We start from the raw sequence: 115343 nt of genomic DNA on the forward strand, positions 1-115343 counted from the left end.
CCGACCATCATCGGCAGCGCAAAGGTGGTGACGGAGCTCAAACCGTAAATCGTTCCAACCACAAACACCGCGGCAATCGCGATGAAGGTGCTCAGGGAAGTAAAGATGGAACGGGTAAGCGTCTGATTAATGCTGGTATCCACCAGCTGCGCATAGGTTGCCTTCGGCCCCATCAGGCGGCGGTTCTCTCTGATACGGTCATAAATGATAATCGTATTATTCAAAGAGTAGCCCAGGATGGTCAGGACGACCGCCATAAAGCTGTCGTTAATCGGCATACGGAAAACCACGAAGGTAAAGTACACAATCAGCACATCGTGCAGCAACGCGATAATCGCCATGATACCGGCTGTTACACCGCCGATCTTTTTAAAGCGGAAGCCAACATATACGATCAGCAGGACAAACGCAATTAAAATTGCGATTGCGCATTTGAGCAGGAAACTGCGGCCCATTGTTGGGTTGACGGAACTGGATTCAATGACTTCAAAATTGGAATCCGGGTGCTTTTCATCCAGCGCGGCGGCGATCGCCTGCTGCTGCTCCAGAGAGATGGAGTCCGTTCCCGCAAAGGAGATGGAAACGCTGTTGTTAGCGACGGTCGGATCATTTACCGTGGACATATCCTCATGGATACGCACGCTGACATCCTTGCCTGACGCATCCTTTACGATCTTCTCCACATCTTCCTGTGCAATGGAACCACTGTAGGAATACTTGATGACAGCGCCGCCGGAAAACTGGATGTCCAGCTGCGCGCCAAAGATAATGTTAAAGATGAGGCCGATTGCCAATACGGCTAAAGAGATTCCGAAGAATAGCTTTTTCTTCTCACAGAACTGAAAGTTGAACGTCTTCATTTCGCAGCACCTCCATATAACCATTTATTGCGGAAGCACTTGAACCCGGAGATGGATTTCAGCATCAAGCGGGATGCGCCAACGCCCATGATGAAGTTGCCGATGTTGCCAACCAGCAACGTGTAACCGAAGGAATAAACCGAGCCGGTGGTGGACGGTCCAAACAGCATGGAGAGGATATTGGTCGGGCCGAAGACCATCATCAGGATCAGAGCAACCAAAATGGTGGTGATATTTCCGTCAAAAATCGCCCAGAAGCTGTTTGCGTTGCCCTTTTGAATTGCGCCGTCGAGGGTTTTGCCCGCGTTCAGCTCTTCCTTGATTCTGGTAAAGGTGATGATGTTTGCGTCCACGCCCATACCGATTGAAAGGATAATACCGGCGATACCGGGCAGCGTCATAGTGAAGCTGTTGATAAACGGCAGATAACCGGAAACCGCCGCGAAGCAGATTGCCATCTGACCGATCAGGGCGATGATGGAAACAAAGCCCGGCAGACGGTATACAATCAGCATCATCAGGCAGACCAGAATGAATCCGATCAAGCCCGCGATGGTCATTGCGTCCAGAGCGGAAGCGCCCAATGTGGGGCTGACCGTGCTGAAGTTGGTGGTAACCAGCTTAAAGGGCAGCGCGCCCGCATTGATCTTGTTGGCAAGATCGGACGCATCGGACGCGGTAAAACCGCCGGTGATGGAAGCTTTTCCGTCCGTGATAACCGCGTTGACCGTCGGTGCGGAGATCATCGTATCATCCATCCAGATGGAGATCGTTTGTCCCTGCAGACGCTCCGTCGCCTCTGCAAATTTGGAAGCGCCCTCGCTGCTCAGCTCCAAACCGACTTCATACTCTGTCTGGCCGGTACTCTGGTTCTGCGTCATCTGTGCAGTGGCGCTTTTGACGTCGCTGCCCTGCAGAACAATGTTGGAATCCGTATATTCCGTACCTTCTCTGAAGGTCAGAAGCGCCGTCGCGGAAAGCTCCTGAATGGCATTCTCCGGATCAAAGGTGGTTTCGTCGTTTTTCCACGGGAAACGCACAATAATGTGGTCCTGGTTATAGTCCACGTAAAGCTCATAGTCGGTAATGTTCTGGTTGACCAGACGCAGCTCAACAATTGCCTTAGCGGAATTCAACTGATCTTCCGTTGCCTTCACACCCTGTGTGTCCGGACTGAATGTTGCTTCAACGCCGCCGTTGATGTCGATTCCCCATCTGATATCGCTGGCACCTTTTATGTAGGTGATCCTGTTATCTCCGTTTTGACCATGTACCCCAAACAAAGAGGTATAGGCGAAAACCAAGATCAGGAGGGCGACGATGAAAAATACAGGTTTCTTTGCTCGCTTCATGCGTAAATCCTCCAATGTCTAATGGTTTCTGCGTTCCGCCGCAGACGTAACAGATTTAATTATAGAATTCTTATGCCGAAAAGTCAATCAATTTAGTACAAATAATCTAATAAAATTATAAATACTCCGATTTTTTGCTCAATGTTTCTAGGAAATATGAATATTTCGTGTCGATTCTGAAGAAAACGCAAAAACCGGCGGACGCCAGAACGCATCCGCCGGTCGCACTCGCATTTTATCCAGTTGCTTTACGCCTGTTCCAGCAGTTTTTCCACTGCTGCCAGTTGTACCGCTACGCAGAAGACATCCATTGCCATTTCCAACTCGGAAACCGGCGGAAAGGTCGGCGCTACACGAATGTTGCTGTCTTTCGGATCTTTCCCATAGGGATAGGTCGCGCCAGCGCCGGTCAGCGTGACGCCAGCCTCCTTGCAAAGCCCAACCACGCGCTTCGCGCAACCGTCCAGCACGTCGACACTGACAAAATAACCGCCGTTCGGCCTGGTCCACCGCGCGACGTTTTTGCCGCTCAGATTCTCTTCCAGCTTTGCCTGAACCATCTGGAACTTGGGTTCCAGGATTGCGCGGTGCTTTTCCATCTGCAGCTTCACGCCGTCCATATTGCCAAAGAAGTAGACATGGCGGAGCTGGTTCAGCTTATCCGGGCCGATGGTCTGGAAAGAATAGTGCTCTCTGAACACCGCCAGGTTATGTTCGCTCGCTCCCATGGCTGCGACGCCGGAGCCCGGGAATGTAATCTTGCTGGTGGACGCAAAGAAAATTGGCATATCGATGCTGTGCTGTTTACGGCATTCATGCCACAAATTCAGCAGCTGGTCGGGCGTATCCGTCAAATCATGTACGCAGTATGCATTATCCCAGAAAATCTTAAAATCGGGCGCGGCGGGCTTCAGGGCCGCAAAACGGCGGACTGTTTCGTCGGAATAGGTGATACCCGTTGGGTTGGAATATTTCGGCACACACCAGATACCCTTTACTTCCGGATCATTTTGAATCAATGCATCAACCACATCCATATCCGGACCTTCCGCCGTCATCGGAACCGGGATCATCTCAAAGCCAAAATATTCTGTAATGGCAAAGTGCCGGTCATAGCCGGGAGACGGGCACAGGAATTTTAAATGCCCCTGCTGTCCCCAGGGCTTGCTGCCCGGAAATCCGTGCGTCATTGCACAGGAAACCGCATCGAACATCATATTCAGGCTGGAGTTTCCGCCCACAATGATGTTATGGTCGTCGATTCCAAGCATCTGCGCAAACAGCTCGCGCATTTCCGGCAGTCCGTCCGCCAGACCATAGTTGCGGCAGTCGTCGCCTGTAGAAGCTTTAATATTGGACGAAGAATTCAAAAGGTCAAGCATCGGCATGGATAAATCCAGCTGTGCCAGGCTGGGCTTTCCCCTCGCCATATTCAACTTCAGACCCATCGCCTGAATGTCTTTGTAGCGTTTTTCCAGTTCCGCTTTGGCTCCCTGCAGTGCTTCCTTTGACATTGTTCGGTAATCCAAAATGAGCATCTCCTTTAATTAAAATGCATTTTTTCCGTGTGGCCTTGCATCCATTCTTAGAAGGCCTCTTTTACAATCTTCCTAATATTATACTGAAAAATCAAAGAATCTGTGCCATAACAGACCCTTACTATTTTAATCCATCACACTTTAAAACGCAAGATAAAAAACGTCGTCCTGCATTTTCTCTTATTTGACAAATTATCCGCAATCCCTTTCCATAAATACTGTCCATAACGACGAGAAAATGCCGAAATAAAAGCATACAATAAAGCGCGCCGCATCAAATACGCCTCCGCCCTTCATCATGCGGAGAATATTCTATGCGGCGCGCTGCCATTTTCCTTTTATATGCGATTACTCATGCAGGATATTGTAACTGAAACCCCATATTTAAAATTCCGCCGTACCGGTCGTCCGCGGGAAGGGCAGTACGTCGCGGATATTGGAAATGCCGGTCAAATACATCACCAGACGCTCAAAGCCTAGGCCAAATCCAGCGTGCTTCGTGCCGCCGTACTTGCGCAGGTCCAGATACCACCAGTAGTTTTCCTCTTCCAGATGAAAGTCCTTCATCCGCTGCAACAGAATATCCATGCGCTCCTCACGCTGGCTGCCGCCGATGATCTCGCCAATCCCGGGAACCAGCAGATCTACCGCCGCGACGGTTTTTCCGTCGTCGTTCATGCGCATATAGAACGCCTTGATCTCCTTTGGGTAGTCGGTCACAAAGACCGGCTTTCCGAAAATCTGCTCGGTCAGATATTTTTCATGCTCGGTCTGGAGGTCGGTTCCCCACTCCACTTTATATTCAAATTTGTCGTTGTTCTTCATCAGCAGGTCCACTGCCTCAGTATAGGTGACGCAGGCAAACTCGGAACTGACAACATTGTGCAGACGGTCCAGAAGGCCCTTGTCCACAAACTGATTGAAAAACGCGATGTCTGCCGGACAGGTATCCAGAACGTACTGAATGACGAATTTCATCATGGCTTCCGCAAGCTCCATATCGTCCTTCAGGTCCGCAAACGCAATCTCCGGCTCGATCATCCAGAATTCCGCCGCATGGCGCTGCGTATATGATTTTTCGGCGCGGAAGGTTGGGCCAAACGTATAGACCTTGCCGAAAGCCATCGCCATACACTCTGCTTCCAGCTGGCCGGAAACGGTCAGGGATGTACGCTTCTGGAAAAAATCCTGGCTGTAATCCACAGCGCCGCTCTCTGTACGGGGCGGGTTCTCCGCATCCAGCGTCGTCACAGTAAACATCTCGCCGGCGCCTTCACAGTCACTGCCGGTAATCAGCGGCGTATGGGCATAGACAAAGCCGTTTTCATGAAAGAATTTGTGAATCGCATAAGCAGCCGCGCTCCTAACACGGAACGCCGCACTGAACATATTGGTACGAGGACGCAGATGCGCGATGGTGCGCAGATATTCCATTGTATGGCGTTTTTTCTGCAGTGGATAATCCGGTGTGGATGTACCCTCCACCGTGATTTCCGTCGCATGGATTTCAAACGGCTGCTTTGCCTCCGGCGTCAACAGCAGCTCGCCGGTCACTACGATGGCCGAGCCAACATTCAATTTTGCGATATCCTTGTAATTGGAAAGCTTATCCGCTTCAAATACCACCTGTACGCCTTTGAAGCAGCTGCCATCATTTAAATCGATAAAACCAAGGGCTTTGGAATCGCGGATGGTACGCACCCAACCGCAGACCAAAACAGACTTCCCGCCAAGCTCCTGTGCTTTTTCATAAAGCTCTGTGATTTCTGTACGCTTCAAAATACTTGTTCCCCCTGTTTCTTGCACAGCAATTCTGTTTTTCTGCACTTTGCCGCACTTTTAATTGATTTGTTTTTATATTATAACACGTTCTGGAAAGGTGCAAGTAAATTTTTGCATAATTTTGAAAAAAATTTCAAAAAACCTCTTGCTTTTTTGATACGCATCCGCTATAATAATCAAGCTGTCAGTTGCGGCGGCGTAAAATTGCATATGGAGAGGTATTCTAATGGTAAGGAGCCACATTGGAAATGTGGTGTGCCGCAAGGCATTGTGCGTTCGAGTCGCATCCTCTCCGCCAAAAAACAAGCACCTGTAAAAACAGGTGCTTGTTTTTGTTACTGGCCGATTTTAAACACAAATCTTCTTTGGGCTGTCTCTTCATCGCCCCCGTAGCGGGTCCAGATACCGGTGCTCTGCCCCGGCTGACCAATGGGAACTACCAGGAAAAACTGACTGTCACCCTCCCGTTTGACCGGAATGACCGTTACAATATTCGGCGTGCCTGGATACAGTTCAATTTTTGCAGGGTCCTCTGCCGTACATTTTACGCCATACCACTGTCCGCGCATCTTTGTCACATCCATTGTGGTATCAATTGCAACCGGATTTGTTTTTGGCCAGTTATTCAGCCCTTCGTCACGCACAATCTGCGGATAATCTTTGAAACTGACATCTGTATCACATTCGTTTTCCCCGCCTGTTGTAACGCCGGGCCACTCGCCCCCCGTTGCGGGAATATTATTTTGCCAAAGGCCGCAATCCAAATCCGGTTTTTTGTATCCCGGCCGTGCATACCAGAATTCGTACTCTTTCAATTCATCTGGATAGATCATATGATCGTGCCAGGATTTATTGACATAATATCCGGCAAGATATCCAGCTTTTTTTAATCCGTCACAGACTGTCTTAATAATATCTGTGAGAACTCTACGAGATGGCATGCCATGCTTTTCCTTATAACCATCCGCATCCTCCATATCCAAGACCACCGGAAATAGAGGTTTTCGATCCTTAATCAGGCGCAGAATATGCGCCAGCTCACTCTTGGCATCCTCCGTATTTAAAGCGTAGCTGTATAGATACATTCCCCAGGGAACATCCAATTTTTCACATTCAGAAACATTGCCGGAAAACGTTGGGTCATCCTGACTGGCCAAATCTTTGCCATACCCGCACCGAAGCATAGCAAATTCCAGCCCACCCTTTTTCGCTGTTTCCCATTCCACATGGTTGTCCGCACTGACGTCAATTCCTTTCACAATGCATCCTCCCTTATAAAGTTATAGTTGGAGTCTGTTTTCAGTATATGCAGACTCCCTTTCTCCAGTGCCTATGGTACCGGCAGCAATTTATTTTTCCTCCAAATGTCCTTTTAAGGAAAGGAGGAAACCATATGAAATTTTATATCTGGCCATACCTTCCCGGCGGCCCCAACGGCCCTGGGACGCTTTTTCCTGGCTGCCTCCACGTCCCATCGCCTCCCCCGCCGCCGGGATGGTATACCCCGCCTCCGCAACCCGGACCCGTATTTCCTGGGCCACCTCCAAAGCCGCCGCACGGTCCGGTCCATCCGCCTATACCGCCCCATCGATAAAATTGTTTAATCAGAAATATTTTCCTTAAATTTTTTGTATCCTCTCAGACAAAATAGTTTTGGGAGGTGTTGTTATGGAAAATATTTTCTCAAACTCTCAGGATGAGAATGCCTATATGGAAAGTTTGAAAGAATTGCCAAAGCAGTTTTCCGGCAGTACTGCGCTCTATAGTAACAGTGTTTTCGGCGTATCTGCAGAAGTCCGGCAGCAACTTGCTGAACACTTTGCAAACGAACCGTAAAGCATCCTTTCCCGGCAAAGGCGATATCCGCAAGCGGCGGAACCGCCTTTGCCCTCTCTTTGCCGCTTCACAATTGACAAAAAACAAAATTTATGGTATTCTATATAGCCACAGCAAAAATGGAAAAGGGAGGCTTTTTTATGGCGGCCAAATCTTTGAAAACCATCGCACAAAATAAAAAAGCCTATCACGACTATTTTGTCGAGGAAAGCATGGAAGCCGGAATTGAACTGTGCGGTACAGAGGTAAAATCTCTGCGGCGCGGGCAGTGCAACCTGAAAGATGCCTGGTGTTCAGTTGTCAACGGCGAACTGGTTGTCAATGGATTTCATATCAGCGCCTATGAGCAGGGCAATATCTTCAATAAGGATCCCATGCGCGTACGCAGACTTCTGATGCACAAACGGGAAATTATGCGCCTGTTTGGGCTTGTTAAACAGGACGGTTTCTCCTTGATCCCGCTTTCCGTATATTTTAAGGACTCACTGGTTAAAGTGCAAGTTGGTCTTTGTCGTGGCAAAAAGCTTTATGATAAACGGCAGGATTTGGCTGCAAAAGCAGCTAAACGTGATATTGACCGGGCGATGAAAGAGAAAAATCGTTAAATCCTTATATATGGGGCTGTAAAGGTTTCGACGGGGGTTGTGAACCCTGGTAAGCGAGTAGCGGCGCGGACCCGCTTTAAAAGCCGCAATCTTAAAATTAAACGACAACAATACTGTTGCGTACGCAGCCTAATTAGGCTGCCGTCTCTACCGGGAGCACCGCGGCCCGGATAGAGGCGTCGATGAGCGGTGAACGTGAACAAGGGAACGCCTTTACCCCTGTCACGGCTTAAAGGCTACTAAAGCACTGAGCCTGCCTGTGGGCGTTGTGCAGAGGGAATGTGAAAACACCGGCTACACTCGTAGAAAGCCTGGGCAAGCGGTTCTCGGACAGGAGTTCGATTCTCCTCAGCTCCACCAAATCAATATAATCCGAACCTAATTCCAATTGGAAATGGGTTTGGATTTATTGTTTATTTGAATGAAATAGGATAAGCAAAGCGGCGACGGTATGGAGTACATACTGACGCCGCTTTATTTCAGTTGCTCAAACACAGAACAAACAAAGCATAAGAAGCAAATATTGGTAAGCAATTACATAATTATTCTATGCTAATATTTTAAGAAAAATAGACGCCTTTCGCCCGTTCAGTAATTTCATTATGCACATGGCCGTTAAGTTGCTTTTTATCAACAAAGCCAAGTTCTTTAAGTTTACTTGTCCTTTTACCAATCAGTTGGTAACTTTTATCAATCAATTCTGATATCTCGTTTGCTCGCATTGGCCTATTTTCACTATTAAGCGTTTGTAGTATTTCTAGCTCCGTTTCTTCAAGCATTAACTCTTGGTTAAGCGATTCTATTTCGTCTTTATAGTCATCCGCTAGATTAACCACAATACATTGTCCCGCTTTACATTCTGGACATAACCATCCATACCGTTCAATAGCAGCTTTGTCATCCATTGGATGTGATGCTCCACATAATTTACAACGAATAGTTTGCTTTTTTGCCAAAAATTCTTGTAAAAGAGAGTTATATGAAAAACATCTTTGAACAAAATAGCTTCTATCATCACGCCTTCCCCGTGGATATCCCCAAGGAATATTCTCGGCTTCACATAGGCCGTAGAATAAAGATATGATATAAACATCGTTTCCGTCTTTGTCTCTCATTTCATGATATCTGCTGATAAGAAAATTCAACTCAAGAGAGAGCAAAAAAGGTTCAAATTCTTTGCTTATAGCAAAATGACTTGCTGGAGGATTAGATAGTTCTTTAAAATAGGCTCCGCCGATCTCCCCTGTAATTATTTTGCGCCTGACATCTCTAGCCTCTTTGACGATAGTCCTCAATAACTCGTGTTGAACATATCTGTCAAGTTTTCTATCAAATGGTTCCAGTGCAAATCTATTCATTTGATCAAAATATTTTTTTAATATATCTTCATAATACTTTTGGCTCGCTAATCTAATTATTGCTGGATTAATAGCTTGATTTCTTGCAATTCTGTCGTTAAAGCAGTAGTTCAATATAAACCCTATAATTCTCGGTACATTAAATGTACATTCAAAAAAGAGCCGCATATATTCATCTTCAGATACTTTACTATCAAAATAGTCAAAGAAATTCACTCCAAAAGCAGTAAATCGTTTGAGAAGTAACCTCTTAGTATAATCGATTGCTCTCCGCTCTGTATTCTGAATATCTCTGTCTTTATAAAGATGTGAAAAATCCAAATTTATTGTATCAACTTTACTTGGGTCAATTTTTCCATAATAAACTCTGTCAGGATATCCCGCTATTTTCAGTTTGATACTTTCATTACTTGCATTATTTAGTGGTGCCAAAATAATGTCAACAAATAATTTTTGATCTACAAAATTAATTTCGGAAAAATCATCAAAAAATATAAAGAGTTTATTTAATCCCAATTCTACTAAATAAATTTTAATTTGCTCTAATAAAGAAGAAAATGGATATGAACGTAAAATAGAGTCAGAATATTCTTCATATATTTCATTATCAGACAATAACTCCTCAAAATCTTTAGATGATATAGAAGCACCAAAATCGCTATTCAACGACGCCTTGATTTCTCCTGCAGATGTTAACTGCTCTGTAGACTTGGATTGCTCTTTCCTTTTCTTTGTAATTGTTTGAAGTACAGGAATTTCTGACGATGAAAGCTTTCCGCTTCTTATATTTTTTTCGAGTTCACTCATATTTTTGATGGTTTCTACCATAACCCGCTTTTTGCCTAGTATTTTTTCCCACAAAGGCAATTTTTTCGCATATAATTGTAACTCTTTTAACACATCAGAAATAATAGCACCTAAAAACTCTTTTCGTAAAAAATGCGTCCGTAAAACGTCTTCACTAACTTCAACATCTTTCAAGACTGGTACATCACAAGCCCCAATAAGATCATATATCGCCTTTACATCTAAATACACCGAAATGTTACTTTTATCGCGTCTCAAATCAGCTTGCGCTTTCGCAAAGACGGTACTTTTCCCTGTGCCTTTACGGCCTAATAGAAATGTAGTGGTGGGTGCCAACACTTGGTTAAGCACTGCGTTTGATGGTAAAGGATCTACATATAAGCTGTCTATTGCAGGTGCGCCTAATTCATGTTCAAAATCCTTTAATTCTGCTCTACGATATTGACGGAGCGAATTTGATATTATTGAAAATTTATTAATGTTCATATCGTTATCTCACCCCATACGATAAATAATAGTCTAATTATAGCATATTTTGGAACATTTACAATGCGTCTTTAAAATTCCTAATTAAAGTGATACTTAACCCCTTATAACCATTAAAAAAGAATAAATGCTATTGATTCTATGAGCCACCCTGCAGATGAACTGCAGCAATCTGTTGATTCAAAGATGACCTATTATCAAGCCAACGGGTCTCAGTTAATAAAACCTGGTTTCATCTCCCTTAAACTGTATGGAATGGCTCTACTCTTCGCCCTTCAATCTCCCATAAATACGCACAAAACCAACTTGCACCAAAGAAACAAAAAGCCGCATGAACATTGTGTTCATGCGGCTTTTATCAGAGAAGAAAGGATTTGATCCTTGCGCCAGTTGTCCGACCCCCTTAGTGGGCGATCCATTCCCCCATTCTAAGTGAAAAAATCGCCTGAAGTCGCACTGGGGTGGTATTTATCTTGTAGCATTTCACATTTGCATAAATATCACTACAAAATTTTTACATATATTTTGCTGATAATGCTTGGTAAAAATATTTCACATGATATAATAAATTAAGAGTAGATTATTTACTTGACAACAAAGGAGGGAACCTATGAAGAAGTTTCTGTTTTACTAAGTGATGGCCCCAAATATAGCAATTTCTTTACTTTGGCGCATGTTGAATTAATTAATTCAAAAATATTTTGAAATTCCGTCGAATCGTGTCACAAAACGCATACCTCCAGAGGTTATATTAGGTAGCTTTGCAAATTATATTTTGGAGGTATGTACAATGAAAAGAAAACAAAGAAGACGGCGCACGAGGAACCTGGGCTACATCAACCATAGCTTGAATAACATACTGTTGAACCAAGCGTACATGTATACCGTTTTGGAACGCATTGAGAAAAACACCAGCGGCGAAGTTCCCCGAAAATTGACGAAATAATACATTTATTGCATCTTAAATATCTCATCTAATTATGGTATATGGTATAATCGAGATGTCATTTAAATGGTAAATATTTCAAACACGAACTGGGGAATTTCAAATTGGTCATAATTGTTATCAACAATACAAAGATTACGTTAGATGCATCATCGAAGATCGGCGATATTTTCTATGAAAAAGCAGGTATGATGTATTCTATCGCATTTGGTATTGTAAAAGACCCGCACGATGCAGAAGATGTTGTTATGGACGCAATTACTAAAATGCTGAGGTATTCTAAAGCTCTGATAAAATTGGATGATAATTCTTTACCGAGATATATCGCCATTATAACACGGAACACAGCGAAGGCAAAGCTCAAGAAAAACAGTCGCAATCCTTGTGTAGACGGAGTGGAATATAGCGATGCGATCCTCAGCGATTCTTTGTATCATGACAACACAACAGAAGATCTGTTTTTCTCAAAACTTGAAAACACGGAACTTTTGCACGCGCTTTCTCCAGATTACAGAGACGTATTAATTTTGAAGCAGCATTATGGATTCAACTACCGGCAAATTTCGAAGCTGTTGAGTATAACAGAAGCGACGGCTCGCCAGAGATTTTCAAGAGTAGTAAAGCTGATCAAAGACACCTATGGCAGCAAAGGAGGCAATCGATGAGCTATAAAGATGATTTGACAGAAATGCAGAAAAATTATCTGGCCGCCTTAGCTGTGAACCAGGAAAGGCTGATAGAACTGCCCACGGAAGAAGAGATTCATGCGACTCCTATTCCACCAAGTTTAAAGATTAGGATGGATCAGCTTTTGAGCGACCATGAAAACAAACAGAAAACCTCCCAGGTTAGAAAGCATTTTACCAAGATCGCAGCATGTATTCTGCTCTTTACAGTATTACCTTTGTCAATCGCTTTGTCTGTTAAAGCCAGCCGAGAAATTATTTTTCAATTCTTTGGAGGGTATTTCAGCATTACAGATCAACAAGAGAGTCCGCTCGGTTTGGACGCAAACATACCGTTGAGAAACTTTAACGAACTATATTTACCTCAATGGATGCCTGAAAATTATATGGCAACCGAGTGGAGTAATTTAACTGATCCAATGACTATTGTTTATACAGGTAATAGCAGCAGAATTAGATTTTTCCAAAGTTCTACTCGCTTAATTCAATTCGATGACAGCAATATAGAAAATTTCAATATGTATAAAGTAAACAGTCAGATTTATTTTTATGGCAACAAAGAAATTGCTGATGATTATCCCAATAAACTTATATGGCAAAAAGATGGATACTATTTTTCTTTGGAAGCTACAGAAGATCAGGGTGTTTTATTCAAAATTGCGGAAAGCATAAAATGGAAGGGAAATTAAAAACATATGTTAAAGAAAATATTAATTAGTTTACTGGCGGCGTTTATGATGGCATCGTCCTGTACATTGTTTGCAAGTGCTGCTCAGGTTTCGGAGTCTGTCGAATTTATTGTAACAGAAAACAGTATCAATTTCGTTTCTGATAATCTAAGCGTGGAACAGGTCGATTATTTAAGAGCAGTCAATAGAAGCGGCGTTGCGGAGGTAAATATTGAACCGCGCTTCAGGTTTATCAGTTCATGTGGTTTAGGGTTTAACCCGGATGGAACGAGTGTGAATATTGTAGCATATACAAACTATTATCCAAGCCTTGCAGATTCCGCCTCTGCTGAAGCAACGTTAGAGAGATATGTGAACGGCTCCTGGAATTTTTACAGAAGATGGTCAGACACGTCCTATACAGATTTACCAGCTGCTTTTAATCATACCATCACAGTTCCTAAGGGTCGGTATCGTTGCTATAGTCTCCATACCGCTACAGATGGCTCATCTACAGAATCTAAAACAATTGACGCTGGAGAAAAAGACGTAGGTTAAGTGATCAGACTGTTCCTCTGTCTCTATTTTACTGATACAACAAAAAAGCAGCACAGCTACCCCATCACGGACGGCTGTGCTGCTTTTTTCTGTTAAAACTCACTTAGAAGCTTCCCGGTAACCTTCTCCCCAATAATATGCAGCCCAAATCATTGGAGCGCGTCCCGTCGCCAGTTGGAAAATACTGTGGAGGCAGCGGTCAATAAAATCTGACCTCATATTTTTTAATGAGTGGGACTATATCCATTTCTATTCTTCAAATCACTATAAACCACATGAAAGGTCACCTTTCTCCGGAGAAACAAAAAAGCCGCACGAACATAGCGTTCATGCGGCTTTTGGCGGAGAAGAAGGGATTTGAACCCTTGCGCCAGTTGCCCGACCTACTCCCTTAGCAGGGGAGCCCCTTCACCACTTGGGTACTTCTCCATGTAGGTGAATTCTGAAAAATATTTTGACGTAAGAGAAATGTGGCGGAGAGGAAGAGATTCGAACTCTTGGCCCCTTGCGAGGTCACTGGTTTTCAAGACCAGCTCCTTAAACCACTCGGACACCTCTCCGAGTCAATCAGCAACGTGGATTATTATACTGCATTTTCACGGACATGTCAACGGTTTTGTCTTAAATATTTTCTATTTTTTGTAAAAATCCACACTGTTATAATGGCCCTCTCATTGTCATGCCCTACTTCTTCTCTTCTGATCCCTCCGTACCAGTTTGACTTTGCAATTTAGCCAAAGGCTGCAATTTATACGGTCCTCTAACATCTGCCCGTTTGCGGGTCGTCTGTCCACTCAGATATGCTTTACGATCGTCCACCCTGCATCCAAAAAGCTTTTCATGGTTTTCATCATGTATTGATACTTTTTCACGACTGATGCGAAATATGAGGCCAGCCTTTAAAATTTTTTTATCCTTCAGTTTATGTTCATCTAATCTTCACATTGGCCATTTATAGTATAAACAGACACAAGGACCCCCTAATAATTGCTTGCAAGACTCTTTTTCATAAATTCTTCCTTATCCAATGTAAAAAGCCGCTCCGATTTGGGGCGGCTTTTTACATTGGACAAAAATCGGCAAAACAACGACAAAAAAGCTGTTGCATCATCCAAGACAATGCAACAGCTAATCTTCAATGGAGGCGACACCCAGATTTGAACTGGGGAATCAGGGTTTTGCAGACCCATGCCTTACCACTTGGCTATGTCGCCAAAAAAATGGAGCGAACGACGAGGCTCGAACTCGCTACCTCCACCTTGGCAAGGTGGCGCTCTACCAGATGAGCTACGTTCGCAAAAGATGGTGCCTCCGGACGGAATCGAACCATCGACACGGGGATTTTCAGTCCCCTGCTCTACCAACTGAGCTACAGAGGCAAGTATGGCGACTCGGAACGGGATCGAACCGTCGACCTCTAGCGTGACAGGCTAGCGTTCTAACCAGCTGAACTACCGAGCCGTATTGGTGGGGACAATAGGACTCGAACCTATGACCCCCTGCTTGTAAGGCAGGTGCTCTAACCAGCTGAGCTATACCCCCTACTTGATCGCCGTGTTCATCAGCGACGTGTTATATAATACTACACCTTCCTTTAAATGTCAATGCTTTTTGCAAAGTTTTTTTAACTTTTTTGCGCGCCATTTTTTAATTCTTATCGGCGCGCTTTATCTCCAGGGATTCTGCCAGTGTTTCCAGCTCCTCCGCCGTAAACTGATAGGAGCGGTTGCAGTATTGACACTTCGCCTCCATTTTACCACTCTCATCGGCAAGCGTACGCAATTCTTCCGGACGCAGCGTAATCAGCGCATTCCGCACACGCTCTTTGCTGCAAGTGCAGACATAGCTCATCTGAAATTCGTCCAAAATTTCCATCTCAAAGCCCTGTAAAGCTGTTTTACACATCTCTTCAATGGTCATTCCCTTGGCAAGCATCGTGGTCACAGGTTCAAGCGTTGAAATATTCTTCTCCAATTGGTCTATATCAGCCTCTGAAGCGCCTGGGAGGACCTGAATCAACAGCCCGCCGGCAAGAATCTGGTTCTTATCCTCTTTGCCAACCAGAACGCCCAACGCACAAACTGTGGGGATTTGTTCGCTTGTTGCGTAATAATGGGTGATATCCTCTGCAATTTCCCCGGAAATGATCTCCACCTGGCCCATATAGGGCTGCCCTTCACCAAAGTCGCGCAACACGCCCAGAAGACCGTCGTTCCCCACTGCGCGGCCGACATCCAGCTTTCCATTCGGCTTGAGCGGCAAGTCCACCTCCGGATGCTCCACATAGCCGCGGCAATTGCCGTGGCTGTCAGCAATCGCGACCACCGAGCCCAAAGGACCCCCGCCGTTAATTTTCAGAGTCAGCGTGGCATTCTCCTTTTTCAGCATGGAGCCCATGATCGAGGCCCCCGTCAAAAGCCGCCCCAGTGCTGCGGTCGCAACAGGGCTGGTATTGTGCACCTGATGCGCAGTGGCAACCAAATAAGTGGAATCCACCGCTGCGGCCATAATTGCGCCGTTCGAAGTGATACAACGAATCATTCTATCCATATAAACACATTACCGCCAATCTATTATACTTTTTTTGCTGCCACTACAATGCGTTCCGTGGTTTCCCTCGGCTCGGAAAAGGTCAAATCCTCAAACATACGGATTTCCCCAAATCCCGCTTTTTTCAGCATTGCATGAAGCTGCGCAGTCTCATAAGCGCGCTCATAGAAATGTTCTTCATTTCTATGATAAATATTTCCTTCTCTCCCAAAAAAGTCCAGATCAATGCGCACGCGGTTACGTTTTTCTTCATAATGATTCTGCCAAACGCAGTACACATTCTCCGTGTCATAAAGAAAAACCTGGTTTGCCAGAACATACTTATGTTTATAAACCGTATTGATATCAAAAATAAAATATCCGCCAGGATCCATAAAGAGCGACACGCGGTCAAACGCCGCCTGTACATCGCTTTCCAGTGTCAAATGATTGATGCTGTCCAACGCGCAGACCACAGTGTCAACCGTACCGAAGAGATCTATTTTTTGCATTTTCTGGCACAAAAACAACAGGTCCAGGCCGTTATCCGCGGCCTTTTGGCGCGCCACGGAAAGCATTGCCATGGACCCGTCGATTCCATAGACGTCCCAGCCCCGCTTCGCAAGCTCCACGGTCAGGCTGCCTGTACCGCAGGCCAGATCGAGGGCCAATCCCGGCGAATGCCCCAACTGTTCCAGCAGTGCGCAGAGGTAACCGGCACGCCTGGCGTACTCCACGTTGTGCGTCAGGCTGTCGTAATACCGGGCAAAGGTTTCGTAGCTCATCCCTGGCCGTCCCCATCGGAGGACGCTTTCTGGTCCAGGCGGCTGAACACCAGCTCGTAGCCGTCACAGCCATAGTTCAGCGATCGATTGACACGACTGATGGTCGCTGTGGACGCGCCGGTCTGCGCGACAATATCGCTGTATACGCGTTTGGTACTGAGCATGTGCGCCACCAGCAGCCGCTGCGACATCGCTTTGATTTCCGGGACAGTACAAAGGTCCTCAAAAAAATCGTAACACTCGTCCACCGTTTTCAGGGAAAGAATGGCCTGAAACAAAAAATCCACGCTGTCATCTTTGATTTTTGAGTTCAAAAAGGTCACTTCCTTTATGTTGTTTAGTACGATAAAATTTTAGCATATAAAAGTCAAAAAGTAAAGAGAGTTACACAAATCTTATAGGAATATGACAATCTTATGCTGTATTTTATTTATTTCTCACAAGAATCCACATCAATCTGCAGATGTATTATCGTTCTCAGCTTCCATACAAGCCTTTTCAATCTCATCTTTGATCTCTTGCACGCCCTCCCCATTGACTGCGGAGAAGGGAATCAGGCAGGTATCCGGAAGCGCCTCAAACAACTCACAATACTGCTCCATGCGCTCGGTGCGCTGCGTCTTATTCAGCTTATCGCTCTTGGTTGCTACAATCAGAAACGGCAGCCCGGCCTGCACCAGAAAATCAATCATGTGCAAATCATCCTGGGTCGGCATATGGCGGAAATCAACGATCTGCACCACAAGGCGGATATTCCGGCCCGCGTTCAAATACCCCTCCACCAGTTCCGCCCAGCGGAGTTTTTCCGAAGCCGACACCTTCGCGTAGCCATAGCCAGGAAGATCGACCAGACGGCACTCCGGCAGCCGGTAAAAATTTATGGTGCCGGTCTTTCCTGGCTTCGCGCTGACGCGCGCCAGAGATTTCCGGTTCAGCAGCTTATTGATCAGCGAGCTTTTCCCCACGTTGGAACGGCCGGAAAAAACAATTTCCGGCGCTTCGGTGGGCGGAAGCTGCTCCGCCCTGCCAGAAGCCGATTCAAACGAAGCATTTTGAAAATTCATAGTGCTCCCACTTTCTTACAAAATTACAAGTCACTGCGGGATCGACGGCGCTGTCGCCGCGGGCTGCCCTGCCGGCGGCAAAGCACCTGCAGAGCTGCGCACAGCGCTGGCCTTCGGCTCTGAGGCGCGCACCAGCGCGGCTTCCAGAACCTGATCTACCTTCTGTACCGGCAGGAATGTCACGGAATCCCTCACGACGGTATCGATCTCCGCTAAATCCGGCAGATTGTCCGATGGAATGATCACCGTCTTAACGCCTGCGCGGTATGCCGCCATCGTTTTCTCCTTGAGGCCTCCGATCGGCAATACGCGGCCCAGCAGCGTGATCTCCCCTGTCATCGCTACATCGTGGCGAACCGGAACCCGGCACAGTGCAGAGGTAATCGCCGTCGCCATCGCCGTGCCCGCGGACGGCCCGTCCTTGGGGATCGCCCCTTCCGGCGCATGGATATGAATATCGTATTTCGTGTGGAAATCGTGCTCGATCCCCAAGGAAGAAGCCCGGGTCCGAATGCAGCTGATCGCTGTGCGGGCGGATTCCTTCATCACATCGCCCAGCGAACCGGTCAGCTCAATTTTACCGGTCCCTTCCATCACCGCGACTTCGATCGGCAGGATCTCTCCGCCGACGCTCGTCCACGCCAACCCGTTGACCAGACCGATCTCATCGGTTTTGTGCAGATCGTCGTTCTTAAACCGGGCCGGGCCGAGCAGGGGCTCTAAGCTCTTTGGCATGATGGTAATTCTGGTTTCCGGATCCTCCACCAGCTTTGCCGCGCATTTGCGGCAAAGCGATGCAATCTGCCGTTCCAGGTTGCGGACGCCGGCTTCCCGGGTGTAACCGTCGATCAGCGCGTGTACCGCCGCCGGCTGAATGCGCACCATTTTCGGGGTAATCCCATGTTTTTTGTACTGCTTGGGGATCAGATGCTTCGTGGCAATGTGGAACTTCTCCTCGTGCGTATAGCTGCCAAGCGTAATCACATCCATACGGTCGGCAAGCGGCTCCGGGATGGCGCTGAAATCGTTCGCCGTGGTGATGAACAGCACGTCGCTCAGATCGAACGGCATATCGATATAATGGTCGTGGAAGGCCATATTCTGCTCCGCGTCCAACACCTCCAACAGAGCCGACGCCGGGTCGCCCCGGAAATCATGGCTCAGCTTGTCGATTTCATCCAGCAGCAGCAACGGATTGCGGGTCCCCGCCTGCTTCATCGCCGCGATGATACGCCCGGGCATGGAACCGACATACGTCTTACGATGCCCGACGATGTCGGATTCGTCCCTCACGCCGCCCAGGGAGACGCGCACATATTTTCGCCCCAGCGCCTCCGCGATGGAGCGCGCAATAGAGGTCTTTCCAACGCCCGGAGGGCCCACTAAACAGATAATCTGTCCCTTGATCTCCGGCGCCAGCTTGCGGACCGCCAGCACCTCCAGAATACGCTCTTTGACCTTTTTGAGGCCGTAGTGCTCCCGATCCAGAATTTTGCGCGCTTTATCCAGGTTAATATATTCCTCGCTGAGGGTATTCCACGGCAAGTCCAGGCAGGTTTCCAGATAACCTAAAATCACGCTGGATTCGTGGGAGCCAAACGGCAGCTTTGCCAGACGGTCGCACTCCTTCAGCAGTTTTTTCTCCTGCAGCTCCGGCAGATGCAGCTTGGCAACCCGCTCGCGGAACGCGTCCGCTTCCTCCTGCGGGTTGTCATCTTCCCCCAGCTCATAGGCAATGGCCTTCATCTGCTCCCGCAGATAGTACTCGCGCTGGTTCTGGTCGATCTGCTCTTTGGCCTTCTCGCTGATCTGATTCTCAATCTCCAGAACCTGAATTTCGTTCTTCAGGATGCCGACCAGCTTGTTCAACCGTTTGACCGGAGACAGCTCCTCCAGCACCATTTGCTTCTTTTCAAAGTCAAACATGATGTTGGAAGCGATATAATCCGCCAGTTCGCCGCAGTCTTTTTTCTGGACTACGCCGACGATAATGTCCGGCGATATGCGGCTGTAGTTCTGCAGATATTCCTCAAAGAGGTTTTGCGTGTAGCGGATGAGCGCTTCACCCCGCTGCGTTTTCCGGTAGGCAATCAGTTTGCAGGGGGCAACCTTTGCCAGCAGGAAGGGGTCGTTCTGCATCTCGCCCGTCATTTCCGCGCGGTACAGCCCCTCCACAAACAGGCGCACGCCGTCCTCCGGATGCCGCACAAGCTGCTTGATCCTGGCCACGACGCCCGTTTGATACAGCTGCTCCTGCCTTGGCTCGTTGTCGGACAAATCCTTCTGCGTCACCAAAAAGATCAGCTGGTCGTCCTCCATCGCCTTGGACAGTGCCAGGATGGACTTTTTACGCCCTACATCGAACTGCAGCATCATGCCCGGGAACACTACCAAACCGCGCAGAGCCAGCACCGGCAGCAACATGCTTTTATCTTCTCTAGTTTTTTTCATCTCTGTAGTATTCATCTCAGATCCTCCAGATGTGTTTGGCCCGCGCCATACACTTTTAGCAGAAATGGCTGCCGCAGACAAAGCGGCGCCCCGCGCCGCCACGCTGCAACAGCCATCATGTTTTTAAACGATCGCGCACCGCTAAAAAAGCAGCTGGTGCGTCACGCGGTATCCTTCCGGCCGCGTTTCCTGGACGTTGTGGTAATCTTGATCTTGACCGGTTTCCGGTCCATGTTATGGGACAGGAGCGGTTCCGCATTCTCCAGAACGGTTTCCGGGGTGATGGTCACCTTCTCCACCGTGAAATCCGACGGCACGCTGTACATCAGCGGCGTCAAAATCTCCTCCATAATGCTCCGCAGGCCGCGGGCGCCGGTTTTACGCTCGATCGTCCTGCGCGCAATCTCCTGCAGCGCCTCCGGCTGAAATTCCAGCTCGACCTTATCCAGCTGGAACAGCTTCTTGTACTGATTAATCAGGCTGTTTCGCGGCTCCGTCAGGATGCGGACCAACGAGGCTTCATCCAGGCCGTTGAGCGCCGCAATCACCGGCAGGCGGCCCACCAGTTCGGGAATCAAACCGAACTTAACCAGGTCATGCGGAATCACGTCCTGCATCCACGCCGTCGTGTCCAGCTCCGTCTTGCTCTTGATGTCCGCGCCAAAGCCCAGCGTAGAGGATGCGGTGCGCTGCTCCACGATCTTATTCAGCCCGTCAAACGCACCGCCGCAGATAAACAGGATATTGGATGTATCAATCTGCAGGAACTCCTGCTGCGGATGCTTCCGGCCGCCCTGCGGGGGCACGTTGGAAACGGTGCCCTCCAAAATTTTCAGCAGCGCCTGCTGCACACCCTCGCCGCTGACGTCGCGCGTAATGGAAGGATTCTCCGACTTACGGGCGATCTTATCCACTTCGTCGATATAGATGATGCCGCGCTCCGCGCGCTCAATATCATAATCCGCCGCCTGGATCAAACGCAGCAGAATATTCTCCACGTCCTCGCCCACATAACCGGCTTCTGTCAGAGTGGTAGCGTCCGCGATGGCAAACGGCACATCCAATATCTTCGCCAGCGTCTGTGCAAGCAGCGTCTTACCGACGCCTGTGGGACCCAAAAGGAGCACGTTGCTCTTGGTCAGCTCCACATCGTCTTTTCCGTAATAAATGCGCTTGTAATGGTTATATACCGCAACAGAAAGCGCAATCTTGGCTTCTTCCTGCCCAATCACATACTCGTCAAGCTGTTTTTTGACTTCCTGCGGCTTTGGCAGTACAGCGGAGGTTTCATTATACCCGGTGGCCTTCCGGTTGCTGAGATTGCTCTCATCCTCCAGAATAGACATGCACAATTCAATGCATTCGTCGCAGATATAAACGCCCGGGCCTGCGATCAGACGGCGCGCCTCGCTCTGCGGCTTGCCGCAGAAGGAGCAGCTGATTCCTCTCTCTTTGATTTCATCATTGGGCATACGATTCACCAACCTATCTTAAATCCATCGGGTTTATTGGCTGTGTCAGTTTCAGCGCGTATAGATCACCTTGTCGATCAGTCCATATTCCTTTGCCTGCTCCGCCGTCATGAAGTTATCGCGTTCCGTATCCTGCGCGATGGTCTCAAATGGCTGGCCGGTGCGTTCGGACAAAATCTGATTCAAACGCTTCTTTGTCTCGATAATATGGTTTGTGTGGATGAGAATATCCGTCGCCTGTCCCTGCGCGCCGCCGCTGGGCTGATGGATCATAATATCGCTGTTCGGCAGCGCCAGGCGCTTGCCTTTCGCGCCCGCCGCCAGCAGGAACGCGCCCATGCTGGCCGCCATGCCCATGCATATGGTTGAAACGTCGCAACGGATATATTGCATTGTATCATAAATCGCCATACCGGCTGTGACAGAACCGCCGGGGCTGTTGATATACAGGCTGATGTCCTTGGTGGGATCCTGACCTTCCAGGTACAAAAGCTGGGCGACGACCAGACTGGAGGACGTATCGTTGACCTCCTCTGTCAGCATGATGATACGGTCGTTCAGCAGCCGGGAATAGATATCATAGGAACGCTCGCCACGGCTCGTTTGTTCTACAACATATGGGACTAAACTCACAGCAATCCTCGATTCTCCGCACGGCTCAAATAGAAAACACCTGCGCTGTTCCCCGCGCGGCGGGAACAGCCTTCTTACGTCGTATGAATATAACGGTCGTAAGGCGCACCCTTAAACCTGCGGTAAAAAACCGGTTTAAAGACACGCCTTGTAAGCTTTGACCGCTTTATTTCAGTTTATTCAGCTTCTGTCACAACTGCATTGTCGCGCACCAGCTGAATGGCTTTTCCAACCGCGATATCCTTCACGAGATCCTCCTGCGGGATAAAGGCTTTGACCTTCTCCACTTCCATTTCGTAGCCCTTCGCGATCTTCTCGAACTCCGCTTCGATCTCCTCGTCGGACGGCTGGATGTTCTCCAACGCCGCAATCTTCTCGAGTGCGAGGCGTACTTTCACCTGACGCTCTGCCTGCGGACGGAAGGAACTGCGCAGACCCTCCTGATCCATACCCGTATACTGCAGGTATGTATCCAGATTCAGGCCCTGAGACTGCAGGCGGTACGCGAACTCACGGATATCCTCGTTGATGCGGTTCTGATACATCGCCTCCGGAATTTCGCCCTGCACCAGCTCCACCAGCTTATCGATCAACTGGTTCTCCACATCGTCCTTCGCCTGATTTTCGGCGGTCTCTTCCAGCTTTGCTCTGATGTCCGCCTTATATTCGTCCAGCGTATCGAAGTCGCTGACGTCCTTCACAAAGTCGTCGTCTACCTCCGGCAGCTCCTTCATCTTGATTTCATGCAGCTTGATTTTGAAAACGGATTCTTTTCCGGCAAGCTCCTTGGCCTGGTAGTCCTCCGGGAAGGTCACGGTGATGTCAAATTCCTCGCCGGTCTTATGGCCGACCACCTGATCCTCAAAACCGGGGATGAACTGGCCCGCGCCCAGGCTGAGGCTGTAATTCTCTCCCTTGCCGCCCTCGAACGCAACATCGTCCACAAAGCCCTCAAAGTCGATCACAGCGATGTCGCCGTTCTCCGCAGCGCGGTCTTCAACCGTCACCATGCGGGAGTTGCGGTCCTGCACCTTTTTGATCTCGCCATCGACAGCCTCGTCGGTTACCGCAACCTTGGTCTTCTTGGCGGCGATGCCCTTGTAGCCCTCGATTTCGACCTCCGGCTTCGTTGTGATGGTAGCCTTGAACACAAGGCCGTCCTTGCCGGCGGAAACCAGATCAAAGTCAATTTTATCTTCAATCATATCGAGCTTTGCTTCCTTGACAGCCGCTTCCAGCGCGTCGGGATACAGCGCGTTGATCGCGTCCTCATAGAAAACCTGCTCGCCATAGAATTTTTCAACAAACGCGCGCGGCGCCTTTCCCTTGCGGAAACCCGGGATGGTGATTTTCTTATTTTCTTTACGATAAGCCTGATTCAGCGCGTTTTCAAAAGATGCCGCATCAATTTCAACTTCCAGCTGATACCGGTTGGTTTCAACCTGATTGCTTGCTTTCAAAGTCATTTCTTATTTCCTCCTGCAAAAATGCAAATTATCTAAGTTATTATAGCATAACAGTTCAGGATATTCCAGTAGATGTAAAAATATTCAAAAAATGTTCACGCACAGCGATACTTTGGCGTTTTTACGGCTCCTGAGGCCGCACCAGAAGCGGCATAAAGCCCAAATAGTCGCAGGAAATCAGGACCATCTTAACGCCGCAATATTCTCCCGTGATTGCACGCTTTGCCGCCTGACTGCCATGGATATGCCCAAAGTAACAGGTCCTGATTCCGCGCCGGACCAGAACATCCAAAATTTCCTTGCACTCCGCGTCGTCATAGACTGGCGGATAGTGCAGGAATACCACCGGCTCCCCGCCCTGCCGCACGCCGTCGTCGATGGATGCGTTCAGCCGTCCGACCTCGCGGTTGACAATCTTGACGTCCTCGTCGCTTTCCGCATTGTAGAGCCAGCCGCGCGTCCCGCACAGCGCCATGCCGTCCGCCACAAACGCGTCGTTGTGGATCACCCGGATGCTGTAAAAGTCCTTGGACGCGAGAAACTCGTCGATCTTTTTGCGCGTAGACCACCAGTAGTCGTGATTGCCCTTTAAAATCAGCTTTTTACCGGGAAGAGAATGAATAAACGCGAAGTCCTTCTCCGCCTCCTCCATCCGCATGGCCCAGGAGATGTCTCCGGCGATCACGACAGTATCGTCCTCTGACACAACCGCGCGCCAGTTCTTTTCCAGCTTTTCCACATATCCCTGCCAGCCGGCGAATACATCCATCGGCTTATCTGTGCCCAGAGAGAGGTGCAGGTCGGCTATTGCAAATACCGCTATTGTAATCGCCCCTTCCGCTTTATTGTGCCGTTTATTCTTCTACGCCCAGCATAGTGAGAACCGATTCTTTCATATCGCCGGCATTACAGGTCTGCGCAAAGCGGACCGGCTTGCCCGCCAGCTCCGCGATCGGCTGCGGAATGGGCGCGCCCGTAATTTCATGCAGTGTCCGCACATTTTCCAGGTCGGAATCGACCGCTTTTGCGTGGTCGACCGCCAGCAGGACGCTGGTTGCAAATTTGTAGGGATTGGCTGTGGAAACCACCACTGCCGGCGTCCCCTGGTCTTCCGTCTCCGCAAGGTACTGCTGATACACCCGGAGCGCCACCGCCGTATGGGTATCGCTGACATAGCGCGACGCCTGATAGACGCCGCCAATGGTCTCCGCCGTTTGGGTATCGTCGCAGAATCCGGCGTAGAACAGCCCGCGCAGCGCATTGAGCACCGCAGCGTCCACCTCATAGCGGCCCGTTTCGGCAAGCTGCTGCATCCAGCCCGCCACCTTTGCGCTGTCGCAGCCCGTCAGATCGTAGAGCAGACGTTCCAGGTTGCTGGACACCAGAATATCCATAGAGGGCGAGATGGTTGCAAAAAACCGGCGGTTCCGATCATATACGCCTGTGCGCAGAAATTCCGTCAGCACATTGTTCGCGTTGGACGCGCAGATCAGCTTATGCACCGGCAGGCCCATCTTCTTCGCATAGTATGCGGCCAAAATATTGCCAAAATTACCGGTCGGTACCACAATGTTTATTTCCTGTCCGTTCTGCACCTTGCCCGCTTTCATCAAATCGCAGTAGGCGGAGAAATAATAGACGATCTGCGGCAGGAGGCGGCCCCAGTTGATGGAGTTCGCGCTGGAAAACATCATACCGCCGCGCTCCAGCGCCGCTTTCATCTCCGCGTCGGTAAAGATTTTCTTAACGCCGGTCTGTGCATCGTCAAAATTGCCCTCGATTGCACAGACGGCGACATTGCCGCCCTCCTGCGTCGTCATCTGCAGCTTCTGCATCGCGCTGACGCCGTTCTGCGGGTAAAACACCATAATCTTGGCGCCGTCCACATCTTTAAAGCCCTCCAGCGCGGCCTTGCCGGTATCGCCGGAGGTCGCCACCAGGATAACCGCCGTTTTGTCGGACTGGATCTTTCGCAGGGAGCGGGTCAGCAGATGCGGCAACAGCTGCAAAGCCATGTCCTTAAACGCACAAGTGGGGCCGTGCCACAGCTCCAGCAGGTTCACCTGTGCAAATCCGGTCTGTACGGAAGCCAGCGGCGCGGGATGCCCACCGGAAAACTTGCCGTCTCCATACGCCTTTTCTACGCAGTCCCGGATCTCTTCCGCTGTAAAGCCGGTCAAAAAATCGCTCAGAATCCGCTCCGCGCGCTCTATATAAGAGGCGTTTTGCAACTCGCCCAGCACAGATTTATCGTATTTGGGAAAGGCTTCCGGCACAAAAAGGCCGCCGTCGCCGCTGATGCCCTGCGCAATCGCCTGCGCCGCGCTTACCTGTTCCGTTTCATTCCTTGTGCATTTATAATTCATGTCTTTTCCCCCATTTCTTTAGAGCCCATTCGGAAAACATCCGCACATCGGGCGTATCTTTTACGAATGGGCTCTCCGCCCGTTGATCCCCGCGGGGCTTGCCGTACTATTTTATAATAGAAACCGCGACTTGTCAAAGAGAAGTGAAAAAACGAAACGCGTTTCCAAAAAGAATATCATGGACCAGGCTTTCCGCGTACCCATGGCGCAGCATCCGTTCCGCGAGAGTCTCCACAGATTCCACGCCAACCATATCGCCCGGAAGCTCTGCTCCGTCGAAATCGCTGCCGATTGCGACCGTTCGTTCCCCATTGAGTGAAAGGAAATGTTCGATATGCCGCAGTATATCATCCAGCCCCGCCGGCCCGCTTTCCCGCAGAAATTTTTCCACAAAGGTCACGCCAACCACACCGCCCTGATCCCGCAACGCACAAAACTGTTCGTCTGTCAGATTCCGTGGATGGTTACACAATGACCGGGCATTGGAGTGTGTCGCAAGGACCGGCCCCCGCGCGCATGCCAGCGCGTCCCAGAACAGCGGCTCGCTCGCGTGGGAAACGTCCACGGCAATCCGCTGTTCCCCCAGCGACCGCACCACCTGTTTGCCAAACGCCGTCAATCCTCTGGGATGCGCAACCTCCGCCCCGTCTCCAACCTCGCAGGAATCGTTCCATGTGAGTGTAACAGCCCTTACCCCGCATTGCGCAAAGCGTTCCACGCGCTCCAATTTTCCGCCGAGCGCGGCGCTGCCCTCCACGGTCAATACCGCGCCGCATTTGCCGCCGAGCTTCGCCGCTTCAAAATCCGCCGGGGAAACACAGAGCCGCATCTGCCCCGGATGCGCCGCCGCCTGCCGGAGCAGCTCCGCATACACATCTTCAAAGTAGGCATACGCCGCCTCTCCGCGCAGTTCATCCGGTATCCAAACCGCAAAGCACTGCAGCCACGGACGGTAATTCCCCCCGCGCTGAAGCGACAGGTGCAGGTCGTTCTCCCACAGGTCCTTTTTCTGATTCCGGCATTCTGCAATCGTATCGCAATGCAGATCAAAATAGTTCATCAATATCCGCCTCCGCTGAACGCATTTTCCAGATGTTCCAGCAGGGGTTCCGGTTCGCCCGCAAGTATGCCAATTACGTCGAAGCGCGGCTGCAAATCCGTCGGGTGCGCCTGCAAGTACAGCAGCGCCGTATAGACGATCTTTCGCTGTTTTGCAGGCGTGACCGCCTCCGCCGGACAGGCATAAGCCGACGATGCGCGCCCCTTTACCTCTGCAAAGACAATATACCGGCCGTCTTCCGCGATTATGTCAATTTCTCCAAACCGGCTATGGTAATTTCGTTCCAGTATGTGGAAGCCCCTGCCTTCTAAATACGCCGCCGCGCGATCTTCCGCGTCCCTGCCGGACAGGCGGCTCACCGTGCGTCTCCCAGGATTTTTTTCAGGAAGGTGCGCCTATGTATCGGGCATGGACCGTATTGTTTCAATAACTCCACGTGCAGCTTGGTTCCGTATCCTTTGTGCTTTGCAAACTGGTACTCCGGGTAGAGCTCGTCCAGCTCATAAAGCAGGCGGTCCCTGCTGACCTTTGCCAAAATCGAAGCCGCCGCAATACTGGCAGAGAGCGCGTCGCCCTTGATGACCGTCTGCGCGGGAACGTCCAACGGCGGCATGCGGTTCCCGTCCACCAGGGCAAATTCCGGGCGGATTGCAAGCCCGTCGCACGCGCGTTTCATCGCCAAAAAAGTGGCCTGTAAAATATTGATCTCATCGATCTCCTGCTCGGTGGCAAACGCGACCGAATAGCTGACCGCTGTTTTTATAATTTCGTCAAACAAAAGCTCCCGCTTTTTCTCGCTCAGTTTTTTGGAATCATTCAGCCCCTCAATTTCGTGATGATCGGGCAAAATAACAGCGGCAGCGAACACCGGGCCGGCCAAAGGGCCGCGTCCCGCTTCATCGATGCCGCATACTACTTGATATCCATTCTGTTGCGCCGCCGTTTCATAGGCAAACCAATCCATTGCAACCGTCCTATCTCTCTTTGTATTCAGGACCTGTCCACACGCTCCAGCGTGATCTTCCCCAGCTTGGCGCTGCGGAACTCGTCCAGCACCGCGATGGAAGCGCGCTCCGTATCGATTTCGCCGCCGGAAACCAGCATACCGCGTTTACGGCCAACCTGCTCCAACAGCTCATAGCCCTTTAACGCTTCAAGATCCAGCCCGTCCAGTTTATAGCGCTGGCACAGAGCCTCCGGGTAAGCGTCCCGCAGAACCTCCAGCAGCCGGGACGCCAGATGCTCGGTGTCCAGCACCGCATCCTTGACCGCGCCGGTAAACGCCAGATGCTCCCCGACTTCCTTGTCCTCGAATTTTGGCCACAGTACGCCGGGGGTGTCCAAAAGCTCGAACCCCTTTGCGATGGTGAACCACTGGTTGCTGCGCGTTACGCCCGGGCGGTCTTCCACGTTGGCCTTTCCGCCCTTGGACAGCTTGTTGATTAAGGAACTTTTCCCCACATTGGGAACGCCGACCACCATCACGCGGATCTGGCGGCAGACCATCCCCTTCGCCTCCCAGGCGGCGATGCGGTTCTTCAGCACCTCGCGCACCAGCGGGATAAACCCATTCAGGCCCTTGCCGGTACGGCAGTCCACTGCGATCGCCGGGATGCCCTGCGCCTTGTAATGAGCGATCCAGCGGCTGGTCTGGGTCGAGTCCGCCATATCGCATTTGTTGAGTAAAATGACGCGCGGCTTGTTCTGAATCAGTTTGTCCAGAACCGGATTGCGGCTGCTCACGGGAATCCGCGCATCCACAATCTCCGCCACTGCGTCTACCAGTTTCAGGCTTTTTTCAATCTGCCGTTTGGTCCGGGTCATATGGCCCGGAAACCATTGGATGGACTGTGCTTCGCTCATATCTTCCTCCGTTTGTGCTTTTTACGTTATCTTTCCAAACCGGTTGAACGGAAATACAATGATCTCCGCTTTTCCCAAAACATACCGCTCATCGATCGTACCGACTTCGTTGCTCCGGCTGTCGTTGGAAACCGCACGATTGTCGCCCAAAACAAATAAATGTCCCTCCGGAACGGTAAATGGGTACGTGTAGTCGGACGGCTGAGTAGTAATTCCGTTGCGTATATAATCACTTTCGTCCAACAGCTCCCCATCCACATAGACCCGTCCGGCCTCAAAATCGATGTCCACTGTTTGCCCGCCTGTCGCAATGACACGTTTTATGATTGGATCAGCCAGCTTCGCCGTGTGCATAATGACCACAACGTCGCCCGGCTGCGGCTGGTAAAAATAGCTGGTCAGCAAGACGTGATCGCCGTTATGCAGATTGGGCAGCATGGAGGGGCCGCTTACATTGACCACACGAAACAGCACGGTGAACAAAAGCATCACGGCGATCAGAGAGGATATCAACGCTTCCATCCACTCGTAGCAGTGCGCGACCATCCGTCCCTTCCGCCTTCTGCGGACTTTTCTTTTCTCCTGGCTGTTCAACAGAAACCATCCTCATTTCCCTTTGTACGTCCCTTAAACCCTGCCGAATTCGGAAAACGGCTGGTAGACCAGCTGCACCTTCCCGATGATATACCTCTGGTCGATCATTCCAACCATGGAATCGCGGCTGTCCATGGAGACCGGACGGTTGTCACCCAATACAAACACATGGCCGGCCGGTACCGTTTGGGGAAACTCCACATCGTACTGGTTCCGGGTAATGCCGTTTTCAATATAGGCGCTTTCATCCAGCGGTTCGCCGTCCACATACACGATTCCGTTCATAAAGTCAATATCAACCGTCTGGCCTTCCGTCGCAATCACGCGCTTGACGATGACTTCGTTCAGCGCGGTTCCCGCGCCGTCCACCACAACCACATCCCCCTGATGGGGCGTATAGCCGATGCAGGAAACCCACACCTTATACTGGTCCTCCAGCGTGGGAATCATCGAAGGCCCGGAAACGGTGATGCTGCGGATGACAAAAGTAAAGAACACCATGATCAGGATCAGAGCGGGAATGATCGCTTCCATCCACTCATAGCAGCTTTTCGTTCCTTTTCCCATCCCCGAAGCGGATGAATCCGCTGCCTGCACTTCCTCCGGCTCTTCTTCTGTAACAGACCACATTAGCATGAAATCACCTTTTTCTATGATGATAAAGAAAAAAGGGACAGATTCTGTCCCTTTTGCTTACGCGTTATCTTATCTGAGCTGCTCCTTGACCTTTGCCGCCTTACCGACTCTGTCACGCAGGTAGTAGAGCTTCGCTCTGCGCACACGGCCTTTACGGATGATTTTTACGCCTTTGACGTTCGGGGAATGCAGCGGGAAAACTCTCTCCACGCCGACGCCGTAGGATACACGGCGGACGGTGAAGGTCTCGGAGATACCGCTGCCCTTGCGGGCAATGACGGTGCCTTCAAACACCTGGATTCTTTCGCGCTCGCCTTCACGAATGTTTACGTCGATGCGGATGGTATCGCCGACTTCGAACTGCGGCATTTCCGCTTTAACAGAATCCTGTGCAATTAATTTCAATGCGTCCATTTGTTATTTCCTCCTAATAATCAGAACATTCATGCCAGGTTTGAACCGGCAGAGGACTGTCCGCTTCAATGTCACGGAATTTCCGGGCACTGAACCCCACCGAATAACGCGGCGGTTTCCAAATGCCTATATATCATACCACAATCCGCCAAAAGGCGCAAGATTTTTTTGCGTATTACGCGAAGTTTTTCAGGTTTTCATCATATAAATCGGTCCGGCGAATCTGCGCGTACAGGTCGAGCCCCAGTTCCGCCTTCACCGCATCCAGCATAAGGGTTGGATTGACATTCATCGTGCTGCCCGCGGGCAAAATTGCGGAGATCCGGACCTGGCTGTCCTCGGTAAAAACTTTTACATGGTCCAGGTATGGGCGGATATCAAAATCCACAAAGCCGCTTTTGGTGTGCTTTGGCACCACCAGCGTTTCCGATTGGAGCAGCGCTGCGATCCGGCCAGCGGTCTCCTCCGCGTCCCGCCCCTCCGGGTCAAGCGTCAGCTCATAGGAGGCGTAGGCGATTTTCCCGGGCTTCATGACAGGTTCCGTAACGGCAAACACCGGAATGTCGTCCGGAAGCGCTTCGTTCAGCCGCGCGATGATCTCCTCATTGGTCATGGTTCCCTCGTCGTCCAGCTTGATGTCCACGCTCTCCCGCTCCCCGGCAACACCGAGCGAAAGCGGCAGCGCGAACGTCAAAAACGCGCGCGGGTTAAAGCCCTGCGTATACCACAGCGGAATTTTCGCCCGGTGGATCGCACGGGCCATACAGCGATTCAAATCCAAGTGGGAGATATACCGGGCCGTCCCCACCTTCCGGAACCAGATTCTAACGGGCCTCATGGCAGATTCCTCCTTTAAAGCAGGCCGCGCCGCAGGCGGAGCAGGATTCCCGGCAGTTGGGCGTGGTCGTATCCGCATAGGCTTTCTGGCATTCCCGGATTAAAAACTCCTTACGGATTCCATAGTCCAGATGGTCCCACGGCAAAACCTCGTCAAAGCTCCGGCGGCGGTTGGCGTAGAATTCCGGTTCCACACCGCAGGCGGCGAACGCTTCCCGCCACCTGGACAGGGAAAAATAATCGTTCCATCCGTCGAATTTACATTCCAGCTCGTGTGCCTTCTCCAAAACCGCGCACAGCCGGCGGTCGCCGCGCGCAAACACCGCTTCCATAAAGCTGGTGTCCGCGTCGTGGTAGTTGCACGTTACCTTGCGGCTTGTGACGGAGTTAACCAGATGCTTCTGCTTTTGGCGCAGCGTCTCAATGGTATCCTGCGGCTCCCACTGGAACGGCGTAAAAGGCTTGGGCACAAAGGAAGAAGCGCTCACCGTCACGGACACGCCGCGGCCCTTAGGTTTGTCCGGGTTCGCGTAATACGCATTTACCACCTTCTGCCCCAGCTCCGCAATGCCCGCCACGTCCTCGAGCGTCTCCGTCGGCAGTCCAATCATAAAGTACAGTTTAATCGTACTCCACCCGCCGGAAAACGCCATGTTGACGGTCTTCATCAACTCGTCTTCCTTGACGTTTTTATTGATCACATCGCGGAGACGCTGCGTCCCGGCCTCCGGCGCAAAGGTCAGGCCACTCTTCCGGACGGTCTTGATCTTGCTTGTCAGCTCGTCTGTAAAACCGTCCACCCGCAGGGACGGCAGAGAAACGCTGGTCTTGTCCTCCTTGGTCCATTCCATAAGGCGGTCCAACAGGGGGTGCAGCTTTGTGTAGTCGCTGGTGCTGAGCGAAGAAAGGGAAATTTCGTTATAGCCCGTATTGCTGCAAAGATCGAAACACTGTTGATTGACGACCTCCACCGATTTTTCCCGCACCGGGCGGTAGATAAAGCCCGCCTGGCAGAACCGGCAGCCGCGGATACAGCCGCGGAACACCTCTGCTACCGTGCGGTCGTGGACAATCTCAATATAAGGCACAACGAACTTGTCCGGGAAATAAGACTGGTCCATATCCAGCATCAGGCGCTTTGTCACTTTTGCCGGCACGCCCGCCTCCGGCGTGACCGCCGCAATGGTTTGATCGTCGCGATATGTGACCGTGTAGAGCGACGGTACATATACGCCGGGAATCTGTGCGGCTGCAAACAGGAACTCCCGTTTGGAACGGCCCTCCTTTTTGCAGGCACGGTACAGGTCAATCACTTCCAGGTCGACTTCCTCGCCTTCGCCTAAAAAGAACAGATCGACAAAATCCGCCAGCGGCTCCGGATTACAGGCGCAGGGCCCTCCGGCGACCACCAGGTGTTCCAAACCGGGCCGATCCTCGCAGCGCAAGGGAATCCCCGCCAGCTCCAGCATATTCAAAATATTGCTGTAGCTCAGCTCGTATTGCAGCGTAAAGCCGAGGATGTCGAACTGGCGGAGACTGTCCCCGCTTTCCAGTGCAAACAACTCCACCCCATGGTCCCGCATCTGCTGTTCCATATCCACCCAGGGAGCAAACACGCGCTCGCACCAGATATATTCCTTTTCATTCAGCAGGCTGTACAGAATTTTCATGCCCAAGTGGGACATCCCCACTTCATAGGTATCCGGAAAACAGAACGCGAAACGCACGTCCACTTCCCGCGGGTCTTTCATGACGGCGTTTAACTCCCCGCCCACATATCTTCCCGGCTTCTGCACCTGCGCCAGAAGCCGTTCTATCTTTTGATTCACCAAACATTTATCCTCCGGGGAAATACTCCGGCCGCTTCCGCAAGCCGTGAATTTTATTATACTTCCCCGAAGGACGCTTTGCAACCTAAATCCGGGTTCTCTTAAGCAAAAGCAGGAGCATCAGGTAACAGCTGATCAGCAGCAAAGAAAAATTGTACCGGGAGCGCAGCAGCAGCCAGAAGCCCGCAACTGCCAGCGGCAGCAGCGTCAGGAACGAAAGCACGGACGATATTCTCTCTGCTTTCTCTTCCGGATACCGCATGCAGAGCAGCGCATAGAGAGCCTGCCCGCCGTCAAGCGGCCCTACCGGAAGTAAATTCACAGCGCCGATGAGCAGATTAGCCGCTGCAAATTTAGTACCGCCGTTTCCCGTCAAAAAGCAGCCCGCCAGCAAAAGCAGGTTTACACAGGGCCCCGCCAGAGACAGAATCAGTTCCCGCGGGTAGCTGGTCTCTCCACCTTGCTTGACAATATCCACACCGAACGGGCTGAGGCAGATGCGTTTCGGCACATGGCCGCCGGCACATAGAACCGCCATATGCCCGCACTCGTGCAGGATCGTCGCCAGCATTCCCGGCAACGCCATGCCGCCCGTATCCACTAACAGAAAAAATGCAACCGCCGCCACAAACAGGAATCCCACCTGCACCCGGCAGCCTCCTATTGTAAAGACCATTATTGGCTGGACGCTTCAGATCCGGACGCTTCCGAGCTGGATTCCTCCGGCGGCGAGGAAACCGGCGGGATCAGCTCCAAAACCTTGGTCTTGACCTGATCGATCTGCTCCTCCGCAACAATTGAGTTAGATGCGTTTTTCATGTACCAGTCCCGCACCGTATCGTACCATTCCCCGCCAAAAGCTTTCAGTACCAGCGCCGCCACGATCAGCAGTGCGCAGACCGATATCTGCACGATGGTTAACAGCCAGGAACTGGTTTTTTTCGCCTTGCTCCGAACCGTCCGCTGGTCGTAAGGGTCTTCCCCCAAGTTCTCCCGATCTTGCTCCAGCAAGTCCCGTTTGTATTCTTCCTCATAAAATTCGTTCATTTTCGTTCCCCCTGTGTCTTTCTGCAAAGGTTGTCTATTCATCATATGACACACAGGGCCCGAAAATCACAAAACCGCTCCCAAAATTGGGAACGGTTGTAAATTTGTATCCTGTTTATTTAGCTTCCTTTAGAAAGCCGCCGTCCATGACGCCCGCTTCCGCCTCCAGCAGCTTCTGGATTTCCTGCTCAATGCGGTCCTCGTATGCCAGCAAGCATTCCAGAATCCGGGGATTAAACATCCCGCATTCCCCGTTCAGGATCATCTGAATCGCTTTATCATGCGAATAGGCGGGCTTGTACACCCGCTTGCTGGTCAACGCATCGTAGACGTCCGCCAGCGAAACCACCTGTGCGCTCAATGGAATCGCATCCCCCACAAGGCCGTCCGGATAGCCCCGTCCATCCCAGCGCTCGTGATGGTGGCGGCAGATGTCAAAGCAATAGCGGATATAGGTCTGGTCGTGGATATGCTCGATATCCCCGAGGATATCTCCGCCCTTGACCGTGTGCGCCTTCATGACCTCAAATTCTTCCGTCGTCAATTTGCCGGGTTTGTTCAGGATATTTTCCGGCACCGCGATTTTACCGATGTCGTGCAAAACCGCCGCGTTGGAAATTTCCTCAATAATATCCTCCGTCAATCCGTACTCCGGATAGCGCCGGGCCAGCTCCTGCAGCAGCAGTGCGGAAACGCAGCGGATCCGGCGCGTGTGCAGTCCGGATTCTCCGTTGCGGAACTCCACAACCGTGCTCAGGGTGTCGATCATAAACAGGTTGCTTTGCTTGAGCTTCTGCGTCTGCTTCTGCACCAGGTATTCCAAATGGTCGCGGTGACGATACAAATCAATGAGGTTGGCCACCCGGCGGCGGACAATACTGGCGCTGAACGGCCGGCCGATGAAGTCAGAAACGCCGAGCTCATAACCCTTCAAAACCTGCTCGTCGGAATCGTCGGAGGAAATCATTACAATGGGCATCCGCTTGATCCAGCCCCGGCGGTTCATGGTTTCCAGCACTTGAAAACCGTCCACCTTCGGCATGATGTAATCCAAAAGAATTGCAGAAATCTGATCCAGATTTTTCTCAATCAATTCCAGCGCCTGTTCGCCGTCCTCCGCCTCCAGAACCATATATAGCCCGTCGAATGCCTCTGAAAGGATTACGCGGTTGAGTTCAATATCGTCTACAATCAAAATGACGGGAAGACTTTTCGCGTCCAATTTGTTTACCCCTTTCAGTCCAGCAGCGCAAGGCACCGGATGATCCGTTCGTACTCCTGCCGGATCGATGTAAAACGTTCTTCAATATGTTCCAGCCGACCGGCCCGCAAATCCTCCACCATTTGGGAACAGAGGCGGTAAAGCGCGTCCATCCCCAGGTTTCCGGAAATTCCTTTGAGCGTATGTGCTGCCCGAAGCATTCCGTCCGCATCTCCGGTACGGTTCGCCTCGCATAGCTCCGCATAGGTCTTATCCTGCAAAAATTTCCGGATAAAGCGCTCCATCAGCGCACGATTGCCGGAAAAACGGTTCAGCAGCGTTTTTTCATCCACCTGCAGCTGAATCATAGCCTCCTGAAAATCCATGGGACAATCGCTCCTTCCCTCATTTTTAATAATGCGATTACCTACAATTTATGTAATAAACCAATGGCGCTGGGTCATTTTTGGCTTTTTCATTATACATCGAAACCTGATAAAACACAAACAAATTCTTTCTATCTATTTCCTTTTTAGCATTTATTAACAAAATCTTAAAAAGAAAAAGCAGGCGGGGGATTTCCCGCCTGCAGCGTATTACGCTTTTTCCTGTATATACCGGTGGATGGCAGTTGCAGCATCCTTGCCGCCGCCCATTGCCAGAATGACCGTGGCCGCGCCGCTGACGGCATCCCCCGCCGCATAGACCGCTTCCCGCGTGGTTTTCATGGTTTCTTCATCCACAACCAGACAGCCCTTTTTATTTGTCTCCAACCCTTCCGTCGTGGAGCGAATCAGCGGGTTCGGGCTGTTGCCGATCGCCATCACCACACAGTCGACTGGAAGCTCAAAGTTGGAGCCATCCTTTGCGACAGGCTTCCGGCGCCCGGAGGCATCCGGCTCACCCAGTTCCATCTCGATGCACTCGATCGCCCGGACTTTGCCGTCCTCGCCGCCGTGGATCGCAACGGGATTGCACAGAAGCTTAAAGATAATTCCTTCTTCCTTTGCGTGGTGGATCTCCTCGTTCCGGGCGGGCATCTGTTCCTCTGCACGGCGGTAGACAATATAAACGTTCTCCGCGCCCAGCCGCTTGGCGGTGCGCGCCGCATCCATTGCAACGTTGCCGCCGCCCACCACCGCCACGTTCTTCGGACGGATAATCGGCGTGTCATATTCCGGCTTGTAGGCCTTCATCAAGTTCACACGGGTCAGGAACTCGTTGGCAGAATAGGTCCCCACCAGGCTCTCTCCGGGAATATTCATAAAGCTGGGCAGCCCCGCGCCGGTGCCGATAAAAATCGCCTCATAGCCCATCTCAAACAGCTCGTCCACGGAAAGCACCTTGCCGATGACCATATCGGTCTTGATCTCCACCCCGCGCTCCTCCAAGCCGGAAATCTCTTTCTGCACAATTTCTTTGGGCAGACGGAACTGCGGGATACCGTACATCAGCACGCCGCCGGCGGTATGCAGCGCTTCAAAGATCGTGACCTCATAGCCCAGCACATTCAGATCGCCCGCACAGGTCAAACCCGCGGGACCCGCGCCGATGATCGCCACTTTATGCCCGTTGGAAGCGATTTTCTCCACCTTTTCCGTGCAGTGCTTCATATGCCAGTCCGCGACATAACGCTCCAATCGGCCGATGCCGACCGGTTCGCCTTTGATTCCGCGCACGCAGTTGTGCTCGCACTGGTTTTCCTGCGGGCAGACGCGTCCGCAGATTGCCGGCAGGGAATTCATGGTTTTGATGGTCCGGTACGCCTCTTCCAGCTCTCCCTTGGCCACATGGCCGATGAACTCCGGAATCGGCACGCCGACCGGGCAGCCGGACACGCAGGGCTTGTTCTTACAGTTCAGGCAGCGCTGCGCCTCTTCCGCCGCCATTTCGTCGGTGTATCCCAGTGAAACCTCTTCAAAATTTTTATTGCGGACGTCGGGCGCCTGCTCCGGCATCGGCGTCTTCTTCAAAGTCATATTAGGCATTCTTCGCACCCTCCATCAGATGGCAGTTGAATTCGCGCGTCGCTTCCGTTTCCTGCTCCCCATAGGTGCGCAGGCGCTTCATCGCTTCGTCAAAATCGACCTTATGGCCGTCAAAGTCCGGCCCGTCGATACAGGCGAACTTGGTTTCCCCTCCCACCGTCAGGCGGCAGCCGCCGCACATACCGGTTCCATCGATCATAATCGGGTTCATGCTGATCATGGTTTCTATATTCTGCTCTTTGGTCAGGTTGCAGACCGCGCGCATCATCGGCAGCGGGCCAATGGCAATAACAAAATCATAATTTGCACCATTGTCAATGTTTTCCTGCAAAGCAGCAGTGACAAAGCCCTTGTGGCCGTTGGAACCGTCGTCTGTCATCAGGTACAGATTGTCGCAGACGGCACGCATTTCTTCTTCCAGAATGATAATATCCCTGGAGCGGAAGCCCGCAATAATATCCACCTGGACGCCCATATTATGTAACGCTTTGGCCTGCGGATACGCGATGGCACAGCCCGCGCCGCCGCCGATCACCGCTACTTTTTTATGGCCCTCCAGCTCGGAAGCCTTGCCCAGCGGGCCGATAAAATCGAGAATCGCGTCGCCGACCTCCAGCGTATCCAGCAGCAGGGTGGTCTTGCCCACCTTTTGGTATATAATGGTAATCGTTCCCTTTTCGCGGTCATAATCCGCGATTGTCAGCGGAATTCTTTCCCCGTATTCGTTTACACGCAGAATGATGAACTGGCCCGCCTGCGCTTTTCTGGCGATAAACGGCGCTTCCACCGACATCAGCGTCATGGAATCGTTCAACCTGCGCTTCTCCACGATCGAAAACATGCTAACACATCCCTATCTTCCTCAATATATAGTCCTGTAAAAGTATATGCCAAATATTATATACGATTTACCAGCACTTTTCAATATTTTATTTGCTAAAGCGTGAAAATGTGATAGTTTCTATTATTTTCCAACAAAGCGCTTCCACCATGAAGGATTCACTTTGTTCACTTGCACGACGGCTAACCCATAAAAGAAAAAACGGTCCGGGCTCCGCGGCCCGGACCATCCTTTTGATACGGCGGCCTGTTACAGGATGATACAAATCAGCCCGTTGCATCCGTCGTTGATGATGCGCTCGATCGTCTCGCGCACCTTGTCGCGCGCGTCCACCGGCATGCGGTACAGTTTGTTGTGCAGCCCCTCATTGACCAGCTCATGCAGGCTCTTGCCAAAGATATTGGACTCCCAGATCTTGCCGGGGTTCTCCTGGAACTCCTTGAGCAGATACATCACCAGTTCCTGCGACTGCTGTTCCGAGCCGACAATCGGCGTGACTTCCGTGGTAATCCGCGTCTTCATCATATGGATGGAAGGTGCGGCCGCCTTCAGGCGAATTCCGTACTTGCCGCCCTGTTTGATGATCTCCGGCTCCTCCAGGGAAAGCTCCTCGATGCCGGGCATAACGATGCCGTAGCCGGTATTCTGGACCTCTTCGTAGGCGTCCTTGATCTTGTCATACTGCTTCTGCATCTCCGCAAACTTCATCATGCAGTCCAGCAGCGCGCCCTCATCTTCGATTGCCAGCCCCGTTTTCTCCCCCAGCACTTTGTAAAACAGGTTCTGCTGCAGGGCGACGGTGATGCGCGCATGCCCGGTCCCCAAAGCCACCGAGCTGGTTTTGGCAAACGACACATATTCGCACTTGCTGACCTCGTCGATGATCCCCTCCACCTCGCGGATGCGGGAAATCTTTGCCGCCGCCTGCTGGATGGTGGAATACACGGATGAGCGCAGCCAATGGTTTTTCTCCAAAGAGGAAACCCAGTGCGGCATATCGACCCGGATCTCCTTGACTGGGAACTCAAACAGGATTTTGGAAAGGATCGTCCGGATCTCCGCTTCCTCCAGTTCCATGCAGTTGACCGGCAGCACCGGAACCTCATACTTTTTCTGCATGGCAGACGCCAGGGAAAGCGATTCCTCCGAATTCGGATAGGTGCAGTTGAGCAGCACAATAAACGGCTTATTGATATCCTTCAGCTCCGAAATCACGCGCTCTTCCGCTTCCTCATATTCTTCGCGCGGGATGTCGCTGATGCTGCCGTCCGTTGTCACCACCAGGCCGATGGTGGAATGCTCCGTAATGACCTTTTTCGTGCCGATTTCCGCCGCCATATTGAATGGAATGGGCTCGTCGTACCAGGGCGTCATCACCATGCGCGGCATATCGCCTTCCACATAGCCAAGCGCGCTGGGGACGATATAACCGACGCAGTCGATCATCCGGACGGCAAAGCTGGCGCTTCCATCCACCTGCACTTTAACCGCCTGCTCCGGGATAAACTTTGGTTCTGTGGTCATGATGGTCCGGCCCGCGGCGGACTGGGGCATTTCATCGATGGCGCGGTCCCGTTTGTAGCTCCCGTCGATGTTGGGAATCACGATGGTATCCATGAACCGTTTGATAAAGGTAGACTTGCCGGTTCTGACCGGACCGACAACCCCTATGTAGATATCTCCGTTGGTTCGTTCCGAGATATCGCTGTAAATATTGCGTTCTTCCATTGTACCTCCCCCTCAGGCAGAGAATTTTGTAAACGATGCTTTGCGTGAATCAGCGAGTCCTTACATTGGGATCAGCAGCATCCCCCTGTTCTCAACAAACTCGCCGGCAAGGTCGTTTTCCTGCTGGATGGCACTGACGGACGTACAGTACGTCCGGGCAATGTTCCACAGGCTCTCGCCTGAGTCTGCAAAATAAATACTGAGCGCGGCGGAAGTATCCTTTGCACGCGGCCGGTCTTCGTCCGCCCGTACGTCGGAGATAATCTTCAAGCTGCTCTGACTGGTGACTTCAGTACTCAGCCGCAGCTCCGTCTTGACCTCTATCCCGCCGCCTGTGATGCGGTAGCTGATGCCCGCTACGCTGAGCTCCGGCGCGCAGCGAACGCCTTTGGGCTTCTCCGCGCCCCACGGGTGCGTATATTCAAAGTCGAGCATGCGCTCGGTGTAAAACGGCCGGTTTTCCTGGTTTGCAGCCAGGATACAGACATTGAATTTTCCCTTAAAGACGATTTGGCCGTCCTGCTCCGCAGCGTTGACCGCGGATAGTTCGTTCCAGATGTCAAACACCTTGGTAATACCGGTGTCCTCCAGGGCAATGCTGTTCTTTTGCAAAATGGAATCGCTCAGCAGTTCCACCACTTTTTCCACAGTTTTCTGCTTATAGCCGATTTCCAGCTCATATTCTTTGGAATAGGCGTCCGTCACGACGGTGACCTCCGCGCCCTGGTAGGCGACCGCCTCGGCGTACAGATTCACCTGCGACTCAAAGTAAGTCTTATCTCCGGAGTAATCGTTTTTCACCTGAATGGACAGTCCCGCGACGCTCAGTTTGACGTTACAGAGGCAATCGTCCGTCAGATCATTGCAATCCAGCATCTGGCTGAAGGGAATCGCATATTCCATAAGCTCCAGCATGCTTTCGTCCAGCACGGAGGAATACAGAATCTTCAGGTTGACCTCGCCCTTGACCATCAGCTTGTTTGCCACCAGCTTAGAATCCTGCAGATTCACGTAAGCGGTGGAACGAAGGATGTTTTCCGCGCCCGGCTTGGAAGACGGCAATTCCAGCGTCTCTTCCACGCTGAATTGCTGGCCGCAGAATCCGGCGATGCGGCTGTATGGCATCGAACGCTTCTGCTGCTCCACCTCGTCGCTGTCAATGTGACAGACCACCTCGCTCTCTGTCCGCCCAATCACCTTGGCGCAAACGGAGAAGGCTCCGTGGATATCCAGGCGGCGCGGGCTGGTCGCGCGGCAATTGATATACTCCACACGGGTAAACGCGCAGACATGCGCGTGGTCCACCGCCTGCTTCATGGTAATGGCGGCGAAGAATGAACTGCTGTTTTCACAGCACCGCAGGGTGTTTCCCCCCGCGTCCAGATAAAAGATCTTGACATTGTACGTTCCTTCCAGCTCCAGGCGGTCCCCCATGACATTCCTCCCCGTGATGCGGGGATAGACCTGGCACTTCAGGATGCGCTGTATGTCCGGGCAGTAATCCGGCAGGCTGATGTCAAGGTCTACCGGCTGCTCCTGACATCCGTCATAAATGATTTCGCCGGCGGCCAACGCCTCACGGTTAAGCATATAATCCATTCAGGCTCTCTCCTTTTCCTGTTTCTGTCTAATTGTTATTCGGCTCCTGTCCATTTTATGCTTTTCCGCAGAAACAAATTGGGCCCGCCGCGGAGAAAATCCCCGCGGCGGGCCTAAAAACAAAAAGCCGGCTGTTTCCAGCCGGCCGGTTCGTCACTGTTCCTTTTTAATATGGAACATTTTGCGAAGTACAAATCCCCAGAATTTGGAACCCTTGACAACGACTACTTTCATGACGAAAACCTCCCAATTATGTTCAGCTCCGAAGGAGCGCTACGCCCAGCACAACCATAATGATCGCTACAACGAACATGATCAGGCCGATCGGGCAGAAGCAAGAGCATACGAGGCCCAGTCCAAACGCTATGGCATACTGCCCCACTCTGCAGCAGGTATTGCCTTTAAAGCAGCAGTTTCCTTTGCAACGCATTTTCCATCGCCCCGTTTCTCTTATGTCTTATTAGCAGTATATACACGGGGCGGAAAATTGGTTCCAAATAAATTTATGCGTCCTTCTGGATGACAATCAGCGCGTCTCCACTGTGCACGATGACCTGCGCCGGATCGTTGATGATCTGGTTGCTGCAGCCCAGCGGGAAATTAGAACGCAGCGGGTACTCATCCAGCGGGTATTTCATCCCCTCATAGCTTACCGTACAGACGGCGCAGCCAAAGGGAAACGCGGAAAAGGTCGCGCCGGCTAATCCACGCAGAACCATGCGCCCGCTTTTCAGCAGGAGCACACTGGTGTTTCTGTCCGCCAGCACCGCATGACAGCCTTGTTCCGCCAGGTACTGCAGCACGCAGAGGTTGGCGATGGAATGATCAAACCGCTCCCCGCCCAGCGCGCCGGCCAGTACAAATTCCCGGAAACCGCGCCGCAGCCCTTCCCGGACCGCCGCCATCATATCGGTATCGTCCTTCTCCGGTTTCAGGCGGATCGTTTCAATTCCTTCCGGCAGCTCGCCCCGCAGGGAATCGAAGTCGCCGATCAACAGATCCGGCCGCAGGCCATACGCTTTCGCTGTGTCCACACCGCCGTCCGCGCAGATGATATAGAAGGATTCCGGCGGATATTCCTCGAAAACCGTTTTGTCCGCCAGCGGCGCTGAACCGATAATCATACAGCGTTTTATTTCATTTCCCATTCCTTCAGGTCCTTTACTTCGTTATACATCGCCACATAGCTCTCGTGACGGCTGGGATGAATTACCCCTTCCCGAACCGCCTCGAGCACCGCGCAGCCTTTCTCGCAGGTATGCGAGCAGGACGGGAATTTGCATGCGTTTAAATAGGGCGCAAACTCCCGGAAGCTGAACTGCAGGTTCTCCTTGCGGATCAGATCGCACTGCTCCATGTTGATGGAGGAAAAGCCCGGCGTGTCCGCTACATAGCCGCCCCCCGCCAGTTTTAGCAGCTCCACCTGCCGGGTCGTATGGCGGCCCCGCCCCAGCTTCTGACTGATTTCGCCCGTTTGAAGCGCATACGTCTCATCGACGCCGTTGAGCAGAGAGGATTTCCCCACACCGGAATTCCCCGTAAACGCAGTGATTTTCCCTTTGAGTAAAGCGCGGACCTCCGCGACGCCCTCTCCCGTTACGGAAGAAACCGTAAAGAAGCGAATGCCCGCCTTTTCATAGATTTCACGCAGCCACTCGCCGTCCTGCAGGTCCGTTTTAGAGACAACCACAACCGGCTCGATCTCCTTATCCTCCGCCGCTGCCACGGCCTTGTCGATCAGCAAAGGATTCGGGGAGGGATCGCACACAGAAGTCACTACGATCACCTGGTCGATGTTGGCAACGGGCGGACGCGTCAAAAAATTTTTGCGCGGCAGAAGGGACTCGATCAGGCCCGTCCCGTCCGGGTCTACGCTGATCTCCACCCGGTCCCCCACAAATGGCGTCATCCCTTTTTTGCGGAAAACGCCCCTGGCTTTGCAGGTATAGATTTGATCGGCAGCCTCTACATAGTAGAAGCCGCCGATCCCTTTCATAATCAATCCGTTCAACTGTTCCATCACGCTCATTCCGTCGGTGTAATCGGCAGATGGGTCGGGAAGTCGCCATCCAGTCCATAGTCCGTGTCTGTTCCGTCGCCCTCCGGGCTGGAAGAATTCACCGGCGGAACATACGGATAACTCTCCACCTGACTGGGCTTGCCTGTATCGAAGTCCATAATGAACACCGCATATTTGCTGCCGTCCAGCTCCACGACAAGCGTTTTTTGGCCGCTGGTGCCCGTCACTTTAATGGTGCAAAGGTTATTGTAAGACGGATTCACCGTCTTGATGCCGTCGTCCATCACGGTTCCATCCAGATAGGCCTTGAGCTGGATATCGTGCGTAACACTCTGCGGCAGATGGATATTCGCCTCCAGCGTCTTTTCCGACTGCTTGCCGGAGCTGACCACGAGGTTGACTTTGGAATCCTTGTCGACCGGGACGCCAGGCAGCGGATTCGTCTCAATGACGGTATTCTCCGGCTTGTCGCTGTCGTCCTTCATCGTGACCTCTCCCACCTGCAAACCGGCAGCGAGAATATCCGCCTTCGCTGCTTCGATATTCTTATCGATCACAGACGGCACCGGGATTTGTTCATTCTCCGGGCCCTTGCTGACCAGGATTTTGACGGTGCTTCCCTCCGGAGCGGTCGCGCCGCCCTTCGGCTCCATATCGCAGACGTAGCCCTCCGCGGTCTGGTCGTTGAAAACTTCCACGACACTGACGACAAATCCTTCGTCCTTCAGACGTTTTTCCGCATCCGCCTGCAAACGGTTCGTGACGTCCGGGACCGGCACAGCCTTTGCGCCGCTGTTGATCACCAGGATGACCTCCCCGTCCTCTTTGACCATCATCCCCTCCGAGGGCTTCTGACTCAGGACGATACCGGATTCCTGTGTGGAATCCTCCTTGGTTTCAATAGTAAATTTAAACTTGTAGGTCTCGTCGTTTTGTATATCGCTGTATTTCATACCGACGAACTTTGGCATTTCGATCGTGTCTGACTCCGTCGTGCTACAACTCCGGAAGATCGCCGCAACGCCAATGCTGAGCGCCACGATCAGGAAGGCCGCCAGAACGCCCAGCATTGCCATCATGGGTTTCTTGCTGTTCTGCTGCTTCCTGCGCGGCGGCTCCTCTTCTTCGTACTCGTATTCGTAGTTGTCGTTGTAAGCCGCCAGCTTGCCGTTGCGCACAGAACTGACCGCATTGACATATTTGGTCGGCTTTTCATCGATAAAGTATTTATACTGGAAGCTAATGCTGGGATTGCGCTGGAACGCCTCGATGTCCTCCAGCATCTCCGAGGAAGACTGATAGCGCTGCGAGGGGTTCTTCTGCATCGCCTTCATGGTGATCTCTTCCAGCCCCTCCGGAATGGCGGGATTGATGTCCCTGGGCGGTCTCGGGTCCGCCTGCAGCTGCATGATCGCAACGGATACCGCATTGTCCGCTTCAAACGGCAAAGTGCCGGTCAACATCTCATACAGCATGACGCCGACCGAATAAATATCGGCCTTGTCGTCGGTTACGTCGCCGCGCGCCTGCTCCGGTGCGATATAATGCACGGAACCGATCGCCTTGTCGGTCATGGTGCGCGTCTCACTGCGGGAGAACCGCGCGATGCCAAAGTCCGTCACCTTGATGGCGCCGTCCTGCAGCAGCATGATATTCTGCGGCTTAATATCGCGGTGCACAATGCCCTTACTATGGGCGTGCTCCAGCGCGCGCAGGATCTGCACGGTGAAATGGATTGCTTCCTTCCACTTGAGCTCCCGCTGCTGGTCAAGGTATTCCTTCAGCGTAATTCCGTCGATATATTCCTCGACGATGTACTGAATGCGGTCTCCAAAGCTGACATCATACACCTTTACAATATTGGGGTGAGAAAGCACCGCAATGGCTTTGGATTCATTTTTAAACCGGCGGATAAAATCCTGGTTCTCCAGGTATTCGTCCTTCAGGATTTTGATCGCGACCGTCCGATCGTCAATAATGTCATATGCGCGGTAGACCCACGCCATTCCCCCCACGCCGATCAATTCATGAATTTCATAACGCCCATCAAGCCTTTTTCCTGTATACTTATCCATGCAACATCAACTCCAATACAGTTAGTGTCGGATGACGGCTACGGTGACGTTGTCTCCGCCGCCGCCGGCTTTGGCCAGTTCCACCAGCCGTTCCGGAAGCAGCCGGGTATCCAGTTCCCGGACCAGCCGTTCCATCTGCTCTTCATCCACATAGTTGGTTAATCCATCCGTGCACAGCAGCAGGATGTCGTCCTTGGTAAATTTACATTCGCAGTAATCGATCTCTATACCGGATTCCACACCCAGCGCGCGGGTAATTATATTCTTCTGCGGGTGCCGCCTGGCCTGCTGTGTGGTGAGGTCCCCGCTGTTAATCAATTCCTGCACCATGGAATGGTCGGTCGTGATCTGCCGGATGCCGTCCGATCCAATCATATACGCCCGGCTGTCCCCCGCGTGCGCAATATGCGCAATCCCACGCGAGACAATTGCCGCAACGACTGTTGTACCCATCCCCTTGAGCTGCTCTTCCTCCTGCGCCCGGTCGTAGATCGCCACGTTGGCGTTGAATATTGCGGAAATCATCAGGTTTTTAATTGACTGGTCGCTGATATGTTCGCTGCCCGAGGAAAGAATCTGCTCCGATATTTTATCCACAGCGATCGCACTGGCGATATTGCCGCCGTTCGCACCGCCCATTCCGTCGCACACAACTGCCCACGCCGTATTACCGGAGAGCACGCCCGCCTTTACCGCATCCTGGTTGGAATGGCGTACCAGGCCGATATCAGTTTTCATGTAGATTTTCAATACCGGCCACCTCCTCCTGATATCTGCGTTTCAATTGCCCGCAGGAAGCGTTGATATCCGAGCCAAGCGTCCGCCGCACAGTCGCGGTGATCCCTTTTTCGGACAGGATTTTAATAAACCTTTGTATCTGCTCCTGGGAGCTTTTCCGGTACCCGTTTCCCTGCACCTCGTTGACCGGGATCAAATTGACATGGCAGAGCATCCCATGCAGACGGCGCGCCAGCTCCTTTGCGCAGTCCGCGCTGTCGTTGACGCCGCTGATCATCGCATATTCAAAGGAGATGCGCCGCCCGGTTGTATCCGCATAATAACGGCAGGCCTTCAACAGCTCTTCCACGTTCCACCGGCGGTTAACCGGCATGGTCCGGGAACGGATCGCGTCGTTCGGCGCGTGCAGGGACACGGAGAGGGTCAGCTGCAGCCTGCGGTCCGCCAAATCATAAATCCGGTCCACGATACCGCAGGTGGAAAGGGAAATATGCCGCATACCGATGTTCATACCGTCGTCTGAAGAGACCAGCTCCAAAAAGCGGAGCACGTTTTCGTAATTGTCCAGCGGCTCCCCCATCCCCATCAAAACAATATTGGAGATGCGGACCTGCCGGTCCTCCTGCGCCGCCTGCACCTGTGCCAGCATCTCTGAGGGCGTTAGGTCGCGGGAAAAGCCGCTTTTTCCCGTTGCACAGAAAGAACAGTTCATTTTGCAGCCCACCTGGCTCGAAATACAGATGGAATAGCCATGGTGATACTCCATCAGCACGCACTCCACGTGCTCCCCGTCGGGCAGACGGAGCAGATATTTTACGGTGCCGTCCAGCTTGGAAACCAGACGCTGGGCAACCTCCGCCACCGCTATGTAGTAGCGCTGCGCAAGCGTCTGACGAAACGCCTTGGACTGGTCCGACATTTCCTCAAAGGATTTCACGCCGCGGTGCAGCCATTTATACACCTGCAAAGCACGAAAAGACGGCAGGCCGTCCGCGGTGAACGCCTCCCTGATCTCCGCAAGCGTCATCGATTTGATGTCCTGTAAACTCAAGTTCATTCTCCTACCCTTTGAAAGGAAGAAATAAAAAAGCCGTCCGTCCCATGTACATGCGGCATCAGAGTGAGCTGGTACGCCGGCTCCGGGATCGCATGCGGCAAATTTTGCGGCAGGGACAGCGGTTTGGGGCGGAACTCCGGATGCTCTTTTAAAAACCGCTCCGCAACCCCCGCGTTCTCTTTGGGACGCAGGGTGCAGGTGGAATAAAACAGAAATCCGCCTTTTTTTACCAATTCCGAGGTTTTACTCAGAATACCGTACTGCAAATCCGGCAAACTGTCAAGAGTGGATTCCAATTTATAGCGGATTTCCGGCTTTCTCCGGATGATTCCCAGCCCGGAACAGGGCGCATCGCACAGGACGCGGTCCGCCGGCTCCAAAGGCTCCTTTGGCTGCAGCGCGTCCCGTATCCCGGTTTTAATACAATCCAGCCCCAGCCGCTGCGCGCCGTCTCGGATCAAACGGACTTTTCCTTTATACTTGTCAAAGGCCAGCACAGTCCCCCGATTCTGCATGGTTTCCGCGATGGTGAACGCCTTGCCGCCGGGCGCGGAACAGACGTCGATCACCCGCTCCCCCGGCTGCGCGCCAACCAGACACGCGCATAATTGGGACGAAAGATCCTGCACATGGAACAATCCATCTTGAAAAGCCTGCATTTTCCCAATAGAACCGGTATTTTGCACGCTGGCAGCACACGGAACCCCTGTAACGGCTTCCACCTTTACATTTTCTTCCATCAGCTGCTGGAGTAAGTATGCCTCATCGCCTTTTGTATTATTCAGCCGGATGTAGACCGGCGGATGGCCAGCCAAAGATTCCAGCAGCTGCAAGGCGCAATCCGCCCCATAGGAACGCTGCCACAGAGCAATCAGCCACTGCGGACAGGAGTACTTGACGCTGAGATACAGCAGAGGGTTCTTCTTTTCTGAAGGCATCGGCAGGTTTTCCAGACTCCGGATCAAATTCCGCAGCACCGCATTGATAAAGCCCGCGGCCTTTACAGCTTTATTTTGCTTCGCCAGCTCTACAGAGACGTTTACTGCCGCGCTGTGCGGGATTTTTTCAAGATATAAAATCTGATACGCGCCAATGCGCAGAATTTCCCGCACCTGCGGCGTCATTTTCAGCACCGGCGTTTTGGAAAAACAGCCGATGAGATAGTCCAGCGTCAGGCGGCGTTCCAGCACGCCATAAAAAATAGCGGACGCCAGAGCCGCGTCGCGCGGCTCCAACGCAAACTGGACCAGGGTTTTATCCAGCACCAGGTTGGAATATCCCTCGTTTTCATCCACATGCAGCAAAGCCGCCAGCGCGGCTGCTCTTGCATCCGCCATATCAGTCGCGCCTCCGGTTTCCAAAAATCAACAGGAGCCGCAGCAGGGACAGCAGCGCCGTAAAGGTCGCCGCAACATAGGTCATCGCCGCCGCCCGCAGCACTTTCTTCGCCCCCAGCAATTCCTGCTGGTCCAGAATCCCCGTCTCATCCAGCGCGCGCAGAGCGCGTGCGCTCGCGTTGAACTCCACCGGCAGCGTTGCCAGCTGTAACAAAACGCAGAGGCTGTACAAGGCGATTCCAAGGGTTACAAAAAAGTCGTACTGCACCGGCAGCAGCAGGCCGATAAAAATCAGCGGCATGGACAGCCGCGAGCCGAATTGCGTTACAGGAACCAGCGACGCGCGGATCTTGTTGGGCAGGTACCCTTGCGCATGCTGAACGGCATGCCCCGCCTCATGCGCCGCCACGCCGACCGCAGAGATGGACGAGGAAGCATACACCGGATCGGACAGGCTGATGACGCCGGTAGAAGGGTTAAAATTATCGGTCATACTGCCGCCGATGTGCTGAATCTGCACGCCAAACGCGCCTCCGTACTGCATCACCCGCTGCGCGGCGTCCGCTCCGGTCATATGGCGCGCAGTCATAATGCGGGAATACTTATTGAATGTGGAACTTACCTTGATCTGTGCGTACATCGAAATGATGATCGCGGGAATCATGATTATAAAAGAGCGATAATCGAAATAATACAATCCCATATCTTTTGTTTCTCCTACTGATTCAGAAGATGTCAGCCCAGCACGCCGCCCTGGTCCAGACGATGGCCGCAGAGAAAATCCTTTCCCTTCATCCGCTTACCGCCCTCGTATTGGACCTCCTGCAGCTCCAGGGCCGATTGTCCGCCGCAAGCGACGATAAAACAGTCCTTGCGCGCCTGCACAGTGCCCGCTGCGCCGCCGAACCCGGGAACCACCCGGGCGCGGTGAATTTTCAGCCGCTTGTTCTGATAATGGGTAAACGCCACCGGCCACGGGGAAAGACCGCGCACCAGATTGTGGATTTCCTCCGCCGGTTTGCTCCAATCGATGTTCCCAAGCTCCTTGGTCAGCATGGAAGCATAGCTGGTTTCTGCGTCGCCCTGCGGCGTGCGCCGCACGGTTCCGTTTTGAAGGGCTTCGATCGTCTTAACGATCAGCTCTGCGCCCATCCGGGAAAGACGGTCGTGCAGCTCTCCGGCGGTTTCCTCCGGGCCGATCTCCGTTTCCGCCTTCAGCAGCATATCGCCGGTATCCAGCCCTTCCGCCATGTACATCGTGGTCACGCCGCTCATCGGCTCCCCATTGATCACCGCCCACTGGATAGGGGCCGCGCCCCGGTACTTCGGCAGCAGAGACGCATGCACGTTAATACACCCATAGCGCGGGATCTCCAGAATTTCCTTCGGCAAAATTTTCCCATATGCCACCACAACGATGCATTCCGGGCACAGGTCCTGGACCTCTTTTGCGGCCTCAGGTGTGCGCAGCGTTTTAGGCTGCAGGACCCGCAGGCCGTTTTTCTCCGACAGCACCTTGACCGGCGGCGGCGCCAGTGCGTACCCCCTGCCCTTCGGTTTATCCGGTTGGGTATAAACCGCGCAGATCTCATGTCCCGCGTCCAGCAGGCTTTGCAGGCACGGGACCGCAAATTCGGGCGTACCCATAAATATCATCCGCATTTTCCATCATCCTATCCGGGACTCGCCCGCTTTTTTCCGTTCTTATTGCAGCTTTTCCAGTTCCTCTTCCGTCAGCATCCGGGTTACATGCGCCTTGAAAACCACGCCGTTCAGGTGATCGATCTCATGGCAGCAGGCGGTCGCCAATAATTCCTCGCCCTCCAGGTCAAAGAATTTCCCCTCCCGGTTCTGCGCACGCACCACCACGCGCATGGGACGCTTGGTAAAGCCGTACAAGCCCGGAAAGGATAAGCAGCCTTCCACGCATTCCTGCTCGCCGCTCTGCTCTACAATCTCCGGGTTAATCATCTCTATTGGGCCGCTGCCCACATCGATCACCACAATCCGGCGGCGGATCCCCACCTGCGGCGCCGCGAGACCGACGCCGTCGGCAGATTTCATGGTTTCAATCATGTCGTCCAACAGGACGCCCAGCTTTTCATCAAATTTCTCGACCGGGCGGCACACCTGTGTGAGGATCTCGTCCCCGTCCTTGACAATATTACGAATGGCCATTCTATTTCCTCCATTTTCTGCATTCTTTGTTTTATAATATCATATCGGGATTCATATCCGCAAACGCCGTTACGTCCGCAAACCGCTTTTCTTTTGCAAAGGCAGCCAGCAGCCGTGCGACCATCTGGCGAAAGTTTCGGCTGTTGCGGCATTTCATAATCAATTTATATCTATATTTATTGCTGACCTTGCCGATTAATGCCGGTGACGGCGGCAAAACACGCAGCGGCTCCCGTTTATACTCGGATTCAGCCAGACGGCGCAGCATATCCATAAACGACTGGCTCGCCTGCGCAACCTTGGACTCCAAAGTTCCCACAAAGCCGATCACACACAAATCTGCAAACGGCGGATACAGCATCGCCTTGCGCAGCGCGATCTCCCCCTCGTAAAACGCGGGGTAATCCTGTCTGGCCGCCAGAGACAAAACCGGGTTTTCCGGCGTAAATGTCTGGATCATCGCTTCCCCGGCAAACTGCCCGCGGCCCGCGCGGCCCACCACCTGTGTGAGCAGGTCAAAGGCGCGTTCATAGCTGCGGAAATCGTCTCCATATAAAGCCTGATCCGCTGAAAGCACGCCGACCAGCGTGACATTTTCAAAATCCAGCCCTTTGGCGACCATCTGCGTGCCGACGATCACGTCGTATTCCCCGCCGGAGAAGCGGCGCAGCTTGTCCTCATAGGCAAAACGGGACATCGCAGCATCTGTATCCAAACGCAGAACGCGGGCGTCGGGTAAAAATTCCCGCAGCTGCTCTTCCGCGCGCTGTGTGCCAAATCCGGAATAGTAAACCTTATCCTCATGGCAGACCGGACACTCTTTTGTAAAAGGGATGGAGTACCCGCAGTAATGGCACATCAGTCTTTGGTTCGCCGCGTGGTATGTCAGTGAAATACTGCAATTGGGGCAGGTCATCACCTCTTTGCAGGCTTTACAGCTTACAAAAGTATTGTAACCCCTGCGGTTCAGCAAAATGATAGACTGTTTGTGAATTTTCAAATTTTCTTCCAGGCCAGCCAGCAGCTCCCGGCTGAAAATGCTGTCGTTACCCGCATCCAGCTCCCGGTTCATATCCACAAAGCGGACTTCCGGCAGCTTTGCGCCCCCGTAACGGACTGTCAGGCGGTTCAACGAGTAGCGCCCGTTCTGCGCAAGGTAGTAGCTCTCCATGGACGGAGTCGCGGAGGCCAGCACCAGCAGCGCCTTGTGATAAGCGCATCGGAATTTTGCCACGTCCCGCGCATGGTACCGTGGCGACGACTCGGATTTATATGTATACTCCTGCTCCTCGTCCATGATAATCAGGCCGAGGTTTTCAAACGGCGCGAAGACCGCGGACCGGGTCCCCACCGCAATGGAAACCTCTCCCCGCCGCACGCGCTTCCACTCATCCAACCGCTCCGAAAGGGACAAACCGCTGTGGAAAACCGCCACGCGCTTCCCGTATCTCCGGTGGAACAATGCCAGGCTCTGCGGCGTCAGGGAAATCTCCGGTACCATCACAATGACGTTTTTTCCATCCGCCAGCACCTCGTCAATCAGCCGCATGAACACGGAGGTCTTTCCGCTCCCCGTCACGCCGAACAGGAGCGACGCGCCGCCCGCCGCCCGCCGGTACTGGCCAAGCAGGTTTTCAAAGGCCGCCTGCTGCTCGCCGGATAAGACGATCTGCTCCGTTTGTCCCGGTTCTTTGATGTCCTCGTACGGATTACGGTAAATTTCCGCCTCGTAATAGCGGACCAATCCCTTCGTCACCAACGCGTTGACAACGGCAGGCGTGACCCCGGCAAAATAGCACAGCTCCTTCAGCGATGCGCTTCCCGTATCCGCAAGAATTTTACACACGCTCTTCTGTTTCGGCGTCAGTTTTGCCGGCAGGGTTTCCCCCTCAACAAGACGAACCATTTTCTGCGCCGCGTCCTTAATCTGCCGGACGGCAGAGCCGCTTTTCTCCAAAATTCCCTCTTTGAAGAGCTTTTCCGGCGTCGCGCTGTCGCGGGGAAGCCCCAGGGCTTTCAGCAGCTTTTCGCGCTCCACCGGCTTCTTCCGGGTGTACAGGTATTGTAAAATCTGCCGCTCCGGCGCCGGACGTGCCGAATCGTCCGCCTCCCGGCCCGCCCGGGAAACCGTGTATTCCGTTTTCAGCTTTAAATTGATTCCGGCGGGCAGCAGCAGCTTCACCGCCTCGAACAAGGTACAGAACGTCCGCTCTTTGAGCCAGGGAACCAGCAAAATGCCCTCTCTCGAAAGAAGCGGCGCTTGATCCAGCACCGCTACCACTTCTTTGATTGGATTGTCTGTTTCATTTTCCCGGGAAATCTCCAGGATCATTCCCAGCCTCCGGCTGTTCGCTGTTCCAAAGGGCACCAGCACGCGGCAGCCCGGGCGGGCCGCTTGCGCCAGCTCCTGCGGAACCAGATAGTCAAAGGCCTTGTCAAAATGATAGGCGGTATTCTCAACTGCCACCCTGGCATACAACGCCGGCATTACGCCTCCGTGTCGTCGTCGTTCGGCTCAGGCGTTTCGATGATCTTAAACTTATGCTGCGCATAGTCGTCCAAAGCCAAATCCACGGGCTTGACAATCAGAATATCCCCCTTCGCCTCCGCTTCCGCCGAGATTTCCCGCGCTCTTTTCGCAATGCCCACCACAAAGGAATAACGGCTCTGATTCGGACCCAACATAGAATCTTTGATCGGTTTAATCATAATTGCAGAACTCCTTCTATTGTATCAAGATTTCTGTCCTTCTTATATTTCTCAGCGGCAACGATGTGCTGGATCGCAGCCACGGCGTTATCCACCGTGTCGTTGATGACAACATAATCATATGCCTTAGCCTGTAGAATTTCCTGCCGGGCAGCCTGCAGACGCTTTTGGATGGCCTCCTCGGATTCTGTACCGCGGTCGCGCAGGCGGCGCTCCAGCTCCCCAACAGAGGGCGGAAGAATGAATACGCTGACGCAGTCCGGGCATTTCTGCTTGATCTGGCCGCCGCCCTGCACCTCAATCTCCAGGACAACGTCGCTGCCGGCATCCATCCAATCCCGGATGGGCTTTGCCGGGGTCCCGTAATAATTGCCGCAGTACTCCGCGCTTTCCAGGACTTCTCCATTCTGGCGCATCGCCAGGAATTGTTCCTTTGTGACAAAAAAGTAATCCCGGCCGTCCACCTCTCCCTCGCGCGGGTGCCGCGTGGTGGCGGATACCGACAGGCGCAAATCCTGGCTCTTCTGCAAGAGCGTATGAAGAATTGTATCCTTGCCCGCGCCGGAAGGGCCGGACAATACAATCAAAAGACCCTTAGTCATCCTCGTCGATTTCCTCCTCGTCGTCCAACTCGTCGTGGTCATTGAGGCGGTTGGCAACCGTCTCCGGCTGCACGGCGGAAAGAATGACATGGTCGCTGTCCGTCACGATCACCGCACGGGTGCGGCGGCCGTACGTTGCGTCAATCAGCGTACCTTTTTCCTTCGCATCCTGAATGATGCGCTTAATCGGGGCGGACTCAGGGCTGACAATCGCAACCAGCCGGTTGGCGGATACCATATTGCCGAAGCCAATGTTAATCAGTTTCATTTTAAAAATGCCTCCTCAAGCCGGTCTTTATTCAATATTTTGGATTTGTTCCCTGATTTTCTCAATTTCCGCTTTCATATCCACCACCAGATGGGCAATCTGCGCATCCACCGCTTTGGAGCCGATGGTATTCGCTTCCCGATTCATCTCCTGTACCAGGAAATCCAGCTTTCTTCCCACCGCCGCATCTGCACGCAGCATATGATCCAGCTGGTCAAAGTGGCTGCGCAGGCGGACGGTTTCCTCCGCCACGGCCACCTTATCCGCAAAAATAGCAGCCTCCGTAAGAATCCGCTGCTCGTCCACCTTCGCATCCGCCAGCATTTCGTCCAGCCGTGCCTGCAGCTTCTGCTGATACTCCGCCACGGTCTGCGGGGAGCGCTCCTCAATCTGCGCCACCAGATCCAGGATCGTCCGCGCGCGCAGTTCAATATCTTCCTTCATGCGCGTCCCCTCACGCTCCCGCATCCGCACAAAGGAACCAAACGCTTCCTCCGCGGCCTTTTGGACCGCTTCCCATATGGAGTCCTCGTCCTCGGGCGTCTTGTGGATGGTAAAGATGTCGGAATACCGGGCCAGCGTACCAACGGACAAATCATCCCGCAACTGGTACCGTTCCGCCAGCTCGCGCAGCGCATGGACATACCCCGCTGCAAGCGAGTGGTTCACCAGTACCTGCGCATCCGCATCCTCCAGCGTCTCAATGGAAACATACACGTCCACCTTGCCGCGTGCAATTTTTCCCTGCAAATAAGATTTTAACTTTTCCTCCAAAAAGCCATACCCACGGGAGATGCGCGAGGAAAATTCGAAATACCGGTGATTGACCGATTTCATCTCCAGAACAATGCCGCGGCCGTTGATGACTCCCTCAAACCTGCCGTAGCCGGTCATGCTTTTGATCACATCATCATCTCAATTCAAAATGTAATTCATACCTTCTCAGGGACAGCGCGCCCCAGCTTTTTACATATGTTTTTATTGTAACAGCTTGAGGTATCTATTGTCAAGACGGGGACCGCCCTTCTTCTCTCTCCCGTTTTCTCCTTTTTACGCGCATTTTGACCGGCAGTTCCAGATTTCCCTCCGGAAAATGGCAAGACCCGCGGAAGCGCTCCGCGGGCCGGTGCTACGATATAAATTCCCGGACTCTTGGCACAATTCCCGGCAGGCCAGCCACCACCAGCACATCCTCTGCCTGGAACCGCACATGCGGACCCGGGGACAAAAGAATTTCCTCACCCCGGCGAATCGCCACGATCGTCCCCCCGGTGTTCTGCCAAAAGCCCGATTCCCCGATGCTCTTTCCCCTCAGGGAAGAAGTGGAGGGAATGGTGAAATCATAGTTGCGAAGCAGATCGCTCTCTGCAAAACGCCCGTTCAAATCGGTAATGCGATCCATCAGCTCCAAAATCTGGTCGTTCAAACGGTTGCGCTGTTCAATCAGGCGGTGCATCTCCCGCTTCAAATTTCGGGTGTTATGATCCAGCTGAAATTTTTCCGTATAGCTGACCGCGTTTCCCTGAGACACCACGGTTGAACCGACGTTGTCCTGCGTTTCCACAACGCCGGCGTCCGCAAGACAGCGCACCGCGCGGCGGATCGTTTCTGAGGAAACACCGTACTGCGCCGCCAGAAGAGACCGGCCGCTCAGCCGCTCTCCTTCGGCAATCACGCCTGCGGCGATCTTTTTTGCAATATCAAACGCCACCTGCTCATAAATCGGCGGATTGGGGCTGCTTTTCATCTCTGTCGCCTGCCACTTCTTTTTTACATTACAGGTCTTTGAAAAGCCCTGTAAAATCAAAGGTTGCAAAATAGTCTTCCGGCGTCTCCGCCCTGCGGATCAATTCCGTGGAGCCGTCCTCCTTTAAAAGGAGCTCCGCGGAACGCAGCTTTCCATTATAATTGTAGCCCATGGAAAACCCGTGCGCGCCCGTATCGTGGATCACGATGAGGTCGCCCTTGTCAATCTTCGGCAGCATCCGATCGATCGCGAATTTATCGTTGTTCTCGCAGAGTCCGCCCGTGACGTCATACTTGTGGTCGCAAGGTTGGTCTTCCTTGCCGGCCACTGTGATATGATGGTAGGAACCATACATCGCGGGACGCATCAGGTTGGCCGCACAGGCATCCAGGCCGATATATTCCTTATAAATATGCTTCTCATGAATCGCCGTCGCCACCAAACAGCCATTCGGCGCCAGCATGTAGCGGCCCAGCTCTGTATAAATCGCTACATCGCCCATACCCGCCGGGACCAGGACTTCTTCAAACGCTTTACGCACGCCCTCGCCGACGGCAAAGATGTCCACCGGCTCCTCATCGGGCCGGTAGGGAATTCCCACGCCGCCGGACAGATTGATAAACGCAATGTGTACGCCGGTCTTTTCCTTCAGCTCCACCGCCGTTTCAAACAGGATACGGGCCAGCGTCGGATAATATTCGTTCGTGGTTGTGTTGCTCGCCAGAAACGCATGGATGCCAAAGTGCTTTGCGCCCAGCTCCCTGAGCTTTTGAAAACCTTCGATCATCTGTTGCTTGGTCAAACCGTATTTCGCCTCTCCGGGGTTGTCCATGATGGTATTGCTGATCGCAAATTCGCCGCCCGGATTATACCGGCAGCTGATCGTCTCCGGAATGCCCACCAGGTTATTGAGAAAATCAATGTGGGTAAAATCGTCCAGATTGATAATTGCACGCAACTCTGAAGCGTATTGAAAATCCTCCGCGGGCGTGACGTTTGACGAAAACATGATGTCGTCCCCGGCAAATCCACAGGCCTTTGCCATCATCAGCTCTGTCAGGGAGGAGCAGTCCACGCCGCAGCCTTCCTCTTTGAGGATATTTAAAATAAACGGATTGGGCGTCGCCTTCACCGCAAAATATTCCTTAAATCCCGGATTCCAGGAAAAAGCCTTTTGCAGGTTGCGCGCACACGACCGGATTCCCTTTTCATCATATAAATGGAACGGCGTCGGATACTGTTCCACAATCTGCTGCAGCTGCTCCTTTGTAACAAACGTTTTTTTCATATTCAGGCTCCTACTTTCCTTATTTCATTCATTGCCGCCGCAAGTTAGCAATAATCAACTTTCAAAAATACGGTATAAGTATAAGAAATTTTCCGAATTTTGTCAAGATAAGAACGCATAAAGATTCATTTCCAGCCGCCTTCCTTGCCGGGTGTGCGGCGATATGCTATAATCGAGAGCGTTTGGTCGAATTTGGGCGGCAGTCATCCCCAATTTGCAGGCGGTAAACCGCCGTCCATCCAGAACGAGCAAAATAAAAAATAGTTTTTATCCCATTGTGATGGAGGTATTCTATGCATAAAAACGAATCCTGGTGGCAGAGCTTCCTCTCTGCCCTGCGGCAATCCGCCGCCGAACAAAAGCGCTTGCAATCTTTGGTCATGACCGCACTTTTGATCGCCATGAACATCGCTCTGTCTTCTTTTCGTCTGCAGCTGACGCCGCAGACCCGGATCAGTTTTGGATTTCTAATCAGCGCATTGACAGGCATGCTGTTTGGACCGGTGGTTGCCTTCAACGCGGGCGCTATCGGCGATATTTTAACATTCTTTATCGCGCCCGGCGGCCCCTACTTTCCCGGGTTTACATTGACTGCTGCTCTTGAAGGTTTCCTGTACGGTACCTTTTTATACCGCCGTCCTGTTTCTCTTGGCCGCATTGCCGCGGCGAGAATCTCCGTTTCCCTGCTGCTCAACGTCCTGTTAAATACTTTCTGGCTTGTGATGCTGTACGGTAAATCGTACGAGCTTCTACTTCCGGCCCGGCTGATGAAAAGCCTGCTGCTCCTGCCGCTTGAAATTCTGCTGCTTGTGGCCGTAGGACGGGCAGCTCAAAAGATCGTGCGGCACACCGCCGTAACATAATGGTAAAGAATCGATCGACCGGTCTTTCCATCCAGCCGGATTTACCGTATAATGGAGAACAATCAACCATGTAAACCCGCATATATTTAAGGAGGAAATTTAATGAAGGAATATTTGATCTTTCCCGACCGGGCCTCTTTCCACGCATGGCTGGAGCAAAACGGTACAAGCAGCGATGGTGTATGGCTTTTGTTTGGCAAAAAAGGCGGACCGGTTACGCTCACCGCAAACGAAGCCTTGGAAGAAGCGTTGTGCTTTGGCTGGATCGACGGGCAAATGCAAAGCATCGACGACAAAACGTATCGAAAATACTTCTCCGTCCGGCGGGAAAACAGCAAATGGTCGGAGAAAAATAAGGCGCTGGCCGAGCGATTGATCCAGCAGGGCAGAATGACCGATTGGGGCAAAAACAAAATGGAAGAAGCCAAGAAAAACGGCCAGTGGGATGCGCCGAAGCCTCCGGCTATTACAGAGGAACAAATCGCGTGCCTGTCCGCCCTGTTGCAGGGCCATGAACCCGCCTGTACAAATTTTACGGCTATGCCGCCCTCCGTCAAAAAGACGTACACCCGCGCTTATTTTGACGCAAAAACAGACGCTGGCCGGGAAAAGCGCTTTGCATGGATGCTCGAACGGCTGGATAAAAATCTGAAGCCCATGTAGGAATTACATTTCGACTGTATACGAATCAGGAAACACGATACCGAATGCTCCGCAATGTCCGGTAACCCCATATTTAGAAAAATGTATCCCCTTATCGCAAAGGCGGCGCTGGAAATTCCAGCGCTGCCTTTTGATTTATAACGCGTCCAGAACAAAACAGCGCAACGTACTTTTGTACATTGCGCTGTCTTCTATCATTATTGGGATAAAGGTCTCCGTGTTTCTTCCGCCGATTTTTCCTGCTTGCGGTTACATCATGCTCTGCAAGGTCTCTTCTCCGTACACCGCTTTCCAGTCCGCGGCAAAATCCCTGACCGCCTTTTCCACCGACGCGCTTTTGAGCGTGTCGCAAAGCAGCGCAGGCTGTACGGTTACGGTCTGTGCGCCCGCCAGCAGTGCGTCGTTCACCTGTGCAATGTTCTTAAAGCTGGCAGCTAAAATTTTTGTACTCGCGCCGGTACGGCTGATCATTTCTGCAAATGCGGAAATTACTTCCCGCGCGTCAACATCCAGGTTTTCCATGCGGTTGAAATACGGCGCGATAAAATCCGCCCCAGCAGCAATTGCCAAAAAGCCCTGTATTTTGGAATAGATCGCGGTAGCTGTCACGCCAATGCCCTTCGCCTTCAGCGCCTTCATGGCCTTGAGGCCTTCTTCCGTCGTTGGCACTTTGATATAGACCCGTTCGTCCACCCGCTGCAAAATGGTTGCGGCCTCCGCCAGAATTCCCTCACAGTCTTCCGCCAGAACCTGAATGTGCAGCGTCCGTTCCGGTCCGATCAACGCGCAGATTTTACGGAAATGCGCAAAGAGATCCAGTTTTCCTTCCGCCTTCAAAATGCTGGGGTTGCTTGTAACGCCGGTGATCGAAAATGCGTCGCAGCAGCGGCGAATCCATTCCAGATTTGCGGTATCCAATAAAAATTCCATTACTCTTTACTCCTTTGCGGATGGCAGCTACCCGATTTTTACCGTTAAGCCGTCCGTATTCACATTTTGGAGGAGCCCTTCCAGCTCCTCCTTGCGCATGGACTCCCGCGCCGGGTAGGGATACGCTTTTCCCAACGCGGTATATTTGCCGATGCCAAACGCATGGTACGGCAGCAGGCGGATCGTCTGTACGCCCATTTCGCGCGCCGTATCCAAAATCTCCTGCAGCTGCAGGACCTGATCGTTAAAGCCCGGGATTACCGGCGTGCGAACCTCCAGCGGCACCCTTCCGCAGAGCTTTGCAAGCGTCTCCAAAGGCCGGCGGTTTGACGCGCCGATCACTCTTTGATGAATGGCATCGTCCGTGTGCTTTAAATCGATCATTACAAAATCCAGCAGCGGCAAAAGACCTTCATAAACATCCCACTCGTTGTTCCCGTTTGTCTCAATGGCTGTGTGGATTCCCTGCTCTTTGCAGAGGCGCAGCATCTCTTTTAAAAACTCCGCCTGCAGCGTCGGCTCCCCGCCGCTGAACGTCACGCCGCCGCCGGAGACCTCGTAATACGCCTGATCCTTCAGAATTGCTTCCATCACCTGTTCCGGCGTCCTGTTTTCCCCCATCATCCGGCAGCTGTCCGCCGTACAGACCGCGGCGCATTTGCCGCACCGTGTGCACAGCGCTCCGTCCGTCACATAGTTTCCGTCCACAAGGGAAACCGCCTGAACGGGGCATATCTTTGCACAATTCCCGCAATGGGTGCAGAGCGAATGCGCGTGAAAGATTTCCGGCCTTCCGCTTAGTGATTCCGGATTATGGCACCAGGGACAAACCTGGTTGCAACCCTTCAAAAACACCACCGTGCGGATACCCGGTCCATCGTCCAACGAAAAGCGCTGAATATCAAATACACAACCAGACAGATTTCTTTTTTCTTCCATATAAGCTCTCCGTTACGATGCGTATTCGGTCCGCGCGATGAGCTGATCCTGCCATTTCTTTTCCAGCTCCACATAAAAGGCGCTGAAACCGGCAACCTTGACCACCAAACTGCGGTACTGTTCCGGGTGGCGCTGCGCATCCTCCAGCACCTCCCGGCTGACCACATTGAACTGCACCTGGAAGCCGCCCTTCATGAAATACACACGGATTGCACTGGCAACCTTTGCCACCTTTTCCGCGTCATTCAAGGATGTAGGATGGAACTTCACGTTCAGAATTGAGCCGTTGTCCATCAGCGCATGGTCGATCTTTGCAACGGAGTTAAACACAGCCGTCAGGCCGTTGTGATCCGTACCGGGCGTAGGAGACAGGTTATCCGCAATCGCCTCTCCGCTGAGACGGCCGTCCGGCGTTGCGCCGATCACCTCGCCGTCGATTACATTCATAACAACGGTCTGCGCCGTGCAGCCGAACTGTCCGCCGCGCAGGGGCTTATATTGCTTCATTTTCTCCGGCATGATGCGGAAAATGCGGTCGCACATGGCGTCGACCTCGTCTTCGTCGTTGCCCAGCTTGGGACAATCCAGAAGCGCCTTGCGGATCGCCTCGTTCTCCTCCCCCTCGAAATTTGCGTCCAGCGCTTCCATTACGCGCGCCATGGAATATTTCTTTTGCTGGAACACCACGCGGTTTAGAGCGGTCAGCGCATTTGCCACATTGGGGAAGCCATGCGCATGTACGATGGTATCATTGTAATTCGGCCCGCGTCCCCAGGAAATGTCCTTTGCCATATCGATGCGGTAATTCATTACGGCAGACAGGAACGGCGTTGGAGTCAGGGTAAAGTAACTCTCCGCAATGGCGCTCTCGATCTTCGGGATAAACGGCAGGTAGTAGTCGAGCTGCTCCTCAAACAGAGCAATTACCTCGTCGATGGATGTGCAGTCCTTTAAAGACCTGGATGATGCGCACAGTACCTTTCCTGTCGCGGGGTTGCAGCCGCCGTGCAGTGCCAGCTCCAAAATCTTGAGCATGTTGACATACACCGGCGTGACGCCTGTACCGTGTTTGCCCGGCACACGAACCTCAGAGCAGCCCATGGAAGCCCAGTTGCGCGCGTCCCGCAGGCTGACGCCCGCGCGGGTCATCATGTCCACCGCAATGTCGTCGTTGAAGAAGGCCGGCATGCCGCCTTTGTGCGCGACCAACGCCTCCAGGCTTGCCTCGATAAAGGAAGTTGGCGTGGTTTTGCCAATGCTCACCACCACAGTGGGAATGTTCATGTTGGTGTTGCCCAGCGCCTTCAGGAAGATATACGAAAGCGGGTTGACTGCCGTCTCGCCGTCCTCCGTCTGTCCGCCCAGGGTAATGGACTGGAACAGCTGGTTGCCGCCGAGAATTTCCGTTGTGCCCCAATCGCGCAATTTGTTCGCCTCAAAGCATTTGAGCAGGAAGCATTCGTACAGCTGCTGCGCCTTTTCCGCATCCATGATTCCATCCTCGCAGTCGCGGCGGTAGAACGGATACAGGAAGGAGTCCATGCGGCCCATAGAGATGCTGTGCCCGTTGGACTCTATCTGAATGAGCAGATGCACCGTCAGCACAAGCTGCAGCGCTTCATAGAAGGTATCCGGTTTCTCTGTGGAAATCTTATGGCAAATGCGGGAAAGCTCTGTCAGCTCCGCTTTGCGTCCCACGTCAGACTCACTCTTTGCTATTTCAATCGCCAGATGTGCCAGCCGTTCCAGATACTCTTTTGTCCCCTCCATACAGAGAATAACGGACTCCAGGAACGCACGCTGGTCCAGGTATTCCGGGTCGTGCTCATCCAGCAGGGACAGACGCGTTTGCGCGTGCAGTGTCACCGCGCCCAGTCCGGTTTGCAGCAGACTGACATAGTCCGGGATGATATGCCCGTCGCCGTTCTGGTTGTGCTCGATGGACATGGTCTGGTTGATGCTCGGATGCTGGTGGCCTTTCCCGTCCGGGCCCGGCTCCATCAGATACTCTCCGATGGTATCTTTGAGCGTATAATCCACACGGTCAAAATGCGTGGCCCCGTCCCATGCATCGCACATCTTTTGGATTTCCGCCTTTTGCTCTTCCGATACGGGGAACTGCTGGCTGGGACGCGTTGCAAAGGTATCCAGTTCGTCGCGGATCCAGTTGACCGCATATTCCGGGAACAGAGCGGCCGCACGCGGCTTGCTCGCTGTGTTGCCCAGCAGCAGATCGTCCGGACCGATGTACAGCGTCATTTCCCGCAGATAGCGGCGGAATGCGCGTGCCCGGCGGATCACCACGGGCTGGGCCATATTTTTCAAGCATTCTTCCGTATAAATCCGGCCGCGTTCCAGACAGATTTCCGGCTTTGTCGAAAGGATATAATCTTTAATACGTTCGGTTCTGGTCATGGGGTACCTCCTTTTTCTGTACAGATCATATGTGGTTTCAAATAAACATGCTCCGACGGATGTTCACCGTTTTCAATATGATTGATTAATTCCTCTACCACGCGCTTTCCCATTTCATTTGGGTCCTGCTCCATAATCAGAAGATCACGGAAACAGCCGGCGACGTCTGCAAGCCCCGCCTGCGGATAACGCAGGGAAAACGAGTCAAACGCGGCAATGTCTACCGGGTCTCCCCCGCCGATGCCCTGCACCAGTTTGCCGAGGCGTTCAAAGTCCCAGGTGGTCGCCAGCATGATAGCGGTAAACTTCTGGGACTCTCCGTAGGCCCGGTAGATCGGCTGATAAGAAAGCTCCCGGTTGGAATAAATATATTCTTTGATGCTGTCCAGTCCATGCGCCGCCATCGCCTGCTGATAGCCGTCAAAACGGTCCATCTGCGCCGTGGTAAAAATCGACCGCCCATGGAACACGAACAAAATGTTTTTATGGCCGCGCTGAATCAACTCTTCCGTCAGCTCAAACGCCCCGGCACGGTTGTCGGTGGTCACATAACTGCAATCCAGGTCCGGCAGGAAGCGGTCCACAAACACCATCGGCAGGCCCCTGCGTTTCAGCGCGCGGCAGTAGTCCAAATTGGCCATATTGTCCGACGCGCTGACGATGACGCCGTCCACAATGCCGCTGCTGCAAATATCCAGACAGCGCCGTTCCGTCTCTGCGTCCTCATGGGAATTCAGGATCATCACCTGATAGCCCAGTTTCCTCGCGGTCAGGCTGATGGCGTTGGTCAGCTCCGTCAGGAACAAAAAATCCAGGCTGGGCTGAATCAGGCCAATCACATGTTTCCGCTTCACACGGGCCAACGGACCGTCCTCCCCGGCGCCGGCGCCGCGCGGCTGGTATCCGTACTTGCAGGCCAGCTTTAAAATGCGCGCCCGCTTATCTGCACAGACCCGCACCGGCTTGCCGTTGAGCACCTTGGACACCAGCGAACGGGAAACATGCGCCTTATCGGCAATGAACTGCAGCGTTACTTTCATCCGGTTTCTCCTTGTTTTTTGTGTTATTCGCCCATCACTTCAATGGTGATTTTCCGCATCTGCGGGCCGTCAAATTCCGCAAAGTAGATTTCCTGCGCCGCGCCCAGCAGCATCTCTCCATCCCGCACCGGGAACGCGCAGTGGTTGCCTGTCACCATGGCGCGCAGGTGTCCTGTTGCATTGGCGGAGGTGCGGCCATAAGTCGGCAGCCAGTGCGCGTGCACGTAAGGGGCGTCGTCCGGCACCAAATTGCACAGGACAGTTTCCATATCGCTTTCCAGGCATTCCAGCCCCTCATTCACCGTAATACCGGTGGTCGTATGGGCTGTAACCACAAACACCATGCCATTTCGGATCCCAGATTCCTGGACCGCTTTACGGACGGAATCTGTCAGCCGGACAAATTGGAAGTGCTTTTCGGTTAAAACCTCTGCGTCCTGAAAGTATACCATATTAATCCGCCTCCCCATAGATAAAACGTTCTGCGTTGCCGCCCAGTACCTTTTGCAGCGTCTCCGGACGGAGCTCCAGGTCCTCCACCGCTTCCTTCATCCGCAGCTGCTCAATGCGCGGATAACCGGAGCCGAACAGCACCTTGCTGTGCAGACTGCGATCCAGCCAGAACGTACCCAGCTGCTGCCCGAACACGTGGTGCATAAACTCCTTTGGAGAGTCAAAATACAGCATGGACGTATCCGCGTAGAAATTCGGATACTTAATCAACAGCGCCGCGACATCCTCCACCCACGGCCACGCGAAGTGCGATACGCAGACGCGCAGGTTCGGATGCGCCAGTAAAACATCTTCCACCAAAAGCGGCTTGCCGTATTTGGCGGGCGCATCCGGCTGCAGGCTGACGCCCATCTGGAAGATAACAGGTTTATGATATTGTTCACAGAGGCTATACAACGGCTCCAACGCCTCATCGCCCGGATAGAAGCGCTGCGTGGACGGGTTCAGCACCAATCCGCTCAGCTGTAAACGGGTAAAGGCGTCTTCCAAAACCGCCGGAGCATCCTCCCTGTGCGGGTCAACGCTTGCAAAGCCAATCATACGATCCGGAGCCAGATCCACTAACGTCCGGATTTCCTCATTTGTCACAATACACCCGCCGCAGCGCGTTGTCAAATCCTCGCCCAGCAAGACCGCCTTGTCGATTCCCGCCGCGTTTAATTGTGTGATGAACAGCTTCATCGGCCACACATGCTGTTTATATAGCCCAAAGGTTTTGCGCCGGAATGCGACGCGCTCCGGATCCTCGCTGATTTCCTGGATAAACCCGGGATATGTACAGAGATCAATGACCAAAGGAATCCCCTCCTTCTCCATTCCGCATCAAAGCCAGTACCGCTTCCCGGTCCGGCGCGCCCTCCATGGGGCCTTTCTTCGTTACAGACAGCGCGCCCGCCGCGTTGGCAAAACGTCCGCAGTCCTTCAGAGACATACCATCCAGCATTGCCACCAGAAACGCGCCGCAGAAGGTGTCGCCCGCACCGGTGGGGTCAATCTCCTCCACCTGATAACTCGGCACATCCACCACGGTATCGCCCTGATAGATCCGGCAGCCCAGCTCCCCGCGCTTGAGCACGACGGTCTTTCCCTGCCGGACCCACTCTGCGCAGCCCGCCTCATCGTCCGGCGCGCCGGTCAGCATTACCGCCTCGCTGACGCTCGGGAAAACGATGTCCGCACGCTCGATCGCCGGACGGCAGATTTCCCGGATTTCTTCCACGCTCAGTACCTCCGGGCGAATATTCGGGTCAAAGCTCAGCTTTGCGTCCTCCGGCAGGCATTCAATCAACTTATACACCGCGCGTGCGCTGCTCTCGCTGGAAGAAATCGTCACGCCGGTTACATGAACCCATTTGACGCCCTGCAGTTTTTCCGGCTGGATATCCTGTTCGTCCAGCATTCCGGCCGCTGCGTGCCGCCAATGATAGATAAAGGAACGCTTGCCGCCGGAATAGTATCCCACAAACGCGGTGCCGGTGGTCGCGCCGGGCTGCACACGGATCATCTCTGTGGAAACGCCGCTTTCCTGCAAACGGTCCAGAACACATTTTCCAAAATCGTCCGGACCAACCACGCCGATCATCGCGCAGTTTCCGCCAAGCTTCGCCGCCGCATTAATTACAATGGGGGTATCTCCGCTCGGATACGGCCCGATAAAATCCGCCGCCCGGTCAAACGGGCGATCTACCTCTTTACGCATAATTTCCACCAGCAGTCCGCCGATGGTCACAATATCATAAGCCATGGTTTTACTCCTTTCAGTGCTCCGCACAGCAGACAAACAACAATTTTAAGGGTTCCGTTCCCGGATTACTCACCACATGCGGCAAATCCCGGTCGTTGACGATCAACTCCCCCTGCTTCACCAAAACCTGTTTTCCTGTGGCCGGGTATTCCACACAGGCGGTCCCCTCCACCACATAGAAAAGCTCATCCGCGTTTTTGTGTCCCGCATCGTAGCCGGCGGTCTTTCCCGGCTCCAAACAGAGCAGGCCGCTTTCAAACTGGTCGGTTTTCAGCGCGCGGTAAATGAGCGAATCACCAAACGACTCCGACGCCTGCGCCATCGGCTGAATGCTTTCTCCGTACTGCACAATCGTCCCTTCCTTTCTGCAACGCATTCTGTTTACTGTGCTCATTATACGCTTGATACAATGTTTATCACAAATACTGAAATTACTTTATATTTTATGATATTTTGTTGATTCTTTTTGATTTTTTAATTTATCTATCTTTTTCATTTAATATCACAAATTATTATTAGTTATCTATATCATATATCTGATAAAGCAAGGACCTGCGGTTTGTTTTTCCAGTTTGCCGTTCCGATGCGATTTTTACATGAAGAGGCTGTCAATATCCATTGCCAGCCCAACAAATTGTTAAAATTTTTCTATTTCTATTGACGCGCTGTGATGAGATGTTACAATAAAGTATCAAATGTTGAAAATCGACATATTAGGAGGTTTTTCCCATGATTATTGGTATCCCAAAAGAAATAAAACCGCAGGAGTGCCGCGTTGCCATCACCCCTGCCGGTGTGGACGCGTTTATTCATGCGGGCCATCGGGTACTCATCGAAGAAAACGCAGGGTTGGAAAGCGGTTTCACCAACGAGGAATACAGCGCCGCGGGAGCGGAAATCTATACATCCGCCAAACAGGTTTTTGACGATGCGGAAATGATTATCAAGGTCAAGGAACCCCTGCCTCCGGAATACGATTGGCTGCACGAGGGACAGACGCTGTTTACCTATCTGCACCTTGCACCCGATCCGAAGCAAACGCAGGCCCTGCTGGATCGCAAAATCGTCGGTATCGCTTACGAGACCGTACAGCTTGCAAACGGCGCTCTTCCGCTCCTGGCTCCCATGAGCGAGGTCGCAGGGCGCATGTCCGTGCAGATCGGCGCAAATCTTCTGGAAAAAAGCAACGGCGGACGCGGCGTATTGCTGGGCGGCATTCCGGGCGTGGAACCGGCGCACATTGCCATTATTGGCGGCGGCACCGTCGGCACCAACGCGGTCAAGATGGCGGTCGGCCTCGGCGCACAGGTGACGGTTCTCGATGTCTCCGCGCAGCGGTTGAGCTATCTGGACGACCTTTTCCGCGGACGCGTCGTCACCCTGATGTCCAATCCGTACAACATTGCCAAGGCGGTTCAGCGCGCGGACCTTGTGGTTGGCGCGGTACTGATCCCGGGCGCCAGAACGCCCCGTCTGGTTACGGCGGATATGGTCCAGTCCATGAACCCGGGCTCCGTTATCGTTGACGTGGCTATCGACCAGGGCGGCTCCGTGGAAACCATCGACCGGATCACCACGTTGGAAAACCCGACTTTTGAGAAATTCGGTGTTGTGCACTATTCCGTTGCCAACATGCCGGGCGCCGTGCCGCGCACCTCCACCTTTGCGCTGACCAACGCGACGCTGCCTTATGCGCTGCGCATTGCGGAAAAAGGCGCCGTACAGGCGATGAAGGACGACCCCGCCCTGCTGAGAGGCCTGAACGTCTACAAGGGCAGCCTGACCTATCGCTCCGTGGCGGAGGCGCAGAACCGCGAGTACGCCCCCGTAGAAAGCCTGTTTTAAAAAACATCCGGATGCAGCAAAGGGAACCAGCCAAATTAAACGGCTGGTTCCCTTTTTTTCTTTCTAAAATATTGCAGGCTGTACAGCGCCGTCAGAAGCAGCGTAATTCCTTCCGCGCAGGGGATCGTCAGCCAGACGCCGGTCATGCCTAAGCTCCAGGCCAGCAGGAAAATGACAGGTACAATGGCCGCCCCTCCGCGTGAAATGGACAGCACAAACGACTGCACCGGACGCTCCAGCGCGGCAAAGACCGCCGCCGCTACGATATTAACCCCCATAATTAAAAACGCAAGAAAGTACAGGCGGACGCCCTCCTCCGCCATTCGTGCCAATTCCGCATCCTGTTCCCCATTGAAAACAGAAACAATCGGCGCGGTAAACAGAAGGCCTGCTACATAAAAGCATACGCCGAGGGCAAACGCCAATAACACCGCATAGAAAAAAGTCTTTTTTATATTGCGGTGTTCCCCCATACCGTAGTTTGTGCTGACAATTGGCTGGATGCCCTGCGCCACTCCGGTAAAAATTCCAACCGCCACCAGCGCCATATTGGCGATGATCCCGTACGCGGCCACACCGGTATTCCCTGCGAGACGCAGAATCACCATGTTGAAAATCAGAATCACGACGCCGGACGAAAACTCCGTGATGAAGGAGGGAAAACCGAACATCAGGATGCGGAGCAGCCGTCGCCCGCTCACACCGCACCGACTTAAATGAAACTGGTTCTTCCCCTTCCGTTTATGCGCCAGCAAAATCAACATGCTGACAAGCGGCGCAAGCCCTGTCGCAAAGGCCGCGCCGAACATTCCCAGCCGCAGAGGAAAGATCAGGATATAATCCAAAAGGATATTGAGCAGGCTGCCTGCCAGCATCGCGGTCATGGTAAGCTTTGGATTTTGATCATTGCGGACAAAGCAGACAAAAATGTTGTTGAGAATAAAGGGACAGGAAAACGACAATATCGTCTGCAAATAAACAGTTGCCAGCGTGTGGATATTTCCCTCCGCACCCAAAAGACGCGCCAGATATCCCGCATTTATAACCCCGAATACCGTGAATAAAACACCGGCAGCGGCTCCCAGCAGCAGCGCATGGGTAAACACCCGATTTGCCGAATCCGCATCCTTTTCGCCGCGCAGGATAGCGTACCAGGTTGCCGCTCCCATCCCCAGCATCAGCCCAATTCCGTTGATAAAACTGTACACGGGCAGCACCAGGTTCAGCGCGGTGATGCCGGCACTCCCCACGCCGTTCGCAATAAAATAGGTATCTGCCAGAATATAGCAGGACAGGCCGATCATGCTTAAAATATTGAGCGAAACATAGCGCGTAAAGGTCCGGAGCAGGGGTTCTGTTTTATGCATATAATTTCCTCCTCTCTTTTGGCCGGAAAAATAAAAAAGCGCCAGACGCTTCATGCCCGATGGCCTAACGGCATGAAGATCCAACGCTGAATACCCGGCGGTACTGCATATTCAAGTCTAACGCCGCCTATTATAGCTGACCTGCGCGCACTTGTCAAGCCAAAAAACGACAGCCGCCCCCGGTTCTCCCACCGGGGGCGGCCTATCTGATCGCCTATTCAATACATCCTCCTATCGAGGATTTCCTTATAAACCTGTTTTATTCAAGGCAGTGCCGTACGGCTGCGAAACCTGCCGCCAGTATGCGCCCGTTATTTCAACCAACAGAATGTTTTAACCGATGGTTACCGTACAGTGCTGCTGCGGCGCCTCATTTACCATCGTGGTATACACACCTGTGCTTTCGCCCGGCGTGCCAACCGCCCACACACGATAATAGTAGTCGTTGCCGATCTTTGCAACAAACTGTGTCTTCAAAACACCGCTGTTGCCGACTGTGAAGCTCGGCGCTGCCGTGCTGCCGTTCAGAACCGTCATCTTGAAGCAATACGCCTGTCCTCTCTTCAACGTAAACGGAAGCGTTGTGTCGGAACGGACGGAAGCCGCCGCTTTTACATCCTGCGCTGCGTTTACAACCGTTGCAGGAACCGCAACCGCTGTACCGGAGCCGCCGGCCGGCCGTTTCGAGCCGGAACTGGAGGAAGAACTTCCGCCAGAGGGCTTGTTATTCTTCTTGGTCTCCAAGGCCTTATAAGCGTTGTTCAAATCCGTTTCCATTCCGTCAATTTCTTCCTGTGTCGCATCCTCATTATCAAGAATACGGAGCGCATTGGCCATCATGATACGGACGCGCGCCGCACTTTCCGGAGTGTAGGCACTCAGGTCGAGGGCTTCCACCTCTGCAACCAGATCACGCAGGGCATCCTTATTCGGCGTCTTGCGCAACTCGCCAATTGCCTTGACCAGCGCGTCCGCCGCCGCGTCCACCTGCTTCTGCGTTGCATTCTTATCTCCCAGGACTCTTTTCGCCTCTGCCAGCGCATCGCGGTATGCTTTGAAATCGTCTTCATTGATATCAACGTATTCGCTCAGATCAATGTCCGCCGTCATGTCCACCAGATTTTGGAGATTCTCCACGCTTGCCGCATCCACCAGGGCCAGGGCCGCCGCACGCAGTGTATCATAGGCCTCCTTGACGTCCGGCTGAAGCGCATTTTCGTCATCGAGCACTTCCTGCGCCGCTGCAAGGGCTGCTTCAAATGCCGCCACGCTGTTCGGCGTGAAGTTCTCCGTCTCAATGCTGTTTGCATAGTCGACCAGCTCGATCAGTTCCGCCTTATCTCCCTGGACAAAGCTGAGCAGATGAACCGCGTTCAGCAAATCGGTCCACGCGCCGTTGACCTCATTCTGCGTGACTGCGACAGTATCCCGAACTGTTACCGCATCCGCCAATGCATTTTCAAACTTCTCTTTGACCACCGGCACCAGGGATTCCATGTCGTTATTTGCGGCATACTCCTGTGCATAGGCAATCAGGTTGCGCAGAATACGCTTGTCAACCTGTGTAAATGCAAAGTTCAGTTCCTGCGCCTTGCCGTCTGTAGTAAATTCGTAGGTGAACGAACCTGTATCCGTAATCTTCTGATCAACGCCGTTGACGCTGACAAAGCTGAATTCCTTACCCTCTACGCGCGGCTTGAACGCCAGCGTGTACGGGGTATCCGCTTCCACCTTTTTCACTTCATACTTGCCGAGCAGATCCGCGAGCTTCTGCGCTTCGCCGTTGACGGTGAGCGCAACGCTGTTATCATACTTGACGGAAAGCGTTCCCTCATTCGGAACGACCGGCTTATTGCTCTTGGCAAACGGAATGACCGTGCCGGTTTCGCTGTCCGCCGAATAATACGTAAAGTCGGTAAAGGTGACCGGCTTGTACTTATTGGAGTTGCCGGTGCTGGCATACACGCCGATACGCAGGTCTTCCGCCGCAACATCCTTCAAATTATTGTATTCCTGGCTGCGGATTTCCGTCCAGTTCTCGCCGTCATAGCTGTAATAGCTGGTGAACATTGCGCCGTTTTTGACCAGCTTCAAATAGGCGTCCTGATCCTTCTGCGTGTCCACTTTATACGGTTTTTCCACGCCGCCGGCTATCATGGCAAAGCACTGGTCCTCAAAGAAGCTGTGATGTCTTCTCATGGCTGCCACAACATTGTTGGTATCGGTCATCACTGCGAGCGCTGCAGACTGGAAGTCATCCGTAAGGCCGCCGCTGACCTTGACACTGATGGCAAAGTTCTGATCCGCCGGGGCGGTGGTAAGAACATTTCTCAGAGTGCCGCCAATTTCTCCCTCCTGCATGGTGATGCTGACGGAATTCTCACTGTTGATGGCCAGATTGTCCGAAACCTTATTGATCACAGACCAATCGCTGCCCAGCACATAGTCATCCTGGATCCAATAAGCATAAACGGTCATGTTGCCGGTTACTTCCGTATCGGTGGTAAACGCGGCGCCCTCGCCGTCCGGCTCTGTAAACCATCCGCCAAAGGTATAGCCCTCGCGCTCCGGATTCTTTGGCAGGCCGGTTACCGTTGTCGCCGGGAACACAACGTCCATCGTTGCCGGAGAAGCGGGCACATCCGCATCCTGGCTGTCAAACGCGACTGTGTAAGTGCTGATGTCGTCGCGCAGTTTTGCAAACGGAATGACAGTCCCCTCCGTGCTCTCGCCCGGATAGTAGGTGAAATCGGTAAAGGTGGCATCCTGATAAGCGGCGGAGTTGCCGGTGCTGGTATACACGCCGATCTTGATGTCCTTTGCCTCTGCATTGGCGATATCGCCCTTCGCATCCTGACTGCGGATTTCTGTCCAGTTTGTGCCGTCGTAGCTGTAATAGCTGGTGAAGGTCTTGCCCTTTTTGACCAGCTTCAGGTAGGCGTCCGCGTCTTTATTGGTATCCTTTTGTACCGGAGACTCCGTCATCCCCTGGCCTTTCTCGTTGCGGACCATGGCAAAGCAGTTGTTGCCAAAGGAACTGTGGTATCTTCTCATCGCACTGACAACGTTTGCTGTATCGGTGAATGCTGTCAAAGCAATCGCCTGGTAGTTGGCTGTCAGGCCGCCCGTTACCTTAACGCTGATGGCAAAGTCCTGATCTGCCGGAACCGTTGCGAAGATATTGTCCAACGCATTGCTGCCTTCGCCGATTTCGCCCTGCTGGGATGTGATCGTGATGGAGTTCTCGTTATTATAGCGGACCTTGTCCAGGTCGTCGTTGACGACAGACCAGGTCTCATCGTTAATAATATACTTATCCTGAATAACCGTCAAAGCACATTCCGCCTTGATGGTGGGATCTACCGGGGAAATCGCTGTAATGACCGCGGTACCCGGCGCAACCGCCGTTATTTCACCGGTTGCGGACACGGTTGCGACCGATTCGTCGCTGGAAGTCCAGTTGACAGTTTTAATGAGGGCGTTCTCCTCCAGCGTGACGTCCGCCTTCAACGTAACCTTTTGGCGGGCTTCCATGCTGAGAACATTTTTGTTGAGCGTAACAGAAGCGATGGCAGCGGGCTTCTCTTTGACGATTTTGACGGCGCAGCCGCCGCCCTTCTTCATGGGAATGGTCAGCTTGTCCGCCTTGGTGACTTCGATGCATTCCATTGCAATGTCGTTCCGGCTGCTGCCCGCATCCTTGTAAACCAATGCATAATACTTGCCGTCGCCCAGGAAATCCAACGGGAATTCCGCGTCGCGCGCTTCCGTCGTAGTAGAGGCGCCGAACCAGTTTTCACCGCTGCGGCGCACCATGGTGACAAAATCGCCCGGATAGGCATCGATCAGCTTGGTGTCGTCCCACACAGCAGGCATATCCTTGTACAGCGAGTAAGTTGGGCTGTTCAGATAATCATCTGGACCGCTCGCCATGCAATGCAGGCCGCTCTGGATGAGAATGGAAGACGCAATCTGGAAGCCGATGGTGCTGGAACTGCCTCTGGGATACAAAGTCTCCGTTACATCCGCCGCGCCAACCGCACAACGGGTAAACGGCAGGATCGTAAACTGTTCCGGTTTGAGATCCCCCTGCTCCTGGCCGCGAATTGCTTCACGGGTCAGAACATTCTGATACGTACGGGTCTCACCAGTCGGCTTATTGGCGCCGTGCGCGTTTACTACCATTTTTAAATCGGAGCACTGCTCGTAAACATCGGTAAAGAGCTGCGTTCTGTCCTGTGTTTCGCGGTCAAAGAAGTCAATCTTGATACCCTTGATGCCCTTTTCCGCCCATTCAATCAGACGGGCGTCACGTTTAGCCTGCGTGTTCAGATCGTCACAAATGACCCACGCGATCAAGCCCACGCCCTTGCTGTCTGCATAATCGACAATCTCATCAAACCAATCGTAATACCCGGCATAGCGGCTGTCGCTCCCGCTCGGTGCGGGCGGCTGCCAGCCCTCATCCAGTATGTAGTATTTCCAGCCCATTTCGGCTGTAAAATCAATATATCGTTTAATCATATCCGGATCATGCTGATTCGCAGAGGTCTGACCCGCTGCAATCCAGGACCAGGAGGTCAAACCCGGATGCGCCCAGGACTCATAATCGTACTCAGTCTTCTCCGGCGCGCTCAAATTTTCCACCATGGTATTTTCCACGATATCTGCCAGCGTTCCGGTGATCGCAACTCTCCACGGGGTCTGGAACGGCGCGGAGGTAACAACCTCTTTGGTTCCCTGCTGCGGGGTATAGGAGACGCGCAGAACGCCGTTTCCTTCCGCCTTAACCATGGAACCGATGTACTCGCCGCTGAGTTCCGCTTCCGTCAGAAGGGCAAAGTCGCCCTCCGGCGTCTCATAGAGCAGCGGAATGGACTGGCCGCCGGTGACGTCTTCAATCTGCTTCTCGTAGAAGCTGTCCTCATAAGACCATGCACCGCCGGTGCCGTGCGCCATCGCCCAGGTTTTGGAACCCGCCGGCACCTGGAAGGCTGTCGTTTCATGGGAAATTGTCATATCCTGCTCGGAGCCGTCCGCCGATCGAATCGCATAGCGGAATGCCACACCGTCGTCGTAGGCGCGCACAATGACATCAAATTCCATGTTATCCTTTTCAAAGGTGATGGTGCGTTCCATCGCATGGTTTACATAGGCGTCCTTTTTGCTGGAAATGACAGAATACGTCTCGTTGATTTCCTTTGCATTTGTGACACTTTTGAATGTCAATCCGCTGGAGAAATCGCCCAGACTGGTTACAATGCCGGTATCCGCCAATCCGAGAACCGTCCTTGTTTCGTTCAATACAGAATAGGAGAGCTTGCCATCCGCGTTCAGTGCAAACACCGCGGTGCTGCTGCCATCTGGAGACTGGATGGACCAAGCGGTCCCCTGCGTTTCTGTACCGACGATCAGTTCCACCATGCCGGTTTTTGTGATGTCGCCCAGCGTCGCCGCACAGGAGATGGTCACCACACCGTTGGAAACGCCGGTTACTACGCCATCACTGTCTACAGTCGCAATCTCCGGATTGCTGCTTTCAAAGGAAAGGCTGTCAAATGCTCCCGCTGTGGAATCGTCCACCAAGATGCCGGACGCTGTGATCTTCGAGGTTTTCCCCACCTCCAGGATCGAATTCGACGCCTGCAGGGTCACTCTTTTCAAGTTCTTTTGAACGGTTCCGTCCAAAACAATTTGCGCGTCGCCCCAGACGCTGTGGTCATTGTTTTTGTTGTCTCCGCCATCGGTCGAGATCAATGTCAACAGTTTGGCATCGGCAGGAATTTCTACGTCGATGGTCTCCGCCGCCGCTTTGCCGCGGATCACACCGGTCTGCTTCAGCACCTCGCCGTCCGCTTTAACGACAAACGCACAGCTTGCCCCATCACGTCCATTGTTGATACCGACCTCCGCATGGAAGGATTTTACACCTTTGCCCTCGATATCATAGGAGATTTCGGAAGGTGCGTGGGCAAAAATACCCTTGCTGTAGGTTTTGAGCGATCCGTCCGCCTGTACCAGCTTCAGTGGATTGCCATCCATATCTTTATCCTTGGTTGCGTTGCTGAATCCCACGGAAGCGGATTTCCAATTCATGTCACTCAGATAAACGGGAATATCCTGTCCTTCCTGCAAAACAACGGCGTTTTGGCTTCCCGCCCGTACGGCTTCAGCGGCCGCAAAGGCCGGTGCGGAAGCTGCAAAAGCCATCTGTACTGCCAGCATCATTGCCAATGCCGACCGAACTGTCTTTTTCTTCATGTGTTTACCTCTCTTCTACCAAATTTACAGACTCCTTGATTTAGACCATTTTCCGGTCTTCTTTCCCCACAATTACAATCGCTGTCTTTTATTGCTTTCCCAAAGATTACAAACAGCAAAATTTTCCATCAATTGAATTTTTATGTACATATGCATAAAAAAGGCTGCTGTTACGAATCTTTTCCATAACGTTATCACAAATGAATTCAAAATTCAATATCCCGCGTTCAAAATGATACAAGATTACATAATTAAGCAACAATAATCCATATTGTATTTATCATTTGTTGTTAATTAATAAAAACAGATCATCATTTAAAAAGATTTAATTGTTTAAGATGAAAATATCTGCTGAACGGCTGAAAAAATCATCTTGCCTTTTTCTTATTTATAGTTTAGAATTATCAATAGATTATTTATGAAAAGCGAAACAAAACAGCCTATTATGGGAGGTAATACCACATGACATCGATCAGCAAGATTGTCGTACGATATGCGGAAACGGACCAAATGGGAATTGTGCATCATTCCAATTACCCGGTATGGTATGAAATAGCGCGTACCGATTTGATTAAAAAGATCGGTATGACCTATTCAGAGATGGAACAAATGGGTGTTATGACTCCACTGGTAGAACTGCAGTGCCGATACAACGGCGTCGCCCGATATGAGGACGAGCTTTTGGTGAAAGCCTGTGTGGAAGAGTTGACTCCCGCCCGTATCAAATTCCGGTATCAAATTTTCCACAGCGACGCATCTGCGCCAATGAATACCGGCTATACTTTGCATGCCTGGGTAGATGCGCAAACCTTTCGGCCCATCAGCATGAAAAAACGCTTCCCGGAACTTTACCAAAAAATACAAGCCTTTATTGAGGCATAAAAAGTCCGGCTTTGTCATGAAACCATGATGCAAAGCCGGACTTTTATCATACTGATAAATTGACCAAAAGAAACCGAAAAACAGCAAGCCGCCTTATTGGCCCGCGTAAGAGAAATTCAGCTTTTTCCCCACACGCATCAGACGATAGATTTGCAGCATTTCTGCCAGCGCACAAAGTTTATCCGCGCCGCTAACCACAAACGACTCCCGGAATCTGGGCATTTTCCGAAGCGTCAGCGGCCACATGTGCTTGGCAATGATGTCTTTTTCCACATCTGTCAGCTCACAGATCTGGCTGGCGTTTTCCAGCGCTGCCGCAGGATGTGTAAATCCGTGCAGCCCTTCATGGCTGCCCTTCTCATGCCAATCGTATAAAAATAAATCGTGCAACAGGCCGCCGCGCGCGGCCGCCTCAAAGTCCCAGCCAAATCGGCGGCAGATCAAAAAGCTGAGATATGCCACAAAGATACAGTGGTCCAGACAGTTGATGTCCACATGCTGTGTGACGTCCCGCATCGCCTGCACGCTGGGCGTATCGATTAAATCCTGAATGCATTCCTGAAATAAAGCACGGTTTGTGCAACTCCACATAGAAAGAAGCTCCTTTTCATGTTATGTAATGCTGTAAACCAGTATACCTTATATCCATATCGAAAATCCACCTATTTTGCGACAATTAACAGAAAAAGTTTTTGATCATAGAGTATTGACTTTTCCCCAGGGGCAACGTTTATGATAGAGTCATCAACAAACGCGCGACTGTTGAACAGGAAAAGAGGACTGCATTATGTACAGCATCGGAATGTTTTCTCAAATCGGACGTGTTACAACCAAGGCTTTGCGGCACTATGATGAATTAGGCCTGCTGAAACCCGCCTGCATCGACCGTTTCACCGGATACCGGTACTATACCAGCGAACAGCTGACCCGTCTGCATCAGATTCTGGCGTTAAAGCAGATGGGATTTACCTTGACAGAAGTATCCGTTCTGCTGAACACCGGCTGTCCGGAGGAAACGATCCTGCGCCTGTTGGAACAAAAGCGGCGGGAGGTCTCTTCCGTCATCTGCAGAGAGCAGGATAAACTCAACCGAATCGAAAGCTTTTTGAAGGCTGGGAAAGGATTTTTTATGAACAACTATACCGTATCTGTAAAAGAACTTCCGGGCGCCGTTGCGGCATCCCTGCGCCGCATGATTTCTGGCTTTGATATGCTCAGCCATCTTTATCCGGAGGTGATAAAGCCGGAGCTGACACGGCTGGGCTGCAAATGCACAGAACCCAGCTACTGTTTCAACATCTATCATGATGGCGAATACCGCGAGCACGACATCGACGTGGAAATCTGTCAGGCCGTTACGGAGAAGAAAGCAGACTCAGAGCTGCTGACCTTCAAGGAGATTCCGGCGATCCCGCAAGCTGCCTGCGTCCTGCACAAAGGGGCATATGCCCGATTGGGAGACGCCTACGCGTCCGTCATCAAATGGATTGAAGACAATGGATATGAAATTACCGGCTGTCCGCGCGAGGTCTATATTGACGGCAACTGGAATCAGGACAACGTGGATCATTGGCTGACGGAAATCCAATTCCCGGTAAAAAAAGCATAAATCACCTCCCCGCCGGCTGTATGCAGTCCGGTGGGGATTTTCTCTTACAAAACGAACCCGTCCGCTTTGAGAAATCCAGGCCGTCACAGATATTTACCGATTTCTTTATATAGAGAATCCAGGTTGAACGGCTTTGGAAGATGGCTGTTCATTCCCGCCTTCCTCGCCGTCTCCACATCCTCTGCAAAAGCGTCGGCCGTCATCGCAATGATCGGCACGGAGGCCGCATCCCGGCGGGGCAAGGCCCGAATCTGCCGGGTCGCTTCATATCCGTTCATGTTGGGCATCTGGACATCCATTAAAATCAGGTCAAAGTATCCTTTTTCGGACTGGTGAAACCGTTCCACGCCCATTGTGCCATCGACTGCCGCCTCCACTTCCGCACCCATCGTAGACAGCAGCTCAATGGCAATCTCACGGTTAAGCTGGTTATCCTCCACAATCAATATATGCTTGCCGTGCAGCGAGCTTTCTCTTTCCTTTTTGGGAACAGATGGACAGCCAGCCAAATATCGCTGGATTCCGCTGCATAAAGTGGATTTAAACAGAGGCTTTTGCAAAAAACCGTTGACGCCAACCTGCTTTGCCTCGTCCTCAATATCACTCCAATCGTAGGCAGAGGCGATCAAAATAGGAATTTCCGCGTCGGCACGGGCGCGAATCGCACGGGCGGTCTGTACGCCGTCCATATCGGGCATCTGCCAATCCAACAGTACAATGTCAAAGTTCCGGCCTGACACACGGGCCTGCGCCACCCTTTCCACTGCGTTGACGCCGCTCGTACACCAGTATGTGTCCGCGCCCAACTCCTCTAAAGTGTTTGCCAGATATTCGCACGCGACAACGTCATTATCCACCACAAGAATTTTCAAATCTTTACAATCGACCACCTGCTCACATTTGGACGAAGTAATTTCGAGCGGCAGCTCCACACAAAAAGTGGTGCCCTCGCCCAAATGGCTTTGCACCTGGATCGTACCGTCAAACAACTCCGTCAGCTTTTTGGTGATGGCCATACCAAGCCCGCTGCCCTCCGTTTTATCTACGCGGCTGTCCCGCTCCCGGGTAAAAGCCTCAAACAGATACGGAAGAAACTCCGGTTTAATACCGATTCCTGTATCGGAGAAGGTAAACCGAAGCCGGGCATAACCGGGCGCGTCCACCAAGGCAAGCTCCTCCACCTCAAAAATGATCTGCCCGCCTTCAGGTGTAAATTTGGAAGCATTCGACAGAATGTTAATAAAGATTTGGCGGAGCCGCAGCGCGTCGCAGAGGAATTCCTCGTGCTGGACATGCTGCAGGCGGACGGAAAAATGCTGTTTCTTTTCTTTGACCACAGGCTGCATGATAGCCACTATGTTCTCCAGCACGGACGGCAGCGACACAGGTTCCAAATTGAGCGCAATATTGCCGCTTTCGATCTTTGACATATCCAGTACGTCGTTGATCAGGCCGAGAAGATGCTGGCTGGACAGAGAAATCTTTTTCAGGCAGTCTTTTATTTTATAGGGCTCGCCAATATGCATCGATGCGATTTCCGTCATTCCAACAATTGCATTCATCGGCGTACGAATATCATGGCTCATCTGCGAAAGAAAACTCGACTTTGCCCGGCTGGCTGTCTCCGCCATTTCCAATGCTTCCGCAAGCTGCTTTGACTGCTCTTCCAACTGCTGCTGTAATTCCTTGAGCTTCGTAATATTTGTATAGATCGTATAGATGACGGGAATTCCTTCAAACACCTCGTCGGTAAATCGCCCAGTCACCCGTATCCAGGTGGTCCCGCCGCCCTTCACATGCATGGGACACTCAAACTCATAGCCCTGCTCCTGCCGCTGATACGCATCCACAATGATGCGCGCCATAAGCGCGACGGATTCCGGATCGTCCCTGAAATATTCATCCACATGACTGTGAAACAGCGTCCCATACTCCTCTTTTGTATACCCGATCAATTGATAAAAATAATCGTTGGCCCAAAGGACGGTAAAATGCTCGTCTAACAGATGTTTGCTGACGCTGACGTTCATCAGCGTCATAAACGCATTGTATTCATAGTCCATGACCTTATTCGCATAGTCTTTAATCATTAGCCCCACTCCTTTTAAACAGAAACGTGTTCTCGCAGGCCGCCATGATCCTTTGCAAACGTCCGTCCAGTAATTCAAAACAGGGCGGAAAAGAAATGGAGGCGTGTAACGGAACCGATTGGCCGCGCAATAACCAACTGTGTTCATATACAAAACTTTAAATCCATTGTAGCGCAGAAAGAGCCGCATGGCAAGACTGTAAACGTGCGTTTCCTTTTAAATACAACCTGCATTCCAAAATCCGGCAACTCCATGTGCCAGACCGGGTGGATTTCCGCCTGCGTCCATAGTATAATATTATTCATGGACAAACGTTTTTCCGAAGGGGGCGTGAATGCGCAATGGGGCCGGGAAGGTATAATCTGATCTATGAATTCTTCAAAAAACAAATAGAATTCGGATATTATCGGGAAGGGGACTGCCTGCCTTCTGTGGAAACACTGTGCAGCATCTATCAAGTTTCCTTGCAAACCGTTCGCAGCGCTTACCTGCAGCTTCAAAAGGAACGCTACATACAGCTTGCCAGAGGACGGCATACCGTGGTGCTGTATAACGCTGCGGCAGATGTATATCTTCACAGCCTGCAAGACTACTACCTGGCCAGAAAAGAATCGCTGCAACAACTGGACCGGAATCTGAGGACCTTGTTCTATCCCCTGTTTCTCGCGGGAGCACGGCTTCTGCGGAAGGAGGATATGCTTGCAATCAATGCGAACGCGCTCAGGGTAGCCACAGAGCCGTTTCAGATCTCTTTCTACTGTGGCCGTCAAGCCATACTTGCACATAAAAACCGCCTGGCGTTTGATCTCTTTACCGAATCCATTCTCTTTTATCAGTTTCTTCCCTCCCTTGCAATGCATGTTTCATCACCGGAAACCAAACGGCAATTGAAGCAGCTTTCAGAGCAGATGGCGGATGACTGCGAACAGGGCGACCGCGAGGAGCTCGTTGGTAACTATTTTCAAACGCTGGAGCTTTTAAACCACAGCTTATATGCTTTTATCAAACAGGCCGAGTCTGTGCGGCCTGTTCCAGCGCCGGTCCGATTCCATTGGCAAGTATACCGGGAGCGCCCTCAGAAGTGCTATTCGGTAGCCGCTCATCTGATCGGCCAAATCTATATCCGGGAGGCATACGGACCGGGGGATTTTCTGCCTTCCTATGGGACAATGGCAGAAAGTTATTCGGTTTCATTCAGTACGGTTCGGCGCGCTGTGGAGCTGCTGGCCGGTCTGGGAGTTGTAACCACGCATCAGGGATTAGGCACCCAGGTGGCGGCTTCAGCAGATGCTGCCTCATCGGACAAGATTTTACAGCGGATCATGTCCATGTTCCTGCAGGTGCTGCAAATAGTTTCCATTTCATTGGAGCGCATCATCGAACAATTTTTTCCCGGCCCGAGATGGCGGACTGACGAATGCCTGTGCACCCTCAGAGCACAGCAGGCACAAGGAAACAGCTTCCGCATATTTTTGATCGGCGCCGGTATTTTGCTGTACAGCAACGACGACCGTCCTATAAAGGAAATATGGGACAAATTCCACGAAGCGCTGCTTTTAGGCCTTCCGCTGCTGGAGACCTGCGCTGCCACTCAGCCGGAGACAGGCTCCCAGCTTTTATCTCACGCCGCGCTGCTCATCCAGGGCCTTGATACGGAAGACCGTTTTGTTTTTCATGACAGTTTGAAAAGCATGATGCGCCTGGTCATTTCCACTGCGGAACAGATTTTACGCAACTTGGACAGTCGTCTGCCAAAAGACGAGGAGGAAATCAAGAACGTTTAAAAAACAGGAGGAATTCAGCAACATGAAAGCAGTTATTCAGCGCGTCCGCCGCTCCAGCGTAACAATTGACGGAACCGTCGTCGGGGAAATCGGCCCCGGCCTGACGCTGTTACTCGGCGTGACGGAAGCCGATACAGAAAAGCAGTGCGATTACCTGGCGGAGAAAGCCGTCAACCTGCGCATTTTTGAGGACGACGCGGGGAAGATGAATCGTTCCCTGTTGGACATCGGCGGCGGGATGCTGATTATCTCCCAATTCACCCTCTGTGCCGACTGCCGCAAGGGCCGCCGGCCCTCTTTTATTGCGGCGGCACGGCCCGAACAGGCGGTTCCGTTGTACGAGCGCTTCATCGCACAGGTGCAAACACAGGGCGTCCAAACTGCCTCCGGGCAGTTTGGCGCGGATATGCTCGTTTCCATTGAAAACGACGGGCCGGTTACGATCATTCTGGACACTGAGGAAATCATGCCGGATACCAAGTGTTGACTTTACCCCAAAAAGTTGGTAAGATAAGGATAACTTCCCAACCCAAGGAAATATCCGCGGGCGAGGATGACAAAAAACACAGATACGTTCTGATTTACGAGGGATTTTCCCGAGAAAGAAGGCGGTTGTTATGACTGAACAATCAGGGTAGCTCCGCGCTTTTTTGCGCGGAGCTTTTTTGTTACAAAGGAGGAAAACAGCAATGGAAAAACGCGTGGCGCTGATTGGAATTGTAGTAGAGGATCTGGAAAACACAGAGGAGCTCAACCACATCCTGCATGAATTCAGCGAATACATCATCGGCCGCATGGGGATCCCCTACCGGGACCGCGGTATCTCAATCATCAGCGTAGCAATCGATGCGCCGATGAACGTCATCAGTTCCCTTTCCGGCAAACTGGGAATGCTCAAAGGGCTGAGTGTAAAGACCATTTATTCCAAGGCTGGGCAATCGGCATGAAGCTCACAAAGGAAGAGCTTGCCGCGTGGCTGGCTCGGGACAATTTCGACGAGATTTACGCGCAGGCGGACGCGGTCCGGCGGGAATCGGTCGGCGACGTCGTTCATATTCGCGCCCTGCTGGAATTCTCCAATCACTGTAAACGCCTGTGCCGCTACTGCGGACTGAATGCCGCCAACCAAAGCGTAGCGCGCTTCCGCATGGACCCGCGCGACATGGTGGAAACCGCGCGCGAGGCCTGGGAAGCCGGCTATAAAACCATTGTGCTGCAGTCCGGAGAGGACGGCTGGTACACGGCGGACGTTTTGGGCGAGGTCGTCAAACAGATCAAGAAAACCGGCATGAAGATTACCCTGAGCTGCGGCGAACTGCCGGAATCCGTTTACCGCTACTGGAAAGACTGCGGCGCAGACCGGTACCTTCTCAAGCATGAGACGAGCGATCCCATGCTCTATGCAAAGCTGCATCCGGACGGTACCCTGGAACAGCGCATCGCATGCTTGAAGACGTTGAAGCGTCTGGGCTTTGAAACCGGCGGCGGCTTTATGATTGGCCTGCCCGGGCAGACGCTCGACACAATCGCCGGGGATCTGCTGCTCCTGCGGGAGATCGGCTGTGATATGGCAGGCGTCGGGCCTTTTATCTCCCACCCGGATACGCCGCTGCGGGATACCCCCAGCGGCAGCACAGAGCTGACCAAGCGCGCGGTCGCGCTGGCCCGCCTGCTGCTGCCCAAGGCCAATCTGCCCGCCACCACAGCCCTCGGCGTACTGAACAGCGCGCAGAAGCAGGGCGTATTCTCCTGCGGAGCCAACGTAATCATGCGCAAGGTCACGCCGAACCGATTGAAAAAACTGTATCAAATCTACCCCGCCTCCTTTTCCGAAGCGGACATCCGCGCCGGACGGCAGGAAACAGAGGCGGAAATCCGGGCGCTCAACCGGACGCCTGTATAAGTATGGAAACTGAAAGGAAGAAAATCATGTATAATCCAAACTCTCTGGTGGCAACCGAATTTATAGACGATCAGGAAATCCAGGATACGCTCCGATATGCGGAGGAAAACAAGGACAACCTGGAACTGGTCAATCAGATCATCGATAAAACCGACGCGCTGAAAGGCCTGACGCACCGCGAGGCCGCCGTCCTGCTGGCATGTGAGGACAAAACTGCACTGGAGCGCATCTTTGCGCAGGCGACCAAAATCAAACAGGAATTCTACGGCAATCGCATCGTGATGTTCGCACCGCTGTACCTCTCCAACTACTGCGTCAATGGTTGTACCTATTGCCCCTATCACAAGAAAAACACACATATTCCGCGCAAAAAGCTCACACAGGAAGAAATCCGACGCGAGGTCATCGCACTGCAGGATATGGGCCATAAGCGTCTGGCGCTGGAAACCGGCGAGGACCCGATCAACTGTCCCATTGAGTATGTTCTGGAGAGCATTCAGACCATCTATTCCATCCAGCATAAAAACGGCGCGATCCGCCGCGTAAACGTCAATATCGCCGCCACGACGGTGGAAAATTACCGCAAACTCAAGGAAGCCGGCATCGGTACCTACATTCTGTTCCAGGAGACCTACCACAAGGAGCAGTATGAAAAGCTGCATCCCACCGGCCCGAAGCATAATTACGCCTACCACACCGAGGCGATGGACCGTGCGATGGAAGGCGGCATCGACGACGTCGGCTGCGGCGTGCTGTTCGGCCTGAACCTCTACCGCTACGACTTTGTCGGCCTGCTGATGCATGCGGAGCATCTGGAAGCCGTTCACGGCGTCGGCCCGCATACCATCAGCGTCCCCCGTATCCGCAACGCAGACGATATTGACGTCAATGACTTCTCCAACGCAATTTCCGACGAGCTGTTCCAGAAGATTGTTGCGATTCTGCGCATCGCCGTGCCGTACACCGGCCTGATCATCTCCACGCGCGAGTCCAAAAAGACGCGTGAAGCGGTCATCAAATACGGCGTGTCTCAGATCAGCGGCGGCTCCCGCACCAGCGTCGGCGGCTACGCCGAGGAGGACCAGGAGGAAGAGGATTCCTCCCAGTTTGAAGTGAGCGACAACCGCACGCTGGACCAGGTGGTCAACTGGCTGCTCAAGCTGGGCTATATTCCGAGCTTCTGCACCGCCTGCTACCGGGAGGGCCGTACCGGAGACCGCTTTATGACGCTGGTCAAGGCCGGGCAAATTAAGAACTGCTGCCTGCCCAACGCATTGATGACCCTGAAAGAATATGCGGAAGACTACGCGGGACCGGAAACCAAAAAGCTTGCATTGGAAATGATCGAACAAGAGGTACAGACGATTCCGAACGATAAGGTCCGGGAGATTGCTTTGAAAAATCTCCACGGGCTGGACGAAGGCCTGCGCGACTTCCGTTTCTAAGTCGGGATAAAGAGGTGTTTGAAATGAACAGTTTGAACAGCACACCAAACGCCAACCGCCTGCATATCGGCATTTATGGAAAGCGAAACAGCGGCAAATCCTCTTTGATTAACGCCCTGACCAATCAGGACGTGGCGCTGGTTTCCGATGTGGCGGGCACTACAACCGACCCGGTTTACAAAGCGATGGAGGTTCGCGGGCTGGGCGCATGCGTCTTTATCGACACCGCCGGCTTCGACGACGAGGGCGAGCTGGGAGAACTGCGCATTGAAAAAACCCGCCAGACGCTTCCCAAAGCGGATATTGCGATCCTGATTTTTGCAGACGGCGATCTCTCCATGGAAACCGAATGGCTAAAAAAACTCCAGCAGGGCGGCGTTCCTGTCGTTGCGGTCGTCAATAAGGCCGACCAAACCGAACCGGCCCCCTTGCTGGATAAAATAAAAGAAGAACTTCACCTCTCCCCCATCGCGGTCAGCGCCGCGGACCGCACCGGCATCCCCCGGCTTTTGCAGGAACTGACGCGCGTCCTGCCGGAGAATTACGGTTCGGAGAGCATCACCGGCCGCCTGGTTAAAGAAGGCGACGTCGTCCTGCTGGTCATGCCGCAGGACAGCGAAGCGCCGAAGGGCCGCCTGATTCTGCCGCAGGTGCAAACCATCCGCGACCTGCTGGATAACCGCTGTATCTCCATCAACGCCACGCCGGATACGATGGAAGCCGCGCTTTCCTCTTTAAAAGCACCGCCGGACCTCATTATCACGGATTCGCAGGCATTTAAAACGGTCTACGAAAAGGCGCCAAAAGAGAGCAGACTGACGTCCTTTTCCGTTTTGTTTGCCGCCCACAAGGGAGATTTAGATGCCTTTGTGCGCGGGGCCAACGCTGTGGAGCGGCTGAACAATCAATCCCGCGTCCTGATCGCGGAGGCCTGCACGCACGCCCCATTGAGCGAGGACATCGGCCGGGTCAAAATTCCTGCGCTGCTCCGCAAAAAATATGGGCCGGACATGGATATCCAGGTGGTCAGCGGCGCCAATTTCCCTGAGGACCTCCACTCGTACGACCTGATTGTCCACTGCGGCGGCTGCATGTTTAATCGAAAATACCTGCTTTCCCGCATTGCCCGCGCGGAAAATACAGGCGTGCCGATTACCAACTACGGCGTTCTGATCGCCAAGCTCAACGGTATCCTAGACCACATTACCCTGTGATTGCACATACGTAAAAAAATCCCGCTGCCCTTCGGACAGGCAGCGGGATTTTTGCAGTAAAGCGGCTATGTCATAGTGATTCGAATACATAGAAAAATCGACTCAATCAACAATCCCCCCTCCCGTCAATGGCAGGAGGGGGATTGCTTCATTTTTCAAGATTTAACATGAAACGTACATTGCGAGAAAGGCCGTTATCTATTCTATCGTTATACCTTGGATTCAAAAAACGCTTTGATGCCCTTGTACGTCATATAGACGTCTGTTTTAGAAACTACTTCAAACGGCGCGTGCATGGAAAGCACCGGCACACCTACATCGAGCACATCCACATCCAGGTTGGCGACAAACATCGCCACGGTTCCGCCGCCGCCGCCGTCCACCTTGCCAAGCTCGCCGATCTGCCACAGAACATCGTTCTTTTCAAAGATGCTGCGCACCTCCGCCACGAACTCCGCCGTCGCCTCAGAGGTCCCGCTCTTGCCGCGCGAACCGGTGTACTTGCTCATGGCCACGCCGTTGTTGACAAACGTGGAGTTTGTCTTCTCATAAGCGCTGGCATAGGTCGGATCGAACGCCGCCGTCACATCTGCGGACAGGCACTTGGACTTGCTGAGCACATGACGGACTTTCAGCCCCTCTTTCTCTGCCAGATCCTCGATAAAGTAACGCATAAATTCGGAATTCAGGCCGGTGTTCCCGTCGCTTCCGATCTCCTCACGATCAGCAAGTACAGTCAGAACCGTATGCTGCGGCGTCTTGCTGTTCAGCGCCGCCATCAGGGCCGGATAGGCGCAGACGCGGTCGTCGTGGCCGTAGCCGCCGATTAAACTGCGGTCAAATCCAATATCCGACGCTTTGAACGCAGGGACAAACTCGATGTCGGCAGAGACAAAGTCCTCCTCCGTCATCCCGTATTTCTCATGGATCAGGCGCATTACATTCAGTTTGAAGAGGTTGTCTCCCTCCTCCGCGCGCACCGGGCGGCTGCCGGCCAGAATGTTCAGGTTTTCGCCCTCGATTGCCTTAGCCAGGGTCTTCTGCATCTGTTCGGTGCCGAGATGCGGCAGCAGGTCGGTCACACAGAACTGCGGCTCGCCCGGCTCCTCTCCCAGACGGATTTCCACGCGCGTGCCGTCCTTTAAAACGGCCAGTCCGTGCATGGAAAGCGGGATTGCCGTCCACTGATATTTCTTGATGCCGCCGTAGTAGTGAGACTTGAACAGAGCCAGTTCGCTCTCCTCATACAGCGGATGCGGCTTGAGGTCCAAGCGCGGGGAATCGATGTGCGCCGCCGCGATACGGACGCCGTTCTTGCAGCCGTCCTTGCCGATTACCGCCAGAATCAGAGCCTTGCCGCGGTTGTTGTAATACACGCGGTCCCCTGCTTCGTATGTTTTCTTTGCGTCATATGCCGAAAAGCCTGCTTTCTCCGCCAGAGCAACCGCGGAGAGGACAGCCTCCCGCTCGATCTTGCTGCTGTCCAGGAAAGTCTTGTAGCCCTCGCAGAAATCGTCCGCCTTTTTGACCTTTTCGTCCGGAATCTGGAAATAGCCGTTCTTCCGGCAGATCAACAGTTCCTCTTTCAGCTTCTTAACATCCGGCGCTTCATTTTTCTTTGCCATATGTGTTCCTCCTGTCTATTCAAACTGATAGATTTCTTTATATTTTTGATAATTCCGCAGCACGTTGCTGACATACCGCTCCGTTTCCGGATAGGGGATCCGGCTCAGCGTGACGCCGTCCTGTGAAATTTCGGGGTTGCTCAGCCAGGTATTGACGGTTCCGATTCCCGCGTTATACGCGCTCAGCGCCGTCGCCCGTTCGCTGTATTTGTCCTGCAGGATCTGCAAAAACTTACAGCCGTAACGGATATTGATCTGCGGCGAATACAAGTCTTCCTTTGCATAGGTAATATCCTCCCGCAGCTTGGTCTGCAGCCAGTCAAAGGTATCCGGGGTAATCTGCATCAGGCCCATCGCGCCCGCGTGGGACTTCGCCTCCGGGTCAAAATTGCTCTCCGCTTTAATCACGGAATAGACCAGCGCCGGGTCCACCCCCTGTTCTGCCGCCTCTTTCGTGACCAGCTCCTCATACGCCAGCGGATACGCCGCCTTCATAAAGGAATCGTAGCCCCAGTTGACCAGCAGGGAACCCACTACAAACAAAACAGCCAGCGTTAAAATTGTTTTGATCCATCGCTTCATCGCATTCTCCAAAGGGAACTCATTGGGCTGCGGTCATAATGGCGCGCAGCAGCTTTTTTGTCTCCTCCGGAACCTGTTCCGCAGGAACGCCGCCATCCATAGCATATGCCGCGCGTTCGGTATAATATTCGTTCGGCTGCTGGGCGCTGATTCTTGCCCGCGCCTGGCCTTCAAAGATGCCGTCGCGCCGTATGATCCGGCGCAGGCGCAGCTGCAAATCGGCCACCACAGCGACCGTCGTGTCGCATTGCGCATCCGCGCCGCTTTCAAACAGCAGTGCGGCGTCCACGACAACTACCTTCATGCCCTGTTCCCCATACTGATTAATTTTCCGCTGTACCTCTTCCAGAATCAGCGGATGGGTGATTTGGTTCAAGCGCAGCGCGGATTCCCTGGTCGCAAATGCCCGTTCCGCCAAAAGGCCGCGATCCAGCCTGCCCTTACGGACCAGATCCGGACCAAATGCCTCCTGCAGGCGTTGCAGGCAAACTGGCCCTGAAGTCACCTCACGCGCGACGAGATCGCAGTCGATCACCCCGCAGCCCAAGGCGGCAAACGATTCCGCCACCGTGGACTTTCCGGCTCCTGTCGGCCCGGTCAGGCCGATGACAAACGGCTTAGCCAAGAGAAATCACCTCGAATCCCGCGGCACGGATCAACCGGTTGTATACCGCCAGCCCGACGCCCTTCGGCTCCGGGCAGCGCGCATAGACCGTCTGGGCATGCAGCACGTCATCCAATTCCCGCAGCGCATCGAACAATTCGCGCGCCTGCTCGCCGCAATCCCGCTCCCCGCCGTAGCAAACCGCCGGGACGGAAAGCGCTTTGTCCTCACCGTTGTAGCAGAGGGCCGCGACGCCGGTTTCCGCATGCGCATTGACATAATCGATATAGTGTTCCAAAGAACCGTCCAAAATAACCACGTTGGCCTTTGGCGAATAATGTTTATATTTCATACCGGGAGACGCGGCCTGTTCTCCTTCTGGAAGCGGGTTCAGCACCGCTTGGTCCATTTCCACTTCTCCTAACACCTCGCGGAGCTGTTCCAGCGTCACGCCGCCCGGACGGAGCAGACGCGGCGGTTCCGTCGCAAGCGTGACGACGGTGGACTCCACGCCGACCGCGCAGGGGCCGCCGTCCAATACCGCTTCGATCCTGCCATCCATGTCGTCCATCACATGGGTGGCAGTCGTCGGGCTGGGATGTCCGGAGAGGTTCGCGGAGGGCGCCGCCAACGGCATGCCGGCAGCGTCGATCACCGCCTGCGCGACCGGATGGGACGGAAAGCGAATAGCGACCGTATCCAGCCCTGCGCTCACCTCATCCGGGATACAATCTCCCTTTGGCAAAATGATGGTCAGCGGACCGGGCCAAAAGCGCTCCGCAAGTTTTTTTGCGGCATCCGGCACCGCGCGAACCAATCCGTAAATCTGATCAAACTGCGAGATATGAACGATCAGAGGATTGTCCATCGGACGGCCCTTCGCCGTAAAAATTCCGGCGACAGCGGAGCCATTCAGCGCGTTTGCCGCAAGGCCGTACACCGTCTCCGTGGGGATTCCCACCAAGCCGCTGTTTTGCAGAATGCGGGCGGCTTTTTGGATAGATTCCGGTTCATTTGCATCTAAAAGCTGCGTTTGCATGCTTTTCTCTCCTTTGCATGTTCCTCAGGATCACCGCTGGCTTTCAATAGACGCCTCCAGCTTGGCGGCGCGGTCCGCCGCGATCAATGCGTCGATCACCTCGTCGATGTCGCCGTTTAAAAGGCTGTCCAGCCGGTAGAGCGTCAGGTCAATGCGGTGGTCCGTCATGCGGCCCTGTGGATAATTGTATGTGCGGATACGCTCGGAGCGGTCGCCCGTACCCACCTGAGAACGGCGGTCCGCCGCCACCTGCGCATCCTGCTTGGCCTGCTCGATCTCGTACAGGCGGGAGCGCAGCACCTTCATGGCCTTGTCCTTGTTTTTAAACTGGCTCCGCTCATCCTGGCATTCCACCACCATGCCGGTCGGCAGGTGCGTGATTCGTATGGCGGACGACGTCTTGTTGATGTGCTGGCCGCCCGCGCCGCTGGAACGGAAGGTATCGATCTGCAAATCCTTCGGATTGATCTCGATTTCCACATCGTCCACCTCCGGCAGGACGGCGACCGTTGCGGTGGAGGTGTGCACGCGTCCCTGTGTTTCCGTTTCCGGCACGCGCTGTACGCGGTGCACGCCGCTCTCATATTTCAGCTTGGAATACGCGCCGTCGCCGGTAATCATGAAGCTGATTTCTTTGTAACCGCCGAGCTCCGTCTCGTTGACATTCAGGATTTCGGTTTGCCATCCCTTGCTCTCCGCATACATACTGTACATACGGAACAGCACGGCGGAAAACAGCGCCGCTTCCTCGCCGCCCGCGCCGCCGCGGATTTCCACAATCACGTTTTTATCGTCGTTCGGGTCGCGCGGGAGCAACAGGATTTTCAGTTCGTCGGACGTACGCGCCACGGTTTCCCGGGCGTCCTCCAGCTCCTGTTCCACCATCTCACGGAAATCCTTTTCCAGACCGCCCTCGTCCAACAGCATTTTGGCCTCGTCCTGCGCTTCTTCCGCTTTGCGGTACTCGCGGTACTTTTCCACGATCGGCGTGATATTTTTGTGCTCCTTCATCAGCTCCGCATAGACAGCGGGGTCCGCAAGGACCGACGGGTCGCAGAGCTTTTGATTTAATTCCTCGTATCGCTTTTCAAAAATCTGTATATTTTCAAACATATTCAAAACCTGCTTTCTGAAATTTTAATTGAGAAACTCAGAAAGCGGTTAGAGCTCGTCGCTCGTGTTCTCGCGCAGAATCTTTTTGATGTTCTTTTCGCATTTCAGGCGCGGAACCATGATCTCATGGCCGCAGGTCGTACACCGGATCTTAAAGTCCATGCCCGCGCGCAGAACCAGAAACGTTTTCCCCCCACAGGGATGCGTCTTTTTCATCTGCAGCAGATCGCCGGTTCTCACATCCATTCTCCGCACCTCCCTTTCTTGGAAATTGCCTATATATCGGAATTTATATTATAACACCATTTCCAGTAAACAGACAGACCTTTTTTACGTTTCTACCTTTCTTCCGAAGCGGCCCGTGTGCTTCCTTCCAATTTGTGCTATACTACAATAAGAGCAACCGTACTTTGCGTACATCGAAAATTTCACGGAAAGTTGTGATAGAATGACCACCAAGGAAAACATCCTCCAACGCCTGCGGGATACCGAAGATTATCTCTCCGGGGAACAGCTGAGCGACGAACTGGGCGTCTCTCGCGCCGCCGTCTGGAAAGCCATCCAATCCCTGCGGGACGCCGGTTATCAGATTGATTCCGTCACCAACCGGGGCTATCGTCTGCTCGCCCTGCCGGACCTGCTGACAGAAGCGGAAATCCGCGCGGGCCTGCACACCAAAACGCTGGGAAGTAAAATCATCTGCCTGGCGGAGACAGATTCCACCAACGAGGAAGCCAAGCGCCAGGCGCAGCAGGGCGCGCCGGACGGAAGCGTTTTTACCGCGGAGCGGCAGACCGGCGGCAAGGGCCGCCTGGGACGCCGCTGGGAACAGCCGGAGGGCACCGGCATCTGGTTCAGCGTGCTGCTGCGCCCGGGGCTGATTCCGTCGGAGGTGGGCAATATCACCCTGCTGGCCGGCATCGCCGTCTGCCGCGCCATCCGTTCCCTGATAGGCTACGAAGCAAAAATCAAATGGCCCAACGACGTTGTGATCGGTAGCCGGAAAGTCTGCGGCATCCTGACCGAAATGGCGGCGGAAATCGACCGGATCGAATACATGGTGCTTGGCATCGGCATCAACGCCAATATTCCCGCGTTTTCGGAAAACCTCGCGGAAAAGGCGACCTCCCTGCAGATTGAAACGGGCCGTACCGTCTCCCGCGCAAAACTCCTGCAGGCAGTTTTATGGGAACTGGAAGGGCTGTTGACGCCGGAAAATTACAGCTGCCTCACGCCCGCCGTCCTGCATGAATACCAAACGCTCTGCGTCTCCATCGGCCGGCGCGTTGGATTCTACCGGGGAAAGACACAGGCAACCGGCACAGCCGCCGGCGTAAGCTCCACCGGCGAATTGCTCGTCAACACCGACGACGGGCGGCAAGTCACCATCAACGCGGGCGAAGTCGTGGTGCAGGGGATCTACGGACAGATGCTTCCCCAATAACAAAAGCGCTTGTCTGAACGCATAAAAATCATCTGAATTGACGATTCCCCCCGCGCGCCGCGCGAGGGGAATCTCTGGTTATCAGGCCTTTTTATTTGCCCGCTTTCTTTTTAAAACCGTCCTTTAAGGAGACAGAGCGGTTAAACACCGGATGTTCCGGCGTGCTGTCCACACTGTCCGCACAGAAATACCCCTGGCGCATGAACTGGAAGGACTGTCCCGGCTTGGCCTCCGCCAGCACAGGCTCTACCTTGCAGCCTGTCAGCACCTTGAGGGAATCCGGATTCAGCACCTCCAGGAAATCGCCCGCATCCGGGTCTGGAACGGTAAACAGGCTGTCGTACAGCCGGACTTCCGCGTCGACCGCCGTCTTGGCGTCTACCCAGTGGATGGTCCCCTTGATCTTGCGGCCGTCCGGGGTGTTGCCGCCGCGCGTAGCCGGATCATATTCGGCGTATACCTCTGTCACATTGCCGTCCTCGTCCTTTTTGCAGCCTGTACAACGGACGATATAAGTGGTTTTCAGCCGCACCTCATTGCCCGGGAACAGGCGGAAGTAACCCTTAAAGGGCTCCTCCAGGAAGTCCTCACGCTCGATCCAAAGCTCGCGGGAAAACAGAACCGTGCGGGTTCCCTCCTCCGGCTTGCCGGGGTTGTTTTCCACTTCAAATTCTTCTGTCAAATCCTCCGGATAATTGGTGATAATCAGTTTGACCGGGTCCAACACCGCCATAACACGCTGTGCATTCTCGTTCAAATCCTCGCGCAGGCAGTGCTCCAGAAAACCATATTCCACCGTGCTGTTTACCTTGGAAACGCCGATGCGCTCACAGAAATTGCGGATGGACGCCGGGGTATAGCCACGGCGGCGCAGGCCGCACAGCGTCGGCATACGGGGATCATCCCAGCCGGAGACGTAATTGCCCTCCACCAGCTGGCGCAGCTTACGCTTGCTCATTACCGTATTGTTAATCCCCAGACGTGCAAATTCAATCTGGCGCGGCTTGTCCGGCAGGTCGACATTGGCGATGACCCAGTCGTACAGCGGCCTGTGATCCTCAAATTCCAAGGAACACAGAGAATGCGTAATCCCCTCCAGCGCGTCCTCAATCGGATGCGCGTAATCATACATAGGATAAATGCACCAGGTATCCCCCGTGCGGTGATGATGCATATGGTTGATGCGGTAAATCACCGGGTCGCGCATATTGAAGTTGCCGGAGGCCAAATCAATTTTTGCACGCAGCGTCATTTTACCGTCTGCGAACTCTCCCGCCTTCATGCGTGCAAAGAGGTCCAGACTTTCTTCGATTGGACGGTCGCGATACGGACTGACGGCGGTATGCGTCAAATCGCCGCGGTTTTCCCGCATCTGCTCCGGTGTCAACTCACATACATAAGCAAGCCCTTTTTGGATCAGGCCAACCGCCAGCTCGTACATCTTCGGAAAATAATCCGACGCAAAATAGAAGCGGTCGTCCCAGGAAAAGCCCAGCCACTGAATGTCTTCCTTGATTGCATCGACATATTCGGTATCCTCTTTGGTGGGATTCGTATCGTCCATGCGCAGGTTGCAGACGCCGCGGTATTTTTCCGCCGTGCCAAAGTCGATGCAGATCGCCTTGGCATGGCCGATGTGCAGGTACCCATTGGGCTCCGGCGGGAAACGCGTGTGTACCGTCTCCCCGGCAAACCGGCCGCCCGGCTGGATATCCTCATCAATAAAGTCGTGGATAAAATTGCTCCAGCCTTCCGTCTCTTCCCTGTTCTTGATCTCGTCGCTCATTTCAGGTGCTCCTTTATACCAAAATTTCGTTCTGTCAATTGTGCAGCTTTTCAAGTCCGATCTTCAGCCGGCGTACCGCCTCATCCTTGCCCAAAATGGCCAGGATTTCCATTGCGCCGCCGGGCGTAACCAGCATACCGGCCGCCGCAATGCGCACCGGCCAAAGCAAGGTTCCGTTTTTGACCTCGAGCTGCTGCGCCAGCGCAATCAGTCTTTCATGGATCACGTCAAGCTGCCAATCCTCCACCTGTTCCAGCTCCGCGATTACCGCTTCCAGCATGGTCACGGAATTTTCCAGATTGGTCTTACTCTTTTTATTGACAAAGAATTCTTTGTCATAGTCCGGCAGATCCTGGAAGAACCCGATAATCCCCGGAACTTCTGTCAGCTTGGTCACACGCGGCTGCAGAATGGTTGCAAGTACCTCCAGGTTCATCTGCTTGTCCCCGAACACCTGCTGGAAATATGGCTGTGCCGCCGCGATAAATTCTGCCTGCGGCATGCTGCGGATATATTCCGCATTAAACCAGGTCAGCTTGTCGTAATCAAATACCGCGGGGGATTTGCTGATTCCGTCGATGGAGAAATGCTCCGCCAGCTCCGCCAGGGTAAACAGCTCGCGGTTCTCTTTGGGGCACCAGCCCAGCAGCGCGATATAGTTGGTGACCGCCTCCGGGAGATAGCCCTCCTTGACCAAATCCTCAAAGCCGGTCGCGCCGTGCCGTTTGGACAGCTTGGAGACGCTTCCGTCCTCGTTCTTTCCCATAATCAGCGGCAGATGCACATAGGTGGGGAGCTCCCAGCCGAACGCTTCATACAGCAGGTTATACTTCGGGGTAGAGGTCAGATACTCACAGCCGCGCACCACATGCGTGATGTGCATCAGGTGGTCGTCGACGACATTCGCGAAATTGTATGTAGGATACCCGTCCGATTTCAGCAGAACCTGATCCTCTAGCTCGCGGTTTTCAATGGTGATGTCGCCGTATACGACATCGTGGAAGGTCGTGGAGCCTTCCATCGGCATTTTCTGCCGGATGACATAGGGCGTCCCCGCCGCCAGCAGGCGCTCCACTTCTTCTTTGGGCAGGTCGCGGCAATGGCGGTCGTATCCACCAAAGGATTCCTCGCCGTCCTTGCTCTCATGCAGCGCGTCCAGACGTTCCTTTGTGCAGAAGCAATAGTAGGCCTTTCCCTGCTCGACCAGCTGTTCCGCATACGGCTTGTACAGATTCTTGCGCAGGCTCTGCACATAGGGACCATATTCGCCGCCAATATCCGGGCCTTCATCATGCTGCAGGCCCACTTTTCTCAATGTATTGTAAATGATATCGACCGCGCCCTCCACCAGCCGTTCCTGGTCGGTATCCTCAATGCGCAACACAAACTGCCCGCCCATGGACTTGGCGATTAAATATTCGTACAGAGCTGTGCGAAGATTGCCGACGTGCATAAAGCCGGTGGGGCTCGGTGCAAATCTTGTTCTTACCACTTGATTTTGCATAAAAATCCGCCTCTCGTTTTTTTCGCGCGCAAAAGCGGCCGCTTCCGCGCTTCCCTCTCTGCTATCCGCCGGAAAAACCGGCTGGATAAGGAAAAACGCCGCCGCAACGCGCGGCCGGCGTCCCAATTCTTTTATTATACCAAATACACGCAGGATTTCAACGATTATCTTCCAAATAGTCCACATACTCTTCCAGACAGAAATGGCGTTCCCGTATTGCTTTGGCGTGTTCTACGCCGACAAACCGGTAATGCCACGGCTCGTACCGAATTCCCGTAATCTCCTGTTTGTCCTTTGGATACCGCAGGATGAAACCGTATTCCGCCGCGTGCTCGTCCAGCCAGGCAAATTCCGGCGTCGTATCAAAGTTTTCCGCCACGCCGTTGAGATCGATCGCCAGACCTGTGTTGTGTTCGCTCCATCCCGGCCGCGCGACGGAAACCGCCGCGACGGCTTCCGCCTCCTTCTGGTCCATACCTTTGTCCAGATTTTCATTGACCGCGCGGGTAAAAAGCTCTTCCTGCCGCGCCACACTGCGGTATCCGGAAGAAATCCACAGAGAAACGCCGTCCGCGCGCGCCGCGCGCTGCATCTGCTTAAACGGTTCCTCCAGCCGCTCGTCTACATCCGTCCCATACAAATCAATGATGTTTCGGTGAAAGCTGTCCGGCAGCGAGTGTTCAAAATTGACGAGCACCAGCGTGTCGTCCAGCTCTGCCCTTTCATAGACTGGTTCGGCAGGTTTGGCGTCCACCAGCGTTGCCCCAGACAGCGGTTGTTTTCCGCTGGGCGCCGATTCCTGCTGGATCTCCTGCCGGGCTTCTGTTTGCTCCACAGAGACTTTTTCCATCGTATAAATAAAAATGGCGCTGACGCCGGCTGTCATTGCAGCCGTTAGCAGCATGACACCCAGCGACAGGAAAAACCGTCTGGTTTTAGAAGTTTTTCTCATGCAATCCCATCCTCTTGTTCATTCTCACAGCTATTCTTGCACAGAGAAAACCTTTCATACCAGAAAAGGCCGTTTTTATAGCCATCCAGATTTTACATACCCGCATCTTTGATGGATCAAGCAGAAAACGGAAATACTGGTCGTATCCTTGTAATTTTAGGAGGAGGACTCCACATGGAAGAATTACCGCTCGGTTTCGGTATGGCGCTTGCTCAGCATCCGCAGGCGATGGAACACTTCTGCGCAATGCCGGAAAACAAACAGAAGCAAATTATCGCGCACACTCATAACATCCAATCCAAACAGGAAATGCACGCCTTTGTGCAGGAGCTTGCCGGCAATACGACTTCTTTTTCGTAATTTACGCACCAACCGGCTGGCTTTGTCATATCTTGTATCAGGGTGAACATGGTATGGATTATTGTTATGGAGAACGTCTAATTGCCGCGGGAACAGCAATTGCCTTTCAACTGGCACATGACAAAACCCCGGAACAACTCGCCTTGCTGGGCGATCTGTTCGACGTCATCGGCGACGAATTGGCGCTTTTGGCGGGAACAAAGGGAATGTGCAAGCTGGAGCGCAATAATGCTTCTCTTCGCGACACACTGGAATCCAAATAAAAAATCCGCATGAAACATACATTGTCTCCATGCGGATTTTTTCCTATTTACGTTGAAACTGCTGCATGTACAGCGATACCGAACGGGACATTTCCCGGGAAAAATCCGAGTTGTATTTGCGTTTGCAAAACACCTGCATAAAAGCCGGATAGTCAAATGAGGACTTTCCCTCCCGTTCCGCCTGCTCCCGGAAAAACGCCTCGTGCTCCTGCGGGCTGAACGTCCGGTATGTATTTTCCTGCACAATATAGGGCTGCGCAAACCGCTCCGGCTTCTTCCGTCTCTTTTGCTGCTCCGTCGGGTATCCATAGACAAGCATGACCGCAGGGAACACATAGTCCGGCAGGCACAACAGCTCCCGGTGCGCTTCGTATTGTTCCAGAACATCCCCGATGTAGCAGGAGCCAATTCCCAGGCTCTCCGCCGCAACAACGCTGTTCTGCGCCGCGATACAGGCGTCCGCCATCGCCAGCAGAAGATCGCCCTCCGCAGGTTTGCGTGGTTCACAGCCGGAATACTGGAACGCGTCATACCATCTACGGAAATCCGCCAGAAAAATCAGTACCAGCGGCGCTTTCGCGATGAACGGCTGATTGTCACAGGTGACGGAAAGTTTTTCCTTCAACATCGGATCGGTGATATCCAAAATAGTATACAAGGCCTGGTTGCCAGCCGATGGCGCCTGCATGGCTGCTTTGATGATCGCATCTTTTTCTGTTTGTACAATCGGCTGATCTGTAAATACACGCACAGACTTTCTCCGGTACAAGCTCTCTAATATCTGATTCGTAATCCTGCACATCCTTTCCTGTTTCCTGAGGGAAACGGCAATAATCCTTTATGGCATTCCCTTTTCCGTACGGATTGTTGTATGATAGGGATATCGTACCCCATTTTCGGTAAGGAGGCCATCTATGATCAATCGTGAAACAATTTTTCAAAAACTGAACCCATTTCTAATCGGTATTTACAGCATCGTCAGTCTCGGTCTGGCCGTCTACAACATTCAATTGGGAAGACCGTATTATTACATTCTCGCTTATGGCGGACTTTTTCTGCTGGCGGTTCCTTTTCTTCTTGAAAAACTGTTCCACCTGCAAACCGTCCACCAATTCCGCTTTGTCGTATACCTGTTCAGCTTTCTGGCCTATGTCATTGGACTGGTGGTTCCCGCCTATTCTCTGGTTCCCTACTATGACAAAGCAATCCATACCTTATCAGGCGTCTTCTGCACCTTCGGCGCCCTTTTGTTATTTTATCTCCTCTCGCCGCAAAAGGAGATACGGGAAAGGGATTTTCCTTTGGTTTCCGTCTTTTCATTCTCCGTTTCCATGGCAGTCGCCGGATTATGGGAGCTTTCAGAATATGCCATCAGCGTCGTCTTTGGTACGGACCCGCAAAATGTTCTGACGACCGGCGTACATGATACCATGCAGGATATGCTGGTTTGCCTGATCGGTTCCCTGCTCTTTTTAATTTCCATCTACTGCTACTATAAAAAGGGGAAAACCAGCCTCTTGATGGGAATTTTCCAGACCTTTCACGCGTCCAACTTCCAAAAAAATTGCTAATCTACCAAATAAAGCCTCCGTCCGGAATCACCGGCGGAGGCTTTTCCCTTGCCCCATCGCAACATATCCCGCGCCGGATACACATAAAAATTAAGTAGAAAAAATATGCGCAACCGACCGTCAGAAAGGTGGAACCATTATGTATCCGGTTTATCCATATTTAAAGAAAGAAAGTAAATGCCGGGAGATACCTGTCCTGTTCCCTCCGCAGCACCAATACGGTCAACCGGGAATGGAATATCTCATGGACCCCATCCCCATTTCGGAAAATCCAGACAGCAAGGGCAGCGGAAAGCTGCGGAACCGGGTCGCCATCATCACAGGCGGCGACAGCGGCATTGGTCGGGCGATCGCCTACGCGTTCGCCAAAGAGGGCGCCGACGTGGCAATCTGCTATTTGAACGAGCATCAGGACGCTAAAGACACCAAATGCCGCGTAGAGCAGCTTGGCAGAAAATGTTTGCTGATCCCCGGGGACCTGAAACAGGAATCCATGTCACAGGAGGCCGTTGAACAGGTATTGAACTGCTTTGGAAAAATTGACATTCTGGTTAACAACCATGCGGTGCAATTTATCCAAAAAAGCATTCTGGATATCAGCGAGGAACAGCTCGACCTGACCTTCCGTACCAATATTTACGCCTTCTTCTTTATGATCAAAGCTGCTCTTCCCTATTTAAAAGCCGGCGCTTCCATCATCAACACGACCTCCGTCACAGCCTACCGGGGCAGCGCAAACCTGCTGGATTACAGCTCCACCAAGGGCGCAGTCCTTGCCCTGACCCGCTCTCTGTCGCAGAACCTGGTCAAGCAGGGGATCCGCGTCAACGGCGTGGCCCCCGGCCCCATCTGGACGCCCCTGATCCCCTCCTCTTATTCTGCAAAGGAGGTGACCACCTTTGGCAGTTATACCTCCGAGGTTCCCATGCAGCGTGCCGGGCAGCCGTTTGAAGTCGCTCCCTGCTATGTATTCTTAGCCTCGGACGATTCCCGGTATATGACAGGACAGGTGCTGCACCCGGACGGCGGCACCATCGTCAACGGATAACGCAAAAAAGGGCTTCATTCCTGCGAATGAAGCCCTGCTTTTGTTAAAAATTACTCGTTGATCGCGATAACAACGCCGGAACCAACCGTACGGCCACCCTCACGGATAGCGAAACGGAGGCCTTCCTCGATTGCGATCGGGGTGATCAGCTCAACGTCCATTTCGACGTTATCGCCAGGCATACACATCTCTGTGCCTTCCGGCAGGTTGATAACACCGGTAACGTCTGTCGTTCTGAAATAGAACTGCGGACGATAGTTGTTGAAGAACGGTGTATGACGGCCGCCTTCATCCTTGGTCAGGACGTAGACCTGGCCGCGAAACTTGGTGTGCGGGTGGATGGAACCCGGCTTCGCCAGAACCTGTCCACGCTCGATCTCTGTTCTCTGAACGCCACGGAGCAGCGCGCCAACGTTATCGCCAGCCTCTGCAAAGTCCAGAATCTTTCTGAACATTTCCAGACCGGTAACAACAGTCTTCTTGCGCTCTTCGGTCAGGCCGACGATTTCAATTTCTTCGCCAACCTTAATGACGCCACGCTCAACTCTGCCGGTAGCAACTGTGCCACGGCCAGTGATGGTGAAGACGTCTTCAACCGGCATCAGGAACGGCAGGTCAGACTTGCGCTCCGGAGTCGGGATAAAGCTGTCAACTGCATCCATCAGCTCATGAATGCACTTGTATTCCGGTGCATTGGTGTCCTTGGAAGCGGACTCCAGAGCAACCAGAGCAGAACCACGGATAATCGGGGTATCGTCGCCCGGGAACTCATACTCGTTGAGCAGGTCACGAATTTCCATCTCAACCAGATCAAGCAGTTCCGGATCGTCAACCTGATCCGCTTTGTTCATGAAGACAACAATATACGGCACGCCAACCTGACGGGAAAGCAGGATGTGCTCTCTGGTCTGCGGCATCGGGCCGTCCGCTGCGGAAACAACCAGGATCGCGCCGTCCATCTGCGCAGCACCGGTGATCATGTTCTTAACATAGTCAGCATGGCCAGGGCAGTCAACGTGAGCATAGTGACGGGTCTCCGTCTGATACTCAACGTGCGCGGTGTTGATGGTGATACCACGCTCTCTCTCTTCCGGAGCCTTATCGATGTTCGCATAATCAACGAAATCGGCGTCGCCCTCGATATTGAGAACCTTGGTGATCGCAGCAGTCAGAGTGGTCTTACCATGGTCAACGTGACCAATGGTACCAATGTTTACATGGGGTTTGGATCTTTCAAATTTTGCCTTTGCCATTGGGATTCTCCTCCTTTTATAAATACAGAGTAAGATTTTTTAAGTCAGAACTATGCTTATCATTTTACCAAGTAACACCGGAAAAATCAAGCATATTTTGTAACTTATTCAGTCTTTTTACCACGCTCGGAAATAATCGAGTCAGCAACAAACTTCGGAACCTCCGCATAATGGTCGGGCTCCATTGTATACTGGCCTCTGCCCTGCGTTTTGGAACGCATGTCGGTCGCATAACCGAACATTTCGGACAGCGGAACCATGGAATTGATCTGCTGAGCGCCGGAAACCGCATCCATGCCCTGAATCAGGCCACGGCGGGAGTTCAGATCGCCGATAACGTCGCCCATGTAGTCTTCCGGTACAATGACGACAACCTTCATGATCGGCTCCAGAATGACCGGATCGGCCTTCTTCATCGCCTCTTTGAACGCCATGGAACCGGCGATCTTAAAGGCCATTTCAGAGGAGTCAACTTCATGGTAGGAACCATCGTACAGGGTGACCTTTACGTCGACAACGTTATATCCAGCCAATACGCCGGAAAGCATTGCGCCGCGGATACCCTGGTCAACCGCAGGAATATATTCCTTCGGAATCGATCCGCCAACGGTGGCATTGATAAACTCGTAGCCCTTCTCCGGGTTCGGCTCAACCTTGATCTTAACATGGCCGTACTGGCCCTTACCGCCGGACTGTCTCGCATACTTGGTATCCACATCCGCCAGCTTGCGGACGGTCTCTTTGTATGCAACCTGCGGCTTACCAACGTTCGCTTCCACCTTGAATTCACGCAGCAGTCTGTCTACAATGATTTCCAGGTGCAGCTCGCCCATACCGGCAATGATGGTCTGTCCGGTCTCTTCGTCGGTATACGCCTTGAAGGTCGGATCTTCTTCCGCCAGCTTTGCCAGCGCAATACCCATCTTCTCCTGGCCGGCTTTTGTCTTCGGCTCGATCGCCACGCGGATAACCGGCTCCGGGAATTCCATGGATTCCAGAATAACCGGGTGCTTCTCATCGCAGAAGGTGTCGCCGGTGGTGGTGTTCTTTACGCCAATTGCGGCAGCAATATCACCCGCATAAACAATATCGATATCCTGGCGATGGTTTGCGTGCATCTGCAGGATACGGCCGATGCGTTCTTTATTGTCTTTAACGGAGTTATAAACCGTAGCGCCAGCGCTCAGCGTACCAGAATATACACGGAAATAGCAGAGCTTACCAACAAACGGGTCTGTGGCAATCTTAAACGCAAGAGCGGAGAACGGCTCGTCGTCCGAAGCGTGACGGACTTCTTCTTCGCCGGTTTCCGGATTCACACCCTTGATCGCTTCGATATCCGTCGGAGCGGGCATATAGTCCACAATGGCGTCAAGAAGCTTCTGTACGCCCTTGTTCTTATAGGAAGTACCGCAGCAAACCGGAACCATCTTATTGGCAATCGTAGCCTTACGGATGGTAGTGATGATCTCCTCACGGGTGAACTCCTCGCCGGAGAGATATTTCTCCATCAGCGCGTCGTCCTGCTCGGCAATGTGCTCGAGCATCGCAGTGCGGTATTCCTCAGCCTTTTCACGCATGTCTTCCGGAATTTCTTCCTGACGCATGTCTTTGCCCATATCGTCATAATAGATATCGGCTTTCATCTCGACCAGGTCAATGATCCCTCTGAAGGTATCCTCACTGCCGATCGGCAGCTGGATCGGGACGGCGGCGCACTTCAGGCGGTCCTTCATCATCTGAACGACGTTGTAGAAATCCGCGCCCATGATGTCCATCTTGTTTACATACGCCATACGCGGAACATGATATTCCTCCGCCTGACGCCAAACCGTCTCGGACTGGGGCTCAACGCCGCCCTTGGCGCAGAAGACGGTTACAGAACCGTCCAGCACGCGCAGAGAACGCTCAACCTCAACGGTAAAGTCCACGTGGCCGGGGGTGTCGATGATGTTGATTCTATGGCCTTTCCAGAAGCAGGTGGTAGCAGCGGAGGTAATGGTAATGCCTCTCTCCTGCTCCTGCGCCATCCAGTCCATGGTAGCAGCGCCATCATGTGTTTCACCAATTTTGTGGTTAACGCCCGTGTAATACAGAATACGTTCTGTCGTTGTTGTTTTACCGGCATCGATGTGCGCCATGATGCCGATATTACGGGTTTGTTCGAGTGATACCTGCCTTGGCATAGTTTCCTCCTTAAAGTTCTGAAAATAGTTGAATGCCCGCGCAAATTACCATCTGTAATGTGCGAAAGCTCTGTTCGCTTCTGCCATCTTGTGCGTATCGTCACGCTTCTTAGCAGCACCGCCAGCACCATTTACAGCGTCAAGGATTTCGCCGGCAAGTCTCTCCCTCATGGTCTTTTCAGATCTGAGTCTGGAATATTTCGTCATCCAGCGCAAACCAAGGGTTTGTCTTCTTTCCGGACGAACTTCCATCGGGACCTGGTAGGTGGCGCCGCCGACGCGGCGAGCCTTTACCTCGAGCTGCGGCATAACATTCTCCATTGCCTGCTCAAAAACCTCCAGGGGCTCCTTTCCGGTTTTCTCACGGATAATATCAAATGCACCATAGACGATTTTCTGGGAAACACCCTTCTTACCGTCAAACATAATATTATTGATGAGACGTGTTACAAGCTTTGAATTGTAAAGCGGATCGGGCAAAACATCACGTTTTGCGATATTACCTCTTCTTGGCACTTTACTTCCCTCCTTCACATAATGATATCATAGGTACTCGAAAGCGACAAACTCCCGTTGGCCAACACAGAGGCGTTTTTCCAAGAATAGAAGCATCTATATCTAAAACGCCGCTGCATTTTTGCAGCCGTTCGGTCTCTGTCAAATTGAAACTACCTTATTTTTTTCCTGCCTTCGGACGTTTAGCGCCATACTTGGAACGGGCCTGCATACGTTTTGCAACGCCCTGCGCGTCCAGCGTACCACGGATAATATGGTAACGGACACCAGGAAGGTCCTTAACACGGCCGCCGCGGATCATAACAACGCTATGCTCCTGCAGGTTGTGGCCGACGCCGGGGATGTAAGCGCTGACTTCGATTCCGTTGGAGAGCCTGACTCTTGCGATCTTTCTCAGAGCGGAGTTCGGCTTCTTCGGGGTGGCAGTCTTAACAGCGGTACAAACGCCGCGCTTCTGCGGGGAATCCTGATCGATCGGAACACGCTTCTTGGAGTTCCAGCCTTTCAAAAGCGCAGGAGCCTTTGCTTTCTTTTCGCTTACCTCACGGCCAGTATGAACTAACTGGTTAAATGTTGGCATACGACACCTCCTCACTATAGAAGTAATATATGTCAAGCGGAAAACCGCCAAACATCAAAAAAAGATTTGAACACAATTTTATCCTGTCCCGAAATTTCTCCTCGGGACAGGATAAACGCTTTTCAACTTTCGCAATTGTCCGGCAAAATCCGCCGAATCCCAAGGCGATGTTCCCCATATTTTATGCATTTTACATGCAATCCCAGACATTATGGAGAATATTGCCTGCTCAATCGCTACAATTGGTTATTATAACGCTAAATGGCCTCGTTTGTCAAGTCCTCATTCGTGGGTTCGATCTCTACATCGCTGTAGCATTTCATACCCGTTCCGGCCGGAACCAGCTTGCCGATGATGACATTTTCCTTCAGGCCAAGCAGCGGATCGACCTTGCCCTTGATAGCGGCGTCGGTCAGCACGCGGGTTGTTTCCTGGAAGGAAGCTGCGGAGAGGAAGGAATCGGTCGCCAGGGAAGCCTTGGTGATACCCAGCAGCGTCGGAGAGCAGGTGGCCTCCTGCAGTTCCGTTTCACCGGCGGCAATCCGGTCGCGTATCTTCTGGTTTTCATATTCAAACTCAGATTTTTCCACCAAAGAACTGGGAAGCAGCGTGGTGTCGCCCGCCTCTTCCACCTTGACCTTCTTCATCATCTGGCGCACAATGACCTCGATATGCTTATCGTTGATATCAACGCCCTGCATCCGGTAAACGCGCTGGACTTCCTGAATCAGGTAATCCTGTACCGCATGTGTGCCGCTGATGGCAAGCACATCGTGCGGGTTGACGGAACCTTCCGTAATACGGGTACCCGCCGGGATGACGTCGCCTTCGTTGACGATCAGGCGGGAACCGAACGGAATCAGGTAGGATTTGCTCTCCCCTGTCTCCAAATCGGTGACTACTGCGTGTTTGTTTTTCTTAATCTCCTCAAAGGAAACTTTTCCGCCAATTTCGCTCAGGATCGCCAGATGCTTCGGCTTACGGCCTTCGAAAAGCTCTTCAACACGCGGAAGACCCTGTGTGATATCCTCGGCACTCGCGACGCCGCCGGTATGGAACGTTCTCATCGTCAGCTGCGTGCCCGGCTCACCGATGGACTGCGCCGCAATGATGCCGACCGCCTCACCGACGGTGACCGGCTGGCCGTTCGCCAGGTTCGCACCGTAGCACTTCTTACAGACGCCGTGGCGCGCACGACAATTCAGGATGGAACGGATCTTGATGCGCTCCACGCCGTGGCCGACAATGATATCCGCGTCGTCGTCCGTCATCATTTTATCTTTGGAAACCAGAACCGCACCCGTTTCCGGATCGACAAAGTCTTCCACCAGATAACGGCCGATCAGACGCTCATGCAGGGATTCGATGGCTTCCTTGCCCTCGCGGATATCGAAAACCACCAATCCGTCCGTGGCGCCGCAGTCGTCCTCGCGGATGATCACATCCTGAGAAACGTCGACCAGACGGCGGGTCAGGTAACCGGAGTCCGCCGTACGCAGCGCGGTATCGGCCAGGCCCTTACGGGCGCCGCGGGATGAAATAAAGTATTCCAAAATGTTCAGACCTTCACGGTAGTTTGCACGGATCGGAATTTCGATCGTCTTACCGGAGGTGTTGGCAATCAGTCCGCGCATACCGGCGAGCTGGCGAATCTGGCTCATGGAACCACGTGCGCCGGAGTCCGCCATCATGAAGATGGGGTTATAGCGGTTAAGGCCCTTCTGCAAGGCGCTGGTAACATCGTTTGTCGCTTTCTCCCAGGTCTTCAGCACGGCGTTGTAACGTTCTCCATTGGAAAGCAAACCATTTTTGTACTGCTCGGAAATCATATCAATCCGCTGCTCCGCGCCGGCAATGATCTCCTTCTTTTGCGGCGGAATGGTCGCGTCGCAAACCGCAACGGTGATGGCGCTCTTGGTGGAATACTTATATCCCTGCGCCTTTACAGCATCCAGCACCTCAGAGGTTTTTGGGACGCCATGGGTCTTAATACACTTGTCAATGATCTTTCCAAGCTGCTTTTTACCAGCAAGGAAATCAATTTCAAAATCAAACGCCGTTTCCGGATTGGAACGATCCACAAAACCGAGATCCTGCGGGATCGGGCGGTTGAAGATCATACGGCCAACCGTGGTGTTGACCAGCTTGCTGACCATCTTACCGTCGATTTCCATCGTGCGGCGCACCTTGATCTTCGCATGCAGGCTGACCGTTTTGGACTCATACGCCAGAATCGCTTCGTCAAAGTCCTTGAAGACCTTGCCTTCGCCCATCTCGCCGTCTTTATCCAATGTCAGATAATAGGAACCCAGGACCATGTCCTGCGTCGGAACGGTAACCGGGCGGCCGTCGGACGGCTTGAGCAGGTTGCCGGCCGCCAGCATCAGGAAGCGGGCTTCCGCCTGCGCCTCGGAGGAAAGCGGCACGTGAACCGCCATCTGATCGCCGTCGAAGTCCGCATTGTAAGCGGTACAGGCCAGCGGATGCAGTTTCAACGCACGGCCTTCCACCAGCACCGGCTCAAACGCCTGAATACCCAGTCTGTGCAGCGTAGGCGCACGGTTGAGCAGGACCGGGTGGTTTTTGATTACAATTTCAAGTGCGTCCCAAACTTCCGGCTTCGCTCTTTCTACCGCTTTTCTGGCCGCTTTAATGTTGCCTGCCGCGCCGGTTTCTACCAGACGCTTCATGACAAAGGGCTTGAACAGCTCCAGCGCCATTTCCTTTGGCAGGCCGCACTGGTACATCTTGAGTTCCGGACCGACGACAATAACGGAACGGCCGGAATAGTCGACGCGCTTGCCCAGCAGGTTCTGACGGAATCGGCCCTGCTTGCCTTTCAGCATATCAGAAAGGGATTTCAGCGGGCGGTTGTTTGGTCCGGTAACCGGACGGCCGCGGCGGCCGTTGTCGATCAGCGCATCGACTGCTTCCTGCAGCATACGCTTCTCGTTGCGGACAATGATGTCCGGCGCACCCAGCTCCAGCAACCTCTTCAGACGGTTGTTGCGGTTGATTACACGGCGGTACAGGTCGTTCAAGTCGGAGGTGGCGAAACGGCCGCCGTCCAACTGGACCATCGGACGAATATCAGGCGGAATGACCGGGACAACATCCAGAATCATCCACTCCGGACGGTTGCCGGAGAGGCGGAATGCCTCCACAACCTCCAGACGCTTGAGGATGCGGACGCGCTTCTGTCCGGAAGCATTGACCAGTTCATCCTTCAGCTCTTCGGATTCCCTTTCGAGGTTGATCTCCTCCAACAGCTTCTTGATCGCCTCAGCGCCCATGCTGGCCTCAAAATCGTCCTCATATTTCTCGCGCAGATCACGGTACTCTTTTTCACTCAGCATCTGCTTCTTCTGCAGCTCACGCACATTGCCGGGGTCCGTAACAATATACATGGCAAAATACAGAATCTTTTCCAGCATGCGGGGGGAAATATCCAGAATCAAACCCATTCTGGAGGGAATTCCTTTAAAATACCAGATGTGGGAAACCGGCGCGGCGAGCTCAATATGGCCCATGCGCTCGCGGCGGACCTTTGCTCTGGTGACTTCTACGCCGCAACGGTCGCAGATTTTTCCCTTGTAACGGATTCTTTTATACTTTCCGCAGTGGCACTCCCAGTCCTTCTGCGGGCCAAAGATGCGCTCACAGAAGAGGCCATCGCGCTCCGGCTTCAGGGTACGGTAGTTGATCGTCTCCGGTTTCTTGACCTCGCCATGCGACCATTCCCGAATCTTATCCGGCGAAGCCAGTCCGATTTTTATAGATTCAAATACGTTAAATTCCATATTGTAACCCCCTTCAATTTATTCCAGCTCGTCGTCCCCATCAGAAGAAATATCTAAGGGTTCCTCCTTCTCAAAAAGATCATCAATTTCCGCTCCGTCGTCAGCCATTTCCTCCGACTCGGCGCCAAACAGGTCGCCTTCCTCCTGGCCTTCCATGCTGTAGCCTTCCAGGTCGCCTTCCGCGACGCTCGGCTCATCAAACAGATCGTCGGACGGTGTGAATCCGATGTCGTCGTCCTCGTCAAAGTTCTGCTTGAGGTCGATTTCTTCATCGTTCTTATCCAGCACCTTGACGTCGAGGCCCAGGGACTGCAATTCCTTGATCAAAACCTTAAAGGATTCCGGAACACCCGGCTTTGGAATGTTCTGGCCCTTGACAATTGCTTCATACGTCTTCACACGTCCAACGACGTCGTCGGACTTGACGGTCAGAATTTCCTGAAGGGTATACGCGGCGCCGTACGCTTCCAGCGCCCAAACTTCCATTTCACCAAAACGCTGTCCGCCGAACTGCGCCTTGCCGCCCAAGGGCTGCTGGGTAACCAGAGAATACGGTCCGGTGGAACGCGCATGGATCTTATCGTCTACCAGATGATGCAGCTTGAGGTAATACATATAGCCAACGGTGACCGGGTTGTCAAAATACTCGCCGGTACGGCCGTCTTTCAACATGATCTTGCCGTCCTCACGCATGCCGGCCTGCTTAAAGCACGCGCGGATGTCGTCTTCATGCGCGCCGTCAAAAACCGGCGTCATGATCTTCCAGCCCAGCGCCTTCGCCGCCATGCCCAGATGGACCTCCAAAACCTGCCCGATGTTCATACGGGACGGAACGCCCAACGGATTCAGCACGATGTCCAGCGGCGTGCCGTCCGGAAGGAACGGCATATCTTCCTCCGGAAGGATACGGGACACGACGCCCTTGTTACCGTGGCGGCCCGCCATCTTATCGCCGACGGAGATCTTTCTCTTCTGGGCGATATAGCAGCGCACCACCTTGTTGACGCCGGGGCTCAGCTCATCGTGGCTGTTCTCCCGGGTAAACACCTTGACGTCCACCACGATGCCGTACTCGCCATGCGGCACACGCAGGGAGGTATCGCGAACCTCTCGGGCCTTTTCACCGAAGATCGCACGCAGCAGGCGCTCTTCCGCGGTCAGCTCCGTCTCGCCCTTCGGGGTGACCTTGCCGACCAGAATATCGCCCGCGCGGACCTCCGCGCCTACGCGGATGATGCCGCTCTCGTCGAGATCGCGGAGCAGGTCCTCGTTTACGTTCGGGATATCACGGGTAATTTCTTCCGGACCGAGCTTTGTATCGCGCGCTTCGGTCTCATATTCCTCGATGTGAATGGAGGTATAAACGTCGTCGCGGACAATTTTCTCATTGATCAAAACCGCGTCTTCGTAGTTGTAGCCTTCCCAGGTCATAAAGCCAATCAGGGCATTTTTACCGAGGCTGATCTCGCCGTCCTTGGTCGCCGGGCCGTCCGCAATGACAGAACCCGCCTGGATACGGTCGCCCACATCGACCACCGGAACCTGATTGACACATGTTCCCTGGTTGGAGCGCATAAATTTGATAATGTGGTAAACATCCACCTCGCCGTTGTCGGCAGTGACGCGCACCTCGTCCGCACTGACATTGCGGACCACGCCGGCGCGTCTCGCAATGACACAGACGCCGGAGTCGACGCCCGCCTTATATTCCATGCCGGTACCAACAATCGGAGACTGTGTTTTAAGCAGCGGCACCGCCTGCCGCTGCATGTTGGAACCCATCAACGCACGGTTTGCGTCGTCGTTTTCCAGGAAGGGAATCATCGCCGTCGCAACGGAAACAACCATTCGCGGGGAAACGTCCATGAAGTCCGCGTTCTCCCGCTCAACCTCCACGAACTCATCGCGGTAACGGGCGTTGACCTTCGCATTGCGGAAACGGCCGTCCTCGTCGAGCGGTTCGTTCGCCTGCGCCACAATATATTCGTCTTCCATATCCGCCGTCATATAGACGACTTCGCCCGTCACGATGCCGGTTTCTTTATCCACACGGCGGAACGGCGCTTCAATAAAGCCGTACTGGTTGATCCGTGCAAAGGTCGCCAGGTAGGAGATCAGACCGATATTCGGACCTTCCGGCGTTTCAATTGGACACATGCGGCCATAGTGACTGTAGTGAACGTCACGAACCTCAAATCCGGCGCGGTCTCTGGAAAGGCCGCCCGGGCCCAAAGCGGAAAGACGGCGCTTGTGCGTCAGCTCCGCCAATGGATTCGTCTGGTCCATGAACTGGGACAGCGGCGAGGAACCGAAGAATTCCTTAATCGCTGCCACCACCGGACGGATATTAATCAGGGAGTGCGGCGTCAGGACCTCCAGATCCTGCGCCTGCAGCGTCATTCTTTCACGAATAACGCGCTCCAAACGGGAAAAACCAATACGGAACTGGTTCTGCAGCAGCTCTCCGACAGAACGGATGCGGCGGTTGCCCAAATGGTCGATATCGTCGATGGTGCCGAGGCCCACAGCCAGGCAGTTCATATAGTTAATGGAAGAAAAAATATCATCGATGATGATATGCTTGGGAATCAGTTCATCTTTCCTGGTACGAATCGCTTCCTTCAGTTCCTCGTCGCCTTCACAGGTGCTGAGAATTTCCGCCAGCACGGAGAAGCGGACGCGTTCATTGATGCCGCATTCCTCCTGGGCGTCGAAGGAAACAAACTTGTTCAGGTCCACCATGCCGTTGGAAATGACCTTCACTTCGCGCTCATTGACCATGACATAGGCGATGGTGACGCCCGCGTCGTCAATTTCCCGTGCGAGATCGTGAGAAACAATTTGGCCCTCTTCCGCCATCAGCTCGCCGGTCAGCGGGTTAATGATCGGACGGGTCAGCTGCTGGCCGGTGATGCGGCCTGCAAGGTTCAGCTTCTTATTATATTTATAGCGGCCCACACGGGACAGATCATACCGGCGTGCGTCAAAGAACAGGCCGTTGATGTGCGTCTGCGCACTCTCGATGGTGGGCGGCTCACTCGGGCGCAGCTTGCGGTACACCTCAAACAGCGCCTCTTCAATATTTTTACACGGGTCCTTCTCGATGGTCGCGTTGATGCGGTCATCGTCCCCGAAATATTCGCGGATCTCCTCGTCGGAACCCAGCCCCAGCGCACGGATAAAGACCGTGATGGGCAGCTTGCGGTTCTTATCGATGCGGACATAAAATACGTCGTTCGCGTCGTTCTCATATTCCAGCCACGCGCCGCGGTTTGGAATAACGGTGGAACTGAACAACTCCTTACCGGTCTTATCGTATTCCATTTTATAATAAACGCCGGGAGAACGAACCAACTGGGAAACGATGACGCGCTCCGCACCATTGATTACAAAGGTGCCGCTGGCCGTCATCAGAGGGAAGTCGCCCATGAATACTTCGGATTCCTTGATTTCCCCGCTTTCCTTATTTAAAAGCCGGGCAGTCACCCGCAGTGCAGCCGCATAGGTGGCGTCGCGCTCTTTGCACTCTTCCACGCTATAGTTCGGCTTGTCGACGTCCAGCTTGTAATCGACAAAGTCCAAAACCAGATTGCCCGTGTAATCTGTAATACCGGAAACGTCCTTAAACACTTCCTTGAGGCCCTCGTTCAGAAACCATTGATAGGAATTCTTCTGAACCTCGATCAGATTTGGCATATCCAGAACTTCGTCAATGCGCGAAAAGCTCATACGGACATTTTTGCCGACCTGTACCGGTTTGACATTCACCATTGGCTCAATCACTCCATTCAAATATTTACCATCCTGTGGCATAAATGAAACATTATCACTTTGCCTGATCACCGATTTCCCGGCTTTCGTGAGAAACTCTTGCCTTTTTCGCGGAGTTGTGATATTATATACAAAAATAGACATGAGTATATGTTTCCATGATGATGCAGTTTATTATTTTATAACAATATATAGTGTTTGTCAAGGTAATTTTTGTTTTTACCTTGACTTTTTTATTTTTTTATGATGCGTCCTATTTTCAACGATAAATTCTGTGTATAAATGCCAGATTCTGGTAGGAACAAATTTCTTTTCTGCCGAAATAAGCCGATTCCTGCCATGGCAACCTTTACCCGCGGGACCCTATATCGCCCGTTTTTTCATATGCGGTTGCATGTTTATGATTCGGTCCGTTTAAAATTTTTGAAAAAAGCTCCCGGATGCCTGCGGTTAAACCGCTGTAAGCGTCCGGGAGCTTTCTCACTATGTAAGGCGTATTTATTGGGCAGACTTATCCTTCCCCTCTTCACAGGCAAAGGTATAGGAGTCCAGCTTGTCCCGCACGACGGCGGAAACCTCATCATAAATCTGGTGAAACCGGCAGCTTGTCGTATGCGAGCAGCAGTATTCCTCACACTGGCACCGGCTGATCCGGTACGGACCCTCCACGGACTCGATGACCTGCCGCAAAGTGATTTCCCCCGCGGGATGCGCCAGCATATACCCGCCATGCGCGCCCTTGTAGGAAACAATAATATCGTCGGCAACCAGCTTGCGCAGGATTTTCAAAGCAAAACGCAGGGGCACATGCGTGTCTTCCGCAATGGTGCGCGCATCGACTTTTTCTTTGGAAACCGCCAGCCGCTCCACAATCCGGACCGCATAGTCCGCCTCCAGCGTCATATGCATAGAATCCCTCCTAGTCCAAAAAATCTTTCAGCTTCTTGCTGCGGCTTGGATGGCGCAGCTTGCGCAGCGCTTTTGCCTCGATCTGACGGATGCGCTCGCGGGTCACGTTGAACTCCTTGCCAACTTCCTCCAGCGTACGCGACCGCCCATCCTCCAGTCCAAACCGGAGGCTGAGCACTTTTTCTTCTCTGGGCGTCAGCGTATCCAGGACGTCCGCCAGCTGTTCTTTCAAAAGCGTGTGGGACGCGGCGTCCTGCGGCGCGGGCGCATCATCGTCGGGAATGAAATCTCCCAGATGGCTGTCCTCTTCCTCACCGATCGGCGTTTCCAGCGAAACCGGCTCCTGCGCCACACGCATGATTTCCCGCACTTTATCGACCGGCATATCCAGCTCCGCGGAAATGTCTTCCGCGCTGGGCTCGTGGCCGTTTGTGTGCAACAGCTGACTGGAAACCTTTTTTACCTTATTAATGGTTTCCACCATATGCACCGGAATGCGGATCGTGCGCGCCTGATCCGCGATGGCGCGGGTGATCGCCTGGCGTATCCACCAGGTCGCATAAGTGGAAAATTTAAAGCCCTTTGTATAGTCAAACTTTTCAACTGCTTTAATCAGGCCCAGATTGCCCTCCTGGATCAGGTCCAAAAACTGCATGCCACGGCCCAGATAGCGCTTCGCAATGCTGACTACCAAACGCAGGTTGGCTTCTGACAAACGCTTTTTCGCCCGCTCGTCGCCCTCATTGATGCGGATCGCAAGATCGATCTCCTCTTCGGGAGAAAGCAGCGGCACACGGCCGATTTCTTTTAAATAAACTTTTACAGGGTCATCAATTGCGATGCCCTCTGTGCTCAATGCAGATTCCAGATTTTCATCCTCCGTGGTTTCCGTGGTAAACTCAATCTCTTCCAGAGGAACGTCGGCAAAGTCTTCAATAATCTCAACGCCCTGCGCTTCCAGCGTATCATAGAATTTTTCAATTTGTTCCGGTTCAAAATCGAGCTCGCCGATGGCGTCCAGAATCT

102 protein-coding genes, 8 tRNA genes and 1 other RNA gene (2 of these 111 only partly in view) are annotated in these 115343 nt (G+C 52.9%); 24 read left to right on the forward strand and 87 right to left on the reverse strand.

Translation table 11 applies throughout. The annotated features are described in order from the left end of the window. The 4 genes from secF to asnS all read right to left on the reverse strand — a co-directional run. A protein-coding gene (secF, locus tag I4V53_RS00555) for a protein translocase subunit SecF (protein WP_195983488.1) crosses the window boundary here: on the reverse strand, positions 1-860 show its 5' portion. 112 nt of this gene lie to the left of the window's left edge; the window shows 860 of its 972 coding nt (coding positions 1-860); the start codon lies at positions 858-860; the stop codon falls past the left edge of the window. Beyond that, a complete protein-coding gene (locus I4V53_RS00560) occupies positions 857-2212 on the reverse strand; it encodes a preprotein translocase subunit SecD (protein ID WP_195983489.1) in 1356 nt (451 codons plus the stop codon). The genes secF and I4V53_RS00560 overlap by 4 nt, the downstream gene beginning before the upstream one ends. A gap of 248 nt (positions 2213-2460) precedes the next feature. Then, a complete protein-coding gene (locus I4V53_RS00565) occupies positions 2461-3750 on the reverse strand; it encodes an aspartate aminotransferase type Ic (RefSeq protein WP_195983490.1) in 1290 nt (429 codons plus the stop codon). A gap of 384 nt (positions 3751-4134) precedes the next feature. Then, positions 4135-5529 carry an asparagine--tRNA ligase gene (asnS, locus tag I4V53_RS00570; protein WP_195983491.1) on the reverse strand — a complete coding sequence of 465 codons (1395 nt, stop codon included), beginning with the start codon at positions 5527-5529 and terminating at the stop codon, positions 4135-4137. Positions 5530-5744: 215 nt separating this feature from the next. On the opposite strand from asnS, the gene I4V53_RS00575 reads away from it, so the two are divergent. After that, positions 5745-5830: transfer RNA gene (locus tag I4V53_RS00575), tRNA-Ser, on the forward strand. A 37-nt stretch (positions 5831-5867) separates the two neighbouring features. Here I4V53_RS00575 and I4V53_RS00580 read toward each other — a convergent pair. Continuing rightward, positions 5868-6791, reverse strand: a complete 924-nt coding sequence (locus I4V53_RS00580; protein WP_195983492.1) for a GH25 family lysozyme — start codon at positions 6789-6791, stop codon at positions 5868-5870. 409 nt (positions 6792-7200) lie between these two features. On the opposite strand from I4V53_RS00580, the gene I4V53_RS00585 reads away from it, so the two are divergent. The 3 genes from I4V53_RS00585 to ssrA all read left to right on the forward strand — a co-directional run bounded on the left by I4V53_RS00585 (position 7201) and on the right by ssrA (position 8333). Further along, positions 7201-7368, forward strand: a complete 168-nt coding sequence (locus I4V53_RS00585; RefSeq protein ID WP_195983493.1) for a hypothetical protein — start codon at positions 7201-7203, stop codon at positions 7366-7368. A gap of 140 nt (positions 7369-7508) precedes the next feature. Continuing rightward, positions 7509-7973, forward strand: a complete 465-nt coding sequence (gene smpB, locus I4V53_RS00590; protein ID WP_195983494.1) for an SsrA-binding protein SmpB — start codon at positions 7509-7511, stop codon at positions 7971-7973. A gap of 12 nt (positions 7974-7985) precedes the next feature. Then, positions 7986-8333, forward strand: a transfer-messenger RNA (tmRNA) gene (gene ssrA / locus I4V53_RS00595). A 200-nt stretch (positions 8334-8533) separates the two neighbouring features. On the opposite strand, the gene I4V53_RS00600 is transcribed toward ssrA, so the two are convergent. Next, positions 8534-10624, reverse strand: coding sequence for a transcriptional regulator (locus I4V53_RS00600; protein WP_195983495.1), 2091 nt, complete (start codon positions 10622-10624; stop codon positions 8534-8536). Between the two features lie 790 nt (positions 10625-11414). On the opposite strand from I4V53_RS00600, the gene I4V53_RS00605 reads away from it, so the two are divergent. From I4V53_RS00605 to I4V53_RS00620, 4 genes are all read left to right on the forward strand, one after another. Then, positions 11415-11570 (forward strand): hypothetical protein, encoded by a 156-nt coding sequence (locus I4V53_RS00605; protein ID WP_195983496.1) that lies wholly within the window; start codon positions 11415-11417, stop codon positions 11568-11570. Between the two features lie 104 nt (positions 11571-11674). Beyond that, a complete protein-coding gene (locus tag I4V53_RS00610; protein WP_195983497.1) occupies positions 11675-12235 on the forward strand; it encodes an RNA polymerase sigma factor in 561 nt (186 codons plus the stop codon). Continuing rightward, positions 12232-12945 carry a DUF4367 domain-containing protein gene (locus I4V53_RS00615; RefSeq protein WP_195983498.1) on the forward strand — a complete coding sequence of 238 codons (714 nt, stop codon included), beginning with the start codon at positions 12232-12234 and terminating at the stop codon, positions 12943-12945. Before I4V53_RS00610 ends, I4V53_RS00615 begins: the two co-directional genes overlap by 4 nt. Before the next feature lie 6 nt (positions 12946-12951). Continuing rightward, positions 12952-13482 (forward strand): hypothetical protein, encoded by a 531-nt coding sequence (locus tag I4V53_RS00620; RefSeq protein ID WP_195983499.1) that lies wholly within the window; start codon positions 12952-12954, stop codon positions 13480-13482. A 339-nt stretch (positions 13483-13821) separates the two neighbouring features. On the opposite strand, the gene I4V53_RS00625 is transcribed toward I4V53_RS00620, so the two are convergent. The 51 genes from I4V53_RS00625 to I4V53_RS00875 all read right to left on the reverse strand — a co-directional run bounded on the left by I4V53_RS00625 (position 13822) and on the right by I4V53_RS00875 (position 57904). Beyond that, positions 13822-13911 (reverse strand) — tRNA-Ser (locus I4V53_RS00625). 42 nt (positions 13912-13953) lie between these two features. Continuing rightward, positions 13954-14042: transfer RNA gene (locus I4V53_RS00630), tRNA-Ser, on the reverse strand. A gap of 579 nt (positions 14043-14621) precedes the next feature. Then, positions 14622-14696: transfer RNA gene (locus I4V53_RS00635), tRNA-Cys, on the reverse strand. Positions 14697-14703: 7 nt separating this feature from the next. Beyond that, positions 14704-14779, reverse strand: a tRNA-Gly gene (locus tag I4V53_RS00640). A 6-nt stretch (positions 14780-14785) separates the two neighbouring features. Beyond that, positions 14786-14861, reverse strand: a tRNA-Phe gene (locus tag I4V53_RS00645). Between the two features lie 5 nt (positions 14862-14866). Continuing rightward, positions 14867-14943, reverse strand: a tRNA-Asp gene (locus I4V53_RS00650). Between the two features lie 4 nt (positions 14944-14947). Further along, positions 14948-15024, reverse strand: a tRNA-Val gene (locus I4V53_RS00655). Positions 15025-15129: 105 nt separating this feature from the next. Next, positions 15130-16032 carry an Hsp33 family molecular chaperone HslO gene (gene hslO / locus I4V53_RS00660; RefSeq protein ID WP_195983500.1) on the reverse strand — a complete coding sequence of 301 codons (903 nt, stop codon included), beginning with the start codon at positions 16030-16032 and terminating at the stop codon, positions 15130-15132. 23 nt (positions 16033-16055) lie between these two features. Further along, entirely contained in the window at positions 16056-16796 is a 741-nt protein-coding gene (locus I4V53_RS00665; RefSeq protein ID WP_195983501.1) for a class I SAM-dependent DNA methyltransferase, read from the reverse strand. Further along, complete coding sequence (locus I4V53_RS00670) at positions 16793-17110, reverse strand: YerC/YecD family TrpR-related protein (protein WP_195983502.1); 318 nt, start codon at positions 17108-17110, stop codon at positions 16793-16795. The genes I4V53_RS00665 and I4V53_RS00670 overlap by 4 nt, the downstream gene beginning before the upstream one ends. A 138-nt stretch (positions 17111-17248) precedes the next feature. Next, positions 17249-17860, reverse strand: coding sequence for a ribosome biogenesis GTP-binding protein YihA/YsxC (gene yihA, locus I4V53_RS00675; protein WP_195983503.1), 612 nt, complete (start codon positions 17858-17860; stop codon positions 17249-17251). 30 nt (positions 17861-17890) lie between these two features. Continuing rightward, complete coding sequence (gene lon / locus I4V53_RS00680) at positions 17891-20326, reverse strand: endopeptidase La (protein WP_286166968.1); 2436 nt, start codon at positions 20324-20326, stop codon at positions 17891-17893. Between the two features lie 146 nt (positions 20327-20472). Continuing rightward, positions 20473-21783, reverse strand: a complete 1311-nt coding sequence (gene clpX, locus I4V53_RS00685; RefSeq protein ID WP_050697968.1) for an ATP-dependent Clp protease ATP-binding subunit ClpX — start codon at positions 21781-21783, stop codon at positions 20473-20475. A 51-nt stretch (positions 21784-21834) separates the two neighbouring features. Beyond that, entirely contained in the window at positions 21835-22416 is a 582-nt protein-coding gene (clpP, locus tag I4V53_RS00690; RefSeq protein ID WP_050697967.1) for an ATP-dependent Clp endopeptidase proteolytic subunit ClpP, read from the reverse strand. A 176-nt stretch (positions 22417-22592) separates the two neighbouring features. Further along, a complete protein-coding gene (gene tig, locus I4V53_RS00695) occupies positions 22593-23882 on the reverse strand; it encodes a trigger factor (protein ID WP_195983504.1) in 1290 nt (429 codons plus the stop codon). Positions 23883-24003: 121 nt separating this feature from the next. After that, positions 24004-24711: a metallophosphoesterase gene (locus I4V53_RS00700; protein ID WP_353616455.1), complete on the reverse strand. Its 708-nt coding sequence runs from the start codon at positions 24709-24711 to the stop codon at positions 24004-24006. A 25-nt stretch (positions 24712-24736) separates the two neighbouring features. Further along, positions 24737-26248, reverse strand: a complete 1512-nt coding sequence (gene thrC / locus I4V53_RS00705) for a threonine synthase (protein WP_195983505.1) — start codon at positions 26246-26248, stop codon at positions 24737-24739. Positions 26249-26381: 133 nt separating this feature from the next. Continuing rightward, positions 26382-27308, reverse strand: coding sequence for a dipeptidase (locus I4V53_RS00710; protein WP_195983506.1), 927 nt, complete (start codon positions 27306-27308; stop codon positions 26382-26384). Further along, positions 27308-27667: a YraN family protein gene (locus tag I4V53_RS00715; protein WP_195983507.1), complete on the reverse strand. Its 360-nt coding sequence runs from the start codon at positions 27665-27667 to the stop codon at positions 27308-27310. Before I4V53_RS00715 ends, I4V53_RS00710 begins: the two co-directional genes overlap by 1 nt. Beyond that, the gene (gene rnhB, locus I4V53_RS00720; RefSeq protein ID WP_195983508.1) at positions 27664-28272 is read right to left on the reverse strand and encodes a ribonuclease HII; all 609 of its coding nucleotides are present in this window, start codon (positions 28270-28272) and stop codon (positions 27664-27666) included. Before rnhB ends, I4V53_RS00715 begins: the two co-directional genes overlap by 4 nt. A 26-nt stretch (positions 28273-28298) precedes the next feature. Further along, positions 28299-29171: a ribosome biogenesis GTPase YlqF gene (gene ylqF, locus I4V53_RS00725; protein WP_195983509.1), complete on the reverse strand. Its 873-nt coding sequence runs from the start codon at positions 29169-29171 to the stop codon at positions 28299-28301. A gap of 21 nt (positions 29172-29192) precedes the next feature. Further along, entirely contained in the window at positions 29193-29765 is a 573-nt protein-coding gene (lepB, locus tag I4V53_RS00730; protein WP_286166969.1) for a signal peptidase I, read from the reverse strand. A gap of 33 nt (positions 29766-29798) precedes the next feature. After that, entirely contained in the window at positions 29799-30395 is a 597-nt protein-coding gene (lepB, locus tag I4V53_RS00735; RefSeq protein WP_286166970.1) for a signal peptidase I, read from the reverse strand. A gap of 75 nt (positions 30396-30470) precedes the next feature. After that, complete coding sequence (gene rplS / locus I4V53_RS00740; protein WP_195983510.1) at positions 30471-30815, reverse strand: 50S ribosomal protein L19; 345 nt, start codon at positions 30813-30815, stop codon at positions 30471-30473. Positions 30816-30990: 175 nt separating this feature from the next. Next, positions 30991-31653 carry a TIGR03936 family radical SAM-associated protein gene (locus tag I4V53_RS00745; protein WP_195983511.1) on the reverse strand — a complete coding sequence of 221 codons (663 nt, stop codon included), beginning with the start codon at positions 31651-31653 and terminating at the stop codon, positions 30991-30993. Then, positions 31640-33481: a TIGR03960 family B12-binding radical SAM protein gene (locus I4V53_RS00750; RefSeq protein ID WP_195983647.1), complete on the reverse strand. Its 1842-nt coding sequence runs from the start codon at positions 33479-33481 to the stop codon at positions 31640-31642. Before I4V53_RS00750 ends, I4V53_RS00745 begins: the two co-directional genes overlap by 14 nt. Before the next feature lie 85 nt (positions 33482-33566). After that, positions 33567-34130: a site-2 protease family protein gene (locus tag I4V53_RS00755; RefSeq protein ID WP_195983512.1), complete on the reverse strand. Its 564-nt coding sequence runs from the start codon at positions 34128-34130 to the stop codon at positions 33567-33569. A 26-nt stretch (positions 34131-34156) separates the two neighbouring features. Next, entirely contained in the window at positions 34157-34528 is a 372-nt protein-coding gene (locus I4V53_RS00760; protein WP_195983513.1) for a hypothetical protein, read from the reverse strand. Positions 34529-34643: 115 nt separating this feature from the next. Then, on the reverse strand, positions 34644-35750 hold the full coding sequence (locus tag I4V53_RS00765) for an HD-GYP domain-containing protein (protein ID WP_286166971.1): 1107 nt from the start codon (positions 35748-35750) through the stop codon (positions 34644-34646). Between the two features lie 14 nt (positions 35751-35764). Then, on the reverse strand, positions 35765-36115 hold the full coding sequence (locus I4V53_RS00770; RefSeq protein WP_195983514.1) for an Hpt domain-containing protein: 351 nt from the start codon (positions 36113-36115) through the stop codon (positions 35765-35767). Between the two features lie 210 nt (positions 36116-36325). After that, complete coding sequence (gene gltA, locus I4V53_RS00775; protein ID WP_195983515.1) at positions 36326-37717, reverse strand: NADPH-dependent glutamate synthase; 1392 nt, start codon at positions 37715-37717, stop codon at positions 36326-36328. Further along, the gene (locus I4V53_RS00780; RefSeq protein WP_195983516.1) at positions 37710-38558 is read right to left on the reverse strand and encodes a sulfide/dihydroorotate dehydrogenase-like FAD/NAD-binding protein; all 849 of its coding nucleotides are present in this window, start codon (positions 38556-38558) and stop codon (positions 37710-37712) included. The genes gltA and I4V53_RS00780 overlap by 8 nt, the downstream gene beginning before the upstream one ends. 249 nt (positions 38559-38807) lie before the next feature. After that, positions 38808-40286, reverse strand: coding sequence for a stage IV sporulation protein A (gene spoIVA, locus I4V53_RS00785; protein ID WP_195983517.1), 1479 nt, complete (start codon positions 40284-40286; stop codon positions 38808-38810). A gap of 60 nt (positions 40287-40346) precedes the next feature. Then, positions 40347-41885: a DUF3794 and LysM peptidoglycan-binding domain-containing protein gene (locus I4V53_RS00790; RefSeq protein ID WP_195983518.1), complete on the reverse strand. Its 1539-nt coding sequence runs from the start codon at positions 41883-41885 to the stop codon at positions 40347-40349. Positions 41886-42141: 256 nt separating this feature from the next. Then, on the reverse strand, positions 42142-42315 hold the full coding sequence (locus tag I4V53_RS00795) for a hypothetical protein (protein WP_195891801.1): 174 nt from the start codon (positions 42313-42315) through the stop codon (positions 42142-42144). 73 nt (positions 42316-42388) lie between these two features. Continuing rightward, positions 42389-43033, reverse strand: coding sequence for a thiamine diphosphokinase (locus tag I4V53_RS00800; RefSeq protein ID WP_207747801.1), 645 nt, complete (start codon positions 43031-43033; stop codon positions 42389-42391). Continuing rightward, positions 43018-43905, reverse strand: a complete 888-nt coding sequence (gene rsgA, locus I4V53_RS00805; protein WP_195983519.1) for a ribosome small subunit-dependent GTPase A — start codon at positions 43903-43905, stop codon at positions 43018-43020. Before rsgA ends, I4V53_RS00800 begins: the two co-directional genes overlap by 16 nt. Before the next feature lie 5 nt (positions 43906-43910). Continuing rightward, positions 43911-45980, reverse strand: coding sequence for a Stk1 family PASTA domain-containing Ser/Thr kinase (gene pknB / locus I4V53_RS00810; RefSeq protein WP_195983520.1), 2070 nt, complete (start codon positions 45978-45980; stop codon positions 43911-43913). Positions 45981-46001: 21 nt separating this feature from the next. Then, on the reverse strand, positions 46002-46730 hold the full coding sequence (locus I4V53_RS00815) for a Stp1/IreP family PP2C-type Ser/Thr phosphatase (RefSeq protein WP_195983521.1): 729 nt from the start codon (positions 46728-46730) through the stop codon (positions 46002-46004). After that, positions 46708-47745, reverse strand: a complete 1038-nt coding sequence (gene rlmN / locus I4V53_RS00820; RefSeq protein WP_502709347.1) for a dual-specificity RNA methyltransferase RlmN — start codon at positions 47743-47745, stop codon at positions 46708-46710. Before rlmN ends, I4V53_RS00815 begins: the two co-directional genes overlap by 23 nt. Before the next feature lie 26 nt (positions 47746-47771). Next, complete coding sequence (gene rsmB, locus I4V53_RS00825) at positions 47772-49112, reverse strand: 16S rRNA (cytosine(967)-C(5))-methyltransferase RsmB (RefSeq protein ID WP_195983523.1); 1341 nt, start codon at positions 49110-49112, stop codon at positions 47772-47774. A 1-nt stretch (position 49113) separates the two neighbouring features. Next, complete coding sequence (locus I4V53_RS00830) at positions 49114-49815, reverse strand: zinc metallopeptidase (protein WP_195983524.1); 702 nt, start codon at positions 49813-49815, stop codon at positions 49114-49116. Positions 49816-49847: 32 nt separating this feature from the next. Then, positions 49848-50774, reverse strand: coding sequence for a methionyl-tRNA formyltransferase (gene fmt / locus I4V53_RS00835; RefSeq protein WP_195983525.1), 927 nt, complete (start codon positions 50772-50774; stop codon positions 49848-49850). A gap of 42 nt (positions 50775-50816) precedes the next feature. Then, positions 50817-51290: a peptide deformylase gene (gene def, locus I4V53_RS00840; protein ID WP_195983526.1), complete on the reverse strand. Its 474-nt coding sequence runs from the start codon at positions 51288-51290 to the stop codon at positions 50817-50819. Between the two features lie 31 nt (positions 51291-51321). Then, positions 51322-53778 carry a replication restart helicase PriA gene (gene priA / locus I4V53_RS00845; RefSeq protein ID WP_195983527.1) on the reverse strand — a complete coding sequence of 819 codons (2457 nt, stop codon included), beginning with the start codon at positions 53776-53778 and terminating at the stop codon, positions 51322-51324. Beyond that, positions 53778-53999, reverse strand: coding sequence for a DNA-directed RNA polymerase subunit omega (locus I4V53_RS00850; RefSeq protein ID WP_050697942.1), 222 nt, complete (start codon positions 53997-53999; stop codon positions 53778-53780). The genes priA and I4V53_RS00850 overlap by 1 nt, the downstream gene beginning before the upstream one ends. Next, positions 53996-54601: a guanylate kinase gene (gene gmk, locus I4V53_RS00855; protein ID WP_195983528.1), complete on the reverse strand. Its 606-nt coding sequence runs from the start codon at positions 54599-54601 to the stop codon at positions 53996-53998. Before gmk ends, I4V53_RS00850 begins: the two co-directional genes overlap by 4 nt. After that, entirely contained in the window at positions 54594-54869 is a 276-nt protein-coding gene (gene remA, locus I4V53_RS00860; RefSeq protein ID WP_050697940.1) for an extracellular matrix/biofilm regulator RemA, read from the reverse strand. The genes gmk and remA overlap by 8 nt, the downstream gene beginning before the upstream one ends. Positions 54870-54896: 27 nt before the next feature. Beyond that, on the reverse strand, positions 54897-55775 hold the full coding sequence (locus tag I4V53_RS00865) for a YicC/YloC family endoribonuclease (protein WP_195983529.1): 879 nt from the start codon (positions 55773-55775) through the stop codon (positions 54897-54899). Positions 55776-55998: 223 nt separating this feature from the next. Further along, complete coding sequence (locus I4V53_RS00870) at positions 55999-56616, reverse strand: TrkA C-terminal domain-containing protein (protein WP_195983530.1); 618 nt, start codon at positions 56614-56616, stop codon at positions 55999-56001. Positions 56617-56644: 28 nt separating this feature from the next. Next, the gene (locus I4V53_RS00875; protein ID WP_195983531.1) at positions 56645-57904 is read right to left on the reverse strand and encodes a diaminopimelate decarboxylase; all 1260 of its coding nucleotides are present in this window, start codon (positions 57902-57904) and stop codon (positions 56645-56647) included. 293 nt (positions 57905-58197) lie between these two features. On the opposite strand from I4V53_RS00875, the gene I4V53_RS00880 reads away from it, so the two are divergent. Together I4V53_RS00880 and I4V53_RS00885 are read left to right on the forward strand one after the other, a co-directional pair. Further along, positions 58198-58767: a folate family ECF transporter S component gene (locus I4V53_RS00880; RefSeq protein ID WP_195983532.1), complete on the forward strand. Its 570-nt coding sequence runs from the start codon at positions 58198-58200 to the stop codon at positions 58765-58767. A gap of 102 nt (positions 58768-58869) precedes the next feature. Then, positions 58870-59430, forward strand: a complete 561-nt coding sequence (locus I4V53_RS00885) for a YdeI/OmpD-associated family protein (RefSeq protein WP_195983533.1) — start codon at positions 58870-58872, stop codon at positions 59428-59430. Between the two features lie 249 nt (positions 59431-59679). Here the strand turns inward: I4V53_RS00885 and I4V53_RS00890 are convergent, their stop codons facing one another. Genes I4V53_RS00890 through I4V53_RS00925 form a run of 8 tightly spaced genes read right to left on the reverse strand, consistent with a single transcriptional unit; the run spans position 59680 to position 67360 of the window. Beyond that, positions 59680-60360 carry a fructose-6-phosphate aldolase gene (locus I4V53_RS00890; RefSeq protein WP_195983534.1) on the reverse strand — a complete coding sequence of 227 codons (681 nt, stop codon included), beginning with the start codon at positions 60358-60360 and terminating at the stop codon, positions 59680-59682. Positions 60361-60387: 27 nt separating this feature from the next. Next, the gene (locus I4V53_RS00895; protein WP_195983535.1) at positions 60388-61299 is read right to left on the reverse strand and encodes a glycyl-radical enzyme activating protein; all 912 of its coding nucleotides are present in this window, start codon (positions 61297-61299) and stop codon (positions 60388-60390) included. Positions 61300-61311: 12 nt separating this feature from the next. Next, positions 61312-63714 (reverse strand): glycyl radical protein, encoded by a 2403-nt coding sequence (locus I4V53_RS00900; protein ID WP_195983536.1) that lies wholly within the window; start codon positions 63712-63714, stop codon positions 61312-61314. Further along, positions 63711-64754, reverse strand: coding sequence for a LacI family DNA-binding transcriptional regulator (locus tag I4V53_RS00905; protein ID WP_195983537.1), 1044 nt, complete (start codon positions 64752-64754; stop codon positions 63711-63713). Before I4V53_RS00905 ends, I4V53_RS00900 begins: the two co-directional genes overlap by 4 nt. 23 nt (positions 64755-64777) lie before the next feature. Continuing rightward, positions 64778-65206 (reverse strand): secondary thiamine-phosphate synthase enzyme YjbQ, encoded by a 429-nt coding sequence (locus tag I4V53_RS00910; RefSeq protein ID WP_195983538.1) that lies wholly within the window; start codon positions 65204-65206, stop codon positions 64778-64780. Between the two features lies 1 nt (position 65207). Continuing rightward, complete coding sequence (locus tag I4V53_RS00915) at positions 65208-66062, reverse strand: amidohydrolase family protein (protein ID WP_195983539.1); 855 nt, start codon at positions 66060-66062, stop codon at positions 65208-65210. Then, a complete protein-coding gene (locus I4V53_RS00920; RefSeq protein WP_195983540.1) occupies positions 66052-67011 on the reverse strand; it encodes a sugar kinase in 960 nt (319 codons plus the stop codon). Before I4V53_RS00920 ends, I4V53_RS00915 begins: the two co-directional genes overlap by 11 nt. A 13-nt stretch (positions 67012-67024) precedes the next feature. Continuing rightward, the gene (locus tag I4V53_RS00925) at positions 67025-67360 is read right to left on the reverse strand and encodes a cupin domain-containing protein (protein ID WP_195983541.1); all 336 of its coding nucleotides are present in this window, start codon (positions 67358-67360) and stop codon (positions 67025-67027) included. Positions 67361-67740: 380 nt separating this feature from the next. On the opposite strand from I4V53_RS00925, the gene ald reads away from it, so the two are divergent. Then, positions 67741-68856 (forward strand): alanine dehydrogenase, encoded by a 1116-nt coding sequence (ald, locus tag I4V53_RS00930; protein WP_195983542.1) that lies wholly within the window; start codon positions 67741-67743, stop codon positions 68854-68856. Between the two features lie 35 nt (positions 68857-68891). Here the strand turns inward: ald and I4V53_RS00935 are convergent, their stop codons facing one another. After that, positions 68892-70223, reverse strand: a complete 1332-nt coding sequence (locus tag I4V53_RS00935; protein ID WP_195983543.1) for an MATE family efflux transporter — start codon at positions 70221-70223, stop codon at positions 68892-68894. Between the two features lie 333 nt (positions 70224-70556). Continuing rightward, a complete protein-coding gene (locus I4V53_RS00940) occupies positions 70557-76484 on the reverse strand; it encodes a glycoside hydrolase family 97 N-terminal domain-containing protein (RefSeq protein WP_195983544.1) in 5928 nt (1975 codons plus the stop codon). Positions 76485-76946: 462 nt separating this feature from the next. Between I4V53_RS00940 and I4V53_RS00945 the strand changes: the two genes are divergently transcribed. Beyond that, positions 76947-77366, forward strand: coding sequence for an acyl-CoA thioesterase (locus I4V53_RS00945; protein ID WP_195983545.1), 420 nt, complete (start codon positions 76947-76949; stop codon positions 77364-77366). A gap of 93 nt (positions 77367-77459) precedes the next feature. Here I4V53_RS00945 and I4V53_RS00950 read toward each other — a convergent pair whose 3' ends face one another. Then, a complete protein-coding gene (locus I4V53_RS00950; RefSeq protein WP_195983546.1) occupies positions 77460-77957 on the reverse strand; it encodes an HDIG domain-containing metalloprotein in 498 nt (165 codons plus the stop codon). A gap of 196 nt (positions 77958-78153) precedes the next feature. On the opposite strand from I4V53_RS00950, the gene I4V53_RS00955 reads away from it, so the two are divergent. Continuing rightward, positions 78154-78975, forward strand: coding sequence for a MerR family transcriptional regulator (locus tag I4V53_RS00955; protein ID WP_195983547.1), 822 nt, complete (start codon positions 78154-78156; stop codon positions 78973-78975). A gap of 83 nt (positions 78976-79058) precedes the next feature. Here I4V53_RS00955 and I4V53_RS00960 read toward each other — a convergent pair whose 3' ends face one another. Then, positions 79059-81065 (reverse strand): PAS domain-containing hybrid sensor histidine kinase/response regulator, encoded by a 2007-nt coding sequence (locus tag I4V53_RS00960; protein ID WP_195983548.1) that lies wholly within the window; start codon positions 81063-81065, stop codon positions 79059-79061. Between the two features lie 341 nt (positions 81066-81406). Here I4V53_RS00960 and I4V53_RS00965 point away from each other — a divergent pair, with 341 nt between their 5' ends. The 6 genes from I4V53_RS00965 (at position 81407) to hydF (ending at position 87411) form a co-directional block, all read left to right on the forward strand. Then, positions 81407-82849 (forward strand): GntR family transcriptional regulator, encoded by a 1443-nt coding sequence (locus I4V53_RS00965; protein WP_195983549.1) that lies wholly within the window; start codon positions 81407-81409, stop codon positions 82847-82849. A 22-nt stretch (positions 82850-82871) separates the two neighbouring features. Continuing rightward, on the forward strand, positions 82872-83336 hold the full coding sequence (gene dtd / locus I4V53_RS00970; RefSeq protein WP_195983550.1) for a D-aminoacyl-tRNA deacylase: 465 nt from the start codon (positions 82872-82874) through the stop codon (positions 83334-83336). 202 nt (positions 83337-83538) lie between these two features. Further along, positions 83539-83796 (forward strand): TM1266 family iron-only hydrogenase system putative regulator, encoded by a 258-nt coding sequence (locus I4V53_RS00975; protein ID WP_195983551.1) that lies wholly within the window; start codon positions 83539-83541, stop codon positions 83794-83796. Then, positions 83793-84752, forward strand: coding sequence for a [FeFe] hydrogenase H-cluster radical SAM maturase HydE (gene hydE, locus I4V53_RS00980; protein ID WP_195983552.1), 960 nt, complete (start codon positions 83793-83795; stop codon positions 84750-84752). The genes I4V53_RS00975 and hydE overlap by 4 nt, the downstream gene beginning before the upstream one ends. Before the next feature lie 26 nt (positions 84753-84778). Then, positions 84779-86197: a [FeFe] hydrogenase H-cluster radical SAM maturase HydG gene (gene hydG / locus I4V53_RS00985; RefSeq protein WP_195983553.1), complete on the forward strand. Its 1419-nt coding sequence runs from the start codon at positions 84779-84781 to the stop codon at positions 86195-86197. A gap of 23 nt (positions 86198-86220) precedes the next feature. Then, the gene (gene hydF, locus I4V53_RS00990; RefSeq protein WP_207747802.1) at positions 86221-87411 is read left to right on the forward strand and encodes a [FeFe] hydrogenase H-cluster maturation GTPase HydF; all 1191 of its coding nucleotides are present in this window, start codon (positions 86221-86223) and stop codon (positions 87409-87411) included. A gap of 209 nt (positions 87412-87620) precedes the next feature. Here hydF and I4V53_RS00995 read toward each other — a convergent pair whose 3' ends face one another. The 6 genes from I4V53_RS00995 to I4V53_RS01020 are packed head-to-tail and all read right to left on the reverse strand — an operon-like array spanning position 87621 to position 92620. Beyond that, entirely contained in the window at positions 87621-89036 is a 1416-nt protein-coding gene (locus tag I4V53_RS00995; protein WP_195983554.1) for an aminopeptidase, read from the reverse strand. 15 nt (positions 89037-89051) lie between these two features. After that, entirely contained in the window at positions 89052-89618 is a 567-nt protein-coding gene (locus I4V53_RS01000) for a lytic transglycosylase domain-containing protein (RefSeq protein WP_195983555.1), read from the reverse strand. Between the two features lie 19 nt (positions 89619-89637). Beyond that, complete coding sequence (gene coaE, locus I4V53_RS01005) at positions 89638-90243, reverse strand: dephospho-CoA kinase (protein ID WP_195983556.1); 606 nt, start codon at positions 90241-90243, stop codon at positions 89638-89640. Then, positions 90236-91261, reverse strand: a complete 1026-nt coding sequence (locus I4V53_RS01010) for an L-threonylcarbamoyladenylate synthase (protein ID WP_195983557.1) — start codon at positions 91259-91261, stop codon at positions 90236-90238. Before I4V53_RS01010 ends, coaE begins: the two co-directional genes overlap by 8 nt. Before the next feature lie 30 nt (positions 91262-91291). After that, positions 91292-92374 carry a peptide chain release factor 1 gene (gene prfA / locus I4V53_RS01015; RefSeq protein WP_195983558.1) on the reverse strand — a complete coding sequence of 361 codons (1083 nt, stop codon included), beginning with the start codon at positions 92372-92374 and terminating at the stop codon, positions 91292-91294. 48 nt (positions 92375-92422) lie between these two features. Further along, positions 92423-92620 (reverse strand): DUF951 domain-containing protein, encoded by a 198-nt coding sequence (locus I4V53_RS01020; RefSeq protein WP_195983559.1) that lies wholly within the window; start codon positions 92618-92620, stop codon positions 92423-92425. Positions 92621-92822: 202 nt separating this feature from the next. Between I4V53_RS01020 and I4V53_RS01025 the strand changes: the two genes are divergently transcribed. Next, a complete protein-coding gene (locus I4V53_RS01025) occupies positions 92823-93818 on the forward strand; it encodes a biotin--[acetyl-CoA-carboxylase] ligase (RefSeq protein ID WP_195983560.1) in 996 nt (331 codons plus the stop codon). Between the two features lie 91 nt (positions 93819-93909). On the opposite strand, the gene I4V53_RS01030 is transcribed toward I4V53_RS01025, so the two are convergent. From I4V53_RS01030 to I4V53_RS01040, 3 genes are all read right to left on the reverse strand, one after another. Then, positions 93910-95604 (reverse strand): glutamine--tRNA ligase/YqeY domain fusion protein, encoded by a 1695-nt coding sequence (locus I4V53_RS01030; protein ID WP_195983561.1) that lies wholly within the window; start codon positions 95602-95604, stop codon positions 93910-93912. A 34-nt stretch (positions 95605-95638) separates the two neighbouring features. Further along, complete coding sequence (gene gltX / locus I4V53_RS01035) at positions 95639-97108, reverse strand: glutamate--tRNA ligase (protein WP_195983562.1); 1470 nt, start codon at positions 97106-97108, stop codon at positions 95639-95641. A gap of 157 nt (positions 97109-97265) precedes the next feature. Beyond that, positions 97266-98060 carry a M15 family metallopeptidase gene (locus I4V53_RS01040; RefSeq protein ID WP_195983563.1) on the reverse strand — a complete coding sequence of 265 codons (795 nt, stop codon included), beginning with the start codon at positions 98058-98060 and terminating at the stop codon, positions 97266-97268. 174 nt (positions 98061-98234) lie between these two features. Here I4V53_RS01040 and I4V53_RS01045 point away from each other — a divergent pair, with 174 nt between their 5' ends. Next, a complete protein-coding gene (locus I4V53_RS01045) occupies positions 98235-98420 on the forward strand; it encodes a hypothetical protein (RefSeq protein ID WP_195983564.1) in 186 nt (61 codons plus the stop codon). A 53-nt stretch (positions 98421-98473) separates the two neighbouring features. Continuing rightward, positions 98474-98683 carry a hypothetical protein gene (locus I4V53_RS01050; protein WP_195983565.1) on the forward strand — a complete coding sequence of 70 codons (210 nt, stop codon included), beginning with the start codon at positions 98474-98476 and terminating at the stop codon, positions 98681-98683. A gap of 43 nt (positions 98684-98726) precedes the next feature. Here I4V53_RS01050 and I4V53_RS01055 read toward each other — a convergent pair whose 3' ends face one another. After that, complete coding sequence (locus tag I4V53_RS01055; RefSeq protein ID WP_195983566.1) at positions 98727-99485, reverse strand: nitroreductase family protein; 759 nt, start codon at positions 99483-99485, stop codon at positions 98727-98729. A 112-nt stretch (positions 99486-99597) separates the two neighbouring features. Here I4V53_RS01055 and I4V53_RS01060 point away from each other — a divergent pair, with 112 nt between their 5' ends. Next, positions 99598-100254: a DUF2238 domain-containing protein gene (locus I4V53_RS01060; RefSeq protein WP_195983567.1), complete on the forward strand. Its 657-nt coding sequence runs from the start codon at positions 99598-99600 to the stop codon at positions 100252-100254. A gap of 139 nt (positions 100255-100393) precedes the next feature. Next, a complete protein-coding gene (locus I4V53_RS01065) occupies positions 100394-101302 on the forward strand; it encodes an SDR family oxidoreductase (RefSeq protein WP_195983568.1) in 909 nt (302 codons plus the stop codon). A 50-nt stretch (positions 101303-101352) separates the two neighbouring features. On the opposite strand, the gene tuf is transcribed toward I4V53_RS01065, so the two are convergent. The 8 genes from tuf to rpoD all read right to left on the reverse strand — a co-directional run. Further along, positions 101353-102555, reverse strand: a complete 1203-nt coding sequence (gene tuf / locus I4V53_RS01070; protein WP_195983569.1) for an elongation factor Tu — start codon at positions 102553-102555, stop codon at positions 101353-101355. Between the two features lie 104 nt (positions 102556-102659). Then, positions 102660-104741: an elongation factor G gene (gene fusA, locus I4V53_RS01075; protein WP_195983570.1), complete on the reverse strand. Its 2082-nt coding sequence runs from the start codon at positions 104739-104741 to the stop codon at positions 102660-102662. Positions 104742-104786: 45 nt separating this feature from the next. Further along, positions 104787-105257 carry a 30S ribosomal protein S7 gene (gene rpsG / locus I4V53_RS01080; RefSeq protein WP_050697898.1) on the reverse strand — a complete coding sequence of 157 codons (471 nt, stop codon included), beginning with the start codon at positions 105255-105257 and terminating at the stop codon, positions 104787-104789. Positions 105258-105414: 157 nt separating this feature from the next. Next, a complete protein-coding gene (gene rpsL, locus I4V53_RS01085) occupies positions 105415-105837 on the reverse strand; it encodes a 30S ribosomal protein S12 (protein ID WP_050697897.1) in 423 nt (140 codons plus the stop codon). A 257-nt stretch (positions 105838-106094) separates the two neighbouring features. Further along, positions 106095-109637, reverse strand: a complete 3543-nt coding sequence (gene rpoC, locus I4V53_RS01090) for a DNA-directed RNA polymerase subunit beta' (protein WP_195983571.1) — start codon at positions 109635-109637, stop codon at positions 106095-106097. A gap of 18 nt (positions 109638-109655) precedes the next feature. Continuing rightward, positions 109656-113408 carry a DNA-directed RNA polymerase subunit beta gene (gene rpoB / locus I4V53_RS01095; RefSeq protein ID WP_195983651.1) on the reverse strand — a complete coding sequence of 1251 codons (3753 nt, stop codon included), beginning with the start codon at positions 113406-113408 and terminating at the stop codon, positions 109656-109658. A gap of 498 nt (positions 113409-113906) precedes the next feature. Next, a complete protein-coding gene (locus I4V53_RS01100; RefSeq protein WP_195983572.1) occupies positions 113907-114317 on the reverse strand; it encodes an RrF2 family transcriptional regulator in 411 nt (136 codons plus the stop codon). A gap of 10 nt (positions 114318-114327) precedes the next feature. Beyond that, positions 114328-115343, reverse strand: the 3' portion of a protein-coding gene (gene rpoD / locus I4V53_RS01105; protein ID WP_050697893.1) for an RNA polymerase sigma factor RpoD. It continues 88 nt past the right edge of the window; only the last 1016 of its 1104 coding nucleotides appear in the window; the start codon falls outside the window, past its right edge — the gene reads right to left on this strand; the stop codon is at positions 114328-114330.

It is taken from the genome of Clostridium sp. D33t1_170424_F3 (genome assembly GCF_015667585.1).
Classification (GTDB): domain Bacteria; phylum Bacillota; class Clostridia; order Oscillospirales; family Acutalibacteraceae; genus Anaeromassilibacillus.

Bases quoted from the DNA above. Each gene is read 5' to 3' on its own strand.
- I4V53_RS00560 (WP_195983489.1), bottom strand. From the start codon at position 2,212: ATGAAGCGAGCAAAGAAACCTGTATTTTTCATCGTCGCCCTCCTGATC.
- I4V53_RS00565 (WP_195983490.1), bottom strand. From the start codon at position 3,750: ATGCTCATTTTGGATTACCGAACAATGTCAAAGGAAGCACTGCAGGGA.
- I4V53_RS00585 (WP_195983493.1), top strand. From the start codon at position 7,201: ATGGAAAATATTTTCTCAAACTCTCAGGATGAGAATGCCTATATGGAA.
- smpB (WP_195983494.1), top strand. From the start codon at position 7,509: ATGGCGGCCAAATCTTTGAAAACCATCGCACAAAATAAAAAAGCCTAT.
- I4V53_RS00600 (WP_195983495.1), bottom strand. From the start codon at position 10,624: ATGAACATTAATAAATTTTCAATAATATCAAATTCGCTCCGTCAATAT.
- I4V53_RS00605 (WP_195983496.1), top strand. From the start codon at position 11,415: ATGAAAAGAAAACAAAGAAGACGGCGCACGAGGAACCTGGGCTACATC.
- I4V53_RS00615 (WP_195983498.1), top strand. From the start codon at position 12,232: ATGAGCTATAAAGATGATTTGACAGAAATGCAGAAAAATTATCTGGCC.
- I4V53_RS00620 (WP_195983499.1), top strand. From the start codon at position 12,952: ATGTTAAAGAAAATATTAATTAGTTTACTGGCGGCGTTTATGATGGCA.
- hslO (WP_195983500.1), bottom strand. From the start codon at position 16,032: ATGGATAGAATGATTCGTTGTATCACTTCGAACGGCGCAATTATGGCC.
- I4V53_RS00665 (WP_195983501.1), bottom strand. From the start codon at position 16,796: ATGAGCTACGAAACCTTTGCCCGGTATTACGACAGCCTGACGCACAAC.
- yihA (WP_195983503.1), bottom strand. From the start codon at position 17,860: ATGAATTTTCAAAATGCTTCGTTTGAATCGGCTTCTGGCAGGGCGGAG.
- lon (WP_286166968.1), bottom strand. From the start codon at position 20,326: ATGAATACTACAGAGATGAAAAAAACTAGAGAAGATAAAAGCATGTTG.
- clpX (WP_050697968.1), bottom strand. From the start codon at position 21,783: ATGCCCAATGATGAAATCAAAGAGAGAGGAATCAGCTGCTCCTTCTGC.
- tig (WP_195983504.1), bottom strand. From the start codon at position 23,882: ATGACTTTGAAAGCAAGCAATCAGGTTGAAACCAACCGGTATCAGCTG.
- thrC (WP_195983505.1), bottom strand. From the start codon at position 26,248: ATGAATTATAAATGCACAAGGAATGAAACGGAACAGGTAAGCGCGGCG.
- I4V53_RS00710 (WP_195983506.1), bottom strand. From the start codon at position 27,308: ATGAACTATTTTGATCTGCATTGCGATACGATTGCAGAATGCCGGAAT.
- rnhB (WP_195983508.1), bottom strand. From the start codon at position 28,272: ATGGATTGGTTTGCCTATGAAACGGCGGCGCAACAGAATGGATATCAA.
- ylqF (WP_195983509.1), bottom strand. From the start codon at position 29,171: ATGAGCGAAGCACAGTCCATCCAATGGTTTCCGGGCCATATGACCCGG.
- lepB (WP_286166970.1), bottom strand. From the start codon at position 30,395: ATGTGGTCTGTTACAGAAGAAGAGCCGGAGGAAGTGCAGGCAGCGGAT.
- rplS (WP_195983510.1), bottom strand. From the start codon at position 30,815: ATGGACGCATTGAAATTAATTGCACAGGATTCTGTTAAAGCGGAAATG.
- I4V53_RS00745 (WP_195983511.1), bottom strand. From the start codon at position 31,653: ATGAGGCCCGTTAGAATCTGGTTCCGGAAGGTGGGGACGGCCCGGTAT.
- I4V53_RS00760 (WP_195983513.1), bottom strand. From the start codon at position 34,528: ATGAACGAATTTTATGAGGAAGAATACAAACGGGACTTGCTGGAGCAA.
- I4V53_RS00770 (WP_195983514.1), bottom strand. From the start codon at position 36,115: ATGGATTTTCAGGAGGCTATGATTCAGCTGCAGGTGGATGAAAAAACG.
- gltA (WP_195983515.1), bottom strand. From the start codon at position 37,717: ATGCCTAATATGACTTTGAAGAAGACGCCGATGCCGGAGCAGGCGCCC.
- I4V53_RS00780 (WP_195983516.1), bottom strand. From the start codon at position 38,558: ATGTTTTCGATCGTGGAGAAGCGCAGGTTGAACGATTCCATGACGCTG.
- spoIVA (WP_195983517.1), bottom strand. From the start codon at position 40,286: ATGGAAGAACGCAATATTTACAGCGATATCTCGGAACGAACCAACGGA.
- I4V53_RS00790 (WP_195983518.1), bottom strand. From the start codon at position 41,885: ATGGATTATATGCTTAACCGTGAGGCGTTGGCCGCCGGCGAAATCATT.
- I4V53_RS00795 (WP_195891801.1), bottom strand. From the start codon at position 42,315: ATGCGTTGCAAAGGAAACTGCTGCTTTAAAGGCAATACCTGCTGCAGA.
- I4V53_RS00800 (WP_207747801.1), bottom strand. From the start codon at position 43,033: ATGGGAAATGAAATAAAACGCTGTATGATTATCGGTTCAGCGCCGCTG.
- rsgA (WP_195983519.1), bottom strand. From the start codon at position 43,905: ATGGAACAGTTGAACGGATTGATTATGAAAGGGATCGGCGGCTTCTAC.
- pknB (WP_195983520.1), bottom strand. From the start codon at position 45,980: ATGGATAAGTATACAGGAAAAAGGCTTGATGGGCGTTATGAAATTCAT.
- rlmN (WP_502709347.1), bottom strand. From the start codon at position 47,745: ATGACGCTTGCGGAGATCAGGGAGGCGTTCACCGCGGACGGCCTGCCG.
- rsmB (WP_195983523.1), bottom strand. From the start codon at position 49,112: ATGGCGGATGCAAGAGCAGCCGCGCTGGCGGCTTTGCTGCATGTGGAT.
- I4V53_RS00830 (WP_195983524.1), bottom strand. From the start codon at position 49,815: ATGGGATTGTATTATTTCGATTATCGCTCTTTTATAATCATGATTCCC.
- fmt (WP_195983525.1), bottom strand. From the start codon at position 50,774: ATGCGGATGATATTTATGGGTACGCCCGAATTTGCGGTCCCGTGCCTG.
- def (WP_195983526.1), bottom strand. From the start codon at position 51,290: ATGGCCATTCGTAATATTGTCAAGGACGGGGACGAGATCCTCACACAG.
- priA (WP_195983527.1), bottom strand. From the start codon at position 53,778: ATGCCGGCGTTGTATGCCAGGGTGGCAGTTGAGAATACCGCCTATCAT.
- I4V53_RS00850 (WP_050697942.1), bottom strand. From the start codon at position 53,999: ATGATTAAACCGATCAAAGATTCTATGTTGGGTCCGAATCAGAGCCGT.
- gmk (WP_195983528.1), bottom strand. From the start codon at position 54,601: ATGACTAAGGGTCTTTTGATTGTATTGTCCGGCCCTTCCGGCGCGGGC.
- remA (WP_050697940.1), bottom strand. From the start codon at position 54,869: ATGAAACTGATTAACATTGGCTTCGGCAATATGGTATCCGCCAACCGG.
- I4V53_RS00870 (WP_195983530.1), bottom strand. From the start codon at position 56,616: ATGAAAAGCAGCCCCAATCCGCCGATTTATGAGCAGGTGGCGTTTGAT.
- I4V53_RS00875 (WP_195983531.1), bottom strand. From the start codon at position 57,904: ATGAAAAAAACGTTTGTTACAAAGGAGCAGCTGCAGCAGATTGTGGAA.
- I4V53_RS00880 (WP_195983532.1), top strand. From the start codon at position 58,198: ATGCATAAAAACGAATCCTGGTGGCAGAGCTTCCTCTCTGCCCTGCGG.
- I4V53_RS00885 (WP_195983533.1), top strand. From the start codon at position 58,870: ATGAAGGAATATTTGATCTTTCCCGACCGGGCCTCTTTCCACGCATGG.
- I4V53_RS00890 (WP_195983534.1), bottom strand. From the start codon at position 60,360: ATGGAATTTTTATTGGATACCGCAAATCTGGAATGGATTCGCCGCTGC.
- I4V53_RS00895 (WP_195983535.1), bottom strand. From the start codon at position 61,299: ATGGAAGAAAAAAGAAATCTGTCTGGTTGTGTATTTGATATTCAGCGC.
- I4V53_RS00900 (WP_195983536.1), bottom strand. From the start codon at position 63,714: ATGACCAGAACCGAACGTATTAAAGATTATATCCTTTCGACAAAGCCG.
- I4V53_RS00905 (WP_195983537.1), bottom strand. From the start codon at position 64,754: ATGAAAGTAACGCTGCAGTTCATTGCCGATAAGGCGCATGTTTCCCGT.
- I4V53_RS00910 (WP_195983538.1), bottom strand. From the start codon at position 65,206: ATGGTATACTTTCAGGACGCAGAGGTTTTAACCGAAAAGCACTTCCAA.
- I4V53_RS00920 (WP_195983540.1), bottom strand. From the start codon at position 67,011: ATGGCTTATGATATTGTGACCATCGGCGGACTGCTGGTGGAAATTATG.
- ald (WP_195983542.1), top strand. From the start codon at position 67,741: ATGATTATTGGTATCCCAAAAGAAATAAAACCGCAGGAGTGCCGCGTT.
- I4V53_RS00935 (WP_195983543.1), bottom strand. From the start codon at position 70,223: ATGCATAAAACAGAACCCCTGCTCCGGACCTTTACGCGCTATGTTTCG.
- I4V53_RS00940 (WP_195983544.1), bottom strand. From the start codon at position 76,484: ATGAAGAAAAAGACAGTTCGGTCGGCATTGGCAATGATGCTGGCAGTA.
- I4V53_RS00945 (WP_195983545.1), top strand. From the start codon at position 76,947: ATGACATCGATCAGCAAGATTGTCGTACGATATGCGGAAACGGACCAA.
- I4V53_RS00950 (WP_195983546.1), bottom strand. From the start codon at position 77,957: ATGTGGAGTTGCACAAACCGTGCTTTATTTCAGGAATGCATTCAGGAT.
- I4V53_RS00955 (WP_195983547.1), top strand. From the start codon at position 78,154: ATGTACAGCATCGGAATGTTTTCTCAAATCGGACGTGTTACAACCAAG.
- I4V53_RS00960 (WP_195983548.1), bottom strand. From the start codon at position 81,065: ATGATTAAAGACTATGCGAATAAGGTCATGGACTATGAATACAATGCG.
- I4V53_RS00965 (WP_195983549.1), top strand. From the start codon at position 81,407: ATGGGGCCGGGAAGGTATAATCTGATCTATGAATTCTTCAAAAAACAA.
- dtd (WP_195983550.1), top strand. From the start codon at position 82,872: ATGAAAGCAGTTATTCAGCGCGTCCGCCGCTCCAGCGTAACAATTGAC.
- I4V53_RS00975 (WP_195983551.1), top strand. From the start codon at position 83,539: ATGGAAAAACGCGTGGCGCTGATTGGAATTGTAGTAGAGGATCTGGAA.
- hydE (WP_195983552.1), top strand. From the start codon at position 83,793: ATGAAGCTCACAAAGGAAGAGCTTGCCGCGTGGCTGGCTCGGGACAAT.
- hydG (WP_195983553.1), top strand. From the start codon at position 84,779: ATGTATAATCCAAACTCTCTGGTGGCAACCGAATTTATAGACGATCAG.
- hydF (WP_207747802.1), top strand. From the start codon at position 86,221: ATGAACAGTTTGAACAGCACACCAAACGCCAACCGCCTGCATATCGGC.
- I4V53_RS00995 (WP_195983554.1), bottom strand. From the start codon at position 89,036: ATGGCAAAGAAAAATGAAGCGCCGGATGTTAAGAAGCTGAAAGAGGAA.
- I4V53_RS01000 (WP_195983555.1), bottom strand. From the start codon at position 89,618: ATGAAGCGATGGATCAAAACAATTTTAACGCTGGCTGTTTTGTTTGTA.
- I4V53_RS01010 (WP_195983557.1), bottom strand. From the start codon at position 91,261: ATGCAAACGCAGCTTTTAGATGCAAATGAACCGGAATCTATCCAAAAA.
- prfA (WP_195983558.1), bottom strand. From the start codon at position 92,374: ATGTTTGAAAATATACAGATTTTTGAAAAGCGATACGAGGAATTAAAT.
- I4V53_RS01020 (WP_195983559.1), bottom strand. From the start codon at position 92,620: ATGGATGTGAGAACCGGCGATCTGCTGCAGATGAAAAAGACGCATCCC.
- I4V53_RS01025 (WP_195983560.1), top strand. From the start codon at position 92,823: ATGACCACCAAGGAAAACATCCTCCAACGCCTGCGGGATACCGAAGAT.
- I4V53_RS01030 (WP_195983561.1), bottom strand. From the start codon at position 95,604: ATGAGCGACGAGATCAAGAACAGGGAAGAGACGGAAGGCTGGAGCAAT.
- gltX (WP_195983562.1), bottom strand. From the start codon at position 97,108: ATGCAAAATCAAGTGGTAAGAACAAGATTTGCACCGAGCCCCACCGGC.
- I4V53_RS01040 (WP_195983563.1), bottom strand. From the start codon at position 98,060: ATGAGAAAAACTTCTAAAACCAGACGGTTTTTCCTGTCGCTGGGTGTC.
- I4V53_RS01045 (WP_195983564.1), top strand. From the start codon at position 98,235: ATGGAAGAATTACCGCTCGGTTTCGGTATGGCGCTTGCTCAGCATCCG.
- I4V53_RS01050 (WP_195983565.1), top strand. From the start codon at position 98,474: ATGGATTATTGTTATGGAGAACGTCTAATTGCCGCGGGAACAGCAATT.
- I4V53_RS01055 (WP_195983566.1), bottom strand. From the start codon at position 99,485: ATGTGCAGGATTACGAATCAGATATTAGAGAGCTTGTACCGGAGAAAG.
- I4V53_RS01060 (WP_195983567.1), top strand. From the start codon at position 99,598: ATGATCAATCGTGAAACAATTTTTCAAAAACTGAACCCATTTCTAATC.
- I4V53_RS01065 (WP_195983568.1), top strand. From the start codon at position 100,394: ATGTATCCGGTTTATCCATATTTAAAGAAAGAAAGTAAATGCCGGGAG.
- tuf (WP_195983569.1), bottom strand. From the start codon at position 102,555: ATGGCAAAGGCAAAATTTGAAAGATCCAAACCCCATGTAAACATTGGT.
- fusA (WP_195983570.1), bottom strand. From the start codon at position 104,741: ATGCCAAGGCAGGTATCACTCGAACAAACCCGTAATATCGGCATCATG.
- rpsL (WP_050697897.1), bottom strand. From the start codon at position 105,837: ATGCCAACATTTAACCAGTTAGTTCATACTGGCCGTGAGGTAAGCGAA.
- rpoC (WP_195983571.1), bottom strand. From the start codon at position 109,637: ATGGAATTTAACGTATTTGAATCTATAAAAATCGGACTGGCTTCGCCG.
- rpoB (WP_195983651.1), bottom strand. From the start codon at position 113,408: ATGGTGAATGTCAAACCGGTACAGGTCGGCAAAAATGTCCGTATGAGC.
- I4V53_RS01100 (WP_195983572.1), bottom strand. From the start codon at position 114,317: ATGCATATGACGCTGGAGGCGGACTATGCGGTCCGGATTGTGGAGCGG.